Below are 115,343 nucleotides of genomic sequence, written 5' to 3'. Positions count from 1 at the left end.
TGGCAAACTCCGGTAGTTGAAACTGATTTGTCGGCAGCCAGCGGAGAAAGAAATAGATCAGCGCGCCGAAAGGCTGAAATATCAGGATCACCCAGAACCACAGAAATCGGTCCGGATCTTTCCTGAGACAATCCACGAGCATCCAGACCCAGAACAGCAGGTACAGGAATGCAAACCCGCTCTCCAGAAATGACCAGAGTGGTGAAGGACCTTCATACATCGTCGGGTCATTCAGGAACGGATCCTGGGGAGGAGAAACGGGTTCTTCTTGTGCAAACATACGCTCTTGAATTTCTGCTAGATCTCAATGGATTCAAACATTGCTTATTGCAAACCGGGTACTTCTCCCAGCCAGGAAGCAAAATACATGGCGCGCGGTACTGTCGAATCCAGCAGCGCCTGCTTTCGATTTTCCACCTGACTGGCTTCTGCTGAACCAAGCAGTATATCTGCCAGTGTAACAGGATGTCGGTATCTTATCACACGCACTTTCTTGAGATTTGTCATTTCCTGTAATCGGGCCAGCGCATCTTCCTGGTAGCCAATTTCATCAATCAGCCCGTTCTCCCTGGCATCCGTCGCCGGATAAATCTGCCCGGTGGCCAGCTTCTTTACCTGTTCATAATCAAGATCTTTACGGTTGTCGGTAATGATATTCAAAAATCGCTGATACGATTCATCCAGAATATGGTCCCAGATATCCCGTTCCCGTTGGGTCATCTCCCGAAACGGATTCAAGGCATCCTTAAATTCTCCCGTTTTCAAAGGGTCAGATACGACCCCCACTTTCTCAGCCAGACCACTCAAATCAAAACGGGGTATGATCACACCCAGCGAACCGGTCCAGGTGGTCGGCTCTGCAAAGATCACTCCCTCTTCACCAGCCCCCATCGCAACATAATAACCGCCGGAAGCAGCCATCCGTTTCATGGAAACGACAATGGGTTTCTTTTTACGTAATTCCACCAGACGATGGTATATCTGATGGCTGTCGGCAACCAGACCGCCGGGACTGTCAATTTCCAGCAGGATGCCTTTGACCTGCTTATCTTCATGCGCGGTTTTGATCGATTCCAGAATCCGCTCCGTAAACGGCGGCATGATCGTGCCCGTTATCGAGATGATCGCGATTTTATCAGAGGCAAACTGATCTCCAGTCTCAAACTGCTCTGTGGGACCGCCTGCGATGGTGAAGTATTCCTGATACCAGGCATAAAACCCCAGGTTTAAAAGTACGGAGAGCATCAATAACAGAACCAGGCCGCGCGTGATCCACCGTCTTGTTGGCGGTGTTGAGAGACGGCTTTCTCCCACCTTTGATCCGGTCTTCTCTGCTGATGCCTGTTCTTCCTGCATCGCTGTAACTCCTTTTATTTTCGCCGTTTCGAATCTAGAAACCGCTGGCATACTTCAGTAAATCGCTGACCTGACCGTTCGAAGAACAGCCTGATAATAAATGTAAAGATAGCAAACCTGCAGCCGATGGCGACCCTGCGGCGAGATTATCGATAAAAACGGTCATTCGGGTCACTACAAAGATCCCGCCAGATTCTAGTTCTACAATCGACATAGGCATCAAAACCGGAGCAGATTAACGACGATAGAATTCCCAGCAGGGCTACTCTGCATGATTGTGTCGATTATGTGGAACCAGACAATTGAAAGCAATATACCGATTAATGAACTCTCGTTCTTTCGGGAAATCATTCATTCGGGAACTTTTTTGAGTACTGCTGTGAAACTATTTTCAACAGGACTCAAGGCTCAGGAACCAGGAGATTTCAGGAGATGAAAGCAGGAACTCGCTTCTCCGCTCGCGTTATTTTATTTAGCGCAATTTCTGGCTTAGTGCTTACGAATTTGAATTACCTTTCTGCGGAAGAGACTTCTGTTGAGATCAATTCAATACCGCGTTCAAGTACCAGGACAGTGCGGAACCCGCAAAGTACATTGAAGAATGCCATTCAACGTGAAATGCATTCAGCACGTCGCAACACCACTCTGCCACGTGTTCGTTTTCCTCAGACAGAACAACAGCCTGCTCAAATTCAGCAGACTGGTTTTACTCTGAACCCCAAAGCACTCTTCCAGAAAAAGAGCAGCGAACCGGAACAGAAACGTCAGATCATCGTCAACAGCGCAGCACAATCGACCGCGCCCCAATACAAAACTGCTGTTCCACTGCCCGAAGCAAAACCGGGACAGAGCGAGATTCAGCGACAGCTCGAAGCATTGTATCGCCGCGATGGCCGTCAGATGCCTCCCATGTCGATGGAGGCACTCCCCAAAACGGCAGGCAATGCCGGCAGTGGACGCGGAACTGTCAATACCTCTCCCGCTCCCCAGCAGACACCAGCGACAACTGCCAAAGCCACACCGGCTCCTCAGCAGACAGCACCGCAGAACTCTGCCCCCAGGAACGTGATCGTGGTCCCACAGCAGAGCGTAGCACAGGAATCTGAAGAGAAGCCGAAATGGTATGAAAAATTCCTGCCATCCAAAACTAAGAAAACTCCGAAAAAACTGCCGAAGTCGAATCAGATTGCGAAAAAGGCACCCGTTGAAACACCGGTAACAGAACCGGCAAATCAACCTGTTTCGCCAGAGTTTGACCCTGCTCCTGCTCCCGAGGCTCCCTCGATCGTAGCAGGCCCGGAACAACCAGCCGACACTCCAGAGTCCGTCGCCAGAACCATGACGCCGGCGGGGGAAGAACTGGATGAAGACGAACTCGAAGAACTGCGGGAAGAAGCCGAAGAACGACTTGAAGAACAGCGAATGGCTGCAGAAAAACTGGCGAAAGATGCGTCTGTGGAAGTACCCGCAATCGTCGAACAATCGCCTGCCTCCGAAGACGGAAAGGTCGTCATCAATCCAGAGGACGATTTCAAAGACCTGTTTCCTGAAATGTCGGAAGAAGAAGCCGACAGCCTGAGGAAAGCCAAAGCGGTTGAGAATAAAGTGGCTGATAAACCGGCGAGCACTCCCTTCAGCGGACTGGCTCTGGAAGAAGAAGGTTTGAAGAAAACCGCGGATAAACCGGCTGAACCTGCACAGGAAAAAACTCCTCAGCTTGCCCAGGAAAAACCGGCGAAAGAATTCAATCCGTTCGAACCACAGCCACAACCGCAACCCACTGCGGAAAAAGTGGCTAAGGATGAGAATCCGTTTGAAGTCCCCGTCGAAAAAACGGCAGAGAAAGCAGAGATGCCTGCCGAAAAAGTCGCAGAGACGGAAAAACCGGCTGAACAGCCCCTCGAAAAGGCTGAACAACCCAGCGAGAAGATTGTAGAAAAAACCGTGGAGAAACCGCTGGAAGACAATCCCTTCCAGGCTCAACCCGAACCGAAACTGGACACCCCGGCTCCTGCACCAAAGAAACAGGTTGCCGCGAGTGAACACGACAGTTCGATTGACCAGAAACTGGCTCTGATTGCCAGCCGGGGAAATATCAAAGGCCTGAAAGGCTTCTGTCCGGTCGCACTGCGAGACAGTCGACTCCTGGTAGACGCCCGACCGGAATTCAGTTCTTCCTACAAATCGATGAACTATCAGTTTGCCTCACTGGAAAACAAATTGAAGTTTGACCGCGAGCCAGCCAAATACGCACCGGCTGCAGGCGGAAGTGATATCGTAACGCTGGTTGACAAGCAGGATGACCAGGAAGGTACGCTGGACTTCGCGTCCTGGTACAAAGGTCGCCTGTATCTGTTCAGCAGTAAAACGAATATGAATGTATTCATGAAAACTCCTGCTCTCTATGTAGGCGTTGAATAAAAAGTGAGCTTTGTTCCTGCTGCTCCTGGTAAGCTCCCGATGGTCTTTATGATCATCGGGAGCTTTCTTTTTGATTGAGCAGCCCCATCAACCACTGACCCCATCAACCACTGACCCGATCAACCACTGCTCCGAACAACCACTGAAAAGTTTCGACTTGACTCCCCCCTGCCCTCCATCAGAATAAGCGTCTAAGTGAGTCGCGCGCGTGACCAGTTTACAGTGCACTGAAACACAAGCCACTTGTTCCATGTCTTCACTAAAAACAAGCCTGTTTTTTCCAGTTTTACACTGCCTGAAACCACACCCGTTCGTGATGTCACTCTGCGGGTCGCCACACCATCGACAAGCTTCAGCCCGGCACCGCCTCGACATCGCAATCGCTCGCCCCGGTATCAACCTGTATCGCCACAAGGTTCGAAAAATCCCCTTGCTCCCCCCACGCCACTCCCTAAGATAACCCTCGCACAAATAAACAAACCCGATTCCCCAAACCCCAGACATCACCGTATCCTTTCATGTCATTTTGTTTTTTTCGTGGTAGAACTATCGAATTGCCGGGTGTCACAGTCGGCTTGCCCGACTGTGCTCGAATACCTCTGCCGCCTAAAAAGCGGGTAGGCCCGGATGCACATCCAGGCCGAGCGCAGCGAGCAGGAAACTGACGGATCAATTCTCAAGCATAAATTACGAACGACCAGCTGAATTGTAGGGGTTGACCCATGTGTCAACCCGTAGAAACAGCATTCACTTCTTAATTAACAACCAACCTGCCAACAGATTCTACCCGATCTCCCCACCCCCACGCAGATAAACATCCCGCACCACTAAACTGATACAGTGTGTAATCTTAAGTAAAGCGAACCCAATAGCCGAAGAGCGTTAGCTCCGGTTATGTCACGAACTGCAAAAACCTGACGAACCCCAAACAGATGATATAAAAAGAAAAGGTAGCCCGGATGAAACCCTCAAATTTATTTTTTTCACCACGAATAACTCGAAAGGACACGAAAGTAAATGTGGGTAAGCCCGAATGAAATTCGGGCCGAGCGCAGCGAGCAGGAGGTCGCAGCTCCCGCGTTCAATCAACACCAGTCCGTCTCATCAGCAAAAATCAATGAGCCGCAGAGCGTTAGCTCCGGTTATGTCACGAACTGCAAAACCGCAACGAACCCCAAACAGGTGATATAAAAAGAAAAGGTAACCCCGGATGTAACCCTGATATTTGTTTTTTTCTACCACGAAAAACACGAAAGTAAATGTGGGTGAGCCCGAATGTAATTCGGGCCGAGCGCAGCGAGCAGGAGGTCGCAGCTCCCGCAATCAATCAATACCAGTCCGTCTCATCCACGAAACTCAATTAGCCGCAGAGCGTTAGCTCCGGTTATGTCCCGAACTGCAAAAACCTGACGAACCCCAAACAGGTGAGATAAAAAGAAAGGGTGCCCCCGGATGCAATCCGGGGTTGTCGCAGACAACAGGAAACGATCAGGGATATCCCACAATACAGGGCAACACTTCACACACCGGGTGCCACTGTCGGCTTGTTATTTAGACCGGACACATGATACACAACCGTTCGAACACTTCACCATTTTTCCACTGAAACCTACGAACTGCGCAATCGATCCGTTATCATATCCCCAGAGAGACTCAAGTATTCACACACCCAAATCCGTCACACTTTGACCACAAGAAAACAGAACACAACGATGAATCACATCCTTTCCGCTGCCTGGCTCAGCATCACAGTTCTTTCGGCATTTCCCGTCTCTGCTGCGAATCCGGAAACCACCGACGCTTCACAGCGGCTCTACGATGCCGGCGTTCCCGAGACCGGCTACCTGACGCTCAAGACAGACAACTACACTGTCCCCCTCGACGCCGCCAGTGGCTGGACCATCGAGAAGATGCTGTTTCGCGGGCAGGAGTTCGGCCTGAACAACGGCCACTACGGAACTGTCTTACGCCCCAAAGGCGAACAGTGGTGGGGCACCGGACACAAAGAAGGGGGCCGCGAAGTCGTCCATCAGATCAAACTGATCGTCGACGGCAAAGAGACCCCCATCACAAAGACCAACGAGACCATCACTGGCAAACGGATCGAGTTCATCAAGGATTCCACGATCTGGAAATTCAAAGTCCGCGCGGAAATCATCCTGACCAATTCAGAGATTTATGAACGCACCCAGATGGTGGCTCAGGAAGACGTCGACCTCGACCTGCTCTATTACTTCATGCACTGCTTCCCGCCCACCTCCACAAAATGGATGGCCCAACTCCCCGATGGCTCTATTGAGGAGGGTCCACTCTCCCACTCCAGGAAGATGGCGGTCAGCAAAAACACAACCTGGGTCGCGCAATACAATCCGGAACAGCAGCTCAGTTCGCTCTGTTACACACCCCGCGTGATCGCCGGCAACCAGAGCGCCAGCATGATCTGGGACCTCGACCGTTACCACAAATACTACCTCCGCCACAACAACGGCCAGTCCTTCAAAAAAGGCGAGACACTCGACTTCACCGTCATCGTCAAAGCCATCCCCGACGAAACCGGCAACTGGCAAGCCACAAAGAAATCCGCCGCGGAAATAATGAAACAGTTCCCAGCGGAGAAACAGACCGGTGAAAAATGAAACGAGTATCAACTGCCGGATGTTTTTCGGATTCTGCACAAATTTTTCTATTCGGGGTTGAAGTGTAGAGCTTGGTTTCGCATTCACGACATGGTTATCTGTCATTCATTGGCAATTTTGCGGAAGGTATTTATTGGATAAATGTTGTTTGAGGCATCGCCGTCTCCGTTGAACGTCCGCATCCGTCCCCGGCAATCAACTCCCATCCCTGGGTAGCGAGAATATTCAAACCACGCTGAAGTGATGGCTCGTAGGACTGGTTCGGAGATAATTTACCGTCAAGACCTGGAGCGCATCACATTTAACCATCGCGTCTCCCGATCTATTATACTCGATCCAAATGGCCTTGGAGACGCTACAGTAAAACTGGACACAGTCAAGTTTATCGATTTCCAATCGAGGAAAAACTTTATAAACCTGAGGCGGCGACTCTGGTTTGGCCTTCGGTTCGGCTGCCAGTGAACAGGCGATCGAAGCAGTCGCGATTGTGAGAACTGCGAAGCAGGCAAATAACCGTTTCATTTGTATTTCCTTATATTGTTCGTTGCAGGTTGACCCAGTCCTTAACGGCAGATGTGACGCGCTCCAGTTATTCATCGCGGGGTTGACTGGAGGACTCAGGAACCAACAGTACGCGAAACCCGTTAGCGTAGTAGCGAGTCGTGGGAGTGCCATCGGAACGCCGGGCGGAGCGAACGGCTGATGGCTGAGTACTGAATGCCCCGCCACGCGCCACACGGAGTTGAAATCTGTTCATTCCAACTGGATCAATCACATTTGCAGCATCGTAGAGGGCAAATCCATCATCGCACCATTCCCAAACATTTCCGTGGATATCGAACATTCCAAAGGCATTCTTCGCCTTCTGTCCGACCGGCTTCGTGCCGATACCACCCATGCCTCCATACCACGCATAGTCAGCCAGCCTGGACTGATCATCTCCAAAACAGAACCAACCTGGATTCCCGGCACGACACGCAAACTCCCACTCGGCTTCCGTAGGCAGTCGGTAGGTCCCTTTGGCTTCACTGCTTAACCATTTGCAGAAAGCCATCGCATCATTCCATGAAACGTTGACAACCGGATGAGAGTCGCTCTGCCCGGTGTCAAATCCAAGGTTCGTGTTCCACAGGAATTCGGGAGATTGAATCCATTTCCCATCTCTTCTGCCGTAGCCCCCCTTGCCGTCCTCTTCCGCATCCGTCTTGTAGCCTGTGGCTTCGACGAATTGACGAAACTGTCCTCGGGTGACAGGGTGAATGCCCATACTGAAAGGAGTCGTCAGCGTAACTTTGTGTTGCGGTCCCTCGGTGGGAATCTTCTCCATGAACCAATCAGGCATTTTCTTCGCCCTGGCCTCCGTCAAGAACTTTTGAATCTCCTCCTCGCTGCTCCCCATCACAAACTCGCCAGCGGGGATGAGGCAGAACTTCATGCCGATTTTGTTCTCGTACTCCACCGGCACGCTGAAATATTTTGCCCACGCTTTCTGATGAGACTTCGCCTGCTTGTCATCGAACGGTATACGTGCGGGCTTCGGAGCGTCGGCGGGCCAACCGTGCCAGTCAGTAGCTGATCGGGTCCCTGACGAATTGCCGATTATTACGTTTGGTTCCAGACTCATCCGCACCACCGTTCGACCATTGCGGGTGATCGACACCAGTTCCTGGTTGACCGGCTTGCCGTCTTTAAGAGCAGAGACTTCGTACTCTCCGGGACGAAGGGTCAATTCCTCAACACCACCTCCGGTAATGGTGACCTCCTCGCCATTGATTGCAACCTTCACGTCGGAATCGTCAGTTTCGATCACCAGTGTACCGGAACCTGTCGTCAGTCGGATCACGGTCGAGGCGAGCTTTGTCACGCCTGTTGCTTCGGTGAAGCCCGCCAGGCCGAGGATGATTACCACGGCTGCGGCGATTTTCACCAGCGGACTTTGCCCTATTACTTTTCTGCGGCCCGGCCGGGTTGCTGAGACGTCAACGGGAGTCTCTGTGGCAGTTTTTGACGGATCAGGAATCTCTGGAATGCGGCCAGCCTGCAGATCGTCGGCACACCGCTCGAGTAATTCGCTCACTTCTCGAGCCGAGCTGAAGCGTTCAGCAGGATTTTTAGCATGCAGATGACCAATCAACTCACACATCCAGGATGGCGTTTCGGGAATGATCTCCAGAATCGAACGCGGCGTCTCCTCAGTCACGCGTTTGAGCACCGCAATCGTCGTCGGCGCGCGGAATGGTGGACGACCGCTGACCATCTGGTACAGCACGCTGCCGAGGCTAAACAGGTCAGCTCGCTGGTCAAGATTCTGACCATTGGCCTGCTCGGGAGCCATATACATTGGCGTCCCGGCGATCATCCCCGACTGAGTCATGCTGGCGTCGTCGACCGTTCTAGCAAGACCAAAGTCGGTAATCTTAACCCGTTCCTCCATGTCTCCTTCCAGGAGGATGTTTCCGGGCTTGATATCGCGATGGATCAAATCCTGAGCATGCGCAGCCGCCAGCCCCTCTGCGATCTGTTTGCCCAGCCGCAGCACGCTGCGCAAATCCAGCGGCCCGTGTTCTTCAATTTGCTGTTGCAGAGTCCGGCCAGGAATGAATTCCATGACGAGGTACGGAATCGGCTCTTCTTCGACCGAGTGAATCCGAACGACGTTTTCGTGTCGAATCCGGGCTGACGTGCGGGCCTCGCGCAGGAACCGCTTACGAGCTGGCGACATCGAGGCCATTTCCGGGGCGAGGACTTTGATCGCAACGATCCGTTCGAGCTTGGTGTCAAAAGCCCGCAATACCATGCCGAAGGCTCCCTGACCAACGACATTCAGGACTTCGTAATGGCCCAGCAGGCCAAGTGAGTCCTCACGAGTCGCCGGTTCGAGGTAGCTGAGGGGAGCTTCGCTACTCATGTGTTGTGGGTTCTGATTCATGGTTATACCCGCGAGAGCCCCTTCGCTTCCGGCATCGGGCGTGAATCTGTTTCCGCAAACGGTTATCGGCTTGACTCCATCGAAATCAGGAGGGCCTTCCAAAACAGGATGCTCAAGAAAGCTGCCGGCGCTGTCTGACAGCGTTAGCAGTTTCTGGACCGCTTGCCGCAATTCGAGATTGTCTCCACAAGCCGAGTCAAGAAACTGGTCGCGTTCTTCCGTTGAATCGATGGCGATCGCTTCTGCAAAGATGGATTCTTCGTTCATGGTCAGCACCTCAATAGAGAGTGAAAAAGGGTTCAACCTACAATGCGATATTTTTCGATCAACCCCCTCACGGATTTCGCATTTTTTTTAATCCCTCTATTCTCCGCTCAACTTTCTTGCTCCTCTCTAAGTTCACGCAGCAACCAGACTCGCGCATATCGCCAGTCGCGCTCAGTAGTTGCGAGCGATACCCCCAATGCCTGGGCGGCTTCCGACATGGACAGCCCGGCGAAATAGCGCAGCTTGACCAGCGTGGATTTTCGTTCATCCAACAGCTCGAGCCGATGCAGTGCCTCATCGAGGGCAAGGAGATCTCCGCAGCGATCGGGGGGTGAGATGAGATCTGGATTCAGTTCGACCCGATGAATCTTTCCGCCGTGCCGAGCCCGTGATTTCCGTCGCGCCGATTCGACCAGAATCCGCCTCATCGCCTCGGCAGCAGCCGCAAAAAAATGGCCGCGTGAGTCCCACTGTTGAGCTTGCTCTACATCGACCAGGCGAATGTAAGCTTCATGCACCAAACCAGTGGCCTGTAGTGTTTGGTCCGGCCTCTCATTGGCCAGTCTAGCCGCTGCCAATTTGCGCAGTTCGTCGTAGACGATCGGCAGCAACTGCTCGGCCGCTTCGGGGTTCCCGTGTTCAATGCGAGACAAAATCATAGTCACGTCAGACATGCAACATAAAATACCGCCTGCAAATACGTATGTAAATATGAGGTCAGAAAATATAGCATCTGGCATGGAAAAGGGTGCTTTAATCCACGAATTGACGTGATACTATGACCGCCGTGACAAGCCTCCTGCCTGAACCGCAGGTGTGGGCAGATTTCTATTCATCCTCCCCTGAAATCGCATGGGAGGGTGCTTTCTATGTTGTTCAACGAGACTCCGGTGCAACCGATTGTTGTCAGGTGTTTCCCTGTGATGTTTCTTCTGACAGGTTCTTCACTGTCAGAATGAGATGCCGGAAACCTTGCAGAGAAAGCGTTTTACAAGGTGAATGTGATCTGACTGCAAAAGCTGATTACGTGTGGCTTTTGCAATGGATCATCGAATTTGACTGATTAGCTGGTTCCCTGGTTTATCAGAGCGCATTATGCGTCATTTGCGATCAGTTGAGCTGACATGTCAGCAGGAGACCTTGTCGAATGATGTAATGGAATGGGAAGTCTGTTTGTAATTCGCATTTCTCCATTTGATGTGCAATAAAAATCGATTCGTAAACTGTTGTCTGGCGTGTTAAATTTAAATTTCCCGCCTGGCTTCAGTGATGCGATATCAGGCAGGTCGAGCGTAAATAAGATTGAATAAATAATGATCTAAGACAGAATGTCATGCTTCAATCGATCAGGATCGGAATGGGTTAACGCTCTGAAACAAATGATGAATTTCAGTCGATTCACAGTCTGAAAACGTTTTCCAATTGCTGATTGACAGGCTAGTGCCTGGCCTCACTTCAAGCAGATGACACAATGTCGCGCTCGCATTGCCTCAACCTTGCGGAGGAGAACTGCATACTTTTGAAGCGTGCCGGGAACATGATTTGCTGAACGTTTCCATGGCGAATTATTGGTATCTTGAGCCATTCATTTTCAGACAAGATTCGGTATGAAGATGATTCATATGTGAAGAATCTTCTAAGAAATAAATTTGATCGCAGAGATAAAATCATAATTCAGAAAGCGTCTATTCATCATTCACAGGAAGAGGTATCCCCATGAAGGCAGTCGTATTTCACGGAGTCGGCGATATTCGACTTGATAATGTACCAGAGCCAAAAATCAGGGAATCGACCGATGCCATTGTCCGCTTAACATCGAGCGCGATTTGCGGTACAGATCTGCATTTCATTCGAGGCACTTTTCCCGGGATGCAGGAAGGAACCATTCTGGGGCATGAGGGGGTGGGCATCATTGAAGAAGTGGGGAGCGACGTCCGCAACTTCAGTCCGGGAGACCGCGTTGTCATCCCTTCCACAATTGGATGTGGATCGTGCGCGTATTGTCGGGATGGTTATTATGCGCAATGCGATAATGCCAACCCAAACGGGAAAGATGCCGGAACTGCATTTTTTGGAGGACCGCAAGGCACAGGGCCCATTCAGGGCCTGCAAGCGGAATATGCGCGAATTCCATTTGCAAATGTCGGCCTGGTCCGCCTGCCAGATAATATCATTGATGAACAGGCCATTCTGCTTTCCGATATTTTTCCCACAGGTTATTTCGGTGCACATCTGGCTGAAATCAAGCCCGGTGATACTGTCGCAGTGTTTGGATGCGGACCGGTAGGCGTCTTTGCCATAATCAGTGCGCACTTATTCCAGGCTGGTCGAGTCATTGCTGTCGATTGTGTCGAATCTCGTCTGGAGATTGCCCGTAGTCATGGTGCTGAAGTAATTAACTTCGAAAAAGAAGATCCTGTTGAGACAATCAAAGACTTAACGGGAGGCATCGGCGTAGATCGTGTGATCGATGCGGTCGGAGTTGATGCGCTGCATCCTCACCGGGAGACTGCGGATGAAAATGAAAAACAACAACAGCAAAAATATCAGCAGGAACAGAGTAAGATTATTCAGGAGCAGAACCCTCAAGGAGATCTCTGGGTTCCGGGAGATGCGCCTTCTCAGGCATTAAGGTGGAGCGTTCAGTCGGCAGCAAAAGCGGGAACGCTTTCCATTATTGGCGTGTATCCTCCGCAATTAGAATCATTCCCCATCGGTCAGGCAATGAATAAAAACCTGACCATTAATATGGGGAATTGCAATCATCGTCGCTATCTGCCTCAATTAGTCCGGCTGGTTAACAGTGGCGCGGTAGAACCTTCGACAGTCTTAACCCAGGAAACGCCCATTGTTTCTGCGATAGAAGCCTATGAATCTTTCGATCAGAGACAGGCAGGCTGGATGAAAGTGGAGTTGCTGCCTGCTGGATAACTTTATTCTTTTACCGATAAAGGATTTCTCATGAAACCGCGAGATGAAAAAAATGATCGACGCGAAATGGAAGCAGAGGAGAAACCAGGAGAGATCCCTGATCCGCCTCAACCGGATGAAACTACAGAAGGAGATGGCACGACTGGATCTGAAGGAGGCGGCCCCAGAATTGGTTTCGGAAAATAATCAATTTCAGGCATCGTGTGAGCCTTCCCTTTAGTTATCGATCCCTCTGGAATGCCAGACTTATTATCAGCTCGGATGCAGATGATGGACCAGCTTCCAGAAACGAAGGCTCAGAACTGTTGAACGAAAATAATGGTTTCGTTCGAAACACAAGTAGAATCAGATTCGCTACTGGGTGAGACGAATCACAGTCTGAGCTCTGCCGGCTGATCTTGTCTTCCCAGCTGCATCGCCAGCTTTCATACCAATGTTTTCGTTTCCATTTCATCTCACTAAAGCGCATCACATTTAACCATAGCATTTCTCAATCGAATATACCCGGTCTAAATAGTCTGGGTGACGCTAAATTAAAACTGGACACAGTCCGGTGCCGGTGTCCTTTGGTTTCTCTCAACTCAGATTGGCAAGCAGATTGGCAGCCAATCGACCAAATTGATCACCTTAAATCTCCTTAGTTAAGCCAAATCAAATCGGCACATAAATTGCGTGCCTGATATTTTAATTGACTTGTCTGTTTCTTACTCATTTTACAGAAATGGAGTTTATCATGCTTCCCTCAACCGTAGAGCGTGTTCCACAGCATACCTCTGAAGCTGTAAACGCACAAATTCGTCGTGAAACGGAAGAACGAGTCGCTATTCTCGCCGCTGCGGGGCGGGAGGCCATTGATCAACGGCTGAACGAGCTTAATCGTGAATGGGACATTGAGCGAACACTGGAGGCGAACGCCGCGACACTTTCACTCGCAGGGCTAACACTTGGCGCAACCATTAATCGTAAGTGGTTCCTTTTCCCTGGTATCATATCTGCATTTCTTTTGCAGCATGCCGTTCAGGGATGGTGTCCTCCGTTACCCGTTTTTCGGCGTTTGGGAATTCGAACGGCTTCTGAAATCGATTACGAACGCTATGCGCTGAAAGCATTACGTGGAGATTTCGATCATCTGAAAAACGGGTCGGAACAACTTGCATCCGAACAGCTCCTGCAGACGATGCGACGTTAATTTCAAAATTCATTTCGATTCATGAATGATCGGTACATTCTTAACCAAAATATCACCGGGAGAAACACATGGCTGACAATATGAAAATCAATGACGAGGTGACAGTCGGGCCGCAGCCTTCTGCGGAAGAAATCAATCAACTCAGCCAGCAGGGATTCAAATCTGTTGTCAACTTTCGCACAGAGGGAGAAGATGAACAACCACTCTCTCCCACTGCCGAAAAAGAGAAGGTGAACGATGCGGAAATGGAATATCTCCACATTCCGGTATCGATGAAAGCGATGGGACCGGAGCTGGTGGATGAGTTTCGAGAGAAATACCCGCAGCTCCCCAAGCCAGTGTTCGCTCATTGCAAGAGTGGTAAGCGAGCCGGGGCAATGGTCATGATGCACCTGGCGGTCGAGGAAGGCATGGGAGGTGAAGAGACTCTGCAGAAAGCTGAAGCGATGGGATTCGAATGCGAACAGGAAGAGCTTCGGCAATTCGTCAGGAATTATGTAGATCAACACGCCCCATAACCAATACACTCAATCACGAAAGGCCAAACATTGTGCACTTTCATCAATGCTTAGTACCAGGTCTGGCGATCGCATCCTGTATTGTCAATAAATTCAACGATATTACAGAAGTCTATTCCGCTCATGGAGCAGGTTCGGATACCGTTTTTACCATCCTGTTTCAAGCGAATGAAGCAGGTCAATAAGCAGGGGACGGCCAGCATTGAGAACAGGCTCGCTGGCCAGAAAAGTAAGACGAAAAAACAACTGATTATTTTAGAAGTCCACACAGACAAAGAACGGAACGATGGCCATATAGAAAAATCCATCCACATTCACGGAGGCATGGGTGACACGTCTGCCTGGCAGGCGGCGGAACCTCCGAAGTATCATGATGCCACGCAATACCGAACTCTAAATTCAAGGAGGTATGAGATGAGAATATCTTTAATCCTGACGTCACTCATCGCGCTGACTGTGATTGTGTCACCAGTTGAAGCCTGCCCCTATTGTAAATCGGAAATCGGTAAAGAAGTCGCCGCTGGGATATTCAATGATGACTTTATCCTCAACGCCGTACTGACTCTGTTGCCCGTTCCGATTTTATTATCAATCGTTTATGTGATTAATTCCGGGATACCGTTTTCGAAAAATAACTCAAAGGAAAATGCCAGCCAGCATCCGGATTCTCGAACTACCTTAGTGAAAGCTTCAGGAGCAGAACATGACTGATCATCTCGACCGACGTCCGTTGATTTCCGCGGGTACATTACTGGGTATCGGCATGGGGGGTTTCGTGGACGGAATTCTGTTTCACCAGCTTCTCCAGCTTCATAACATGTTATCTGCGAAATTGCCGGTGCGCGATTTAGAGGCAAGAAAGCTTGCTGTTCACCTCGAGATCAATATGTTCTGGGATGGTCTGTTTCACGTCTTCACATGGGTAATGACTGCGATTGGAATCGCCCTGTTATGGCACGCGGTCCGTCTACAGAACGTCCCGTTGACTACCCGAACATTTGTGGGATCACTCAGTCTCGGATGGGGACTGTTTAATCTGGTCGAAGGGGTGATCGATCATCATATTCTCCATATACACCATGTCACTGAAACCAGCAATCACCTGATTTGGGACCTTGCATTTCTGGGAGCCGGTATGGGACTAATCCTGGTGGGGTGGTACCTGATTCATTTTGATAATGGTTATAAAAAAGGGGAGACATAAAAGGGGGGATTCTGACTTCCTCACATTTAAAGATACGAAGGAGTTTTCATTATGAATAATCTGTTCCAGGAGAAATCCTGGCCGCCTTATCTCGTCGGTGCCGGAATTGGTATTCTCAGCTGGTTTGCCTTCCTGACTGCCGATCACCCACTGGGTATCACCACTGCATTTGAGCATACAGCTGCCTTGATTGAAAAATATGCCGCTCCAGCTCTAGCCGAAAGGAACAGTTACTTCGAGAAAGAGTCGCCAAAAATTGGCTGGGAATGGATGCTGGTCGCGGGGGTCTTCATTGGTTCTTTTATCAGTTCCAAAGCCTCTGGTGATCGGAATGCTCCCGCAGTGCCTCCCTTGTGGCAGCAACGATTTGGAACATCTAAAAGCAAACGATATGCGGCTGCTTTTATCGGTGGAACGTTAATGCTCTTTGGCGCGCGAATGGCTCAGGGATGTACCAGCGGGCATGGCATCAGTGGAACTCTGCAGCTTGCTGTTTCAAGCTGGTTATTTACCGCGATCTTCTTCAGCACCAGTATCGGGACTGCTTTTTTATTTTTCGGACGGGAGGGAAGGAAAAATGTTTGATCCTATCTGGAAACTGGCTTTAGGTTTATTTACCGGGATTCTGTTTGGCGTATTGCTGCAAAAAGGGCGCGTAGCGAAATACCAGGTAATACTGGGCCAATTCCTGCTCAAAGACTGGACCGTGGTGAAGATAATGGGGATGGCAGTGGTTGTGGGAGCCGCTGGGATTTATGCGGTTTTACCAACTCAAACCGTTTCCTTGCACCTCAAACCGCTGGCATGGGGGGGAATCATTTTCGGCGGCCTGTTCTTTGGTTTTGGAATGGCAATTTTTGGCTATTGTCCGGGTACAGGAGTCGCAGCCTGTGGTGAAGGACGTAAGGACGCCTTTGCAGGCGTGATTGGAATGTTGATGGGGGCAGGAATCTATGTCATCGCTTTTCCACCATTGACTGCATTCCTGAAGCGGTTCGGCAGTGAAGGAAAAGTTACCTTACCTCAAATCACCGGGACGAGCCCCTGGCTGTGGATCATCTCTCTGATTTTAGTAGCAGTGGTAACGGTTTTTTTCTCCTCGCGAAACCGACATGAAATGAGGACGAAGCAGATGACATCCTGAGTAAAAGGGATGAAATTGAACGCAGCGTTACAATTCGTGGAGGGCTGATGGAAACAAACAATTCGACAAACACTCTTCTTTGCTTTTTGAATCAGCAGAATCCGAAGGAGAATGCTTCTGTCGAAAGATCTGTTAAAAGGGGTCATCTGTCAAAAGGGGTCAGCGACTGTCTTGGATTATGTCAAGAAGCAAGAAGATTTTGATCCCACGTCTGATTGTTTTTCATCATGGAATTCAGGATGGTGATAAACTTTCTCATGCAGGCTGTGATGGCCAGCTTCTTCGGTTTACCTCTTTCCAATAAGGACAAGTAAAATGCTTTGATGCGACTGTTCCAGCGCGTGGCTACTAAGGTCGCCATATAAAGGATCCGCCGTATCTGGCTTCTGCCGGCATATGTTCTGCGCTGCCCTTTGAATTTGCCACTGTCCCGAACGAGAGGAGCCAGGCCGACGAGCTTGGCGATCTGCTGCCGATTCAGTTGCCCGAGTTCAGGCAGCCCGGCAATCAGGTTAGCGGTTGTTGCCGGGCCGACACCTTTCGCAGAGAGCAGAATTTCGGACTTCTGTTTCATGGTCTGGTCGGCTTCAATGACCTTCAGCATTTCATTGTCCAGTTTTTTAAGCTGTTTCTGATAGAGTTGGATCGCCCGTTGAATGAAGGCCCGAATTTGCCGATCCTCAATTTGCTGCTGACGATTGGATTCCTGGGTAATCATACTTTGAACCTGTTCTCGACGAGTTGCCAGCAACTTGAGTTTCTCCCTGTTTCGATCGATTTTTCCCATCGTCCTCGGTTGCATCATCTGTCCAAAAGAGGCGATGATCCTGGCGTCGATGGCATCGTTTTTCTCAAGCTTCCCACAGGCTCTGGCAAAGTCACGAATCAGCTTCGGATTCACCACGGCACATGCAATTCCCTGGCTCTGTAAATATTTGACCAGTTTCTTTTCGTAGCCACCCGTGGCTTCCATGACGACGGTTGCGTTGAGCTTGATGATCTGCCGGGCAAGCAGCTTGAGGGAATCCTGCTGATAAGCGATCTTCTGCTGCTGGCCATTAATCGTATGGAAGAGATCGAGTGAATCTTTAGAAACATCAATGCCAACCACAGAAATTGAAGAGGAGTCTTTCATCGTGTGTCCCATCCTAGTAAAATACGAGCTCACCTGAGTGGCTCTAGCGACTGTTCGGGTTGAAAACGATGCGGCTCTGCGATCCAACTGACCCACGGTGTCTATCAGCACCCAGGACTCGACGATCTACAAAGTCGCAGCTCATCCCTGATGGCCATCAGGGATGAGCTCTTATCAATATAACCAGCCACATCAATTCTGTAAGCCTGGTCCAATGCCGCTCGTACCCGAGATACTAGGACTCTTTTTATTGAGTCGCTGACCCCTTATTACACCGCCTGTTGGATTCGGAGCCGATGGAAGCTATCCGGCCTGGCATTTCAGCTTGCAACGAAAACATTTGTACTTACACTAATGACACCGTAATTACATTCATCCGTTACCAGGCATTGTAACGAAACCGTCAGACCACAATAAAAAAGTAATTGAAATGCGTTCGCAGGGAAAAATCACCGACTGGGATGATGAAAAAGGCTTTGGCTTTATCTCATCGCAAAACGACGACAGTTCGGTTTTTGTGCACATCAGTGCCTTCTCTGGTTCGGCACGACGGCCGCAGGCAGGTGATCCTGTTTCGTACGAAACGGCCCACGAAGAGAACGGGAAAGTCAGAGCGGAAAACGTCCGGTTTTCAGATCAGTCGCTTACCAGGCGTCTGCGCAGCGCGCCCGCGGTTTCATTTACCGTACTGTTTGTCGGTTTTTTACTGGTTTCTGTCTATTTCCACCGCATCCCCTGGCTGGTGCTGGCGGGATATTTCGTCGCGAGCTGTATCACCTTCATCGCCTACGCCTGGGATAAATCCGCGGCACAACGGGGCAAGTGGCGGACAGCAGAATCGAACTTACACGTCCTGGCACTGGTGGGAGGCTGGCCCGGCGCACTGGCCGCACAACGCCTGCTGCGACACAAATCCAGCAAGCAGAAATTCCTGGTTGTGTTCTGGCTGACCGTATGTCTGAACGTGGCGGCAATCGGATATTTCGTGTGGCGTGGTGACACAGGATTGTTTAATTAACCGGTTAATACGCTATCACAAGAGAAGTGAAATCAGCCGCAGGACGTTACCACGGTTAGATGCTTCCCCTTATCTACACCTTCTGTAGCTACTCTTTTTCTTTGTCAGCAGGTTTGATTGCCTTCAGCGTAACAAGTGCGAGAACAAGGCCAATCAAACACGATGCACTGACATGCTTAAACAAGATCAGGAGAGTATGATCAGAAGTGCTAAACAGGGGAGTCTCCCCAAAGAGAACCCGCCTGATTTCCAATTCATACCAGTTACCCAATGAGCAAGCGACAAAGCAAGCGACAGGAAACGAACCATAAATATGGTATGAAAACCACAGAATGCAAAAAGTGATCAATGAACACAATAGCCAAACCGCGCGAAAGCGTCTGGTTTTGATGGCCAGCAGAGTAACAGGTGCAAAAACAAGGCCAACTAAACACGCTGCAATGACATGCCAGAACAGCATCAGGCGAGTAGCACAAGAGGCGATCGGCATTGGAGAACCTCCAAAGAGAATACGCCTGATTTCCAATTCATACCATTCACCCAATGTACACCAGATATAGTAAAGGCCCAATGTGCCATCGACAGTTTCATACTCCGATGGAAACGAAGCGCTAATCTCGTATGAAAACAACAGAAAGCAAAAAGTGATCAATGAACAGAATAGCCAAACCGCGCGAAAACGTTTGGTTTCGATCGCCAGCAGCGTAACAAGTGCAAGAACAAATCCAATTAAACACGCTGCACTGACATGCCAGTACAGGTTCAGGCGAGTATCATCAAAGGCGCTCATCAATTGAGTATTCCCAAAAAGGATGGGCCTTATTTCCAGTGCATACAAAGCGATCAATGAACACAAAATCCAAACCACGCAAAAACGTCTGGTTTTGACTTGACTCAAAATCATCTGTACGCCGCTCTTTCTATCTGTAAGGCATAAAAGGGGGCAGATCCAATCCTGTTCGGCCCGGCGGTTGCTCACGGTGGCTGATTTTAGGATCTAGACATTGAATGATTGTAAAATCTGCGGAATGGGGAAGCAAAAAGGGTGTCAGGCACATTTCCTTCCCCAGGTTCTACTCCGTCTTGCTGCTGTTATCGTTGGTGAAATACGGTGGTCCGTAATCCCCTTGGGTCATCTCCTTAATCTCTTCCTTGGAGAGATACGGTGGTCCATAACCCCATTTTGAGACAATCTGCATTACATTTCCTTCAGACAGAGAGAACCCCCCAGAGGCTGTACTCTTCTTCAAATGCTCCTTGATGGTGTCGTTAGTTTTACGGATATATTCTAAACTACTATTGTCAATGTCCCATTTTTGAAAACCGCTCACGTCATCGAGATCGTCTGCACCGGTCAACCTGAAAGAGGATCTGGCCGAATAATCTTTGTTATCTGTAGATAAGATTGAGTGGTACCAATCGGAATGAAAATAACCAGGAAGAGGTTCAGTTAAACAGGAATGATATCTTTTATCGTTCATGATGTGATTTACATCTGACAAAGATTGAACAGACAGCGCTCCCGTTACATAGTTTCGATCTTCCTTGAGCAAAAACGTTCCGTTATCCCAGACTGCAAAGGTAATTTCGGGCTGAAACAGAGCGTCAGGATATGGTGCGAATCGAGTTTGAAAAACGGCGATCATGGGCTTATTGAAAAAATAAGCTGGTAGATCAGACTCATCTGAGAACTGTGGTAGTTCCTCAGCCGGAGGGGAAGTGCTGGTCGATAATCCACGGTGACAACCGGAAAAACAGGTACCAAATAATAATGAGACAGAGATTACAATGTAACGGACATCCATTCCGCACCTCTTTTTAAAGTGGAGTGACCCCACGCCGTCAGATCAGTTCCCGAATCGGTGCCTGGCGTTCCAGCAGATATTGCGGTCGGCCGTTGTTGTCCGGGATGGTTGTCGTGGCGGCATCGATGCCCAGGTTATGGTACAGTGTAGCGAAGACTTCCTGCATATGTACGGGGCGGTCGACCGCTGCTTCGGCCCATTTATCTGTTGAACCAATCACCTGCCCGGCTTGCATTCCCCCGCCCGCCAGCAGGCCCGCATGCACGCGCGACCAATGATCGCGGCCTGCTTTCTCATTGATTTTGGGTGTCCGACCAAACTCGCCCCACACGATGACCGTCACATCCTTGTCCAAACCGCGTTCATGCAGATCTTCCACCAGCGCCGCCACGCCCTGATCCAGTAACGGAATCACTTTGCGGCCTCTGCCGAAGTTATCGCTGTGGTAATCGAAATCAGCGAAACTGCAGGTCACCATCCGGGCCCCTGCTTCCACCGCCCGCCGGGCTTGCAGAAATCGGGACATCAGCGCCTGGTATCCCATCTTGGGATCAAAGCCGAGCACTTTGGCATCGTCGATTCCGTACCGGGCGCGCACTTGCGGGTCGACTTTCTCCAGGTCGAGCGCTTCCACCAGTCGGGAGGATGTTAAAACCCCCAGAGCCTGTTCGGTGAATTGATCGCTGGTTTCGCTGGCCAGTTTCTGATCGACGTTCCGCCGGTAGGTATCGAGTTCATCCAGCAGTCGGGTCCGCTCGCGCAAGCGAATGGGGGTAATCTGATTCAGCGTCATGTTGCTCATCACCTCGCCATCAGGGCGAAACGGGGAGTGCGCCATCCCCAGGAAACCCGGGCCTTTAATGTTGTAGGGATCATGGGCCATCTTCTGCGACAGATCGATATAAGGGGGCACAGCAGGATCAACGGGCCCCTGCAGTCTGGAGAGCGCCGAGCCCATGGACGGCCAGCCCCCCTGCGGTTTGGGATCTCGAAACTGATGACCGGTGCAGCACTGGAATGAATCGTGTCGGCCTTCGGAACCCACCAGCGAACGGATGATCGAAAACTTATCCATCATCCCTGCGACGCGGGGCATCAGCTCGCTGATCTGGATGCCGGGCACGCTGGTCGCGATGGGTTGAAACTCGCCGCGAATCTCGGCGGGTGCCTCGGGCTTTAAGTCGAACATGTCCTGATGCGGCGGACCCCCATTCAGGAAGATCATGATCACCGATTTATGAGCTGGACGCTGTGAATTCTGTTGTTCGGCCTGCAGCAGTTGCGGCAACGACAAACCGCCCATCGCCAGCCCACCTATCTGCAGGAAAGAGCGGCGGGGAATACGATCACAGAATTTGGATGCACTGCCTTCAATTCTCAACATATTGCATGTTCCAGCTAACCAGATTTTCTAAACCCACACTCCATTGAATGGCGCAATAATACACAGACAACACATAATATGATACCGATATTTACCGTTTGAAGTGAATCTGATTCCGCTCAGATTTCTTAATCCCACGCAGTTTCTTATCTTTCCTCTGTCCGGCGAATCACGCTGAATATCCAGAGGAAACCAAAAGCGTTCAGACTCCGGGTGAGATATAGGGAGCGATTAAGATTATCAGAATACTTTTTCTTCCTCCCGCACAAGTCGAGCTTTGATTCAGACAAACATTTGAATACGCAACGCGGAATGATATCATAACTTCAAAAGAGATTTACTACTTCATTAAGGCGGGCTGTCCGTGTTTCGTAATCTGATTGAAAAACTCAAAAGTTTAGTACCAGCGGGCAATGCCTCCTTTGATCCCTCAACACTGGACGATCCGATCGCACTGCAGACGGAATGGTCGCCGCTCAAGGGGGGCGGAGCAAGTTTCTGTACGCGGCAGCTGGTGCAGATCTCGCCACATCGCTATGAGTTCCGTGCCACGCTGGGAGCGAAAGCGTTTTACCTGATTTTCTTATTCGTTGGACTGGGAGTATCGCTGATTTCTATCTCGGAAATCAGCATGAGCGGAGAGTTTTTCACAGCAGATGTGCTGTTCCCGGGAGCGTTCGGCCTGGTGTTTGCCCTGATTGGCGGCTTGATGTTCTATTATGGCACCACGCCGGTAGTGTTCGATAAGCAGCACGACTGCTTCTGGAAAGGAAAGATACCGGCTGACGAATTAATCTATGCGACCGCCAATGAATTGCTGATGCCTTTCCGGGAAATCCATGCGATTCAGTTAATTTCAGAACACGTGAGTGGAAACAAGAGTTCGTATTACAGCTATGAACTGAATCTCGTCTCCCGGGATGGCGTGCGAACCAATGTCGTCGATCACGGGAAGCTGGACCAGGTGCGCGAAGATGCAAAAACGCTTGCAGAATTTCTGGAAGTGCCGGTCTGGGATGGTATCTGAGTTGGTAACCAGCAGATAATAATAGTGGCAGATATCTTATGTTGAGTCTATTGTTTTTCTTTCAAACACACAGAGTAACATGATGAAACATTTCATAATTGTCCCGCTCGCATTACTCCTCATCAGCATGGGGGTCAGTTGCTCTAGAGGGGGAAGCGACACCATTCGCACGATCTCAATCAACATTCTCCCCGAGTCTGACTGTGCAGTCATTTTGCATGGCCCAGATTCAAATGGCCGATACTATTACAGCATTGGGAATACGGCAGAAGGCGCGGTGGAACGATATGATACCTGGCCGCTGGGTTCAGGTGCCTTCGACCCTGAGGCAGCGCCGGTCATCCGGCAGGAAGGACCGGGAACCTATCGCGTCACCCTGGGAAAAGGTCCCGATGCAGAATTTATTGTCGTCGACACACTACAGAAACGTATTGTCAAAGATTCGAATCCAGAAAACGCACCAAACCGTCCGTTTAAAACTGAAGAGAATTAAAGGGGTCAGCGACTGTCTTGGATTATGTCAAGAAGCAAGAAGATTTTGATCCCACGTCTGATTGTTTTTCATCATGGAATTCAGGATGGTGATAAACTTTCTCATGCAGGCTGTGATGGCCAGCTTCTTCGGTTTACCTCTTTCCAATAAGGACAAGTAAAATGCTTTGATGCGACTGTTCCAGCGCGTGGCTACTAAGGTCGCCATATAAAGGATCCGCCGTATCTGGCTTCTGCCGGCATATGTTCTGCGCTGCCCTTTGAATTTGCCACTGTCCCGAACGAGAGGAGCCAGGCCGACGAGCTTGGCGATCTGCTGCCGATTCAGTTGCCCGAGTTCAGGCAGCCCGGCAATCAGGTTAGCGGTTGTTGCCGGGCCGACACCTTTCGCAGAGAGCAGAATTTCGGACTTCTGTTTCATGGTCTGGTCGGCTTCAATGACCTTCAGCATTTCATTGTCCAGTTTTTTAAGCTGTTTCTGATAGAGTTGGATCGCCCGTTGAATGAAGGCCCGAATTTGCCGATCCTCAATTTGCTGCTGACGATTGGATTCCTGGGTAATCATACTTTGAACCTGTTCTCGACGAGTTGCCAGCAACTTGAGTTTCTCCCTGTTTCGATCGATTTTTCCCATCGTCCTCGGTTGCATCATCTGTCCAAAAGAGGCGATGATCCTGGCGTCGATGGCATCGTTTTTCTCAAGCTTCCCACAGGCTCTGGCAAAGTCACGAATCAGCTTCGGATTCACCACGGCACATGCAATTCCCTGGCTCTGTAAATATTTGACCAGTTTCTTTTCGTAGCCACCCGTGGCTTCCATGACGACGGTTGCGTTGAGCTTGATGATCTGCCGGGCAAGCAGCTTGAGGGAATCCTGCTGATAAGCGATCTTCTGCTGCTGGCCATTAATCGTATGGAAGAGATCGAGTGAATCTTTAGAAACATCAATGCCAACCACAGAAATTGAAGAGGAGTCTTTCATCGTGTGTCCCATCCTAGTAAAATACGAGCTCACCTGAGTGGCTCTAGCGACTGTTCGGGTTGAAAACGATGCGGCTCTGCGATCCAACTGACCCACGGTGTCTATCAGCACCCAGGACTCGACGATCTACAAAGTCGCAGCTCATCCCTGATGGCCATCAGGGATGAGCTCTTATCAATATAACCAGCCACATCAATTCTGTAAGCCTGGTCCAATGCCGCTCGTACCCGAGATACTAGGACTCTTTATTATCGAGTCCTGCCCCCTTTAGTTCCGACAGACCTGACACTTTTTACATTTCAGGAACTTCGTTATGAATGACAACATTGCCAGACACATCAGATTCGCGCTGTTATTCGGTCTCATCACATCTTCAGGAACAACACTTGTTGCTGCGGAACCGACCACGAGTGTTGCCTCCAGCGACTCCGCGTCACTTGTTCAAAAACAGACTCCGCTGACACACTCCGAACAGTGGCAGAACTTCAAGCAGGCAGAACGATTCACAGACCTGACTCGCTGCATCCCGGCAGACGCGATTTCAGAGAGCCGTCATCATCATAAATGGAAAGTGTTTGAATACGAAACGGCAGAGTTCTCCGGAAAGTGTATCTCCGTCGGACGCGAGTCATCCGCGCCGGACCTGACCTTGAAACTTGGCAAACAGGGCTGGCACGCCGTCTATATCGGGCTGAGTTCAATTACTGATCTCGTGCGACCTGCGAAGAATAATGTGGAAGCGAAATTCACGAGCGACTCTGCCTATACCCGACTGAGCAATCGACTCAATCTGGGGCCGCAACGCCGTGACATGCTGGAAGAAGTGTATTTAGGTGCCGCCGACCTGACCGATAACGACCTGCAGTTCTCCACCGTGTACCAGATGCCTGCGCGAATCCATTATGTCAAAACCATTCCGCTCACGAACGAGGAAATCTCCCGGATACGTGCCGATCGTGCTCAAAAGACAACGAAAACAGCAGTCGCAACCTTCGACGGTTATACCTGGATTCATCCGTTCCGCCCTCAGAATCGTGCCGACCTGGCAGCAACGTTCTCCGCGTATCGCGACAGTGATTTCAAGACCTGGTGGTTCCAGGTCGGAGGCGCTGATCTCGTTCATCATCCGAGCCAGGTGGGAAATCTGATGGGCGGGCACCTTGATACATTCCCGAGGGAAGTCGATCGCGAGTATGTCGAATCGGTTCGTCATCTGCATCAGCAGGGCATAGACCCTCTAAAAGTGGCCGTTGAGGAAGCACACAGTCAAGATGCGGAAATCCTGGTCTGCCTGCGTGCCGCCGGCTGGAAAGCAGCACCGCCGTGGGAGGAATTCTTCATGAGCGATTTCTACGAAGCGCATCCCGAATGGCGTTGCATCGACTATGACGGAACGCCGACCATGCATCTCAGCTACGCTGCTGAGGAGGTCCAGGATCATCTGATCGAAGTTTATCGCGAAGCACTGCAGAGAGGCGCAGACGGCGCCGGATTTCTCTTTCATCGAGGCATGCCCATGATTCTGTGGGAAGAACCCTTCTGTCAGCGGTTCATCAAAGAATTCGGCGAGAATCCTCGCGATCTGGCCGAAGACGATCCACGCGTGTTCCAATTGCGGGCGACGATTGTCACGGAGTTCGTGCGTAAAATACGGGCGATGCTGGATGAAACAGCAGTTCAACGCGGCAACGCCCATCGACGTCTCAAACTCGCCGTTTCCACATTTTCTACCCGTGCCGACAATCAGAAGTTCGGACTGGATGTGGAACGTTGGATTGAAGAAAAACTGATCGACCAGATCGGCATTGCCTGGTTCGCTTATTATACCAGTGGCCTGAAATCGAAGTCAGGCGACACGGCTTACTACGCGCGAATCACCGAGGGAACGGATGTGAAAATCTTTCCCTTTTATGTTGGCTGGAAAATGGAAAGTGCGAACAGCCTGCTGCAGTCTGTCTCCCGGGATTACGCACAGGGTGCGGACGGGATTGCGGTCTGGGATCCGAATCAGTTTGTCACTTGGCAAAAGGGACACAATCCTTATTGGCCACTTGTATCAAAGCTCGGTCATCGCCAGCAAGTCCGGGAAGGCTCATTACTTTTCAAACCCACAGCCATCCCACTCACAAGACTCGGCGAAAACCACTACAGCCGCTGGTACCCGAATACCGGATTTTAGAGGCCATTGGGAGCAGAACTCTTTTTTCCACTTCGGCTTCTGCTATACTCGGTTTATGCCTAGATCCAAACGAATCTGCCCTGCTGGTGAAGTGTTTCATGTACTCAACCGGTCTGTTGCGCGGCTGACGCTGTTTGAAAAGCCCGACGATTACACCGCATTCATGCAGGCGGTGGAGGAGACGTGTCAGAAAAATCCCCTGCCGATTTTTGCGATGTCGGTGATGCCCAACCACTGGCACTTTGTAGTGCGTCCCACAACGGATACCCAGTTGACGGAATTCTTTCAGCGGCTCAGTGTCACCCATACCATGCGCTGGCACGCCCACTACGAAACCGGTGGCAGCGGTCACCTCTACCAGGGACGCTTCAAATCGTTTCCGGTTCAAACAGACGAGCATCTGCTGACAGTCATGCGTTATGTCGAACGTAATCCCCTGCGGGCCAATCTGGTCAAAAAAGCCGAGGAGTGGGAATACAGCTCCGCCTGGGCCCGGCAGCAGAAACAGCACGCTCCCGCCTGGCTGGCGACACCGAAGAAACCAGCACTACCACGAAACTGGCGGGCGCTGGTGAATAAACCACAGACCGATGACGAGCTGGCAGCCGTGCGAAAAAGCATCGTCAGAGGCACCCCCTTCGGCGGAGACAAATGGATCAGTAACACGGCCGCACGTCTCTCCCTGGAAAGCACCACACGCCCGAGAGGCAGACCCCGGCTGAATAAAGAATCCTGGCATCGCGAGAACGGACCGCCTAGAATCGAGTTCTCTTGATACATTACCCGAACTCAACAGTAACAGAGGAAAAGCCATGCGCGTGCGTCGTCTTGTTGTTGGATTGCTTCTCCTGATTTTGTGTATCTCTAATGCACATCCACTCTGGGCCTGGGGGAAAGGGCATCGATTGATTCGGCTCTGGGCGGTGGCACGGCTGCCGGAATGGCAAACCGAATTGATCGGGCAGGATAATCTCACCCGTCTCTGCCGGGACTATACTTCGCTGCAGGACAAACACGCCGGCGGAAAAGCCCCCCAGTTGGATGCCTACTGTCTGGTGCCGGGCGTGCGGCTGTCGCTGCATGATGTCAATCCGCCGACACAGAGTGCGACCGCCATGCAATGGTATCTGGAGCAAATTGCCGACAATCTGCAGGCGGGCAAAACCGATGAAGCGATGAAGTTCCTGGGAGTCCTCTGTCACTGGAATGAAGATCCGGGTTGCCCCTCGGCTCACAGCAGCCCTGTCACAGAACTGCAGCTCAAAACACTGCTGCCTCCCCCTAAGGACAAAGCACGACTTAATTATCTGTTTGGAGCGGGGGGCTTCATGGATTCCGGCAGTTATCAACTGGCGGAAGAAAAATACACGCCCCGACTGCTGGGACGGACGCGTGCCGAAGCGGCGCTGCGGATCTATGAACATCAGAAGCTGCTGCGTCACCATGCCGCGGCGCACATCATTCCCATCGTGCAGGATACGATGCAGGGAGACGGGAAGAAGGCGGACGAGCACCGGGCGGCAGCGGCTCTGGCCAACGGACGGCACACAGCAGATGTGATCTATACCGCGATCTGCCTGGCCACCAATCACATTGACGATCAGGAGTTTCTCTTCGAAGAGCAGCCACTCACCGACTGGTTGCCCGACTTCCGGGGACGGATGATTCCCCACCCCTATTACGTGAAGCCGTTCCTGTTGAACCAGGCGATGGACGCAAAGCGGCAACTGCATCCCCTGCAGATTGACACGACCGAATACGAAACCGGCTACGGCATGGGCACCCCGTTCGAGCTGGACTTCGTCCTCGCCCCGGGAAATGTCTTCTCACGTTTCACCTGCGATGTCGGCCTGCATCCCACCGCGGGTAAAAACGGAGTGGTCCTGTTCGCGGTTGAGGCGAACGGCAAAGAACTGATCCGCAGCAAACCGGTGCGCGTGGGGGATGCCCCCGTCAAACTGGACGTCCCCCTGCCCTCGTCTGACGTTTTGAAACTATCCCTGAAGACCATCGCCGCTGAAGGTTCCGAACCCAGTCACAATCTGACAGTATGGGGCAAGCCGATGTTGAAGACTGAATGAATCCAGCGCCGCAACTTACCGAGTCTCACGATTCAAGGCCAATTGGCCCTGCATAATAAGTTCCGGAGTTTCGGGCAGCAGGAGGCACTCCTGGTTGCACCGATCATAATTCTTGGGTACAGCGGAGAGCTTCTGCGAGTTGCTGTGATGCATTAAAGCTGTTAATGCCCAGTTTGTGGCACTTGTCAGTTAACATTAAGGATCAATTGAGAGGCGCTTTGTCTCGAAAACCTGAAGGTTCGAGTACTTTCTGTTTGACCCATTCTGGAATCGGTGCATTGTCCTTCACGATCCAGTTGAGCACCGCACCTCTGCCCCCGATGGCGCGAACCAGTTGCAGTATTTCATCGGCTGTCAATCTCATACCTGCAATAAGACCACTCTCATCTTCTTTGCTGACATAAATATTTAATTCAGGCAGACTTCCTATATGAAAGGGACGAAATTCACTTGCATCAACACGTTCTACGACTTCAAAATAGATTTCCAATGAGTGAATCACACTCTCAATCACCTCGCTAAGTTCTTTTTCGTTTTGGTTCAGGATCAAATCGGGACGTTTGGATTGAAAAGTTTTGATCAAGTCTAATGACTCTTTCATTTTTCCATCTACATCAATAATTCCACTGGCGAGAGAATTAAAACTGCTGTTTGCAATTTCATTTACCCTCCCTGCATTCCTATAGAAATTCGGTTTTAAAATCACGTTTCGGGGCAATTGGTTTTGGGACTCTACTCGAAGGGTAATCGTTTCATTTGATTCTATGTTACGGGTTTTGGATCTGAGGATTTTTAAACCATTCTGGTTTAGAGGCGTCCCCACAATATGAGTGATTAGATCATCCTGTTTTAATCCTGCATCTTCACCCGGGGAAGATGGAAAAACCCGGCCGACTTTTAATCCTGCATTTGTCTGGATGAGTTCAACTCCAAGACCTTTGTGTCTGCTGAGTTCACCAGTTTCGTAAAAAGAAAATGAACGCGCGATTAAACCAAGTTCTTCAGCACGATAAGAACGGTTGTTTTGAGTTAGTTTCAGAATATTTTCCCGTATCTTACTTAGCCGTTTTTGTTTGTCTTCGTTTGATTCATTTATGAAATTGATTCCTATATCGTTAAAGTAAGTTGATGGGACAGGCCAATAACGAGGCGGATTTGATATAGTATCACATACGATATAAAGATAAGTCTCTCCAAAATGAGATATAAATCGAGTGCCGCCTAACATGCTGCTCAATCTCTGGCGTTCCTCAGAAGCCTGCCTTTCCAGCAGAGCTAACTCTGCTTTCTGTGCTTCGAGTTTTTCGGTGATTGCCTGTTGCTCTTTGGCGTAAGATTCAACCTGTTCGTTTACCGAAAGCGAAAGAATCATGACCAGGATGATAAACAGAACCAGAGTGCAGAATATCAAATCGGAAAAGGATTCGTAGAAACTTGTGCTCTCGCGACGTGTAATTAACTGCATGTTTCTCTTCCACTGACTGCTTTGTAGGAATTCCAGATTTCATTCAGATTCAGGGTTGCCGTTTTGATCATGAAACCACTTCCGTAACATCGATTTCGAGATTGCCGTTCTTCGTTCTTTTTCTGCTGGATCTGCGGAGTGTGGGTACCATATAAACTTCTGCCAGTTCAGCGATATAAGCAATCAGACTGTCCGCATGACTGTTCACGACCGAAGACAGAATTCTCAGGACAATGCCTCCGAACAGCGCACCCAGCAGGGTTGTATAGAAAGCGGTTCCCATTCCCCCCAGAGTTTCGCGCATCCCGGACATAAGCTGATCTCGATTAGATCCAACAGCTTCCACTACCACGCTGATTCCACCAACCGATCCAATCAGACCGACAATCGTTCCTACCAGACCGAGAGTGACCAGCATACTGGAGGCCAGCTCGGTCAATCTCAATCGAGCGTTCAGTTTACTTTGCATGAGCACCACCAGGTTTTCCTGCGAGACCATGGGATCTTTTTTAGCAATCGCATTCAGATTCAGCAGATGATCGCGGAGTATGCTGGGCTCTGAATTTTTCAGAAATGCAGCGCTGATTTTGTTGCTTTTTATCAGTTCTTGCACCTGCTGATGTGCTAATGAACGTTGCCGATCTATATAGGATACATCCCATGCATTTCGTGCCAGTGCGCAGACAAACAAGACAAGGATCAGAATGCAGATTCCTGTCACGTCCGACAGGAGTGCCAGATAAATTAAGCGGCCACAAAGCAGAAGGATCAGGCCCGTGAAAATGACACTATAAATCATCCATTCGCGAAATGCGTTGACTTTGGGCTCGCTTAACGTGTCGGTAAGCTCGTGTGTTGATTTTGATTCTGCCACGCCACTGTCTTTCTTTTCGATTAAATGGCCTCTGTCTCTGATGCGATTGAATCAGAGATCACAGTGAATACTCCGCTGCCGGCGGAGACGGTAATAGCTTATGAGTACCTTGTTTTGTCAGGCTCTGTTTGAGAATCAATGAAACAAAGGTATTACAAACCACACTAAGTGTATAAACGTACCCACCCACAGAACAGTAGTCAATAAAAATTGAAAATGTATTCTTAATCAAAGTGAAATCAACCGTGGTTCAGCTTGAACCGTTTTGTGGTCGGGTTTGGTTAATGAGCCTTGTGCGTCACTCCAGCACATTCCCTCTGGGCTTGAGGAAAAGAACATTGGCTGGCGAATCAGCGGCCAGCGGAGACTGGCACGAAACGCTCTGATCTGAAACAATCACCCCTGACGCCCCCTGGTTTGCAGTCGCTTCTCTGAACGTCTGCTTCAGCCGGGCGGGCCCTGAACCGGAAACGCTGGCGGGTGTCCCTCTTACCAGACGCCCTCCCGAACCCTGGATCAGATTCTTCCTTTTTGAAGCGCCCTGCTGAGAGATTGCTTTTCAGATAGATACGACGTGTAATGACAATGACAACCCGACAGGAAACCCCGCCTGCCTCACAAGGGGAAGAAGGAAACTCCGCTCCTTCCGCCCCACGTTTAAGTAAAAGTATGACCCTGCTCCTGGCGACGACGGTCGGCATGGTGGTCGGCAACATGTATTACATGCAGCCGCTGTTGGGTTTGATCGCTATCGACCTGGGACTGACCGAAGGGGAAGTCGGCAGTGCCGCCACGTTATGTCTGATTGGTCAGTCCGTGGGTATGCTGCTGGTTCTGCCTCTGGGAGATATCTTCAACCGCCGTCCCCTGATCCTGATCTCGGTCTTCCTTTCGATCTGCGCGCTGCTGTTCGTCGGAACCTCTCACGGAGTCGTTTCGCTTTCGCTTTCCTGCCTCGCGCTGGGACTGGCGACCACAGGCACACATATGACGATATCCCTCGCCGCCAGTCTGGCCAGCCCGGAACAACGCGGTCAGGTTGTCGGCACCGTGGTAGGCGGACTCCTGACCGGTCTGTTGCTCTGCCGAACCATCAGTGGATTCCTGGGAAAGCTGATTGACTGGCAGTTCATCTATTTCCTCGCGGCAGGGATGCTCGTCTGCCTGTTCATTCTACTCTGGCGTTACCTTCCGAGTACCATGCCACAGATCCGCATGGGGTACTTTCGCCTGCTGACCTCCATGTGGAAAATTTTCCGCTCGGAACCCGTACTGCGCGAATCGTGTCTGTTTGGCAGTATGAGCATGGCGGCATTCTGTGCGTTCTGGATGACGCTGGCATTTCACCTCGAACGTCCCCCCTTGAACTATGGAAGTGATGTGGCTGGTCTGCTGGGCCTGCTGGCCATCGGAGGCGCCATCACCGCCGGCATGATTGGACGCCTGGCAGACCGGTTCGGTGCCCGGCCGATCATTGGGCTGTTTCAGCTCTTCACCCTCTCCTCGTTCGGCATCTTTTATCTTTGGGGAGAAACTCTGCTCGGACTGGGCATCGGCGTTGTGGTGATGGACCTGGGCATCCAGGCGGTTCACGTAGGCAATCAGTCACGGATTTACAGCCTGGCCCCGGAAGAACGCAATCGCCTGGGCACGATCTACATCGTCACCTACTTCGCCGGAGGATCACTGGGTGCCGCCGCCAGCGTCTGGAGTTGGACCCATTACGGCTGGTCAGGAGTCTGTATCATCAGCGCCCTGTTTCTGGTGGTCTCAATCTTATACTGGGGCTTTACGGCACAACGGTATGCTGATTGACGAATAAATAATTCCTTACACCTATTACTACATTGTTAGCACAGCAGGATATTCTAACAATCAATAGATGCGGCTCTAACAATTACTTCTTGCGCCAATCTTTGTTATATAACACATGATTGTCTGAGAGACGAAGAACGGTGTGTTGATCAATAACTTCTTCAGCTTCCTCTCCATATTTTTGTACTTCATCAATTGCTATAAAGACTTGCTTATTAAAATTCCCATAGACTGACATCATATTTGCAACAGCTTCATTTTCCACATTCTTGAACAGTAAAGAATCATGAATAAGAATAGGTATATCGGATGTCATAAATACTGCCCAGTCAAATAAAACAAGATTAGAGTATGCTTTACCGGTACCAGTATCCTCAAATATTTCATAGTTGTAATTAGAGGAAGTAAAAGACAGGTAAGGACTCTTCTTACTTGAGCTATATATAAATGAAGATAAATCCCTTAGAGTAGTGTTTATCAAATTTTCAATTTCAGCAAGTAAGTTCTTCTTTAATTCGTTAAGTTCGTTCTTAATATTTTTGACCGTTTGATTTAGTTCAATATTTTGATCGTAATATTTATTTTCTAAATTTGCTGTCCGCATATTGGATGATAACTCATAAACCCGGTCTACTATGACTCCAGGATTATCGATACTACTTTCGCTAAGAATAGATTTCATTTTCTCGTCTAGTTTAGCAAGCACTTCGTTGATACGTGACTGTTCGACCAATAGCTCCTTTTCACTAGCTTTAAGTTCATTTTTTAATATTTTAGCGATATTAGAATGGAACTCCTCAACTTCAGCAATTTTTTTATCTAAAACTTCTGGGAAGAATTTTTTAAGGACATCAAATTTTTTACTCCGAACATTCCTATTCTGTCTTAATGATTCTTCTACACGTTTTAATCTTATATCAACGAGCAATTTAGATTGTAGAAGATTATCTTTTTCAGATTTAATTTCTTCGACTTCACTATTTACGATCTCTCTAATATTTACTGCGTATTTTTCCAGATGATTCTTGATGTCATCCAGTTCACCAGAGATCTTCTCAGTAGTAATTTGATTTTGAATGTATTTTTTTTTGCTAATTTTTGGAATTAGATTCTCTCTAAAGGCATCAGAAAAAGCTTTCTTTTCTAAATCTTTTTCTTTTAATAATTCTGTTAAATTCTCAATAGAGTAATATTTTTCAAATAACTTGAGCGCAAAAACGAGGGATTCAGAAGCCTTTTGTTTTTTATGCTCTGTAAGAGGTCGATACGGGTCAAGATTCTCTTTCCCCCAAATTCTAGAAAACAGTGAAACCATTTTTCTAAATGTAAGTCCTAAGTGATTTATTCCATAAGAATCACTTAGGAATTCACGATACTCTTTTGTGGAAATTGAATCTCTTACAATTCGATCTTCAGTGCATTTAAAAATAATATCAGAATTACTTGTACCTCTCATAAAAGAATGAACTATCCCATCGAATTCAAATTTAAAAAAATACTCGTGATGCCCAAGTTCATCTATCACATCTTTATTGTGTTTATAAAAAGTATCTCCCCCCATCACAAAATCAATCACCATTAAAAAAGTGGATTTTCCTATTGAGTTGGTTGCCACACTATCACCAACTACAGCGTTCAATCCTTCTGTAAAAGTGACCGGAGTGGTTCTAAATTTCTCGCAGTGAATCTCTACTAACATGTTTTTATTGACTCCTTGTCAACATCAAGTTCAATACGACCTAGAACAAACAAGGAGTCCAGAGCTAAAATGAACTCGCCAATATCCTCAAAATCCTTCTGTGTCTTTTGATATAATTCATAAACAGTCACTTCATTTTCAAGTTTCTCTAAGATCGAAGGTAGTTGAGAAAGAAGCGACTGATCTAGCGAAGTGAATTTGTTGGGGACTATCACTCGAAAACCTCACAATTTTGAATAAAGAAAGATGTAATAATCTCTGCTCCATCTTTACTTTGGGGTTTTGTCTTCATCTGAATCCATTTGACAATGTTATCAAAAACAGCCTGCTGGCTGATTTTTTGCTGTTTTTGTTTTGTATAGAAGGATTTTATTTGAAGCGAAACGAGATTTGAAAATTCAGCATTTGACTTATCGAGAATTGCTATCTGTGATTTAATAAAACTGTAATAGTCTGTCACATTGTTTCGTATTTTTCGAACGGTAGGTCTACTGATACTTTGGTTTGTTTTATCGTTAATAGTTTTTGGGTCATAACCAATATCTACACTGTTGTCGATTTCGGTTATGTCTAGTTCATATAGAGATTCAATAATTGAAATGAGTTCGGATTCGATACCGAATTGCTTCCAGAGAAGCTCTTGATAAGATCTCTCGAGAAGTCCTTTCTTTAACTTTACCAGCAATCTGTACTCTTCAACCGTCCTAAATTTATCTAACTTCCCGTGACAACTCTCACACAATGGAATGACATTCTTTTCATCGTTAACATCATCGCTTAATTTCTCCTCATCCTTAAGTAATTCAATTTCTTCTGGGGATGGGTTCAATGGATAGATATGTGCAATCTCATAAGCCTTGTAGCTCTTGCCTTTTTTCGTATGAAATAGAGGCTCTGTACATAAAGGGCACACGCCGCTAACCTGACATGTCAAAGCAATATTTTGTGCAGGAGTGTAATCTTTTCTTTTATTCTTGCTCATAATCGCCAATGATGTATTGAAGTGATTTAAGATTATTTTGCTGAACTATTACCTTCGTGCTTAAGTCGTGAGAAGCTTTATTTAGTATTCAAATGATATGCCTTACCATCATACCTTGAGTAAACCGATGTTCAAGCATGTACTCGATTTTAACCCTGCATCTAATAGCAGTTTTGAATCATTAAATTAACCAGCAAAAAAAGAATTGAGCTTCATGAGTACTTTATAACTCATACAAAAAACTTAAATCTTCAAGCATCAAACAAATTAAAGAGACTTTAAATGAAGTTGAACAAGTCAATGTACAAAATAAAACACTTCTTACTCTTGCTCAATATCCTGTTACTGACTTCACTCACTGCAGTCCCTGCTGCTGAGCCTGTTACGCAACCTGTTCTCAAAGGTGTCGAACAGGCGCATGCGGAATTGTGGCATCGATTCGTTGATTCGTACGGCATCATTCATGACTTTGAGGGTGATCTGCCGACGCCGGAAGACTGTCGGCTGGGCAAACCCAACGCGATTGGCTGGCGGAGTCCCATTGAAGACGGTCCGATGTTTACGGGCCTGTATCTACCCGCTCTCTGTGAGCGGGCTCGACGTACAGGCAATCCACTCGACAAAGAACAGGCACGGCGGCTGGCACGCGGGTTGATGAAGTGTGCGTCGGTCTCAGATGTGCCGGGCATGATCGTACGCGGCGTGGGAACGGACGGCGTCTGCCATTATCCACTCGGTTCCGACGATCAGACGCATCCCTGGTTTTATGGCCTGCATGTCTATGTGATGAGCGATCTGCCCACTGCCGACGAACGGCGGGAGATCGTCGCGAAAATGAAATCCGTCGCGAACGTACTCGAATCCACTGGCTGGCGCTGTCCCGGCGATGGCGCGTTCAAAGGTCAGTTTCGTGGCGGGTACACAGGGCACCTGTTTCGCGATGCCGTCCGCTATCTGTACCTGTTGCGGGCCATGTATGATGTGACCGGCGATCAGATCTGGCTGGATCGTTATCAGGCAGCACAAGCGGTGGTACCCGAACATGCGAAGAAATCACGGGCGGAAATCTGCGCGGAAGGTTATGCCAGAGACCGCGACGCCATTCGTCACATCGACACACACCAGCTCTGGATCTACGTCGGCTCCCAGGCTTCGCTGGCACAACTTGTCGCGATGGAAACGGACGAAAAGCTGCGGGCACTCTATCAAACGGGATTAAAATTGAACGCTACGCAGGCCCTTGAATCGCTCAAAGCCTATTCAAAATTCGACAACCAGGATACGAAGGTCTTCGGCAACGCAGACTGGCGGGCGGTTTACAATACTTGGTTCCCACAGAAGACCCAGTCGGACGCCGAACGTCTGGCCCGCACAGGCAACAAGACCTTACGGGGCGAACGCAAGTCGTACGAACAGGCCTGGATGCAAAACCCGCTCGCAGCCGCAGCGATTGTCGCCCTCGCCGATGACGGCTCCCACCGTAACAACATTGAAGCCGCCATCAATCATTACGATTATTCTAAACTGAATATGGCGACCTTCTTCTTCGCCGAATGCGCGGCTCATGCCCTGCCCGAACCGAAGCAAATCATTCCAGTAAAATAATCAAACTGAATGGAGTCAGTGTCTGCCTCGATTGAGTCCATTTGATTTCACTTTTTCTGAGGAGAAGTGGTGCAAAATCCAGATCATTTGAAACTACTTACGAAAAGTAATTTCATTCTCAAAGAATTACAGCTACTTTTAAATGAACCATTTCCCTATTACGTTAACTGGGCGGCATGTTCTGCATTTAATGGAGCTGTTTTATCTGATCGGAAATCAACTCTCCAGATACTTTTTTTCTCAGTTGATAGCAAGCAAAGTGATTCGGGATCGCTGATAGCAGAGTTATCGGACATGAAAGTCAGTGTATTCACCAGAAGTGATTCTGTATTACAGCTGACACAAGAACAATTAACTGAAGCAGTAATCAATTCAGAGAGTAAATATCAGCGGATAATAAGTAATTATGATCCTGACCTGTTTCATCAGATTTCATGTATCCACTTGAGAGTGGGTGCTAATGAAGCACTCGATGATGGTGTACTCAAGTGTAATCAATTTTTAGCGTACCTCAGTTCTTACTTTAATGGGACAGTGTTTCCTGAGCCTGTCTTTGAAGAGGACTGGATTTCACCAGACATTGATGCCGTAACTGAGACGAACTTATTTGGCAACACAGAACGCGAGCTGGAATTAAAATTATCGGCCCCTCTTCCTGATACAGATTATGCCAGAATTCTCAACAATATATTTCCAGAAAATGAAATGCGGTGCTTCGGTTCAGGTCAGACGACCTACAACAGTTCAAATAATCTATTGAAGGAATGGGATATCTCGTATCTTCATATGTTCGCCAGACAATTTTAAGAATCGGAATATACTCGTGATGTTGAACCAGAGAAATCATCTTGCTTTCACTCAGATTTCACGCAGCTCGTTTCCCAACATCCACATCCGGAACTCATCTAAGCGGCCTCTGATCTCTGTCACAACCGGTTGTTCAATGTACTATTCTGTCACCGCATGCTAAGATGCAGTTGTGAGGATCACCGCCTTCAAGCCGGGCAGGCTCCGTGAATCATTTTCGGAGGAAACCATCCGCGCACGCCGCTGCACGCTCCGGTCAGCCGACGCCATCAGAACCGGACGCGTTTTCCCTGAATTGAATCATATGAGGATTGATCGAATGAGTCTGCGTATTGTCGTCCTGCTGTTACTGCTGTGCACATCGGAACTCTCTGCCCAGGATCGCTGGCCCGGTTTTCTGGGAGCGGATGCCTCTGCCATCAAAGCCGATTCCGTTCCCACCAGCTGGTCTTCTGAAAAAAACCTGGAATGGAAAGTCGACATTCCCGGTTATGGTCAGTCCAGCCCGGTCATCTGGGGCGATCAGGTGTATGTCACCTCCGTGGAAGGCCCCAACAAAGAAAAACTGCACGTCGTCTGCTACTCACTGCAGTCCGGCAAACAGCTCTGGGATCATGTGGAACCTTCGACTTATCCAGAGAAAAACAGCGTGTATATCAGCCGGGCAGCTCCCACTCCGGTTCTGGATGAGAAGGGAATTTATGCCTACTTTGAAAGTGGCGACATCGTAGCATTGTCGCATGCCGGAAAACGGAAATGGGCAGCCTCACTCACGAAACGCTACGGTGCTCCACAGAATAAATTCGGACTGTCCGCCTCTCCGGTGCAATGGCAGGATCGACTGATGATTCTGATCGACGACGAAGGCCCTTCCTACCTGACCGCGGTCAGCAAAGCCGACGGCAGCGAGCTCTGGAAGACCGACCGTAAGAGTCGCGTCAGCTGGAGTTCTCCCATGCTGGTTCCGGTAAACAAAACATTCCAGGTCGTCTGCAGTTCTGCCGGTTCTGTTGACGGCTATGATCCCCAGACCGGAAAACAGCTCTGGACCTACGAAGAAGTCGGCGGCAACAACAAGACCAGTCCTCTCCCGGTCGGCAATGGGCAATTCCTGATCGGCGCTTCCCCCGGACGCGAAGGCGATAACAACGAACTGGCGAAAAAGTCGAACGGCCTGTTTGAAGTCAAACAGCAGGATCAGACCTGGCAGCCTCAGTTCGTCTGGACCAACGCAAGCCCGGTCCCTTCCTGGGCGACTCCCATCGTCTACCAGGGAAATGCGTACTGGGTGAACCGGGTCGGCGTGGTTTACTGTCTGAACGCGACTGACGGCAAAGAAGTTTATACCAGCCGCATCAAAGAATCCTGCTGGGCCACTCCGGTCGGCCTGGGGGATCACATTTACTTCTTTGGCAAAAACGGGATCACCACCGTCTTGCAGGCGGGTAACGAATTCAAAGTCGTCGCAGAAAACGAACTCTGGACCGAAGACGCGCCCCCTGTGAACAACATTCCGACCGCCGCCGAAGATTCAGAAGAACGCCGCCGCTCCGCAGCCATGTTCTCCCGCCCGACCCTCTACGGTGCCGGCATTGTGAACGGTTACCTGGTCCTGAGAACCGGCAGCCAGCTGTATTGCATTCATCAGTAGAGCCGGGAAAGAAGGACTGCAAAGGAATAGTAAATATACAAAGGGGACTGACCCGAATGGTTCTGTCCCCTTTAATGATTCTGCAGTTCCCCTCTTTTCAATCTGGACAGATAATTTTTATTGTGTCTTTTCACGCAATTCGCGAGCAACGCTCAGGTAGTAGTTGCGGGCGGTTGCATTGACCATGTTGCGGGCGAGCCTGGTCAGCGCGTCGGCTTTAATTTGCATCGCAGTCGGATTGCCTGGCTCAATCGCCAACAAATGGTCGGCAAGTTGTGCGGCCCACTGATTGTCGTCTGCCGCCAATGCGTCATGGGCCGATGCTAAGAGCTTGTCCGTTCCGCCGGCCAACTTTGCAACACGTTCTGCTTCTGATTTTGGCGAGAGTCGAAACAGATTGGTTGGGTTACCATCGAACCAGCCCAGGTATCCGTTGAAGACACTACGCACCCCCCATTCAGGATGCCCGTAGAATGGCTGCAAATAGTCTTTACTCGCAAGGTTTTCGGGAAGCTGCACGTATTCGACCAGTTCGTCAGGCGTCATTCCCTTGTTCATTCCTTCAACAGTCTTGTCATGAATAAATTGAACGGCATCGTGGTAGTCTTTGAGAACTTGTTTGACCTTACTCGCTCCGAGAATTGGTCTGGTGTGGCCGCCGACAAGGGCAGCCGCGTCGTTGTCCGCGAGTTTGTCAAGACTCTCTGCCCACAGCCGCACGCTACGATTGGGAGTCCCTCGAATCGCGTACAGATTCGGAAACGAACGGTAAAAGTTGTCTCCGGCGAAGAGCACTTTTCCAGTCGGATCCCAGACAAACAATTGATCGTTTGTCTCACCCGGGGATGAAACAAGTTCCAGTTCCACCCCGGCAACTTTAATTGTTGTTCGCTCATCTTCAAGGAAGTGCGTCGGTCTGGTCGCGTCCCCCGAAGCGAATGCTTGACCGCCACGTCTGGGATAACGGACCGGCGCGATCCCGTTGTTGATCCTCTGCTCTGGCGGTAATTTAAAACCTGCCTGCCTTGCACCGCGGACACGCTGAAAAGTGACACCACCAGCAACCAGTGGCTCCGCTTCACTGCCATAGTTTTTGTGAGCCCAGATCTGTGGTCGTTCGTTTCCGATAAACGCTGCTGATCCGCCAGTGTGATCGCCGTGCGAATGTGTAAAGATAATCGCTTTGACAGGTTTGTCTGTCAGCTTGCGGAATTCTGCCATGATGCGGTTGGCATCACCAACCATCATACCCGTGTCAATAATAATAACACCGTCATCGCCGACGATCATCGAGACATTCGAGACGCTGAAGCCGACCGCCGTGTAGACATTCTCGGCGACTTGAATCACCTGCTCATCAAATTGCTTTGATTGCTCAGTCAGTTTTTGAGTCGCTGCATTCTCCTGAGCAAATAGCGGAGTTGCTAAAAGAAGAAATGCGATTAGAGAGTACCAGTGCATCATTTTGTAATCCTTCGCGTAAAGTGTGAGAACGTACGTGAGGCGGATGCCGCAGCCATACCATTAGCGAGATCATCCAGTCATGCGCTGCACCGGGCAGTTCCATACCGCATGATTGAATCTGTCAGGTTTTCGCAATCTGCAATAAACATAACTTGCCTCATCTATTTTTATGTGTATAATACACCTATTCACAAGGAAGTCAACCCCAATCTAAGTTTCGCGCATAACATTAATTCATCCCACTTTATCGAGAATACTTATGAAACAGACTGAACGCCCCGGGTTTCTGATCAGTCGTCTTGCCTATCTTTTTCGGTTGCGGGTCGAAGATTTGCTGGCGGAAAACGATTGCGAACTTTCGGCGGAAGAATCCGCCTTGTTGATGGTGCTGGTTGAGTCTGGGCAGCCACTTCGTCGAGGAGAGTTCGCGGAAATTATGTTGCGTGACAAAACCACGATTACACGTCAGCTGGACGGATTGGTCGCAAAAGGGCTGGTGCGGAGAAAGCAGGATCCAAGTGACGGTCGCGCGTTCCTGATCTATCCGACCTCTAAAGGGACCCGGCAGATCAATAAAATCCTGCCCGCTGCTAAAGCGTTACGGGAAAGTTTGAAGCAGGGATTGACCGCGGAAGAATGGGAGATCGGCATGAAAGCCATGCGTCAGATGAAAGATAATTTGATTCAGCTGGAATCAGAAAAGTGATACCTGCACTATTACGTGCTCGGTCCCCGGGGAAAAAAGGTATCAACGATGCAGGAGCTTTATGCGCATTAAATGCGAATTAAAGAAAAAAATGAAAACGGAAATGATTTGAAACAGAAACAGATCCCAGCGCTGAAAAACACGAAAGGCAGACCAGTCCATGAACGAAGTCACTACACTTTCAAAACACGTTCGACACCCGAAAATTGCGACCCCCGCGCGGTTCCTGTTCGCCTTATTCCTGGTATCGACGGGCCTGATGACGATGGGATTCGGCGTTCAAGGATACCCGCTCCCCGACGAACCTTCGCCATTCCGCGACTTCATGCAGGCACTGGACAACACAGGCTACATCATCTTCTGGGTGGGACTGATCAAGTTCATTGCAGGCAGCCTGCTGTTCGTCCGTCGCACAACTCCATTGGCGTTGTTGATCGCCCTGCCCTACACCATCAACATCCTGCTGTACTGCATTTTCATCGCGAACCAGTACTTGCTGTTGGGAATCCCTGACTTTCTTTGTAACGCGTTTCTTATCTACGCCTGGTTCGACTGGTACAAAGGTTGCTTTGAAGATTGACACATCACACAGCAGGTATATGAATGCAGGAAATAAGGGGGCAGCGACTGTCATCTTAATTCAGAATCGAGTCTCTGATTTCGAATCAGGGTACCCAGAGTGCCCAGGCGACGACCAGAAGAATAGTGCCGGCGAGGGCTGTCAGCAGCCCTTTGTTGCGGCGTTTCTTCAGATAAAACAACAGCCCGAAACCTGAAACCGACATCAGAATGGTGACGACTGCAGAGACGTCGATGACCCAGCTCCACTGCAGCCCCGAGTCGCGGCCTTTATGCAGATCATTTAATACCGAAATTACGCCGGTTGTGGTCTCGGTCAACGTGTATTGGTTCGCAGTCGGATCAATAAAGATATCCGCGGAATAGCCGGGGCCTTTGAAGACCACCATGATGTCATATTCGTTGATTTCAAATTCACGCACACGCCCTTTCAGCCCGTGTTCGCTCCGTAACCATTCGGCAATTTCCAGTTTATCAACTTGAAAAAGGGAGCCCGCTGACTCGGCATCTTCTGCTTTGGCATCTGTTTGACTGGCAACGATGGCAAGTTCGCTCGGTAACTTCCCTGAAGCATCACGGACCGACTGTTCGCTCGCACCGAACCAGGTCGGATGATTCAGCGTGATGCCAGTCACCGCAAAGAAGATCAGCATCGTAAAACCGAGCATGGAGATATAGATATGCAACCAGCGAAACAGAGCAGCGCTGGTTGCATACCACGATCGTTTACGCCGCGGCGGCGCGGTGGGATTACTCATCTGAGAGGTCAACTCTTACTTCGTCGCCCAGGGAATGTATTCGAATGACACATTGCCGATTTCGACATTCTCCTCCAGCCCCTGTTTACTGATCGGATCGGCTCGCAGTTCGACTGGTTTGCGGATGATCTGATAGGTTCCATGTTCGCGTGCAGCCTCGATGTATAATGTGTACTTGCCGTGAGGCAGCGGTTTGCCCTGGTTGTCGGTGCCATCGAAGCGCGCCTGATATTGACCGGGGCCACGCGTCGCGGCCGAAATGGTGCCGATCAGTTCTTTGTTTTCGGCCAGTTTACGAAAACGATCGTTCCGATACCAGCGCGTCAGGTCACGGTGCCAGCGGGGGCCGGGCTGTTTGGTCTGCATCCAGAGCAGCGCGGTTTTGACGGGGAAGCCATCTTCGTCTTCCAGCCAGACAGCCACATAGGGTCGTCGATAGCGGCCTCCTTCAGGTCGCTTTAATGTGAAGTCCACATTCAAACCGGCGGTCGACTTTTCGTTTGCATTCCTGTTCACCTCAGCCGCGACCAGGCTCGCCTGCCAGTCCGCATTGCCCGCGGGCCAGCCGGAAGAAGCCTGAACAGTTCCGTTGTTCGTCAGCAGCAGGCATTCAAAACCCTCGAGGGATTCAATCAGCGCCAATCCTGCCGTGGTTCCGAGTACCGAAACAACCGTGGCTGCGGCGTCAGCGTCCATGGCAGTCGCTGCAATCACAGAGGCACTTTGAATCTGCTCGGCGGAAAAGCCCGTGCGCGGATCAATGAGATGCGAATACTTTCGACCGGCAATTTCAAAATAACGCTGGTAACCCCCGCTGGTTGCCAAAGCGATTTCGCCAGTTTGCTGAAACGACATCAAGGGGGATGCATTCTCGGAAGTATCAACCGGGTTGGCAATCGCGATCTCCACGGGCGCCGCTCCCACCTTGCGGAGATCACCACCAATATTAATTACCAGCCCGGTGACACCGGGACAGTCTGTCTGAATCTTCCTGCAGACAGCATCCAGAATATAGCCTTTGCCCAACGCATCCAGGCTGATGGCCAGCTTATCGTTTCGTTGAATCGCCCCTGCGGCGTCGATGTTCCAGGGCGCGGTTGCCAGAGTCACAGCAATCTGACGCCGCTGTTCTTCCGCCGGCAGTTGCTGCGCCTGGGCTGACTGTTTCCAAAGTTCTACAAACGCACCGGCACGGACATCGAATGCACCGCCGGTCAGCCGTCGCCATTTTTCAGCCCTGGTCAGAACAGTCAGCAAGTCTTGAGAAACGGATCGCTGCTTTGTACTGCTCTGCCACTGCATCAACTCACTGGCTGGATCGTGTCGACTGAGGATTTTCGCCAGCCGATCAATTTCTTTCAGTGCCGCATTTTCGGCCTGCTCTGCCAGCTCAGCAGAGCTCGCATGCACGCGGAGTTCCAGCGAGGTTCCCAGAACATGTTCGTGTTGAAAAAGGTACTCCTCCGCACTCGTCCGGCCCGCAAAAAGCAGGCTGGCAGGCACGATTACCGTCAGTAACAGCAGTCTTGAAACGTTCATATATCAAAAATCTTTCAAAGTATTAACCAGTGTGATTGACCCATGTTGAATTCGAGCGTCATTGATCGGCGTATCGTCGATCAGGGCGTTTTTTTGTCCGCGGACTCCTGCTTTGTTTTCTTCTCAGCGGGCCTTTTCTCGTCCTGTTTTTTCTCGTCGGGTTTATTACTTTTGTCCCGGGACGGTTGCCCCGGTCTTCCCTGACGATTTTCAGAAGCCTCGGACCGGTTCTCATTCTCGATGACGGCCGCTGCTTCTTCTACGGTCACAAAACCGTCAGTGTTCTGATCTGCCTTCTTGACAAAGTCCGCCATGCGTTCTCCCAGTTCGGCACTGCTGAGTTTGCCGTCTTTGTCGGTATCTTTTCTCATCAGGCTCATTGCTTCCTGTTTGGCCTGTTGCGCCGGATCACGGCGTCTGCTCCCAAAGCTCATGGAGGCAACCTGTTCCGGGGCCGTTTCAGGTGCAGGATCCAGCAATACAAATCGCGCCAGGCCGTCTTCTGTTTTATCAATGCCATAAAACAGAAGACGACCATTCAAGTCAAACATGGTCATGGAAGGATCAATGCCGTTCAGCTCCTCGGCGACCACTGTCCACTGATCCGTCTGGGGAACGTACACTTCGAGCGACCGTGCAGGCGAAAAATGACCATCAACGTTCGTAAAGCCTCCGAACAGAAACAACTTGCCACCTGCAGCAACCAGGCTGGGAAAGACGCGAGGCGTATTCGGAGCAGCTGCGGTTTTCCATGTTCGTTCTTTGAAATGGAAGACATCCACGGTCTTTGCAATTCCGGAATCTTGCGACAGACCACCTACCAGATAGTATTGATCATTCAGTACCGCACCTCCGAACGAACGTCGGGGTGTGGGGAGACTGACGCCAGGCAGCGGAGCCGGTTTGGAATCGTCGCCCCACCAGTGCACGATGGTTTTCAACAGTTCACGATCTTTACCGACCATACTGCCGCCAAAGCTCCAGATGGCATCTTCATAAGTCACGGCATGGAACATGGCACGCGGTTGGGGCAACTGCACCGGGCTCTTGCTCCAGGTCTGGGACTCGGGGTCAAAGCGGAATATTTCTTTGAGTGAAGCGAACTCATTTCCCTCAAAGCCCATGCCTCCGGTTACAAATATTGATTCGTGCTCACTGGTCTGTGACAGGGAAACGGCACTGCCACTCTGCAGGGCCTGAGGCATCGCCGGCAGCTTTTTGACCGTCTGCCGGGCAATGTCGAAGACAAACGCTTCATCGACCAGGGTTTCTTTGGTAAAGTCATGTGGTGCGCGGCTGTTATTCCCGCCGAACGCGTAGAGCTTGAGTCCGTCCAGTACCAGCAGCTGGCTCTGCTTTGCCTGTCCGTCAAACTTGACCGACCACGAAACCTGTTTGAGATACTTGTTTTTATCTGAATCCACGCGCAGCGATTCGACAATACCAATCCGCCCCGCATTCATCGATGTTCCCCCCAAGGCAATCAGTCGCTGCTCGGATAGAGGCAGCAGTCGTAAAAACATGCGTGGAAACAGGAGACGGTCTGCTACTTCCCAGTCAGTCTGATCAGCATTGAGGCGATAAACGATGCCCGAACCGCCGGTGTAATAGAGATGTCCGCCGGTGGCAAAGGAGCTGGTAGCAAAACCGGCGGTGGAACTGTCTGCTTTTAATTCGGGACCGTCAGACCAGCTGTCGGTCTGCGGATCGTAGACGGAGACTTTTCGTGAGATGCCCCGTTCCCCGATTCCTCCCAGCAGATAAATTTTTCCATCGTATGCGGCCAGCGAGATGGCCCGCGTGTTATATCCAGGCCCTTTCATTGTCTGCCAGCCTGCTTCAGAATGATCCAGGTCAAATCGCAGAATATCTTCATGCCAGGGGGCATCCCGCGAGGATTTCCCCTGCAGATTCCAGCCCCCCGCGACATAAATGGATCGACCGAGCACTGCAGCATCGAGCGAAGAACGTGGTTCTGGCAGCGGAGCCAGTTCCGTCCACTTGTCTTCTTCAACATCATATCGTGAGAAAAATTGAGTCGAATTAAAGTTGGTCTCTTCTCCACTCGTGTTCAAGAAAGAAAGCCCGCCAATCCGGTAGAGATATTTCCCATCGGTCACCAGTGCCGTACTTTGCGCCGGATGGTGCTTCGCCAGCTCTTCCCAGTTTGCCTCGGGGTCGTCTACTTTGATTCTACGGAAGTGATCGGCCAGCAGATCGCGGCCTTCGCCGTGGGCGTCGCCGTCGTGACCACTGAAGACATATAAATAATCTCCCAGCACAGCCGCTCCAAAACTGGTTAAAGGCTCCGGCAATGCTTGATGCAGGGCCGCCCGTTTACTGTCTGATTCAGACTGCGAAGCGGGTTTGGTTCCCTGCTTTGATTTCTTCTGCTGCGGCGTTCCCGCCTGCGTCAGTGGGGGCGCTGTCAGAAATATGGCCAGCGCCAGCATTCCCACGCTGATTCGATGAGTGCTCACTGCATTTCCGGAGTCAGTCATAGTTTTCAATGCCTTCCATTGGTGTAGATTGAATTGATAACGAACCAGCGACTGGTTCTTCTGTTATTTTTAATTCCTGCGATCAGTGATGAAATTCAGTGGCTGGCGTGACCCCTGAACTGCCGAGGCAATTTTCCGGGCAGACTTTGATGCAGACGCGGAACGACTTCTGAACTGCGCAACCAGGCACGTAGTTGTAACAGGATCTGATTCAAAGCCACAAAAACCGCCAGCAATAATCCAATCGCGATGAACAGTACCAGATGGAATACGAACAGTTGTATCAGACTCATCATTTTCCCCCTGCTGTTCTCTGCCCTGGCGGCAGACATTCTTCAACCAGATGAGCATCCAGAAATACGCGGTTTTCATCGCCGGAACAGGAGAAGTCCACTTCCAGAAATCCATCGGCACGGACAGAGCAGATGAGCCCGGTTTTTCCCTGACAGGATTCGTAACCGACCACTCCCTCCTGCAGTTTCACGTAATAAGGTTTGCTGATCGGCTCCGACTTGAGGGAACTTTCACTCTTCATCATTATTGATACACTTCCTTTTTCTCTGTGCACGTTTTACTTCCTCGACTCGGTCCATGCAGGCCAGTAGACGTCTATGGTCGCCGCCGGCGTGAAATACTTTCACCAGACGTTCCAGGCAACACTCACACTCCAGACGAGAGATCTCCTGCAATGACAGCCGGGCGACATACTGATAACCTTCCTCGGCCCGATGCAACTGGCTGAGAAAACCTGCCAGACCAATGCGGTACTCCAGGCAATCCGGCGCCAGCTCAATCGCACGCAGAATTTCCTGTTCAACGCATTCCGGGGGATAACCCAGGTACCCCATCGAATGAGCCAGGTTGTAATGATGCTCGGCGGTCAGTTTGGGTCGCTGGAGGTCTGCCGGTTCCCATCCGTCACTCTGATGTTCAGAGTCAGAGAGTTTCTGCAGCCGATCTTTGAGCTCGGAATGCAACTGCGGAGCGATTCCCACTTTCTCATACAGGAACTGAAACATCTCCCCCGCCAGCTGTCTCTGACCGAAGTGCAGATAACAGTCAGCCAGCGCCAACTGCGCCCGGTCTGAGAGGGGGATCAAAGTAGTGGCTGTCTCCAGCGCGTTCTGGGCCAGTTTAAAACTGGTCAGTTCGCGGAACAGCATGCCGCTTAATTCCCACACGCGTCCATCGTGAGGAAACTGTTTCAGCAGGGATTGAGACAGGCAGAGCCCTTCATCCCAGCGTTGTATTTCGTAGCAACGCGTCAGTTTATCCAAGTCTTTTTCTGTGGCATACATGATTAAGAATTCCCGTAATCAACGGCCAGGGAGACTTGAAGCAGGTGTTCTACGAGCAGGGGTGGAGCGGAACGAGCAGAGCATAATGCCATCAAATTACCTCGTTACTTTCAAACTGGAGGGTGAGGTGCTTGCTGGCAAAAAAGCTGGCGGGCGATACATTTCAACTGAGACTGAGTCTCAGTATCTAAAGAGTCGACCAAAATTGCAAATCAAATTGAAAGCAAATTTTGAATTATTCCACATTTCGAAAATGGGCCGAAACCCAGGAAAACCCGTGACAAAATGACCTTTTAGTCACATATCACAGGCAAGAAAACGAGATGCGGCGGTCTTTCTTTCCGTTTCCCATCGCTTCATCTCTGAATCTCTTGCCCCAGATCACTTTAAAACCGGCTGGTTTTAAATTTCGTTATTAATTAAACACTTGACAAACCAGGAGCACCCCAAGAGTATCTGGACTTTTAGTCAGATGTGTACGCTTGGAGGTAGAAAGTGCTCAACTCAGTAAAAGCGTTACTTAGCGTCGTGTTTCTTCTCGCTCTGATTTCAGTGCCATTGATGTGCGAGACCGACGCGCGTCGATCGGCCAGGTCAATCGAACTCATCAGGAAACATGCGCAAACTGCCGCAGAACACAAAGATGCCATCGCAACAAACAAAAAGGAATTTACTGATGCATGGAACCGGACCATAATTTATGAGTTTGGTCCCGATGTCATTGTTGGAACGTCATCCGGCTTTGATGGTAAAATCGGGACTGACGACGACATTGTTGTCGTGATCAATACCAGCAAATTAAAAAAGATGCCTCTGAAATTACCGCAGGCTGAAAAGTAAAAGCCCCCCTTTCCAGAGCGTCTCACATTTAACCAGAGCGTCTGTCGATCTGTTATACTCGGTCTAAATGGTCTTGGAGACGCTACAGTAAAACCGGACACAGTCTAACTCCGCCTCATTTTAAAGGGGCTTTCCTCTCAGTAATCGGAGGAGTCTTAGCCGCCATCTCTGCATTGATCTGGATATACTCCCTCCACTGGTCCGGGACATCGTCCTCATAAAAAATGGCATTCACAGGACATTCGGTGCGGCACGCGTCGCAGTCAATGCACTCCTCCGGATCGATGTAAAGCATCTGGTCTCCTTCGTGGAAGCATTCGCAGGGACAGACGACAACGCAATCTGTATATTTGCAGCCAGAGCAGGCGGCGGTCACAACGTAGGCCATTTCAGGTCCTTTCCAAAACGAATTCCGAACTTAATTGAGCATTCAGGAGTCTTTTCTCCCGGGGTGTATCCGGTTTTCGGGTAAGATTGGTCAGAGAATCTTTCAAAAATTCGAGAAATCCTCCCACCGTCTCCTGAAATGAACTTTGTCGAAAGTCGGAAATCGTTTACGAAAGCGTCATACTTGAATTCACAAGAGCTGCTGCAGATGTACCAGGCGGGCCAGAGCGAAGCGGCGACTGCCATTTTTGACCGCTATGTCGCCAGGCTCATCGCCCTGGCGCGCAGCCGCATTGGTTCTAAACTGGGTCGTCGCGTTGATGCCGAGGACATCGTTCAATCGGCCTATCGCAGTTTTTTTGTGCATGCCAGTGGTGATGAGTTCCAGCTGAAGGAGGCAGGTGATCTGTGGCGACTGCTGGCCAGCATCACGCTGAACAAGCTGTATGGTCAGATTGAAAAACATACAGCGGCCAAAAGAAGTATTCACCATGAAGATCCCACAGACCTCGCCACTGCAGCAGCGAGGACGCCGGAACCGTCGGCTGAGGAAGTCGTCGCAATCATCGAAGAACTGCACACGGTAATCCGGGAACTTCCGCCCGAAGAGCGTATGGTCCTGACGGCCAGCCTCCAGGGTCAGGAGAACCCGAAGATCAGTAAATCCGTCAACAGATCAGAAAGAACGGTCCGCAGATTACTGGCAAACGCCCGGCGGAAGATTGAACAACGACTGTTGCCTGGTGATACGACAAATGATGGCTCCCCAACAGCCGTGGTGGAGTACGAGGCGCCCCTGCTGTATGCAGATTATGTTTTGGAGCAGTTGTTGGGCTCAGGTGGGATGGGAAAGGTTTTTCGAGCCAGAGTGAAAGGCACAAAACAGAAGGTTGCCATCAAGTCACTTCACAAAGCACGTCAGTCTGATCCGCGCGCGGTGGCCCAGTTCGTCAAAGAAGCACAGCTGCTTACCGGGTTGCATCACGTCAATATTGTACGCGTCGAGGGACTCGGTCGATTTCCGGGGGGTGGATACTTTATGGTCATGGACTATGTGGAGGGCATCGACCTGCAGTCTCAACTGAAAGTACAACCGTTTTCCATCAAAGCCGCGCTGGGCATTCTCAAAAGCGTGACGGACGCAATCAGCTACGCGCATGACAAGGGAATCATTCACTGCGACCTCAAACCGGGGAACATCCTGCAGGACAAAAACGGGAATGTTCTGGTGACCGATTTCGGGTTCGCTTTCCTGATCGCCGATGGTAATACGGTGGAAAACAGCATTGGAGGCACTGCGGGATTTATCGCCCCGGAGATATTGAGCCGCCAGAGTCTGCCCACACCGGCAACAGACAATTACAGTCTGGGTGTACTCTTATGGACGCTGATCACCGGCAGACTGCCCGAGAAACCGTTCACACATCGCAGTAGGGAAAAGGAACTGAAAGCCGTTTCCAGTGTGGTAAAACGCTGTCTCTCCGATGATCCCCGGGAACGCTATCAGACAATTTCCGAATTGCAGCAGGAACTGATGGCGATACTATAATAAGATAAGGGTCTCTTAAACCTGTTGCTACCTGGAAGAAGATTTAAAAAGCCAGATGAGGTAAGCAGTCGTCGACGGTCAACTGGAACAGTAACAAATTGTTGTGCCGTTTCCTGAATATGAAATCATTCTTCATTGAACCAGGATAAAATTCGATCGATAACTAAACGCAATCAATCGGTATCGTTGTGCCATGTTTATTTAGATCAGTCCTTCTATGAAAACCTACGTTTATTATTTGATCTCTATCGTTGTCATCATTGCCACTTTCATCCTGTATCTAATGTACGAGGATGCTGTCCAGCGAAGGTCTCTGAAAGAATATGTCGCGAAAATAAATACCAAAAGACAGATAAAGAACATCGGGCTTGCAGTAAAGTACTACAACGAAACCTACCCTTCCGGATTGATATCCCCAGAGACCAACACAAAGCCTGTTGCACTGAACTGGAGAGTGCGATTGCTTCCGTTTCTGGGTGAGCACATTCTTTATCAGCAGATCATATCTCAGCAAAAATCAAATGCAGATACCAGAATTGCCGATTCGATGAGACCTGCTCCAAACGTCTATGTTTCACCAGCAGAAGAAATCGCCGGGAAGATCGATAACAAATCTGGTATGACTTCAATCTTCTTACTGAGACTTTCAAAGCAGGAGTTCATAGACGCATATCAGGATTCCTTTCCTGACATGGAGTTCATTTACAAAGCATACAAGGATCTGAGTCAGGAAGAACTTTCAGAAGAAGCCCTTTTTGTGGTATTGGCGCCCGAAATCACAGATGACTGGATGCAGCTTCAAACCAATTTCGACGATCCTGAATTCAGGAATCGGATTTTGAACATGAAAAACATATACCTGGCTGACCTGGAGGGAAATGTATGGTCAAAATGATAGAATGTCTTTAAATTCTGAAATTGTGTGAGGGTAGAAAAGAATTCAGAGGCTGTCATTCCAGTTTGGATAAAAGGTCCCAGTCTTCATCTACGAGTTGATCCACCCACGGATGGGAATCGATTTTCTGTCTGATTTGCTTCAGCACCAGGATCAACTGGTCGGGAGGATTCTCAATCAATTCATAGATACTCTTATCTTCATTCCAGCAGCGCCAGTACCAGTACGCAGCATGTGACCCTTCTCCCTCTGGAAAGAGAGACGCTGCCACCTTAGCCGCATGCCTGCTGGTGATTTCAGTGAATCCCTGAACCTGGCCCACCACCTGAGCATGTTCGTTCAGACGCAAAGGACACGCATGCAAGAGCAGCATCAGGCAGAATGCTTCTTCTAGTGTTGGCGGCTGAGGAAACAGATCCTGTGCCAGCGCTTTATGAAACTGACTGGGCGAAACAGAGGGATTCATACCTAATCCAGCAAAGTATCAGATTGGCAAGGAGGAAGAAAACGCGCCGGTTCTATTTCAAAACGTGTGGATCAAGCCAGACGGCATTTGCTCCATAAGCCTGACCCGGTGATTCAGTTCGAATTTCCAGCCTGTTAATATTCCTGACAGAAACTTTACAGAAGACCGCTTCCCCTCGAACGCGGATGAGTGGTGATTTCCAGAGAACCCGGTCATCTCCGAAAACAGTAAATGTGACGGAACGGCGAACTTCAGCCGTAGCATCAATGAGAGCGACGCCGGTCACAAAGGTTTTGTATTGACCATCTAACTGATAACGCACGCGTGCAAAACCATTGTTCGGCGGATGTAACCCCAGTCCATTGGAATATTCAACATGATTGATGGTAAACATTCCCTTGCCATTTCCGCTCTCTCCATTTTTTGCGAAAGGCCACGGCCCTGGAAGGACATCCTGCTCTTCCATGTGATTCAGATACCGCAATGGCATCTCGCTTAACCTGGCATTCAGCGCCGCTCGACCTGCTCCGACTGTTTGAGGCCAGATCTGGCTATACAGGTCATAAGTGTGCATCTCCAGTTCCTGTTTCGTCAACCCTTTCTCTTTGTCGGCTAACTGATACCAGCCATTGGCTACCGCCAGCAGCGCACTCGCATCCTGGGAGTTCGCAATTTCCTGCTTTGCCAGGGTTCGATATTCTGCATCATCTCCTCGGGCAAGCCAGAACAGTCCCTCTTTCCAGTTGTTCAACTTTAATGCGACGAACTTTCCATACAGAGCTGCCGCGTTCGCGTCATTCGGATCCTTCTGCAGTTGCTGATGAAATTTTTCGACGTCGCGATATTCACGTGACAGGATCGTGCAGCGCTGCTTCAAACTGTTCGCCGTCACAGAGGCGTGGTTATTTCCTGATGACTTCCCGATTTTGACGGCAAGCGCAGCGATCTTCACCGCGGCTGTATAATCACCCGAATGGATCGCTGCCTGACTGGCGTTAATCGCATCAAACGCCACTTCTTTCAGAGTTCCCGGGGAAGGGGCCGATTTCGCTTCCTGTAAAAGCTGCTTGTATTTCTCATCGAAATCGATGTTCTCAGCAGGGGGAAACGCCTGCAGAATCTGGAGAGCGCCTGGAAGCAACAGAACAGACAGGAGAACAAAAAATGCAGGAACATTAAACCGACTTCTCAGCGGAAACATGACTCAATCCGATCGCGTAATTTTTTTCGAACACTCATAGAAAAATAGACAAAAATACAGTTTTCCATCCTAAGTGAACCACTGTGACATGCCAAGCTTTCTTTCCACAGTTTCAACAGGATCTAAAAAGTTATCATACCATACAGAAGCGTTTTTGTACCTGCGCTTTCAACAGGCAGCCAAACCGGAGAGTACTGCAGAACGCGTTGCCTGATGGCGAGTCTTCTCGCGTGAAATTCGATCCGAGAACGCATGTCGTAGAAGACAGAATCGGACTGCAACTTGCGAATCCGAACGCCAGCTGTCGGTTCGTCCCGACACGGGACCACTTTATTGAAGACCTGGTAGCAGAACAGATCACTCAGGGACTTTCACAATTTGTGATTTTCGCTGCGGAGCTCGACACCTAAGCAGAGCATCAGCCGGAAACAGCATTCTTTCACAGCGCGATTCCCTGTTCTGAGATAAGCAGTAACAAGCGAATACGACAGCAAATCATCGGTACTCGAACGCGATTGTGGAGTATGGCAGAAGTCTTTCGCTGACAAACTGAGCTCCCGAATTTGACAAACATGAACAGACATGACATGATATACAATTGCACCAAGCCATCTCGCTACTGGAAATGATATTTACCAGAATGCAGTTTCGCTCTGAGTACAGGCATTTTTCCTCCGAGAGTTGCTGCTCCCTTTCCTGTCTTATTCCCGAGGAGAAGAGTCATGAATTGCAACAATCGCGTACTCCTGATGGTGTTGGTGGTGATGCTGGCCGTTTCACTTTCAGGTGCTTCCCTGTTGGCAGAGGAACCTATGAAATGGCCCGAGAAACTGCCCGACTCGATACTCAAACTCAAACAGGCAAAACATCCAAAGATTCCCAGTGATTCAAACGCCTCCCTAAAGGAGGGACTGGAGCGGCTCAAACAAGCGATGCGTCCCGACAGTCACCTCAAATCGGGAACCGTAGTCATTGAAACGGAAAAATTTCTGCCACCGCGTTTACAACGGGGACGGGTACCGCAAATTCTGACCACGCTCACCTTTGATACCCAGGTCAAACCATCACTCTGGGCGCAGTGGACCAGCACCGCTGAAAAAAACTGTGCCTTTGTCCGATCAACAGAGGATACGTTTCTGTCAGAGAGTTTCCCGACCTATCGTGGCAGACAAAGAATTTCGATCCGAAAGAAAGACTATATTCCCACATCCAAATACTGTGATCTGTTTCCTGTTTTTTCATTGACCTACGTTCCCCATTTCCTGCTGGGCCGACCGCAGATGCATGAAATTTTTGTCCAGAAATCGGTCTTTAAAGAGGGGCAGTTCTTCGTCGAAAAACAGGCAGACGGGCCCTGGATCATTCACAAGGTGATCGAGAATAGTGATCCCCAAAGTATGCATAAAAGATATCATGCGATTTTCGAAGTCACCGCAGATGAAACCTGCTACCTGAGCCGAATGATTTTCTGGTCACAGAGTAGGGAATCGGGTAACTGGAAAGTGAATTTGGCGCTGAACAACGATTTTGTTGAAGTCGATGGCGTTAAAGTTCCCGGGGAAACGCTGTCCTATTTAAGGAGAACCAAGGGAAATGAGGATGAAGCACAGCGATTGACTCTCACCTGGAAAGATGTCAACAAACCCTGCGATCCGAAAACGTTCAACGAAAAACTACTGGAACCGACGCCAGAGACGGGAATCTTTGATCTGAGACAAATATCGGACGGCGTCGTGGGCGTTCCTTATGGCGAATTTCAAAAGACAAAAGGCCCTTCAGACGAGTAGCATTCATGCGGGGAATTTTCTTTTCCCGTTCCAATCACGTTGTTCACGTTGCAATCGGTGTGGTCTCTGTCGGATAATTGAGAATCCACATTCATCACTAAAGAGAACAGTCGCATCTGCACCGCAGAGACCACTGTTTGATAAAGGACGCTCATCATGCTCACTCGTTTTTCTGTATTCCTGTTACTCTGCTTCGTGATCACTCCCGCCTGGGTTCAGGCAGAACAGCAGCCGAATATTTTATTCATTCTTACCGATCAATGGCGGGCTCAGTCGATCGGCTATGCGGGAAATGAGCAGGTCAAAACGCCGAATATTGATGAACTGGCGCGTGGCAGCGTCAACTTTAAGAACGCCGTTTCCGGCTGCCCCGTCTGCTGTCCCTTTCGAGCGACATTCATGACCGGACAGCGCCCCCTGACGCATGGAGTATTTCTGAACGACGTGCAACTGCCAGCCAAATCCGTCACGATTGCTGAGGTGATGGACAAGGCCGGTTACGAAACCGGATTCATCGGAAAGTGGCACCTGGACGGGCGGGGGCGGACTGCTTTCACGCCGCCGGAGCGTCGACAGGGCTTTGAATTCTGGCGGGCGCTGGAATGCACGCATAACTACAACAATTCCTTCTACTATGCCGACTCGCCCGAGCGACGGACGTGGGAAGGCTACGACGCGTTCGCCCAGACGCGGGTGGCCCGGCAGTTTATTCGCAATCAGTCGAAAGCGGGTCAGCCGTTTCTGCTGGTGATGTCATACGGATCGCCTCACAATCCGTATCACACGGCACCGCCGGAATATCAGAGCATGTATGAGCCCGAGAAAATTAAACTGCGTCCCAATGTACCAAAAGACCAGCAGGCCGCCGCGAAAAAAGAACTGGCAGGATACTATGCCCACTGCAGTGCGCTGGATGACTGCGTTGGCGATCTGCTGGCGACACTGAAAGAAACCGGTGTCGATGACAACACGATCATCGTCTTCACCTCCGATCATGGCGACATGCTGCATTCCCACGGACAGATCCGCAAACAGAAACCGTGGGATGAATCGCTGCGGGTGCCGATGCTGTTTCGGCTCAATGGAGCCGAGCACGCGAAAGGTCGCACCCTCGATACTCCCATTAATTCCGAAGACCTGATGCCGACACTGCTGGGTCTTTGCGAGCTCAAAATCCCTGCCAGCGTCGAAGGGCTGGATTTCAGTGGTTATCTGCGTGGCGGTGAAAATCCCTCCGACGGTGCGACAGTCATCACCTGCCCTGCCCCCTTCGGTGAATGGCAGCGGAGTCGAGGCGGTAAAGAATACCGGGGCCTGCGAACGACCCGATACACTTACGTCCGCGATCTCAAAGGTCCCTGGCTGCTGTACGACAACCATGCGGATCCTTTTCAGCAACGAAACCTCTGCAACGATCCAGGTGTCGCCCAAGTTCAGGCCGAACTCGAGGCACTCCTCAACAAAAAACTGGCTGCCCAGAATGACCAGTTTCTGCCCGGTAGTAAGTATATTGCCAAGTTCAGTCACAAGGTCGATCCAAAAACAGGAACGGTACCTTATACGAATTGAGGACACACCCTATGGCGACTCGTTTGAGACAAATCTTCTGGGGACTGCTCATTGTCATACTCGATATTTCGTTCAATGGCTTTGATCTTCTGCCGGACGGGATCGGCTATCTCCTGATGGCTGCTGGCTGTTATGGTCTCGCGTCGTGGTCGCCGAAATTCCTGACGACGCAAACGCTGTGTCTGGTTCTGGCCGTACTCTGGCTGATTCATTTTGCCATTCACGGTAGTAATGCCATACTCTTTAATTTTGTGAGACAAGTAACAGACTGTGCCATGATCTGGCAGTTGCTCGGCGGAATTCGTGAATATACACTCACAAAAGAACGACCGGATCTGGCCAGACGGGCGGAAAACCGTCGAATTGCGTACGTCGCAATCATGGTTGTTACATTCCTGCTTACCCTCGCCATGGAAGGTTCACCAGACGCGAGCCCTCTGGCCATCGTCCTGGCAATCGCCATGCTGATTACGCTCATCATGATCCTGCATCTGATTCATCGCGTCAAAACAGAACTGGCAATCTTTGAAACCGGAAAGCAGGCCGTCTCTGACCAGGGTGATATTTCCAGTTAAAAAATCATCAGGTCTCAATCAGGTAAGAACCCTTGATGATTTCGATCCCCGCTGCGGTGATGATGGCTGCTTCAGGAGGCTTATTCTTCGGACCACGAATCGCGAAGCAGCCGGCTTCACCATTTTTATTGATGGCGACAATCTTGTCATTGAAGTCAACTTTGTCCGGGCCGCCGTTGATTTTCACAATCCGCTCGCAGAGTGCCTGACAGGCTTCGCGGGGACTTTTGCCGGCCCGCATCTGTTCGACGACGAAAAAGCTGCCACAGGTCCTTAAGATTTCTTCCCCCCGCCCCGTCGCGCCTGCAGCTCCGACTTCGTTATCCACATACAGGCCCGCACCGATGATGGGGGAATCGCCGATCCGGCCCGGCAGCTTGCCAAACAGTCCCGAGGTCGTCGTACAGCCGGCCAGATCCCCCTTGCTGTCCAGTGCCAGAATATTGATCGTCCCCGTCGGCCGTTTGTCGAGATCGTAGTTCCCGTCTTTGGGAGGCAGCCAGTCGTCCTTGTCGCTCAGATTCTCCTTCCAGCGGAGCCACATCTTGCGCGATTTATCGGTGAGCAGATTCTCTTCCTTGAAACCGTGTGCCCGGGCAAACTGACGGGCGCCTTCTCCGACCAGGTGAATATGATCGGTCCGCTCCATAACGAGTCGTGCCACAGAGGACGGCGTCTTAATATTCTCCAGCGCCCCGACCGAACCGCAATTGTGGGTTCGGCCATCCATGAACGAGGCATCAAGCTGCACGACCCCGTTTTCGTTCGGCAGGCCTCCATATCCGACGGACTGGTCTTCCGGATCCAGTTCGGTCACCTGGGCCGATTTCTCGACCGCATCAAGAATGTCACCTCCCGCTTCCAGCACATCCCAGCCGGGCTGAAGTACCTTTTCGGCCCACTCTTCTCCGCGGCTGCAGAGGATCAAAGGGCGGCGGGGAGCGGGTCTCTCCTGTGCACGCGCCTTGAAATTAGCGAACAATGAAAGCGAAGCACCCAGCCCCGCTGCCGATTTAATGAAAGTTCTGCGATTTGTCATAGCTCGATTATACGGTCCTTCTTATTTGCAGAGCAAATACTTCCTGAATGAAACGCCCTGTTTCTACTGACATCAAAAAAGCAGGCACCACTGAAAGACCCCGCCTCATTCACTTTTCTTTCGTGTCATTTCGTGCTTTTCATGGTGGCATCAAAGCAACGACGATTACTGCTTCGTTTTCGCTTTTCTCTTCTGCTTTTTCCCCTGCCCGGGTATCCCCGGTTTCTGATCCCACTTTTGAGGCGGATTCTTCTCGTAAAGGGGCGCCCCGTCTTTCGTGGGAAACTGTGCCGCAATCGCGGTCAGCCGTTCCAGCGCTGCCTGGTCTTTCGGGCTGTTTGAATGAATCAGGTTCTGCTCTTCCCACTGGTCTCCGGTGATCCTGAACAGTTTGCTCGGTTTCCGGTTGGCATCGATCCAGAGTTTATAGTGTTTGTCGCGGATCACGCGATCGTCGTAGTCCAGCGCAGGCTGCACGCGTCCGTCGCGCAAAGCTGCCGGGCCGCCTCCCATTGAGAGAATCCACTCGCGTGGCCCCTCTTTGGTCTCACCAAGCATCAGTGGTGCGAACGACTTTCCATCTACGACGCGACTGGCAGGCAGCTTACCGCCTCCCAGTTCGGCAAACGTGGGGAGAATATCGGTGAAGTCGATCAGCGCGTCGGTCTCCACCCCGCCGGGAACGGTCCCCGGACAGTTGACAATGAACGGCATCGCGGTCCCGTTGTGTTCCGTCATTTTCGTCTTACCACCCCGCACGAAGCGGCCGCGAAATTTAATGTTGCTTTGGCCGCCGGTACCGTTGTCTGTGGTGAAGACGATGATCGTGTTCTCGCGGATGCCCGCTTCGTCCAGCGCTGTCACCAGTCGGCCCACCAGTTTGTCGGTATAGCGTACCATCACCGGAAACAGACTTGTCTTGTCTGTTTCGTCCTTGTTTAACGGTGTCGTAGTCAAAGGCGTGTGTGTCAAAACCATCGGATAATACAGCAGCATCGGTTCGGTTTTATGTTTGCCGATGAAGTCGATCAGGTAGTCGCAGAAAATATCGGGGCCGAACTGACCGGGGTAGCTCTGGCTCCCTTTCCCTTTGATGTTGATATAAGGGTCCCAGTAGCGATTCGCACTCGGCGGGTTCTGTGCTTCATAACCGGTCCACATGCACCAGTCATCAAAGCCCGCTTCCTGCATCGCATTGGGTTCCACGCGGAAATCATCGATCTGCCACTTGCCCGCGGCACACGTTTTGTAACCCGCATCGCGCAGCACATTCGCAAACGTCGTGTTCTGCTGCGGATCGAAATGAGCGCCCGCGCCCCAGCGGGGGACATCCCAGTGATTGGTCCAGCCATGCCGAAACGGATACTGCCCGGTGAGCAGTGTCACCCGCGTCGGCGTGCATTGTGGCATGCACCACGCATTCTCGAATTTCATCCCGGTCGCCGCCAGTTCATCGATCGCGGGAAGTTGTATCCACTCCTGACCGTAGCAGTCCATCCATTCCTTGCCCAGATCATCGACCAGAATGAACAGAATGTTCGGCTTTTTAAGCTCGGCAGAAACAGTCGACTGCAGCAACAGAAGAAATACGATCACAGACAGCAGGGCACGCAACATGGCAGAAACCTCTTTGATGAGTCTCGTTCACGAATAGAATGGTGTCTTAAATTCTAGCTCGTCCGTTGTTCGATCACAACGAGCAGCAGGCCTGTACCACCACCAATGAGTCCCATGATCGGAGCCACAAACACGAACAGGGCTATGGGGATCAGCATTGGCATACCACATACGGCGGTACCGGGAGGTAAGGTTGCCGTGTAAGCGGAAAACTGCTGAATCAGATAGACACCCAGCATGACGGGAATGGAAGCCCCCAGCATTGCACCTGCCAGAAACCACCTGATCCTGGTCAACCAGATTTCATCAGTAGCCGTCGTACTCTCGTCTTTCGCAGCATCTGGTGAGGTATCATCCATCGCATTTCTGCTTTTTGAAAAGTAGACCTGAACCTGTTTCTCCTGCACAACTCTCTCGTGATTCTAACCCGTGCATTGTGTCATCACAACAACAAACGGGCGTGTGAGCGCAGCACAAGTTGCAATCTACCCGTGGTCAGGCTAACCTGAAGAGTGACCTCAATCCGTCATTCAAAGCCCTCAACGCCGCCGGGAAACCATACTGATGAATATGATGAGAGCATGCTTCCTCTTGATTTTGTCTGTTACTTTCGCCACCACATCATCTTTCGCAGCCGATGACTGGGTCACTGATTCCCAGAAAGAATGGCAGGCTGCCGCAGCCGGAAAAGACAACATCGATTTCAAAGAAGGCACTGCGATCCCCACTGACAAGACAGCCAGCTTCACCAGCAAGGTCAAACGCTTTGACCACAAACAGAAGGCGAAATCGATCATCATCGAACAGTCACCGATCTGGCAGAACTGGGAACCGGTTGCCAATCTCGGTCCGGTCAATCTGCAGGACGCCCCCGTCTTTCTGGCGATCGGTCCGAATAATTACTGGGTCTTCGGACGTTATGGCGGCGTTAAGAAAAAGAAAGGCTTCAAAGCAGAGCCTGCGACGCTCGACGGTTTTGATGTGAAACTTCAAACGACTCCCTGGAAACATCAGTTCGATGCGCCCGGCGGACTGGAAAAGGGGCTCGGCGGATATCATGGCTGGCAGAGTCGCGATATGGTCAATTGGGTGCATCACGGCCCGGTCACCGAAGACTTTTCCCGCTGGGTGACGAGTGCCGAGTATAAAGACGGCAAAGTCTACATCTATTACGACTACCCCAATGACCAGGACCCGCACGTCTACATCGACGAAGATCTCACCGACGGCAAACCCGGCAAAAACATGGGGCTGGCAGTCAAAGATCCTTCACACGGTTCCGACGCCGGGTTTATTCGTGACAAAGAAGGGCGCTTTCATGTGATCCTCGAAGACTGGAGCCCCATCAATGCCAGCAAACGCTCCTGGGATTCCCCCCTCGCCGCGCATGCTGTCAGCGAGGATGGCGTTAAAGACTGGAAGTTCCTCGCACCCCCGGTCGACAACCGCACGCAAGATACCGGCAAGATCGCTGAATACAAACACCCGCACTGGTTGCAGCATCCGGACTGGAAAACCAACATCGGCAAGTACAACGTCCATGAACCCGAACAGGAAGCCTACGGCGACTGGGCCCCGATCTGTGTCGGCTCTCAATACTACCTGTTCGGCGACTACGATCCTGCCGGTGGCGGCCACATGAGTGTCGGCTGGTTCACGAGTCCGAACATCGACGGACCTTACTCCTGGTGCGACAAGATCGGCGAGGGACACCCGGACCCCGACATCGGCTTCGCCGAAGGTCGTTTCTACCTGTTCACGCAGCAGCAGACCGACTATGTCAGCCCCGGTCCCTGGGTGGAACAGGTCAAAGTCCGCGTGGGCGTCGATAGCAACAACGACGGCAAACTCAACCAGTGGTCCGACTGGAACGAAGTCCAAGAGACTTACGAAGACACGCCCGATCTCTCGAAGCACGTCAAACGCACTCCCGCAAAACTCAACCTGAAAGATCTGCCCGCCGGATATGGCTTCGGTTTTGAACTGAAACTGAAAGACACGACCGCCAATAAGTCGAAGCCGATGATTGACAAGGCAACGCTGACGTTTGAGTGAAGAGCCTCCCCGGCAGCGAATGACAGCGTCTACTTGGGCTTCGTTTGCTCGATCTCTATTGCCGCAGGAGGATCGATGTGGACAACAGCACGGCGAAATTCCAGTTGAAGTTCGTTATGGCCGGTTCCCGCGAACTTGACATGGACTGGATCGGGTTTGACCCACTTGGGAAACGTAATCCGTGAACGAAGTCCAGAGAACAGACCAACGCGGTCTCCGTCCAGGGCAACATCGATGCTGACGTTTTCTCCCTGGTGGCGGACTTTCGCCGTCAAGCGCTGCCAGACATTTCTTTTCAACCTGGCGTCCTTGTTGCTGTGCTCTGGAGCAGCGTGTCGATCTTCTTTTCCATCAATTACCATGAGTGCACTGCCGAGTCCGCCTAGATGCAGGCGGATCGCCTGCTTATCGCCCAGCGGTAAATCCAATTGCAACGGAGCGAAGCCCGATTGCTTTAACTCAAGTTCGCAGTCAAAATCACCGCTGATTTCCTGGGGAAACTTCGCACCGGCCCAGTCTTTTCTCTTCCTGGATGCAGTGCTGTTACCGATAAGTATTCCGTCTTGCATCTGCCATGTCATATTCCTGGAATTCAAAATCGTGGGCACGAGATCAGCCAACAGGTCGATTGTCTGAGTCGAACTATGATCCACTTTCACCGACTTCGCCATGTTGATCGTCATCGCCGCCCGGAATCCGATGATAGGAAAACTGCGATCCTGCAGTTCGAAATTGCGATGCGCTGATCGCTGGCGAGATGTAGAGAGGATATAAGCTCCGCCACGATTCACGCGACCAGTTCCCGAAGCGACACCGACTGGATCATCGACAGTTGAGTTTATGGAGTAATCGTCCCTCACTCTCTGAAACTTGTCACGACACCACTCGAACACGTTTCCGTGCATATCGTACAGTCCGAACGCATTTGGTTTCAGCTGCCCTGTCGGCTGTGTTATTGAGCGGCTGTTTTTGGAATGCCACGCAAACTGCGACAGATTCTCATCATCATCACCACAATACCACGGGGTGGTTGTTCCCGCGCGGCACGCATATTCCCATTGGGCTTCCGTGGGCAAAACAAATTTCAGGGACGGATCGGTTGTCTGCTTGTTCAACCTGGCGAAAAATAACTGAGTTTCGTCCCAGCTCACCATTTCAACAGGATGCGTCGGATTGCCTGCATTCTTCGACGGATTGGTGCCGACCACTGCTTCCCACTGAGACTGCGTTACCTCGTAAGCTCCCAGATAGAATGGTCGCGTAATCCGGACTCGATGCAGCGGTCCTTCTAGCGGAATTCGCTTGATAGAGAATTTGTCTTCCGATGTAATTGCTTCTTTGAGGAATCTGGTTTTTTCTTCTTCGCCCGCTCCCATCATGAATTCGCCGGGGGGAATGAGCACGAAGGCCATCTTCTCGCCGCCGGGCAGTTCGACTTCCTTCTCAACCGGCAGATCGAGATCGTCCGCCCATGTCCGCTGGTGCTGCTTCGCCGCAGCCAAGTCAACTGGGACGACGGCTGGGGGAGGTATGGTTTGCTTCTCCTGCTTCCGTCGCGGCACACGGCGGGTCATCCACAGATCCAACCCTCCCAGACCATCAGGACGTCTGCTGTCAAAAATCATGGTCTGGCCATCGGCACTCAGGCAGAATGAGATATTATTTACCGGAGACTCGAGCGTTTGCACTTCATAGTTACCGCCCGCAACTGGCTGAGCGAGCATAAGCTGGTAGTCATTTTTGTTACCGCCTAAGTACATCAACGATATTCCATCAGGCAACAGCTGCGGACACTTCTCTTCCCATGCCAGATTAATCTCTCGTCCCAGAAGCTTCGGCTCCTGCCAGGGAGCATCCAGGGCAGGTCGCTGGGCCCGGTATAAATCGCGGAAACGAGAGCCCGGTCGCTTGGAAGCCAGGTACATTGTCAGTCCGTCGGGCGACAGCGCTCCGCCTCCATCTTCTTTGTCTGAATTGATGGAGGAGCCGAGGTCGATCGGCGTATCCCAGGGGGTATCGCGCGTGGCACGCCGCGTCTGGAAGAGGTTGATGTTTTCCCCTCCAGGGGACTTGTTGCCGAACAACAGCGTCAGACCATCAGCACTGAGCCAGGGGGTAATCTGATCGTGTTGACTGAGATTGATTCCGATCAATTCCTGAGCTGGTCCCCAATCATCATTGATGCTCGCACGGCGGCACTCATACAGATTGGCGTGTTTGCCGCGTTTTGAGGAAAATATCAGCGAGAGTCCATCCTCTGAGAGGGTTGGATAGACGTCGTTTTCCCCGCTGTTGACGTTAGGCCCCAGGTTGACCGGTTCGGTCCATTCATACTCGTCGGAAGTCAGCATTTCGGCAAGCGGCTTTTCCGCAGAGTTGTTCTTGACTCGTACCCACTTCGCATCGACGATTTTCCCGTCGTGTCCGTTGCCGGATGAATCTTTCAGGATGTCGCCGGAGCCTTCATTAAAGTGGTATAAGGCAAGGGTGTGTTGATCATTGGTAAACACGTCTGGTGGTGTAAATTCTGTTTTGTAACGCAGTGTGTTTGAGATACGAATTTCATCGATTTTGCCTTTAAAACGAGCGCCATCATGTCCACCGATTTCAAGTATCCCCTGCGGAGTGAAGTTCCCGATGTTGTCATTCCGTTTGACTGGTTTCCCGTCGATGAAGAGTTCCAGTGATTTACCATCCCATTGCCCTGCGACGTGCGTTCGTGTCTCCCACTTGTTGATCTTCGGACCAGAAACTTCGACCCGCCGATCAGTGCTTGCCTGTCTTCCCCCAAATTCCCAGCGGCGAATCCCCCCCACTTGAATGGTTAAAGAATCTAGCTTGCCGCCATAGAACAATATTGCATTGGATGTCGATTTTTCAGAAGGAGTCAGCCATCCTTCAAGTGTCAGCGGTGGGGAGCCGGAAAGTTGAAAATCAGGAACTTCGACTCGACTCGTTCTTCCATTGAAGTCAAGTGCATCATTTCTCTCGGGATTCTCGATTGCAACGGTCTGATCCAATGGCACCCACTTTGCTCCTTCGATCTTCCCGTCATATCCGTTGCCGGAGGAGTCCTTCAGAACGTCGCCGAAGCCTTCATTAAACTGATAGAGAGCAAGGGTGTCGGCATCGTTAGAAAACTGCTGAGGGGGATCAAAGCGTTTGTCAAAGCGAGCAGTCTTCGAAATTTTGACGCCGCGAATTTTTCCAGAAAAATTAGGTCCCAGTTGAACTGTTTTCCCACTTTTCGAATTGACTTTTTCGGGGAGTTGTTTCGCTTCCATCGGCTCCCCGTTCACAAACAGCTGAACTGTACGGTTCTTAATGACTCCCGCTAAATGGACCCAGTCTCCTGGTGCTGGCAGTTGTTTCGATGAGGAAACACGCACCATTTTCTCACCTTCCAGATTAGCCATAAACCCCCACCCATCGACCCAGCGAAGGAAAGCACATGTGTAATGATGATTGAGGACATATTTCATCCCGCTCTCATGATTGTTGACATCAGAATCCTGGACAAAAACCTCATAGGTCAATTCATCGCGTTCACTCCAGTTGGTATTCGGTATTATCACCACACTTGAACCATCGAACTGGAGAGCATATTTACCTTTCGTTCCAGAAGTCCCTGGAGTCTTGCTACCGTCGCTGTTGGATTTCGCGAAAAAAGGAGTTGCCGTTTTTTCACCGTTCTCACTGGGGTTGATCACGGAATCGGAGGCGGCAGTCTGCTCAGCCTGTTTGCCGGGAAGGATAAAAGAAACAACCACAAGCAGCAGCAACAGCAACAGTCCCCCAATTCCGCCAGCGATCAGCAGTTTCTTAGGCGGGCTGGCCGAGTTTGATTTAGAAGCGGCAGTCGACTTACCCGCCGACGATGACTTCTTCCTCTGCTTCGTACGCATCCTGTCCGCCGAGGATTTGGAGCGGTCTATCGAAATCAAAGCCGGGTTCGATTCTTCTTTCGCAGTAGGAAGTGATTTCGGCTTCGGGCCTTTCTGTTTGGCTTGTGCCTGCCTGTGTCTTTCGTCCGGGTTGCGGAGAACTTCCTGTAAATCAGTCGCGACGTCCGTCATTGACTGGTAACGCTGCGCCTGGTCACCGGCCATCATTTTCAGACAGATGGCCTCCAGTCGCGGATCAATGTCGGGACGCAATTCAGAAGGCTTCGTCGGATTGTTGAGCGCAATTTGCTGCAGCAGCGCCATCAGGTTTCCCTTGAACGGCATCTCACCCGTAATCAGTTCATACATGATGATGCCCAGGGCGTAGATATCGGCCTGATGATCAATGGCGGACTGGTCGCCCGCCACCTGTTCGGGTGCCATGTAGGCTGGCGTACCGATGATCGCTCCGCTTTGTGTCACCTGCACATCATCACTGGAACTGCGACGGGCGAGACCGAAGTCCATGACGACCGGCTCACCTTTCAGATCGACCATGATATTGGCGGGTTTCAAATCGCGGTGAATCACACCAATCTCGTGTGCTTCAGCCAAACCTAAAGCGAGCTTGCGAATCGTGCTGATAATCTGTTTTTCGGAATGAGTCTTCTTCGACTTCGTGTAATCCTTCAGCGGTCGGCCATCAATGAACGCCATGGTGATATAGTGCTGACCGTCGATTTCACCGACATCGTAGACGGGACAGATATTGGGACTGCGCAGTGTTGCTGCTGCCCGGGCCTCGCGATAGAAGCGTGCGAGCAGTTCTTCATCATCAACGCCGTTCCCATCACCGAACTTGGGGATTTTCAGAGCGACATCACGATCCAGCTGCGTATCTTTGGCAAGATAGACTGCGCCCATCGCGCCCTGCCCGAGCACCTTTTGAATCGCGTAACGACCGAAGGAATCGGAGATCTCGACACTGGTCGCTGATTCCGTTCCTGACTGATCATAAGCCTGGGTGAGCGACGATTCTGAATCACCTGACACCTGGACAACAGTGTGAGCAGTCGCATCTTCTTCGGAAAGTTTGCCGGGCTCGCTGGTTCCCGTTGATGCCTTATCAGCTCCCGCTTTGTCAGGATGCGGGGGAGTTTCTAACTCTTTCCACTGCTTGAAATACCGCGTGAGTTCATCGGTATGTTCGGGATGGGCCGCGATGAATTTCTCAAAGGGGAACGGTTCACCAGCGTCGGTGCGAGTTTTGAAATCAGCGATCAACTGATCGATATTCAAACTCTGCCCGTCAGTATCCAAATCTTTGTCACTCATACCCGCAGCCTGATTTCCTGTTCTCGTTGATACTCAATGATGCGCTGATTGAATGTAATCTGGGGATTCACTGCGTTTACAGCCCCTGTATGTTCGCCAGACTGACGGCGAAATCTCAACATCACCATCATAAAAATCAGTATTCTAATTACGTACGGTCTTTTATAAATCACATTCTGACCATGTCCACAACTGATCACAAGTCCAAAACAGTTCATAGAGGAGCGGTGACAGTTCAAACATCTAAAACCAGCTGCCGAAGTAAACACCGTTAGCGGTGACTGACTGACTTTGATCTCCCGATGACTTCCGGCTGACGTTTCTGAAATGACAGTCTCGTATTGAAAATCTCTCATCCTCATTTACTGAAATTTCCCTTTGGTTTCTCTCTAGTTGACAAATGAGACAAATGACTCTATATTTGGCATAAGATGTATTTGTTATGCATGTTTATAAATACGGGACTCGACCATGCAGCTCACCATGCAAACCGATTATGCATTGCGGACCCTGATGTACCTGGCATCACAGGATGATCGGGCCACGGTTGCCAATGTAGCGGAACTGTTTCAGATTTCTTCACATCATGTTGCCAAGGTCGTGAATCAGTTGTCACGACTGGGATACATTCGCAGCGTGCGTGGCATGGGAGGCGGCATTGAACTGGCTGTCCCCCTGGAGAAGATTCGTCTGGGGGATGTGATCGAGCGCTTCGAGGGAAATTTGCATCTCCTGGAATGTGTCGGCACTGAAAACGTCTGCATCATCCAGCCGTTCTGTAAGCTGAAAGGAGTTCTGGCAGAAGCTGAGCGAGTTCAGCTGGAATATCTCAACAGTGTAACCCTGGCTGATGTGGCGCCTTCACATCGGCAGCTGAAAAGTATCACTTAGATCGCAGATACGAAAGCACATCCTTCCCTCTGTTTTAATTCAGAAAGGAATATCCATGTTCAAAACAGGATTTGTGACCAGCCTCGCAGTGACATTTCTGTTGATTTTCACTTTCGTTTCGGCAGCTGATAACCAGCAGTCAGAGAATTCGTCCCCTGCTGATTCGGATCAGCAACCCTCCCAGGCCGCCATCAAGCGCACGCGTGAAACGGTTCAAATGCTTGATGATATTTATAAACAGACAATCGTGCTGATCACGGACAAATACGTAAACAGCGAAGAGGATTTCCCCGCAGGGAGTGCTGCCGTCGAACTGTTTAAGAGGGTGGGTAAGACCGGCTTCCATCAGGTGCGAATTATCGATGCCACGGGCGAACCCTACGAACCTGAAAATGTCGCAAAATCTCCCTTCGAAAAAGAGGGGATCCAAAAGCTGAAGTCCGGTAAATCATACTATGACAAAGTGGTCATTAAAGAGGGACAGGCTTATCTGCAGGCGATGACTCCTGTTCCTGTTGTGATGAAAAAATGTGTCATGTGTCATCCGCACTACAAAGATGTCAAAGCCGGACAGCCAATTGGAGCAATCAGCTATGAGCTACCAGTCAAGTGAGGCTCTCACTGGAAACAGCTACCAGGAACTGCTTGCATTGCATTCTCTCGTCAATGCGGTCGGAGACGCCATCATCTGCGTCGATCGGGACGGGATACTGGTATTGTGGAACCCGGGCGCAGAACGTCTGTTTGGCTTCTCGTCCGAGGAAGCGCTTGGCGCATCACTCGACCTGATAATTCCACCCGAATCACGCACAGCACACTGGGAAGGGTTTTACGCAGCCATGCAGCAGAACCAGAGTCGGTTGGGGTCCTCTGTGATCAGAGTGCCCATGCTGCGAAAGAATCAAAGCCAGTTCCCCGGTGCGTTGACCGTCGGAATTGTGCGAGGTGAGGACAACAGGATTGAACGAATCGGTGCCGTTATCCGGGAAGAACCCGAGAAAAAAGCTGTCGCGGAGTAAGAATATTGTAGAAATCAGACACAGAGCAAAGCTCGGTCATCAGAAAAACAAGCCGGAAAAGACTCCCGAATATTATGATTCTTTTTTGAGATTTTAACGGAAATACGAATACGAAAATGTTTCCATGTCAGAAGAAATTCCAGGACCTGTTTCAGAGAGCCCCCCCATTGACGGTTCAATAATGCGCCCGGCATTTCAGGTGTGTTCCATGCAGGAAGATCATCTGATATTGAACGAAAATCAAATCTTCGTATGGATCGAAAGCAACGTGCCTCAGGGAAGTTTGAAGCAGAGTCATTTATGGCTGCCGGAACTGTGTCCGGAAGCAGAGTCAGTCGAATGGTTTTCATTTCGAGCAGACAGATGGAATGAATTCAGCCGTCGTTACAGATCGAAACTCTCCAACATGCAAGAATTATGTGAAAAATTGAGATGCCTGGCTCATCAAAGCCTGTTAACGCTCGTCTACCGACGGGGAACACCTGCCTGCAATATCGCGATGATTATCGAAAAACACCTGGTTCAACTGGAATGCCAGCATCGCTGGGAAGCAGGACTGATGATCGGCGGGTATACCACTCCTGTCAAAAGCGAAATCGAGGCATTGGGAGGCTTATGGTTTAACAATCACAAAACCTGGATGATGCCGGACGAGAAAAGCTGGCGATCAATTATAAACCTGCTCCCAGGCGATTTTTAAATGGACTTCTTTCTTAATCAGCCGCTCTGAAATCAAGACAATGGTTCCCACTATGAAAAAACCGGTTATGTTTTTGTGTTTTCTGCCTGGCCTGCTCTGGATCTGTCAAGCGCAGCAGGAACGGATATTGAATCCCCTGCAGGCTGAACAGCCAGAGAAAAAAACTGAGCAACACGCCCCGAAATCGCTGCTTGCCACGGTCGATGAAGCTCGCATTCGCGCGAAGATTTTACACGAGACGATTCATGGTTCACTGCAGGTCATGCATCGTGATTTTTTTCTCGAGGATGAAAGTATCGCCATCCCCTCTCACTCGCTGGAAGATGTCTTTAAAGAACTGGATCGCGAGTACGGAATCAAGGTCCGCTGGCTGGCAGTCAATGCCAAGGCCATGAGTATTGACAATGAACCGGTAACGGACTTTGAGAAAGAGGCAGTGAAGGTCTTGTCTACCGGAAAACCAGTATATGAACAGGTTGCTGACAGGAAGTTTCAGTTTGCCGGTTCCATTCGCCTGGCATCACAGTGTCTGAAATGCCATCTGCCCCGACGGACAAGTAATCAAGACCGGGTGGCCGGGTTAGTAATCTCCATGCCGCTGAAAAAAGGGAACTGAAGCTGCGTCGTTAAACTGGATGCCATCTCACTTGAAAACAATATCCATCAGGTTCAGAAAATCAGACTGGGTCGGAAGGCAGAATGAAATCGTTTGCAATTGTCATGGCTACGGGAATCGTTTCTCTTGCCTGCAGCCAGTTACAACTGACGCTGATTTCACAGGGGTTACTGGTCTGTAATCTTATGCTGTCAGGTTACCTGGTGATCTTTAATGGGATCCAGATGAAGAAATATCCACATCAGGTCATCTCCGATTTACTCGCCCCCGCGACCGGATTTGATTCGTTCACAATAGTGGCAGCCTGTTGTATCCTGGGCAGCCAGTTTCTTCAGATTGTTCATTTGCCGACACTGGCACTGGCACTATGGTGCGTTGGACTGATTACCTGGCTCTTATTGAGTTATTCCCTCCTGGCGCAGTTCATTGTCAGGCGGGCTGGATTGGATATTTCAAAAGACGTTCATGGCGGCTGGTTACTGCTGGTGGTGGCAACCCAGGCAGTCTCAGTGTCAGGAACTTCCCTGTCGCGCGAATTCCCTGTATTTCATGAATCACTGGTGTTTCTTTCCCTGAGCCTGTGGCTTGTCGGCGGACTGTTATACCTGTGGGTGATTTCACTGATCCTGTATCGGACCATTTTCTTTACGATGAATTCCGAATCGCTGGCTCCCCCCTACTGGATCAGCATGGGAGCAATGGCGATTTCCACACTCGCGGGTGCCAGTCTGATTTCGATTGCTCGAGATTCAATGATCCTGTCTCAGATTCTACCGTTTGTAAAAGGGCTGACACTACTCTGCTGGGTCACAGCAACCTGGTGGATTCCCCTGCTCGTCATCCTGGGGGTCTGGCGCCATATACTTCAGAGAGTCAGCTTTTCATACGACTCGCAATTCTGGAGTATCGTATTTCCCCTGGGAATGTATTCCGTCAGTACGCATCGCCTGGCGGTGGAACTGAATTTTTCTCCTCTGATGCAGGGAGCAAACCTGGTTGCTTATCTCGCATTGGGAGCCTGGCTGATAACCATAATCAAGATGACCTGTGCCAGCTTACCTGCCGGATCAGCCATAAAATAACCCCCTTTTTCATACACAAACCAGTTAGAGAACGTCATCTCGATCAAACCGGGAATATCACATTCATCATGTAAACAATAATCAAGGAAAAGAAAAATGAAATCAATGATCCACAGTGGCGCCGCTATGCTGCTGAGTATATTTTCATTCGTTGCCCTGTCTTTCGCTGAGTCAGCAGAAGACGGAAACCAGGATAAGAAACAGCCTGCACAGAAGCTGTCTGTGGCCCAGGCACGTGAACGCGCAACGCTGACCCATCAATTGTACTCAGCAACACTGGATGCCATGCACCAGAGCTATTTTATCAACGAACGCGCAGCTGTTCCTGCCCGCGTGATGGAAAGCATGTTTACTGAAGTCGAGCGTCGGGAAAATATCAAGGCCCGCTGGATTGCCGTCAACGCCAGGGCGATGAGTGTCGATCATGAGCCAAAAACGGATTTCGAAAAACAGGCTGCTGAAGAAATCGCTTCCGGTAAAGTGGCATACGAACGTGTGGAAAACGGCGTGTATCAGCGGGCCGGTTCGATCTCATTGATGAACCATGGCTGCCTGACCTGTCATGTCGGGTTCGGGAAAAAGAATACCAAAGATCGATTTGCCGGCTTAATCATCTCCATCCCGGTCAATGAAAAAAAGAAATGAGGAGATCGATCGATGCCAGATCCCATTCAGAAGCACTGCCAATCGATCACCGTCCCGACACCTTCAAGAGGCCTGAATAAAGAAAGTCCCCATGAAACGGTAGCAGGGAACGTCATGAAAACCTCGCTGTTTATGACAAAATATGAAACCCTGAATTGTTAGACTGTGTCCAGTTCCACCTGGATCGAGTGAATAGATCTAGAGACGGTAGGTAAACGTGATAATCAATCGAAACCGAACATCAATCAATTACAGATAAAACTGGATTGAAGTGATGAGGAATCGAAGTATTCCAGTACCGGTTTATCCACTGAGACTGTCAACGGCGGATGACACGTGTCCGCGCCACTTTACGCTTACCGTAACTCTAATCCACGGCTCATGTAAGGATTGACTCTCTTCAAAGATTTCGAACCAGGAACAACAGAATTGAACTTCGTCTCCCCAAAAACAGTTGAAAACAAACTGGAAAATGCCTGTTTATGACAAAACAGGTCACGTCCCAAGAGTATCACCCGTGATTGACACCCAACGGGCACCAGGTTGACGTTACATTTCCAACCGCGGATTAACAATCGTGTTAAGGGGTGATTTCAATGTGCAGTAAATCCGGGTTGAACAGCAAAGCGAGCAGTAACAACAGTATGGGCGTGATCCCCATTAATAGTAACATCAGAATCAGTCTCGTCACCATCGCCGATTCTGCGTCACTTGCATCTTTCGAATCAACGCAGGGCCTAAGGTCTGCAGGGGGAAGCCTTTCGACGGATTTTTCGGACGGCAAAGCAGAGCGGGAAAACCGATCTTTCCGGTACACTTTCACCGGGGAGGGGGTTGTCATCACATGATTTGATTTCTTCAGCATGCTCACTACTCCTCTTTCGGAGGCAACCGTTGATAGAAAACATCATTTGTCTCTCTCCGGTTAAAAGCAAATACTGAACCGATACGGTAAATAAAATTGAAAGCCCCCGATAACGATCATGGCGGAGTCCCCTCCCCGATAATCAACGAGCATCAAAACCGGATCTCTGGGGTTCCCTGTTTGCTGACACCTTTTCTGCCCCCCCGCAAGGACAGATTGAATTCATCGGTAACGCCTGTGTCCTGTTAGCGTTTCCTCCAAAACCAATACTTGATTCGTAATATCAAAGGGCCCAGAATGCCAAGTCCTATCCCCAGAACGAGAAACAAATGCCCGTAGCTTGCCGCTCCCGGCTCAAGCACGGCATCAGCAGGGTTGTCTGGGTTATAGGCTACGACGACATTCCCGCCTGCCGGATATTGTTTGTGTTTCTCCCTGATTTTTGAAACAGAAGAAGCTTGACCGTTCGCACCAAAGCGATACACGTCGGATGTATAGCGAATTTCATTGACAACAAAATCATAAGCGATGTTGAACTTGGCTATGTCATTGTCAACATCGCTGATGATCATCTCTGATCGCGTTATTTTTCCGGCTGTAGTCGGCCATGATTCACTCTGTTGAGCGCGTCTGATCAAATAACAGCCATAGGAGATCATCACGAGACTCAAGGCCAGAATGAGCAGGCTGAGGGTTTTCAGGTTGTTATACAGCGGATTGTCATACATCTGATTAATCACTCCCCACGAGCAGCAGGATCATTCCACTTCGTTTTCCTGTATGAGGGAGTCTGAACCAGACTGGTTCACTTTTTTCGGCTCAGAAAAGATTCGGGCTAATAAGACCGCAGTAATAATAAAGCTGACAATAGATAATACAAATTTCAAGTACGTTGGCCAGGGATATATCGGAACCGTGTAGGCCTTTTTATTTGGATCATAATGCTTCAGATCAAAAATCAACAGCACTACCAGATAGCTGGCTGGAAACACCAGCATGGATGTAAGAAAAGATCTTTTCTTATTCATCTTCATCAATCGAATTCCTTACTACAGGCGAGAGTCGATTTTGATCAATCAAGTTTCAACACAACGGGATGAAATAGATTGTATCCACTGCCCCAGTTCATTACAAAAATCAGGGAACGGCGAACAGGGATTTATCTGCCAATCAGGAATTTGCGCTATCACGAATTTGCACGAATGGGGAAATTCGAAACGGGGCGTGGACATGAATAACCCGACATCCCCATTCCGTGAAAAGGCTGCCGTAAACGCAATACCTGGCAAGATTTTCAGCAAGCACCCCTCTTACTAAGGAAGCGCATCGGGGAAAACCAGAAGTGTCAGGTCCAATATGGATTGGACCTGACAACATTTTTCTCACTTGGAGAAACCAGCCGGTGAATCAGAGGAGCTATGGAGCCAACCCTCTCCACCCTGGCCTCCTCAAAACATCGTCAGTCCAGCTTCTCACTGACCAGATTTCTTGCAGAAACCGTGTCGTGATAATAGTTCACCCGATGTGGCATCAGTTCTTTGTTTCCGTTTGCATCTTCAGCCGAGGTGATCAGTTGCAGGTAGCCGGAATCAGAACCGGGCAGCACGACTTCCCAATCCTGGAAGTTGTCACGTGTTGAACTCACAGGTTGACCATTGACGAGCACCTGTTTCACATCGTAATTATCCGAAGTAACGCCGCGAACCAGAATTTGCCCGGAAGGCGTTGTATCCACCCTGGTGATGACTGTGACGGGAGGCAAATCATCTTTGGGTTCAAGATCGAAATAGTCTTGGAGTGAATACGAGTAGTCCGCATCACCGGCGGCACGGGGGAAGAAGACCGTCGTGTTGACTTCGGAAAACGTCAGGCGACGATACTCATGACGGTGCATGACACAACGCCATAATCCATAAGCACAATCGTGCAGGTCGAAATCTTCCAGGCGAACACAGGGAGCCCCACAATGAAAAGCCCAATGCGAGTCCCAGACTTTTGTATTCCGTAACAGGAATGGATGCTGATAGTCAGGACCGATCCCTTCTACATCGCTGTCTTCCTTGTTAAATCTTCCGCCGGCAAAGCCTCCCAGGTTGATTGCGAACAGTCGGTGGCAGTGTGCTTCGTTTCCATCAAAACGGACGAAAGGCAGCGTGCGGATATCCACTTTTTCAGTTGATCCATCCTTTTGCAGGATGGGCAGCACCGGACTGAAATCATCCCGTTCGACAACCTCAAATCGGAAGCCGTCTTCATCACATTCTGCTGCGACATTTCTGGTGAAGGTATTCAGACTGTTGGCCCACCAGAACCCGGAACCCAGATTCGCATCATAGGGCAGAACCTGCTTGGGGAGCGGCTTGCCTCCCAGCGCCTGGACTGCGAGATTGCGATCAAAGATATTATAGACCTCGGTTCCATCTTCCAGAAAATATCCGTGACCGACGCTTTTATAACCAACGCAGTCTTTGACAACGAGGTATTGCGTGCCATGCACGGTGATCCAGCGATTATGACTGTCCCAGACTGACAGCCCTGTCAGGCTACTGCCGCGCATTGTGTCGCCAACCAGATGATAATGAATCGGATATTTACCGAGGGTATCCCGCTTCCCGAGATGCCGAAACTCTGCGTAGCTGATACTTCCCTGTGAGTCTGCATGATACATCGTATGCCCACGGACCCCATCAGGATCGGCAGACTCGACAATCACATTACGGGAAAGATTGGCGACTTCAGCCCGGTATTTACCACTTCCCAGATGATCAAATTCAAGCGGCTTATCGAAACTCACGATTTGCAGTTTGGAATCAAAGCCTCCCCAGTGACGCATCTTCGTGATTACTCTTTCTTCGGTCGTCGGATTATCAGCAACGCTGTTATCGTCCCCGTCTTTTCGATGCCGGGTACCAATGTATCCAAACTGCCGTGTGGTTCCCGAAAGAATGATGCGGTCCCCCACCTTCCAGCCGGGCAGAGGATAAGGCATCACGGCCCGCGCTTCTCCCACCTTTGCGGTTTGATAGGGGAGTTTAACCCAGGTGCGTTCCAGTGGAGCACCATGAAAATCCATACGCCCTCCGCAACAGACGATTGCCGGGCAGTTTTCTTTACTCATGCCCTCAATGTAATGCAGACGAATGAGCGCCGTATATTTTGCAGGCAACGGCGATTCAGGGCGCCCGACTTCCAGAGTCGGTACATGCTTGGCGGCGGTAAGCTGCTTCTCCGGGTTCTTCTCATCCGATTCGACAACCATCTGGCAATCGAAACCCTCTTCGCAATAGTGATCGAGTTCTTCAATTCGGATTAAGCCCACTTCGAGACGGGTATTACGATCGGAAGCGAACTTCAGTTTTCCGGAAATCTGAATTCCGCGAATCACTTCTTTGGAATCCAGGTCATACACAATCTGGTGATCTCGTTGAATTAAAACCTGGGCGCCGGCTCCAGGGACTTTGCCCCCCTTCCAGGTTTCAGGTGAGGACCAGAGCCCGTTCCTGGTAGACTGAATCACTTTCATTTCCGCATGGTTATGCGTTTCATGAGCCGAAAGAACGGAACTTCCTGTAACCAGACAGGCAAGTCCAACAATGAAATGAAAGAGTGAATGTGATTGTAAGTCTCGCATAAATTACTTCTTTAATAAAAATGATAGTTGCGGAATTCAACAGCCTGAATTACTCATCGACCTGATCGATATCCTTCGATTGACGCCGTCGCGCCGGCCGCTTTGAAATCGTCACGTTTTCGAGTTCGATCGGTGTCAGCTGGTTATTTCCTTCTTCGACGGTCACACTGATCTCTGATTTCTCAGGGTCTGCAAAACGTTTTCCCAGTTTGTTCCAGGGCTTACTGGAATCCGGATCATCGAACCAGAGAATTCCCACCTGATATTCCCCAGCCGGCGCACCATCGCCGTTCTGATAAGTCGTGAGCTGAAACATTCCCTTTTCATCGACCTTTGCCCGGGGACGGCTTCCCCGGGAATCAAATTCCTTCCCCTGGGCAGGATAAAACACCATCACGGCACCCGCTGCAGGTTCCCCGTTGATGGTTAATTTCCCTTCGACCCTCTGTAAGTCAGGCCGCACATCACTGCTTTCACAACCGTAACATAGAATCAGGCTGAAAAAAGCGATGCAACAGGAAACTCTGTAAACGAATGACTTCACGAAACACTCCAGCAAAACGCGAGGGGAGAAGATGACCGAATTAAGGTCTTAACAAACAGCGCCGTCGGGAGCACCGCTGGCACTTCATTCAAATCGTGGACCAGCGCTGCATTAAAACTCGCCGACAACTTCTCCACCTGCATAAGTACAGAGAGCAATGAAGGTAAGGTTGCTCATATTTTCGCTGAGAAATCGAACCGAGCCATCAGCGAGCGCGACTTGCACTCCCCCGGTGTGGAAGGAGAGAGGATTGGCCCATTTATTTGTCGAATTGATAAAATTCGGTCCGTAGCGAGTGACTCCATCGTCTTCAAAACCGTACATCCAGCCGGCACAGGGACCTGCCCAGTAATCAAACCATCCACCAAACTCGGGATTATTGGTAACAAAAGAGGAAGTCGTACGGTCTTTATAAATCCATTGCGATCGACCGGCAGATTCATGCACAATAATCGTGTTCGATGTGCCGTCGATAATATCCCGAAAACGTCTTCCCGTACCGCCGCCACCAAAGATTCCCAGATTGCTGTCAGCTGGAGCACCTGGTACATACACCTGATGAGAGTTGCTGTGAATTCCCCGCTGACCGGCATAGTCAGATGTAAAGGCACCTCGATCAGAAACGATCGTCCAGCCGCTTGACAGACGCATGCGCAATTCGGGTGTCATCTGGGTTCCACCTGGTGTGGAGGGACACTCAAACAGAGTGAGTTTTGTTTCAATCGCATTCTGGTTCGCGACATCCCAGAACGAAAAATCATGATCGTACAGATTTCCCAGGGCAGACTGATCGAAATAACTGAGGATCTGCGGAATCCAGCTGTTGTAGTGATAGGAACCATCGGAGCGTTGACCAAAGAATGTTTCCAGAGGAAAAATCGTATGAGTCCCCGCATAGTTGTGTAACGCTAAACCAATCTGCTTGAGATTGTTCTTGCACTGCGCCCGCCGAGCTGCTTCGCGCGCCTGTTGGACGGCAGGTAGCAATAAAGCGATCAAGATCGCAATAATCGCGATCACGACCAGAAGTTCAATGAGTGTGAACCCACGACGGGTTCGCGTTAAATTAGAACAGGACATGAGTACCTCCGGAGTTGGTCTCTAAAGAATGACAACACAGACCAGGATCAGCTTTGATCAGGGTCGTCTTGCAGGTAATTCCGGTGGGGCTTGCATTGGAAACGCTGGCAGGGAATCACGGAAGAGGGTGACTAAACTTATTGAGAATGAATCTCATTCTCACTGCGATGAGCTTATAGCGTTCTCGTTCTAATTCAAGAGACTTCCAGCGAATATTTCTAAAAATATGCCTTCCGATTCAGAAGAGTCCGTTGAAACCTGAACCACTCGCTATTCAGATCTAAATCTCTACTTTGAAACGGAATTCTGATTGCATCCATGCTAAGAGAATTTATCAAAAGGCTTTAGAGTTAACCCACAACTTCCAGAGCGAGACATACATACGAAGCATCCGAATCCCCGGTAAGAATTTGCTTTCCTCAGAAAGGTCAGTTAACTGCATCTCGAATGGAGGGACCACATATCGCATTGATATGTCATATTGATTCAACGATCTACAAGTTTGAATCAGCTTATTCATCAGGCGGGGCCTGTTGTTCGAGTGCCTCGCGAAACTCACGGGCCCGCGGGTCGAGGGTCACCAGCAGGAACTGATACCAGACATTATCTTCCGGCTTTCCTTCAGCGATGCGACGATAACACCACTTCATCGGCATGAATTCCGGCTTGTCTATCTCGTCCGTAAACTGGAGCGTGACGATTTCCGTTTCCGGATCATACTTCCATTCACTCTTTTTGACGGACTTGATGACCTCTCCAATGTAAGCCCCCCACAGATTAGACCAGGCTACGGGGGCGAGAGAACGACGGTCGCGGGAATCCCGCAGATAATGTTCACGCTCCCTGGCAAGTATCTTCTCAACTTCCTGAACTGATTCCGGTGAGTAACCCAGCTCGACATTGAACTGATCGTGAGCCAGTTGAACGGCCTGTTCTGCCTGTTTTTTCATGTGACCGGACACCCCCAGCCTCTGTATTTCCGGCAGCCGAACGTAGTAATGACTCAACTGCACACAGCTGACTACTCCGAGCAGCACAAGCAGAATCGTCACATAAAGCTTGAGATTACTTTTTTGGGGGCTGCTGTTTCGTCAGTCATGTTCTCGACATTACTTCAACAAATCGTGGATTTTAAAACTGTGAAGAGAGCCCCTCTTTCCCGGAACCGGCTCTCTACGAAAACCAGCGGGCGGCAACGATGGCTTCGCCGGCGATCAGCAGTTTGCGCCAGCGGGGCAGGCCGCAACGGGTGGCGTAGACGTTATAGTCCATGCGTTCCATCTCCGTGAGGATGCCGCCGTAGATGCGATGCATGGCTTTCAGGATGCGCTGCCCTTCCGGCGAGAGATAATCAAACAGCCGTTCTGAACTCTGATAGTAACTGCGGGCACGGTCGACTTCGAACTGCATCAGTTCGCGAAACCGCTCATCATAAATCTGTGACTGGATGTCAGCTCGAGCATATCCGAAGCGGTCTAAATCTTCCTGGGGTAAATAGACGCGGCCCATCTGAATGTCTTCCCCCAGATCGCGCAGAATATTCGTCAGCTGAAATGCAATTCCACATTCCACCCCGGCTGCGAAGGCCCGCTCATCGTGAAATCCCCAGATGTGAATGCAGCATAATCCGACCACTCCCGCCACGTGGTAACAGTACTCTTTCAATTGCTCAAAGGTCGCGAACGTGACCGGCTGCAGATCGGATTCGACGCCGGTGATCACTGCGAAAAAATAATCATGGGGGATCCGATAACGTTGAATCACATCCCCCAACGCCGGGAAACAGGGATGAAATGGCGTTGCGTCTGGATCTGTCTGGTCTTCGAGGACCTGATGCAATTCCCGTCGCCAGATTTCTAATGCATCTCCACGATCGGCCAGACTCAAATCGGACTGATCCCCCAGGTCGTCCACCGTGCGCATGTACGCGTACAACACACACATCGCCTGGAACTGCTCTTTTCGCAACGCCAGAAATGAATAGTAGAAATTCCCCGCAGTCTGTTTTGCCAGTTGCTGGCAATAAGCATACGACTCGGACAGGCGTGTATTCATTGAATCTCTGGGAATAGTACAAACAGGGAACAGGCGATTACGGACTTCCATCTTAACTACACAAACTTCAATTTGAAATCCGACTCCCCACACCGTCGGGACATCCATTCATAAATATTTCATAATGTCAGTTCACAGTCCATGTTAACGACTAATTCGTCAGCAGCCCCGCGCATGCAATCCCGTTCACCTGCCTGCTCTCTCTGAATTATTTTCCCCTGGCGTTGCCTGTAACCTGTATAAAACAGACGAATCCGCTGCTGTTCCCGTTCTTTCCAGCAGTTCAATTCATGATGACGTATTACAGTTATCCCGGCAGCCACAGTACGTAAGAGACGACCTGTGGCACACACCATACTCTTTTGCAATTTACTTGCATTAGACATTGACTTCTGCAATCGTTATGCAATAATGATTGCATTGTCAGTATTCATTAAACATACCTACCCGCTGAGACCTGGAGTCGCGTGATGCAGAAAATCAAACCGGCACGACGTGGATTTACCCTGATTGAACTTCTGGTTGTGATCGCCATCATTGCGATCCTGATTGCCTTACTCTTACCGGCTGTTCAACAGGCACGGGAAGCGGCCCGTCGCAGTACCTGCAAGAACAATCTGAAACAGATCGGACTCGCGCTACACAACTATAATGAGACTCACAGCATTCTCCCCTCCGGCTGGATTGGTGTGCAACCTGGTGTGGGTGCCAATGTGGAATACGGCAGTGGCTGGGGCTGGGGAGCGATGATCCTTCCCTTCATGGATCAGAGCCCGTTATACAATAAGATCAACTTTAGTCTCGATATTAACGATGGTGCACAGACCCCGGGTATTATTGACGTAACGCTGTCCGCATTTCTCTGCCCTTCCGACCCCGGTTCCAATACGTTTGAACTGGAAGAAGCAGGAAGTCCCGGCACAATACTGGCAGTACTGGCGCGGGCCAACTATATCGGCGTGTTCGGCAGTGAAGAGCTGGATGATTGTGAAATTGTTACGCCGGGAACGAATTGCCAGAGTTCTGGAGTATTTTATCAAAACGGTAATACCCGTTTTCGTGATATCACAGACGGCTTGTCCCAGACCCTGTTTGTGGGAGAACGCAAAACCGATGCCACCGCCGGTTGGTATTCTACCTGGGTAGGTGCCGTCCCTGAAGGCGCGGAAACCTTTGCCCGCGTGCTCGGCGCTACTGATCATGTTCCCAATGATCCCGCCTCCCATTTTGATGATTTCAGCAGCCATCATACTGGGGGTGCCCAGTTCCTGTTTGGCGACGGACGTGTGCGGTTCATTTCAGAAAACATCGACAAGACGGTTTATCAGTCTCTGTCGAGTATCAGAGGTGGTGAACTGACCAACTTTGAATGATCTTACATCAAAAGTTTGCTACGCGAACAGCAGGCTCTGTAAGCAACGACCAGTCATTTCATTCTATGACTGGTCGTTTTTTTATTGCAGAAAAACAGATCGGGATTAACTGTCCCTGGCATTCCTGCCCACATGCCGAGATTTTTTTAATTTTTCCGATGCCGACTGCTCACCGCTGAATAATCCGACCCCGGTGCCCACGATGTTCAAGATCTACCCTGTTTCAGCGATTTCTACTGGTTGGAGCTGGATGTTTATACCGATGCCTTCGAAATACGGGCCCTGCAATGAATTTCTGAGCACTCACATCCCACTTCGACTCTTGAGTCTGAGACGGGATTCTCCTAGAATAACCGGCCGGGCAGTCAGAGTGATAAACTGCCGTCTCTGTATTCAGAAAGAGTTTTGAAATGAACCGATTCAAACTGACACTGGTTATGCTGTTTACACTGGTCCAGTGCCCGCAACTGTTTGCTCATCCGGGACACGGAGCACAAGAAACCGTCAATCCCAATGGAATTTTGCATTATCTGACAGAACCGGTTCACGTGATTCCTTTTATCATTATTGCTGCGATTATCGGCCTGTTGATTGGCGGAAAAAAATTCATGCAGCGGTTACGCGATCAGCGTCAGAAAGTGGTTGTTCGCGTACCCAAGCGTCGCAAGTAAGCCACGTCAATTCACTGCAGCTTCCGCACGCTGGAGATACGTTTGAATGGCCCGCTGGTACGTCTGCCCGGCTGTCTTCCGTTCTGATTCTGCGATTTTCAGATGGCGATTTTTCCAGAGCAGCTTGATGGTCTCCGCACACCAGAGCGCACTTTCGCGCGAGGCCCGAATCGGCTGATTCGCCACGATGACATTCACCGGATTGGTGTGCAGCTGAGGAAACTGACGCAGGGCAATCCAGCTGCTCTTTTCTACTGGAACATCAAACTGCAGGGAATGGATTTTTCCATCGGCGGGAACCGTCTGCTGTCCCACGACGCTTCCATTCATAACGATTTCCACAAGGCGTTTGCCGGCGGTCACATATTCGGAATGACGAGGTGCATGTAACACACGCGTGTCTCCCGCTGCCCGGCGGCCTTCAGGGGGATCAAGCAGACCGTAGGCCACCGCCCGCGGCGTTTCCGGCGCAAAGGCGACTTTCGCTGTGATCTTCACCTTGCCCGGCAGTTCCAGTTGAATGTCCTCAAAACCGGGCGCGACATCATTGACCAGAAATTCGAGTGCATGCGCATAGCCGTCTGAAACATAACTGCGTCCCTGCCTGATTCCCTGGCACCACTGAGTGAAATCTACTTCAGACTGCTGCCCGAGTTGCACGTAGACGCGCCCTTGTCCGACCCGCCGACTGCTCATGCAGGGAAAGTCGGTTTCGCCACTGACCTTCAGAGGAAAACCGCAGTTCAAGATATGATACCAGGTATTCCATTCCGGTATGCGTTCGGTATCCATGGCGCTGATAAAGTCACAGACCCCTTCCGCCGTACTGACGCAGATTTCCATCGCCCCGCCCCCGTTCATTTCGGGAACCGCCAGGTTCGGCAGCTGGTCGGCAGCCTGTTCCAGTGCCTGCGTTAATTCATCCAGTGTTAACTGCCGGTTCCCATCCGCGTCGATCACTGGAAAGGCAGCGGGTAGAAGTCCTGCTGCTGCTTCTTCCGGATTGAGCGTTTTCGATTTGTCCTGATCCAGTTCCCGGATTAACCGTTGTGCCGCGAGGGGTGGATTGACGCGCAATGCCGAATGAGGAAAGCCGGTCACGCCCCCCTGCTCTTTACACCAGCGCAGCACGGGCACCGTCCAGCTGGGCCAGCCTGTCGTGGTTCCCAGAGTGCCGGGATATGTCTGATTCTGTAAGTTCAACAGACAGACATGCCCGAGGGCAGCAGATCCGAAGCCGCTGATTTCCAGGTCATACTTGAGCAGGGTCAGGGGCTCGCTGACGCGGTCTGCCGTCGAAGCAAAAAACTGGCGCTGGACATCAAAGCAGGGACCCCAGGTCAGAACACAACCTACATTCAAACCTTCCCCCTTGACCTGATTGAACATGTCCTGAGGCGTGACTCCTTTAGTAGGATTATCGTAATGGGCACAGCCGGCGGCATGAATGTGATGATCACCGGAGTAAAAGCCGAACGCGCGCGGGTTCACCCAGCGTTTCAGACTCACTTCCAGTGTCTGCTCTTCCTCTGCGGAGATCTTGACCTTGCGAGTCAGTCTCTGATATTCCGGGCCGCGACTATACTCCATTTCCAGTTCGCCGGCAGGCAGCATCACGGTATCGCCATCCTGCCGATAGATCTGGGGTTGAAAAAAGAAATCGGGAGCCAGCCGTTTGGCCTGCAGGGGATAGACGCGTTTCTGTGAATCACGAAACAGCAGCCGCGCTGCAGTAGGTTTTCCATCAAAGTCTAATATGGATAGTTTGACAGGCACAGCAGGCCGCACATCAAACAGGACCGGCACCTCACCCCGAAAACCAAGGTCCTGCGTACCCGCTCCCACATCGAAAGCCAGCGTGGCTTCCCGTTTTCCTGACTCATGACAGTAAATCAGGGCGAGTACATACTCGACTTCCAGGCCACTCAGCTTGACGGTCATCGGGCTTGCCTGAAACAGTTCGACTTCCAGAAAACGATCTGTCGCGCCGGCTTTGTTTTCGTTCCGGTTCAATTCCGGTTGCGCCTGCCGCTTGAGTGAATTCAATGCGGCTCCCGAATAGACAGGACCTGCCTGGGGGCTGGAAATCTGCAACTGCCGGGTCACCGTACTGTGATTGACCACCTTCACCACGAACGGCGTAAAGCCTCCCTGCTGCAGCACAGCAACAGCGGGTCCGCGTGCGACTTTCGTCCGTACTTCCGGGTTCAGCGAAACGAGGCACAAGACTTCCGAATCGAGTAACTTCTGAATCGTAGCAGCATCCCGTTGATCGCAGGCAGTATTGAGTTTCTGAACCAGCGGCGCGGGTAACGGTGCCCCCAGATAGTCGAGCGCGGAAATGAGCCGTTTCACATTTGCTGCCAGCGGCTGTCCTTCCACTTTTTCTACTGCAGGAGACTCCGCCTGTAGTTCAGTTGACGCACAGAATAACAGGCACACAATCAGGAAAACCAGGCACATCAGGTGTCTTGGGTTCCTGTCAGAAGCAGTACGTTCGGCGTTCATCATACTGTCCCCGTCAAATGCAGAGCACGGCAGGCAACTGCTGTTTCTACTCTACGGAAAATTTATGGATGGTGGTCTGTTCGTAAACCTGGCCTGGTTTGAGAATCGTACTGGGGAACTCCGGCTGATTGGGCGAATTCGGAAAATGCTGTGCTTCCAGGCAGAGCCCGCCATTTTTCGGATAACCTCCACTGGCGGGTGTGCCATCCAGAAAGTTCCCGGTATAGAACTGCACGCCCGGTTCGGTCGTGTAAACTTCCATCACGCGGCCCGACCCGGGATCTTTGACCCGCGCACAGAATGCAGGCTTCTTTTCACTGGAATTAACGACCCAGCAATGATCGTAGCCCCCTGCGACCTGATCGATCCGCTCACCAATTTTGTGTGCAGACGTGAAATCCATGGGTGTGCCTTTGACCGACTTCAGCTCACCCGTCGGAATCGCTTCGTCTGTCACAGGCAGATACTGGTCACAGTTGAGAACCAGTTCATGATCCAGAATCTTACCTTCACCGGCCAGATTCCAGTAACAGTGGTTGGTCACATTGATGGGAGTTTCCTGATCGCTGGTCGCGGTATAATCAATTTTCAGTTCGTTGTTGTTATTCAGCGAATAGATGACTTTTAATGTCAGCTTACCCGGATACCCTTCTTCGTCGTCCGGGCTGACCAGGCTCAACCGCACGCCGACTTCGTCTTTCGTACTGAAACTTTCTGCGGCCCAGACCTTCTTATCAAAGCCCGATTCCCCGCCGTGCAGATGATTGGGAGGAATATTCTGAGCCAGTTGATACTCTTTTCCGTTTAAAGAGAATTTTCCGTCCTTGATTCGATTGGCATAACGACCACAGATGGCACCGAAATAAGGGCCTTTATTTTCATACGCAGCCAGCGAATCAAACCCCAGCGTAATATTTTCTGATGTCCCTTCTTTGTCGGGCAGATACACCGAGGTCACGATCGCACCATAGTTAATGATATTGACGCTCGTCCCTTTTTTATTCGACAGCAGAAACTGAGTAATCTCCTGACCATCCGCGGTGGTTCCATACGGCTCTTCCTGAACGGTCAACTGATATTCACTTCCGGTATTCATGTCTGCATCCTTCGCACTGGTTTGATCTGAAGCGGCCTTTCTGGAGTCAGGAGAAGGAGACTTTTCCTCTGAACAACCTGAAAGCAGAATTAAAGCGCTGATGATTCCACTCCAATATTTCCGTTGCATCATTAAAAGTCCTCTCGCTACCGACGGGATGTAATTGACAGGCTCAGTCCGAATGTCTCTCCAGACCAGAATAACAAATCCCCATGCAAATGTAATGCAGAAAGAAGATCGCTTACCTGCTCCTTTCCCAGACAGGGTAGCAGGCTTCCCAGATTGAATTGCATACCGGAAAGTGACCCGGTCGACGAATCTTCGGCTGTGGAACGGAAGGAGTCCGCCGGGCAAATTGAGCGAGTTGCTTCACAGGCTCAAAAAACCTGGCTCGGTCTGAGATAAAAAAGAGATTCCGCTTCTGGAAACATCAACAGACTTTGTTCGATTCGAGGCATTCGCAATCTGGTGAAAACTTATCTATTCGCCCGGACACTAATTTTGGGTTAATATTTCAAGACATTGATGTTAACAAACGCCATAAACAATTATATTAAAATACTTTACAACATATTAAGATAGAATCACGGAATCCTCCCCAAAACAAATGTGAGAGGGGTATAATTAAAGACAGGCGAATTGATTTGGAGAATATTTAATTCTATTCCAGAATCTTTACTAAATTCCCATCATTTCTCCTCTCTCTGGCGTAGTAATAAACAGAGCGTGTCAAATAACGCGGAGAGGGGAGGTAGACATGCAGTTAGAAATGGTCGATAAAAAAATTGAGGAACGAGATTCTTTACCTTCGGGGGGCGTAACAAGTGATGCCCGTCTGGTAGAAGCAGCTCGCAAGGGAGACGACAGCGCATTTGGCGAGTTAGTCCTGCGTTATGAGCGCAGATTGATTCGTGTGCTGATTCAGTTCGTCAAAAGCCCGGACCTGGCAGAAGATCTGGCACAGGATACATTCCTGAAGAGCTATGAACGTCTTGATCAATTCGATACATCCAGGAGATTTGGTCCCTGGCTGTTCCGGATCGGGGTCAATCAGGCTCTGGATTATCTGCGTAAACAAAAGCGAAGAGGCTGGTGGCTGTTATTCAGTGACAGTCCATCGGATACTCCTTTCGATCCTTCAGTACCGGATCCAAGGAACAAGCTTGATATCAATCAGGAAGTTCAGGCAATCCTTGAAGAAATTCCTGAAAAGTATCGAACGGTGCTCGTATTGCGTGATCTTGAGAATTTTTCCACATCAGAAATCGCTGCAATCCTGGACCGAAAAGAAGCAACCATTCGCTGGCGGCTGGCTGAAGCAAGAAACCGTTTTCAGAAACTGTGGTCTAATCGTCAAAATGTAGAAAGCTCCATGTCGGGCAAGGAACAATAAGACATGTACTGCGCACAATGTAACGGTTTGAAATCGCGAGTCGCTCTGGCAGTCGGAAACGATCTGTCGGACGCCGAGCTCAAACTACTCGAAAAACAACTTAAAAACTGTGAGCAATGTCGCTCACAATATGAACAGCTGCAAAAAAGCTACGAGGCACTGCAAAACCAGTTTGACAGTGCTCCGGTTCCTTCTTTGCAGGATAGTGTCTGGCCGCAGGTGTCTGCAAAAATTGCCGCCCGTCGCCGGAAAAACAGACCGACGCGATTTAATGTGCTGCTGCCGACACTGACAACGGTTGCCTGCTGTCTGGCTCTCATGCTGGTTACCAATAAACCGCGATTAGAGCAACAGCCATTTGCTCCTGCTACGGAATCGATTCATCCGCTGAATCCCAACGTGAATCACAATTTTATGAATGCAGGCAGTAATCCCCTCCGCGATTTTTCCGATCAGCAGTGGGACTCGTCGTCAAAACAGTCGCTGGAACGTCAGATGAACCCTTATGGATACGAGTTACCTCGTCTCCGGCACGATTCTGTAAACACTCACCAGTTACATTCGGTTAAATTCTAAGTTCAACACCTCATTCCTGAACTCAGGCTGGTCAATCGACCAGCCTTTTTTTTATGATATCAGCAAAGTCACATCCCTTCATCAACCAGGTGGCATGTCTCTGTCTCAGGAAATGAACTCTGCTTATGTCGATCACCGTCTCACAAGCCTCACCGGAAGAGTGGCCTGAAGCATCCGCTCTCATCTTTACTGATGCAGCAGAAGTTGATCAGGACCGGCAGATCAGAGAGTTTCTCGAAACGATCAAAGCCGATCAGAACGGTCACAAACAGCTGCTGGTGGCGCGCGAGAACGAAACACTGCTGGGAGCAGGCGTCCTGATATTTACGGATGCGGCAACGGCATTTTTCTGGCCACCCTTTACATCACGCACTGATTGCGCCTCAGCGTTACTGCAGGAGATGGCGGCCCGCATCGACCAGTCTGAAGTCAGTATCGGGCAGGCCCTGCTCGAACCCGGGCAACTGAACCTGAGACGGTTATTGACACAAAATGGATTCCCTCATCTGACAAATCTGCTGTTCATGCGACACCCGCTGACCAACGTGCCAGGCCAGGGGTTGCTGGAGACGGAACACATCCAGTGCGTCCCCTTTGATGAACAGACAAACCGACCGCGTTTTCTGAAAATGCTGGATCAGACACACCGGTTCTCATTCGACTGTCCGGCTCTCAATCACTGCCGTACTGCCGAAGAATCTCTGGAATCCCATCGCAGTTCGGGTGATTCTGATCAGAAGCACTGGTATCTGTTTCAACATGATAATACCGACCTGGGAGTGCTGTTGTTATCCGAGCATCGGGCCGATCAACTCTGGGAAGTGGTCTACATGGGAGTCGCGCCGGAACAACGTGGTAAAGGATATGGTGCCGCCTTTATCGAATTTGGCCTGCAACAGGCGCTGGCCCATCATCAATCCGCTCTAATGCTTGCCGTCGATCACAAAAATTCTTATGCGATAAAGATTTATGAAGATTCTGGTTTTATCAGACAGAACACATTAAGCGTGCATGCGCGCATGCGTTCGCAATTTTCAGAAAAAAAACCGAAAATTCATTAACATGTTTTGAACACGCGGATGATGAGTCTGGTAAATATTTTTTTGACCAAAACTGTGATTTTCTGCTGGTAAAACAGCTTTTGATTTCGGTCTGAAAATTCTGTAAAAAATCCGCCGCGTTTCTGTTTGACTCTCTGAGGATTCAAGCTAGTATCAGTCCCACTGAATGAGTAAACGCAGCGTCGACGAAGACCAATGCCTTAAATCTTTTCGGCGCCGCAAACAATGGAGCTTTTTAGCGCATCATTTCTTTATATACCTCACAACCATGATCGATACGGAACGAGCAGGATTTCGCTCTTTCCCGTATTATGGGTGGAGATGTTGCGCGCGGGGGGAGGGTGCAAGATGCAACCCACGTCTTTGGCAGTGGAGGGTACGCTTTGTGCTGAATCAGCCGGGCGACCAACGGAAGCCAAGCTGGGGCCTGTTACAACCGAATCAGACGAGCAAGCAGTCTTTCGATTGCTGGCACAACAAGTCGGTCAGCGCAGTTACCAGAACTGGTTCGCAGGAAAAGTCAGTCTAAAGCTGGAAGCCAATCTCCTCATCATGGGAGTGGCCAGCCCGTTCTTACTGACCTGGATGCAGAAAAAGTTTTCCTCCGAGATCAACGCAACGGCGATCGCCTGTATCGGCCCTGCAGCTGAATATCGCTTTGAAGTCGATCCGGTGCTGGCCCGTCAGGAACTGAGTTCGAAAGGACAGGCTGACGCTGCTAGAGTGACTGCGGAAACCGCGGACCGCAAGTCTTTGACGAATTCCGATCAGAAATCAGAGCGCATCGATGGCGGTCACAAACCGACGCAACCGGCTCCTTATAAAGGAAGACGCTTTGCTGATCTGTCGACCTTCATCACTGGAAAATCGAATCAACTAGCCTATATGGCGACACAGCAGGCGAGCGAACAGCCAGGGGCTCTATATAACCCACTGTTCATCCACGGCGGAGTCGGCCTGGGTAAGACACATCTCCTGGAAGGATTCTATCGTAAAATCCGTCAGCAGTACCCTTCCCTGCAGGTTGTGTTTCTGACAGCAGAGTCGTTCGGGAACTACTTTTCCAAAGCATTGCAGGAACGATCTCTGCCTGGTTTTCGCCAGCGGTTTCGAAACGTGGATGTTCTGATCATTGATGACATCGACTTTTTCGAATCCAAACACAACTTTCAGGAAGAACTGTTACACACGATCAAACACCTGGAAAGCCATGGCAGACAACTGATCTTTTCCTCCGACCGGCACCCCCGCCTGTTAACGAAAATGAGTGAAGAACTCACAACCCGTTTTCTTTCAGGACTTGTCTGCCGGGTGGAATCACCGGAGACAGAACTGCGACTGCAGATCGCCCGCCAGCGTGCCTTACAGCTAAAAACTCCGATTACCGATGGCGCACTGGAGTATGTTGCCAGACGCTTCTCGCATAATGTACGGGAACTGGAAGGTGCCATGAACTGCCTGCAGACCTGGCATGTGATGACAAAGCAGAAGATCACCACAACCATGGCGCGCCAGGTTCTGGCCGACCTCGAACGGGACTGCATCCGTATTATTAAAATGGATGACATTAAACAGATCGTCTGCACGACGTTTGGGATATCAGAAGCCGATCTGAAATCGTCTCGCCGTTCCAGAAATGTCAGCCAGCCACGCATGCTGGCCATGTTCCTTGCCAGGAAACTGACTCAGGCTGCCTACAGTGAAATCGGAGACTTCTTCGGAGGCCGCAATCACAGCACGGTGATGTTTGCCGAGAAAAAAGTTCGTCAATGGCTCAAAAACCAGGATTCAATCCGGGTCGCATTACAGGACTGGTCCACCGAAGAAATCATCGAATCTCTGGAGCAGCAACTGCTGGCCAGTTAATCAGCCCACGTTAAGTGTGACCGATTTAATATCGGCTCTGAGGATTAGAGTACTGACCTGGTACCGGGACAGGCTGTGCTCCCCACTGGAACCGGGAGGGAGCAGGTTGATTCTGATTCGGATTCATGAGTCCCTGCCGATTCTGGTCTGCTGACTGTTGACTTGCCTGATAAGCGCCCTGTTGTGCACCCTGCTGTAAATCTCCGGCTGTGGTCCGCATGTTCGCCGGAGCGAAAGCCGGATTGGTGGAATACATGGCTGATTGAGGAAGCTCCGAAGGAAACTGGGGAAAGCCTCCGGCATTCTGCACGGGTTGCATACCCTGTCCCTGGTATCCATTCTGCGAGACAGGTTGATTCGAATATTCATAACCCGCCTGCCGCACACCACCGATTGACTGCTGTTGCTGCTGATAGGCTGGCTGATCAAACTGCACCTGGCGAATATTCTTGCCGCCCGGCTGAAAGACATTCTGCTGAGGAACCTGGGCCGATGCCGGTATCAATGTACCGACCTGCATCTGCGGACTCCTTAAAGGTGCATTACCGTCTGCCGTCTGTTGTGCCTCCGCGACCGGGAACATCTGGCCGGGGCCGGCGTTCATTCCAGTTCTTGCTGCTTCTCGCATCTGTACCTGATCTGCATTCTGCTGCAGGTTCTCTGAATATTGATGTTCCGTATTCAGATTCTGTTGAGTCGAATTAATGCGATAATCGGGAAACTGTCCCGGAACCTGGTATTGATTGCCATGCATGGGTTGTCCCGCCTGAGGCATATTAACGGGTAATCGTTGCTGTGGCATCTGTTGCTGACCAGACATGTTGCTCCCATAAGGCATGTTCTGGTTTTGTCCCTGCTGCGCCTGAGGAAAGTTCTGTCCTGCCTGATTCTGGTATTGCTGGTTCAGAGATTGATTTTGTCGTGTCTGCTGCACGGGTTGATTCTGCTGCTGCTCCTTCATGGCCCAGTAATTGGAAGCATCAACGGCCTGGCTGATTTCAGGATCTCCCGCGGGAGGCCATGCCTGAATCTGTACGTCAGGATCTGCATACTGCTGAGGAGCAGGCTGAGGAGCATGAACCAGATGCTGACGATTGTCCTGATAAGGTAATGGATTCTGAGGCGCACTGGCGGGCGGTGATATCATTGATCGCTGAGGACTGATGGCAGGCAGTTCCTGGCCGGCATCACGGGTCTGAACCGCTTTTTCCCGTTCGCGTCTCATCATTTCTGCGATCTGCTGAGTTGGATTCAGCCCTGACTGATTCATGGCAGGCGCAGTTGGTTGTCCCTGGTATTGCATAATCCCGTTCTGGCCCGTTGCATATTGAACTGGCTGTTGCTGTTCTGTCTGGACCTGTTCTACCGGTTGAATGCCGGATGACAGATTCGCAGGTGCAACCCGCTGCACGTTGTGTTGTGTCGTTCCAGACTGGGCAAGACTCATCTCGGGATTGACCCCGGGGAACAGTTGAGCAAATTTCTGCCGCGCCTGTGCTTCATCGCTGGTCATCCGAAACAGGGCCAGCGCCTGGTCATATTGCCCCGTGCGACCATAGTACCAGCCCAGGTGATCGAGCGAACGCGTGTGACGGGGTTGGTATTTGAGTGCTTCCCTTAGATATTTTTCACCGTAGTCGTCCCGTCCTTGCAACATATACGAATAGCCGATATCACTCAGCAGATTGACGTTGCCAGGATCCAGTTTCAATGCTTTCAGGTAATACGCTTCTGCCGCGGGAAAGTTTTTCTTTTTATCCTCAATGATTGCCAGTCGATGCAAGGCTTCAAAATGATTGGGATCCATCACCAGTACACGCTGGTAGTAGCCTTGTGCTTTTTCCAGGTTCCCTGACCGATCCGCATCGTAGGCCAGACTCAATTCCTGCTGTATTGTCGCTCCCGCTACTTGCGTAGGTGCTGTCTGCGGAGAACTGATCGGCAGTGCCTTGGACTCTGCCAGAGCAGGGGATTTATTGATTTTCTGATCCAGGATCGGAATCTCTGCCAACTGTTCCGTATCACCCAGTTCTCCATTCCGTTTGCGCCGGTCCATACGACCTTTTTTCCGCTCCTCTGCCATGGCGACTCTCAGTTTCTTCTGGATGTCTGACTCGCTCTTTTTCTCTGAAGCATTTTGTGCCAGGTCATCAGAGGGCTGTAAACTCCTCGCAAAAGAACCGGACTGACAGCCATTGAATAAGAGAAAACAGCAGGACAGGACTGCGAGATGTTGAAACATTCGAGCTTTCATCGGGTATCAACCTTGATTCAGCGAGGGAAGATCGCTCAGTTTAATTCGACTCAATTTGAAATGGACTAAGTGCCCTCAATCATGACCAGAATCGGCAACGGGAATTCCAGAAGTCTGATCGGAAAAATCAGATCTTTTCTGACGGAAATACCAGCAGCCTGAAACTCAGCCCATCGATTGAAAGCGGAGAAATGTGATATTGTGATTTGGTAGGAATAGATATGAGAGAGAAAGGTATCAGGCGCGGATTCTATGCCGATCGCGGAATCATGTCGATACGAATTTTCGAATGGGGATCGAAACTGGCTGATCTCGGCAATCCAAGCCATTCTCAATCGCCACCAAATTTGCATAAACCACTTCTATTTAAAAACTTAAAACGCCGCAACATAGAATCTGCTGCGGCGTTTCTGTATCTGTATTTCAATGATTTTGGTGTAAGGTGAGCTTAAAATCGATTAAAATCCAACGCCCCCGCCACCACCACCACCGCCGAATCCACCACCGGCGCCACCGCCGCCGCCGAATCCACCGCCTACACCGCCCCGCGTCGAGATGAACCGATAGTAGTCGATTTCTGCTTCGCGTGAATTCAGGGATCGCCCGTAGGGAGTCGAGACAATGGTCCGCTGGTCGGCGTCCTGATTACCCAGATCGGTCAGAATGCGGGCCACCAGCTGACGCCGATAGGCGTCCAGTTCCGGAGCATAGTTGTTATCACTACGTTCGACGATCACAGGATAGGGCGCACTACGCATGCGGGCGCCGATTTCGAGAATATGATCTTTTCCGTTTGTCGTCAGCTCGGCACTGTTATCAATAAATTCATTGCGATTGATAATAAAATCAACCGCTTCCGCATTCGATTCCATCGTGTGATAATGCGCACGGTTCACACTTCCCAGGGGATAAACATCGGGAATAGCAAAAGATCGTTTATGCATGCCCCAGTTGCCTCCACCGCCTCCCCAGCGGCAGCAACCGGCAACCAGCAGTATACAGCTGGATGTCAGAATCAGTTTTTGAAAGATTGAAAAACGGGCCATCATGTCCCTCAGTCGTTTTACGACAACGTAGTCACTGCCTGGATATTAAAAGTACGAAAGCGTCTCCCGGAAGAAGACTCGTATCGCGATTATTAAAATTTCATTGCGACATCAGTTCGCTGTAAGCTTTCCGATGTCAGTCTAAAATCAGAGCTGAATCCTTACTCCCCACCAAACAGGGAAAATCTGGATTGAGCAGGTTTCGGTTCCGCTGAGGCACGTCTCATTTGCGGATCGACGTAACCTGCAGGCTGGATAAACGAATTGTTCTGGCTCTCAGCAGAATTATTCTGGAACCGGTTCTTGATCATTTGCGTAAATCTGCCAGAACGCTGTGGTACTTGGGCCCCCTGATATTGTCCGGGTGCATATGCCTGAGGTCCATTACTGGCCGCAGGCGCTGGTGGCGGAGGTAATGGTTGATGTTGATTCGAGTGTGCTGGATTTCGTGGATTCACCGGCTGCGTCGGGAATGAGCCACGCGACTGGGGAACCGGTAGTGCGGCAGGCCCCTGCTGGTAGGTTCCGGTCGCCGCGGGTGGATAGTAGGGTGAAGCAGGAGCCGGGTTGAACGGCTGGTAACCTACTTCAATTCCCTGGCCGGCACCGCGACCATAAGGCTGCAACTGATAGACGGCTGTGTCCGGAGCCCCTTCTGTCATTGCGTATTTATACAATTCTTTATCCTGAGGTACTGTCACTTCAAAACCAGGATAGGGAGGAACTTCATCCTCTTCCATTGGTCTCACGAGTTGTGGAGTTACCGTAATCAGCAATTCCGACTCTCCCTGACTCGACTGTTTTGAACTGAACAGGTAGCTGCCCACCAGCGGAATTTCTCCCAGCCAGGGAATACGAGTCACCCCGGTTGAAGAATCGTGTCCGAATAAACCGGCCAGAACAATGGTCTGCCCTTCGCGTAACTCGACCGTCGTCTGTGCTCTACGCGAATTCAATCCGGGAATTCCCTGTACCGAGTTGCCATCGTTAATCTGGCTGTATTCCGGCACAATTCGCATCCGAATCAGATCTTTATCAATCACAATCGGCGTCACGACAATGGAGGTACCAAAACCGCGGAATGTTGTTGAAGTTCCCTGCGCACCGCCAACGCCCACAATCGTCGGAACCGCAAACTCACCCCCGGCCAGAAAGCTCGCCGAGTGACCACTCAGGACCGTTAAAGTCGGGCGGGCCATAATTTTGGTCGTACCATTCTGGGCCAGCGCATTGATCAGAACATTCACTTCACCGGCTTCAAAGATACCCGTCAAGGTGGAAGGAACTCCCCCCATTGATGATCCCAGAAACTGTCGACCACCGTCAAACAGCACACTCAAATCCACACCCAGCTGCCTCATCATCGTACGGTTCATTTGCGCTATCGTCACATGGATCATCACCTGGAATTCACCCGGGATCTCTAACATGTTGACAATAAATGAAGAGGCGTAGCCATTGTTTCCTATTCCATCCAGCACACCCCCTGCTGCACCATAACCGCCCCCATAAGCGCCGCCGGCTCCATAAGGCTGAGGTCCCCCCAGGTTTCCTTCATAGTTGATCACTTCACCGCGAATGACGGACAGAATGTTTGCCGCTTCCGTCGCATCAGAGGCCTCTCCCTTGACAATAATTTTTCGTGAGAGAGGGATCAGATACACTTTACTGTTCGGAAAGAGTACCGCAATTTTCCGTTCCAGCTTTCCGTAATCAATCCGCCGCTGACCTTCCAGGCTGGGATCCTGAATCGTATGCACGAGATAAGTAATCGGTGTGTCATCACCTTCAAACCACAACGTTAAGGTTGTTGTTCCCAGTTCCAGACCCACAATGGAGATTTCTGTGGGTGAGTACGTCACGAATTCAATTATTGAAGGATCAGCGATCGCATAACGACGAATACGTGAATTCGTAATGATCAGCTGACTGCGACGGATGATGATTTCCATCTCATCAAAAATACCGGGAGTCGACCGGATCTGAGTCGGCAGAGGTTTCCGGGTAATACGCCCCGTATCCTGTACCATCTGAATTTGAGGTCCGTTCGTCTGAGAGCCTGCGTCCTGAATCGGTATCACCCCTTGTGGCGCTGATTCATACTGTGTCTGGGGCTGAAACTGAGTTTGTGGCAGATATCTCGGGGAGACTCGATGTTGAACTTGCGCAGGTGGTTGAGCATATTGTCGTTGCACCTGAGACGGTGGCGCTGCGGAGCCTCCTCCCCGTTGAAGAGAACGGGGAGGCACCTGCAGCATTGAGGGACCCTGAGCCAGCGCAAGGGAAGCAAGCGACGAGAGACTCGCGACGGTGATCGCAATGATTTTTATTGCATTTTGAAAACGAATCGTTTCAAAATTTCGAATTGCCGATCCCTGGCAGTTCTGCTTGAACATCCGCTGTCGCTCCCCAATTGCCTGTAGACAGGAAAATGGTAATTTGGCGTTATACTAAGGCTCGTACCCAGGGCTGATTAGCGCCTGGTTTATCAACGACATGATTATGAATTAGTAATAACAACTATTTACTCACTACAGGTTATCCTTAACCTGCTTTGTATTTACAATCACGTATCAGATCACCACGTTCCTGCAACAATCGAGGAAAAACACTGTTTTTTCTAAATCTACGAACGCAATTCGGGTAGATACACACCACTTTGTATTGTTTGTATCGGCTAATCATGAAATCAGGATTAGAGTGGTTCGACTTATTTTTACTCTTTTTAACTCCAAGATAAGGGTAAACACTTAGTTACGACTAAAAATAAAACCCAGACCATCGGGCCTGGGTTAGACACTGAAGCATATGCATACCAGTGTTAATTTCCGCTATTTTTAGAGAACTACCAGCGGTAATTCGTATCCCGGTTATAAGTCGGGGCACCGGGGTTATACCAGGGACGTCTGTAACTGTAAGAAGGAAAACGATAGTGACCATACTCGTTCGAGCGATAAAACCCAGGACCAAAATGTTTGGTATAAGGATCTTCCGTTAACGCCTGAGTCTGCATGCCTGTATTTGCTTCATTATAACCTCCATACCAGGTCTGCCCTGCCTGCATGCCTACTTTGGGACTGGTCATTCCATACGTGCCACCTGCTCCCTGTGTCGCACTATAGTAATAAGGTGACCCCACCTGAGGCACAACGTTATTAGGCAGCCAGTACTGATTTCCGCCTTGTACATACCCTCCCCCCTGGTAACCGGGAACGGGTCGAGTCAGCGCATCCGGGTCGGCAGCACCCTGTTGCTGCATCTGCTGTTGCTGCATCTGCTGTTGCATTTGAGGCCGGGCACTGGCAGCAGGATCGGGTACCGGTGATACCGAACTGGGTGGGGGAGGCAGGGTGCCTGATTTTCCCAGATCCGCTCCCGGGATGATGACATCATCTGCATACACGGCAACACAACTGACGGTCAGCAGCACCATCACTTGCGTGAGTTTTCTATAATTTCCCATTGCTCTCACACACCTCATGTTAGTATTCAAAAACATCATCTCTGATGAAAAGCAAAAACATTCGCCGACAAACGCAGGACGCCTGGCTCAATTCTGTCAGATCTATATGTAATCGCAAATGACCTTGACCAGTGTGGGATCTGAAGTCACTCGCGTCGATACTTAAACGTACAACCTATTCTTGAGGAGAGACCCGATTCCACACAAAACTTCATACTTCAGACCGTCTTTCGGCAGTTCCTGCCGGTTCAGTTTGACTGGTTATACTAACCCGATTTAAAAATATGCAGGTTGTATCGCGCTTATGTGATTTACATCCTGCGATTTTTATGATGAACCTGAAGGAAAGGCGCTTTGATATTCCGATAAATAGGATAGCGGGGAAATATCTCGCGCAGAGGATCCAGAGAAAACAGAATGTTTATTCAATTCATCAGGCAGATCAGAATGACTGTCTGATGATCAAGAGGGATTTTGATATGTCATCAACTTTAATTGCCATTGCAATCGCAGCTTCTGTCGGCGGAGATCCGATTTATTCCGACGGAGCATACGGAGCGTATGGTACTGAAGCAATCCCTTACGAAGCCGGTCAACCCATGACCAGTTCCGGAGTCACGGGTGGAATCTACGGCGACCCACGCTTTCCATTCGATTCACAGTACCCGTGGCAGCATGGATACTTTCAGGAAATTTCGCCCTACAGTGGCTACCACTATTTCAAGCCTTATAACTATCGGCATGTGCTCTCGCAGACTCAGACAGCAAACGGCTGGGGAATCACTCCGCAACTGGCTTATTCGCAGCATTTCTGGAACCGCTATCATGAGCAGGCAGCCTGGAAAAATTATGCCCTCCCGCCGCGCGAAGAAGATATCGAAGAAATTCAGCAGCGTAAACGAGATTTCCAGGAACGCCGCGAAGAACTGAAGTCTTCCTACTATCAACCTCAGCAGGCCATGATTCCGGTTGACTACCAGCAACAGGCGCCCTATCAGCAGCAGTATCAGCAACCAGCACCACTGCAGCAGCAATACCGGCAGCCTCAGTATCAGCAGCCTCAACCGCAGCAGCAATATCAACGCCCCCAGCATCAGCAGCAATACCAGCAGCCACAGTTGCAGAACTCCTACCCCGTCAATTCACCAGGGTACGAACAGAAACCGGTCTATATCAACCGCTGAGAATCGGGCGTTCGCTGTTTAATACCCGTCTGTTGTCAGGACCCGCGCGACTTCTGCGGTTGTTACAGGTTGAATCAACCCCCGTTCCGTAATGATCCCGGATATATATTTCGCAGGCGTCACATCAAAAGCGGGGTTATAGACATCGACTCCCACAGGAGCCGTCTGTTTCCCGAAACCATTCGTGATTTCCTCCGGCAGCCGTTCTTCAATGGGAATCTGACTACCGCTGGCCAGGCTCAGGTCAAATGTGCTGGAGGGAGCTGCAATATAAAACGGAATCTCATGCAGACGCGCCAGTAACGCAACAGAGTAGGTTCCGATTTTATTGGCGGAATCTCCGTTGGCGGCGATGCGATCTGCCCCGGTCACGACAGCCTGAATTTTCTGCTCCTGCATCACCCAGCCTGCCATCGAATCGGTGATCAAAGTGACTGGTATACTACGCTGCATCAGTTCCCATGTGGTCAGCCGGGCTCCCTGCAGCAGAGGTCGCGTTTCATCAGCATAGACGCGAATCTCTTTTCCCTGTCGCGCCGCTTCAAAGAACACGGACAGCGCAGTTCCTCCACCCGAAGTCGCCAGCCCGCCTGCATTACAATGTGTGAGTACGCCATCCCCTTTGGAAAGCAGTTCGGCACCAACTTCCCCGATCTTGTGACACATCTCCAGGTCTTCCTGTTCAATGCGTTTCGCTTCTTCCAGCAGGCGCGTATGCATGTCCGTATTGGAAAGCACCGGCAAACTCGCTGCCAGATTCTGCAGGCGATCCAGTGCCCAGAACAGATTCACTGCTGTCGGCCTGCTTTCTGCCAGGTAGGTCGCCGCTTCGGTCAATCGCTGATCAAAGTCGGGCCGTTCGTTACCGGTTCCTGTCTGCAACGCAATTACCACACCGTAAGCAGCGGCAATACCAATCGCCGGCGCGCCGCGCACACGCAGTTTTTTAATTGCTTCCCAGACCGTCTCCACATCGCGGCATTCGATTTCACGAAACTCCATTGGCAACAAAGTCTGATCGATCATCTGCAGATATCCATCTGTTCCACCAATCCAGCGCATCGTTGCGACATCTGAAGCCATTCGATTCTGTAGATTCATATTCCAGGTTTCTTCCATCTGAGAGGAATGGGAAATTCGTTTTGCAAGCGAACTCACATTCTAGTCAAAATCACCTCAAACAAAAAACCCAACGGTTTGACGGGGTTTTCCATTGATTCTGGTAATTGCACTTTGGTATGCTCAAATCTGCACGCCTTATTAAAGATCCTTAAATATCACAGGATTTTCCTTCCTGATTAACCGTCAACTGCTGAATATCAAGGAAACAATATTATGCTCCCAACAACTGCCCGGAAATTATTCTCACTTGGCCTGATCGCTGTACTCGGCCTGGCGGCCCCCCTGTCCGCTGAAGAACACTGTGACAGCGACTTTAAAAGCATCTTCAACGGTAAAAACCTGGATGGCTGGCAAGGTGCCACAGACGGTTATTATGCAGAGGACGGCATGCTGGTCAGCAAAAAAGACAGTGGTGGAAACCTTTTCACCGACAAGGAGTACAAGAACTTCGTCCTGCGGTTCGATTTCAAACTGGAACCAGGTGCCAACAACGGAATCGGATTCCACGTTCCGCTCAACCCCAAAACCAGTCCAGCTTATGCCGGCAAAGAAATTCAGATTCTGGATGACACCGCAGACAAGTACGCCAAATTGCAGAAATACCAGTATCACGGTTCACTGTATGGAACGGCCCCTGCCAAACGCGGTCACCTGAAGCCCGTCGGCGAGTGGAACACCCAGGAACTGCTGGTGGATGGCAATAAAGTCAAAGTCACACTGAATGGCACAACCATCGTCGACTTCGATATGACCGACGCCAAGAAAAACGGCACCATCGACGGCAAAGATCATCCCGGCCTGAAACGGGAATCCGGTCATCTCTGCCTGTGTGGTCATGGCGCCAAAATCGAGTTCAAAAATCTGCGAATCAAAGAACTCGAGTAAGCCCCTCCCCCTATTTTCGACCTGATAGAAACAGGATAAGACCGATGAGTTCAGATCAGAAACCGGCTTCTTCAAAAGTGACACGTAGAAGTTTCCTGCAGACCGGTAGTGCCGTTGCCGCCGGTCTCGCATGGACTGCCCAAAGTTATGGGAGTATTCTTGGCGCCAACGACCGGATTCGTGTCGGCTTTATCGGCGCGGGCGGTATGGCCAACGCCCACATGAATACATATAACGCTATTCGTGAACAGAATAATGTCGAAGCAATTGCGGTCGCTGACTGCTGGACCACACGCGCAGAAGAAGGCAAAGCAAAGACCGGCGCGAAGCACGCCTTTTCTGATTACCAGAAGGTTCTGGATATCAAGGACATCGACTATGTGACCATTGCAACGCCGGAACACTGGCACGCGCAAATGACGATCGATGCCCTCGACGCCGGCAAAGCTGTCTACTGTGAAAAACCGATGACGCACAGCATCCCGGAAGCACAGGCCGTCATCAAAAAGCAGAAAGAGACAAAGCTCCCGATCCAGGTAGGTGTGCAGGGCATGTCCGATGATTCGTATTCCTCCGCCGCCAAAGCCATTGAAGAAGGCGTACTCGGCCAGGTCGTACAGGCCCAGATCGAATACGTCCGTCGCTACGGAGAACAGGGGCCCTGGCGTCGTCCCGGCCTGAAAGATGATGAAGCGAAACCAGCTGACCTCGACTGGAATGCCTGGCTCGGTCATGCTCCGAAAGTCGACTGGAACCCGCATCACTATTTTGAATGGCGAAACTATTCACAATACTCGGGAGGCATCTGCACCGACCTCTTCATCCATCGTATTACCCGCATCATGAAAGCCTGCAACCTGCTTTATCCCCGACGCGTTGTCGGCATGGGTGGGATCTGGCAGTGGAATGACGGACGGAATCTGCCTGACAACTTCGAAATGATCTGCGAGTATCCCCGCGGCATGACGGTTTATGTTCTGGGAACCATGAGCAACCGCGTCGGCATCGATCATCTGATTCGCGGTTATCGAGGCACACTCTACTTCACCCGCGAAGGCTGGGTCGCCAAAGACAAAGACGGCAAAGTACTGGCCGAGCATAAGAAGTCGGGCGCAGAAGATACCAAACTGCACCACACAAACCTGCATAACCATCTTCGAAACGGTGAAGCGTTGAACTGTCCGACGGAACTGGGACTGGCAGGTGTTGTCGCAGTCAACATGGCAAACGAGTCCTGGCGCAGCGGACAGATGATGGGCTGGGATACCGAAAACGAAAAGATGGCTCCCGCGAATACTCTGGAATTAAGCCACTTTCCTGAAAGCAGTTCCTGAGTCACAACTTTGTGGCCCGGAACTGAGGAACGAGAACACAAACGCCCTGGAAGCAGGGCGTTTTTTCTTATGAGGTGAAGATCGCATCAATCCTGCAGCAGAACTTATAACGCACCACTGCCAGTCAGTATCACGCGAATGGTTCTGAACAGAATTTTAATGTCGTTCCAGATACAGCAGTTCTGCAGGTACATCAGGTCCAGCGAAACTTTGCGGCGGAAGCTTTCGACATTGTTGTCGTAACCGTTCACAATCTGTGCGACACCTGTCAACCCGGGCTTCAATCCCAGGCGGTTGATATAATTGGGAATCTCTTTGCTCAAGCCTTCGATGAACTCCGGTCGTTCAGGACGCGGGCCAACTAATGTCATTTCACCTTTGAGAACATTCCAGAGCTGAGGTAGTTCGTCCAGCCGTGTTTTCCGCATGAAGCGTCCCAGCTTCGTCACCCGGGGGTCTCCCTGGACGGCGAATTGCGCACCATTTTTTTCTGCGTCCACAGTCATCGTCCGGAATTTATACAGAGTGAACGGCATTCCATAACCCGATTCATCACGACGGTCAGAACCAGGTTGACGACGATCGGCCTGTAATTCCAGTTCGGCTAAATCCACCTGCGCCTGACGACGGTCATTCTTCGACTGATTTCTCAGGTTCAAGCCCACGCGCGTCTGTTTGAAAATTGCCGGGCCGGGCGAGGTAAGTTTTACCAGCACAACCAGGAACAGCAGTAACGGCGCGAGCAGTACCAGCATCGTAAAAGAAACGGCGATATCCATCAGCCGTTTCAGCAGCCGCGTGCGTTCGGTCAGATTGCGAACATCCACCCGTGGTTCGTCCAGATGCAGTCGCGTCAGCCAGCCAGTCGAACGCCACAGCTCGACATCCATGTATCCTTTCACCAGGTCGGACAACTCTCCGGGTGGTATCAGGGCTTTACCTGTCTGACTGGTTTTACCTGCGATCACTGAACTCATGACAAACGCTTTCATCCATTTTTGTGTAATCAGAATTGCCCCGGATCGTCAGACGAGAGGCAGAGTCTGAAGCGTCGGCGATACAGGGGCTGCTTTTATAAGTACTTACACTGCAAAGCTAGCTTGAAATTGACGCCCATGTTTTGATAAGTCAGTCAGATCGTTACAAGTCAGCCGAGTCACTGTCACTCCGATACAGGCTGTACAAACAAAAACGGTTACAGGAATCAGAACGAATCTGTTTCCTGTAACCGTCGTATCGATTGTCAGTATTGATCCAGCAGTGATCAGAGTCTACAGGGAAGAGTCCCCTTTGATCTGGCTGGACAATCCACCAGCGGCGGGCAGATACATCTTTTCGGCATAATCCATGACCATCCGGTCCGCGTTAAACCGCCAGCCCAATGTGCGAATTCCGTTTTTCATGCGGGCAATCCACTCCAGAGGCAGATCGTCGTAGTTCCGGTCGTAATACAGGGGAATCACTTCTTCTTTCAGGACCTTCATCAGGTTCAGACCGTCACGGTCATCCTGAATTTCCTGGTTGACATGGGTCCGTCCTTCGCCAATGGCAAACCCGTTGCTGCCATCGAAGGCTTCCGCCCACCAGCCATCCAGAATGGAACAATTCAAGCCACCATTCAATACCACCTTCTGACCACTGGTCCCGGAGGCTTCCAGGGGACGGCGGGGATTATTCAACCAGACATCGACACCCTGTACCAGATGCCGACCAAGGTTGATGTCGTAATCTTCCAGAAGCACAATCTTGCCTCGGAACGGTGGTTCCTGGGTCAATTTGAAAATCCGCTGGATGATCTGCTTACCCCGTTCATCCGCGGGATGTGCTTTCCCGGCAAAAATGAACTGCACCGGTCGATCCGAGTCTTCAATGATCTTCAGGAACGTTTCCATATCCTTCATGACCAGATCCGCCCGTTTGTAGGGTGCAAACCGACGAGCAAAACCAATCAGCAGCGCATCCGGATTCAATGCCGTTTTCAAATGGCCGATTTCAGCATCCGAATTGCCACGACGCTGGGCCTGTTTTACCAGCAGATCCCGTGAGAAATGAATCAGGCGATTTTTGAGTGCCTGATGCGTTTCCCACAAATCACCGGGCGTGATCTCTTCAATGCCCGCCCAGACATCGGCCTGGCCGGTTTTATAGTACCATTTGGTCGGCAGCACGCGGTCATAAATCACACGCATCGGTGCCGCCAGCCAGGTTGGCATATGCACGCCGTTAGTGATGTGACCGATGGGAATTTCTTCCTCACTCCGCCACGGCCAGAGCGAGGCCCACATCCGGCGACTCACCACACCATGCAGGCTGGAGACCGCATTGGCCAGTCGGCTCAGCTTGAACGCCAGCACGGTCATGCAGAAGGTTTCCCCTTCATTCTGGGGGTCAACCCGGCCCAGTCCCATTAAAGCATGATGATCCAGACCCAACTGGTCGCCCAGTGGCCCCACGTGTTCTTCCAAGAGACCCGCGTCAAAACGGTCGTGGCCGGCAGGCACGGGAGTGTGGGTCGTAAACACACAGGATGCTGCCACTTCACGCAATGCGTCATCGAACGAGAAGCCGTCTTCGTGCATCCGGTTCCGCACGCGTTCCAGGGGCGCGAATGCCGAGTGACCTTCATTCATGTGAATCACGCTCGGTTCAATGCCAATCGCTTCCAGCGCCTTGACACCACCGATCCCCAGCATGATTTCCTGGCGGATGCGGGTTCGCTGATCGCCACCATACAGACGTGCGGTCAGATTCCGGTCTTCCTGGCTGTTTTCCGGTACATCCGTGTCCAGCAGATACAAAGGCACGCGTCCCACGTTGATCCGCCAGACCTTGGCAAAAATTTCACCTGAGCGGGTCGTAACCGAAATCATCACCGGCTTGCCCTCGGGTGTGTAAGCGGGAATGATCGGCAGATTCTCGGTCTTGGCTTCCGTATACGATTCCTGCTGCCAGCCGGCTTTATCGATGTGCTGTGAGAAATAACCTTCCCCGTAAAATAGACCGATGGCAACCAGAGGTAATCCCAGGTCCGAAGAACTTTTCAGATGGTCACCCGCCAGAACACCCAGGCCGCCGGAATAAATATGCAACGATTCGTGAATCCCGAATTCCGCCGAGAAATAGGCGGCACAGCGATGCCCCAGAATGGTCGCGTTAGTCGACCCCCAGGTATCAGAGCGATCCATGTATTCCAGCCAGCGACGATAAGCCACGTTCACACGGGAGTGCAGGCTCAGGCTGCTTAATTTATCATCCAGTTGTTCCGGCGAGTATTCTTTCAGCAGCAGAACCGGGTTATGATTCAGTTCAGACCATTTATCAGGATCAATCAGATGAAATATTTGTGTGACATCAGGCTGCCAGCTCCACCAGAGGTTACTGGCCAGTTCACAAAGTTTCTCATAAACAGTTTTTTTCTTAGCCATTAAAGATCCATCCAATCCATTGCAGTTGTTTATCGTTCGGTCATTCCTCAGCACCTGACTGAGGGTGATACTGATGTCACTCTTGATTGCTTTGCCTGACTGATCGCGAAGCAGCGAAGAAATGAGTCCCCCCAATGAAAGAACCGATTCAAATTCAGGCTTTTAAAGTATAATGAACTCGTAGATAAGTGGGAGTCTTCCCAGTCAAACTTTCAACAGGATAAATTGAACTTACAGACAAGAAGCATTTTACCAGTCAACTTATTTGCCCCAGACTAACTTTCGTGAACTCGTTTGGATTCACAGCCCCATCCCGGTGAAATACAAACACGGGAATTTCTGCACACCATCTCATGTCTGTAGAATCGTTTCACATTTTAGTGAAGTCCAAGCAATTTGAAAGAATTTTTTATCATGAATCTTCAACGTATTTCAGACCTGCCTCCACTGCCTCAACGACCTGTGGATTCACATAAAGGAACGTTTGGAAAAGTTCTGGTGATTGCCGGCAGTGCGGGGATGAGCGGCGCTGCCTCTCTCTCAGGAATGGGCGCCCTCAGGGGTGGCGCCGGACTCGTTTTTCTAGCCGTTCCCCATGAAATTCAATCCATCGTCGCTGCCGTGAATCCCTGTTACCTTACCCTGCCGCTGCACGTCGAACCGTCAGGTCACTTGACGGGCCCGTCAGCAAAGTTTCTGCTGGGTCAGATTGACGACTTCGCAGCCATCGCGATTGGTCCCGGACTCGGGAAACTTCCCTGGGTGCAGATGCTGATCTGGAAACTTTATGCAGAGCTCAAACAGCCTTTAATCATCGACGCGGATGCTTTAAACGTGATTGCAGCATCGAACCAGCATCTGCCTGCTGCCGCGGGACCCCGCCTGTTTACACCCCACCCCGGTGAGTTCGCACGGCTCACGGGAAAAAGTATCTCCGAAATCAGTGAAGATCGAGAAACACACGCGTGCGAATACGCACAACAGCAACAGGTCGTATTACTCCTGAAAGGAGCAGACACAGTCATTACGGATGGCTCCCGCATCACCGTCAACACAACGGGCAACAGCGGCATGTCAACCGGTGGCACAGGTGATGTCCTCACCGGTCTGTTGACCGCATTGTGTGGTCAGGGCATGCCTGCTTTTGCCGCCGCACAACTGGCAGCGCACCTGCATGGGCTCGCCGGAGATCTGGCAGCAGAGGATCTCTCACAACCCGCGCTCATCGCCTCGGATCTGATCGACTACCTGCCTGATGCCTGGCTGCAACGGCAAAATGAAACGAATATCTGATGTCTATTCTGTTTTCTGAGAAACAGCCTGGCCAGTTGGCATCGGATAAACGGGGGCATTCAAATCGGGTTTGCGTTTTAACAGTTCTGATAACTGAAAACCGTAATACTTCTGATTCGCAGCCGGCTTCCCGTCGGAACTCGCATTCGCGACCCAGAGCTTTGTCGATTTAGGCTCGAACAACACATTGTGCAGATTGGACTTCATCGCGACCGGGCGGCTCATCAGTTCGATCGCCGACTCAGCCGTGAATTCGCCATAGCCCTGCTTGACCCGTTTGGACAGTTCCTGGTAACGATCGCCGGCTGACAGCAATGCGGCATCTTTCACCGGGTTCGGCAGCAGGGGATGCGATTCGCCTGGTTGAATCAGTTCCATCTTCTCCCAACTGGTCGCCATGCCTACAGAACGATTTGTTTTGCCATCCGCAATCACATAATAATATTCGCACGTGCGATAGTTATCGCGAAACACGGCGATCGCTTCATCCAGATCTTTCGCTGTCTCCAGGACTTCGCGGACCAGAAACGCCATCGGCACTCCCGACCAGTGTCCCAGCCCCCGGCCTCCCATTTCGCCTATCGAAACAGACTGCATATTCATACCGGTCACAGAGCCAATGAAACCGGCGTAGGAGACATTGACAAACGGAATTCCCCCTTTCGGTTCCGCAACGACCAGCACCGCATGATCCTGCAGACCCCAGTCACAGGCATAGTCCAGCACGCGACCATGATACAGGGTTCCGTCTTTCGTCGCAGAATTGGCAATCGAAAAACCGCTGCAGTGAAACATCTCCGGAATGAAGTTCGTCGCTCTCACATCTTCATAAGCGATCCCGGCACCGGCTGCCAGGCCCTGCATCTCGTCTACATATTTCTGAGGTGTGTAAGGTTTCTGAATTTGAACTACCGTTTCAATCGCCTGTCGGGGTTTCAGTTTCACCGGACCCAGGTCGACCAGGGTAGTCTCCCCTTTTTCATTGAGCAGGTTGTACATGTTCTTGCGAACGTCTTCTTTCAGTAAGACTCCCTGCTGATAACCCATCTCGTAATGAGTTCCCTTCAAATGCAACACATAATAACCGTCGATCTTTTCCAGCCAGCCTTCGCCACAACGGGCGATCGTCTGGGCCGACGCAACGACCGGACTTAGACAGACCAGCGTCAGCAGAAGCAAAAAACACAAAACAGAGAAACGGCGAGGGCTACGAAACATACGAAGATCCTTTTCAATCATCAGAACGATTGGGAACCGGAGACAGGGAATGTTTTCCAGTCAGAGACACATTATGACAAATCTCATGTGAGATACAAAATTAATTTGATCAAGGCTCATTAAAAATGAACATAAACACACTTTTCAGCCTCACCTTGCAATTACAAGCCCCTTAGACTTGCATTCAGTCACTGTAATGTGTGAAGATTGACGGCGCGGAGACCTGAAGTTACTGTAGATACCTCACACCGATGGATCCGGTTTCAAAGAACTGCTCTTGAAACTGTTTAGTGTCTTCCCAGATTGTATTTTACGTCTCTCCATTCGCTCTTTGTTAGCAATCTCTATGTTTCGAGTTTTAGGCAACACTGTAGTCCGTTACTGGCAAATCATTCTTGTATGCTGGGTTGTAGCAGTAGCAGGGATTTCTTACGTCGCGCCGGAATGGTCTTCGGTGGTCATGAATGGCGAGTTCGCATTTCTCCCCGCTGACTCTCCCAGTCTGCAAGGCGAGAAACTGTTCAAACGCGCCTTCCCCGATGATCTGCTGGCAAGCAGCATTGTCATCGTTGTTCGGCGTGAACACGGCGACCAGGGACTTCGTCCGCAAGACCTTAAATTTATCGAAGACACTCTCAAACCACAGCTTGAAGACATTGTGGAAGAACAGGGAGGCTATGCCACCGAGAGTAAAGAGCACGGTATAGAATCAAATAAGTCGAACATTTCGCGCATTCGAACCTATACCGATAAATCCATCGGCGATCTGCTGCAGAGTGAAGACAACAAAGCCTCACTGGTCATCGTAGAACTCTCCACGGAATTTCTGGATCAGAGTAATGCGAAAACCGTTGAGAGCATTGAGAATCTCCTTAAAAAAGACGAATTCAAAAAATCGATTGAGCCCGGCCTCGATATCACCCTCAGCGGCATCGCCACTGTCGGCCGCGATATGATTCGGGCTGCGAACCAGAGCGCCGAAGCTACCGAACTCTGGACGGTACTCCTGGTGATCCTGCTGCTGATCATCATTTACCGCGCTCCCATCCTCGCGTTAATCCCGCTGTTCACGGTCTTCGTCTCGGTCAAAATCGCACTCTCCGTCCTGGCAATTCTGGGATCCTGGGGCTGGGTAGGCCTGTTCTCCGGCATAGAAATCTACGTAACGGTCATTCTTTATGGTGCGGGAGTCGACTACTGCCTGTTCCTGATCGCCCGGCACAGAGAGGAACTGGATAAGGAATGTACCTTCAAAGAAGCCATTTCCAATTCCATTGCCACCGTCGGCGCTGCCCTGGCTGCCAGTGCCGGGACCACAATGTGTGGTATCGGGATGATGGTCTTCGCAGAATTCGGCAAGTTCCAGCAGGCCGGCATCGCTATGGCACTCAGCCTGTTCTTCGTTCTGATTGCTTCCCTCACACTTTCACCCGCGCTGCTCTGCCTGGCGGGCCGCTTCGCCTACTGGCCGCAGTCATTCAATGAACGCGTCGCGATTTCCGCCGGCTGGCTCACCCCGTCCAGTGTCATGGCACGCCTGATGCAACGCAACTGGGCCGGTTCGCTCTGGGAATCGGTCTCGCTGGCGTTACTCAAAAAACCCGGAAAAATCTGGCTTTCTACTTTCCTGGTCCTTTTTCCATTCGTCCTGATCAGCCTGGCCTGTTATGGAAATTTAAGTTATGGACTCTTATCTGAACTTCCCAGCGAAGACCCCAGCGTGGTTGGCACCAAAGCCGTCCAGGGCCATTACCCGGCGGGCGCAACAGGGCCGCTGACGCTGCTGTTTGAAAATCCCGACGTCAATTTTTCCGATTCCAAAGGTCGCGAGGCCATCGAAAAACTGACCGCTGACCTCTTAAAAAATAAAGAGGAACTGGGCATCGCCGATATCCGCAATATGACCAAACCATTTGGTATTGGTGCCGCGGATGAAATGGAAAAAGCCAGAGACCTGCGCGGCCTGGCAAAATTACGCGCTATCAGCCGCATTAAAGTCATTAAGAACTACTACGTCAGCTCCGAGCCCGAACTGGAAAATCATGTCACCCGCATGGATCTGATCCTCGAAAAAGATCCCTTCTCACATGACAGTATGATGCAACTGGAGCGGGTTAAAAAAGCAGTCAGTAAATCACTGCCCGCAAATCTGCGTACCGACACGAAACTTTATTACATCGGCGCTACCGCCAGCATCAGCGACCTGAAATCCGTAACCGATCAGGATCAGGCTCGCATCGATATCCTGGTACTCGGCAGCGTATTTATCATTCTGGTGATCCTGCTCCGCCGACCGGCTATCTCAGCTTACCTGATCCTGAGTGTCTTCTTCAGCTACCTCGTGACACTCGGAGTGACCTTTACCGTCTTCTGGGCCCTGGATCCACACAACTTTACCGGCCTCGACTGGAAAGTGCCGATGTTCCTCTTCACCATTCTGATTGCCGTCGGCGAAGACTATAACATCTACCTGATTACCCGTATCGATGAAGAACAGAAAACCAAAGATCCCGTCGACGGCGTGATCTCAGCCCTCAAAAGTACGGGCGGCATCATCTCCAGTTGCGGGATTATCATGGCGGGCACCTTTTCCTCACTGATGGCAGGGACCCTGGTCGGCATGCAGCAACTCGGCTTTGCCCTGGCGTTCGGCGTACTGCTCGATACCTTCATCATTCGCCCCATCATCGTACCCGCCTACCTGATCATGCTCTATCGCGGCTACTTCGGCTCCTGGGGAAAATATCTCGGTGCCGCCCAGTTCCTCGACACCAAACCCCAACCTGAACTCGATTCAAGCCACGCAAAATGATTTGCGATCACAGCGGGTGGCCTCGAATCCAATTCGAGGTTGTCGCAGACAACAGGAGGTCGCAGGATACGCGTGGGCTCGTCAGGAACGCACCTCATACGATCAACCTGATCCCACGGTAGACGCACCCTCAACTCGCACGATCACACCACAACCTCCTGCTCGCTCCGCTCGGCCCGAAATCTACTCGGGCCGACCCAGGTAACAGGAAAAGTCAAAGGCGTGAACTACGGATTCGAATGAATCACCAGTTCCGGCAGACTGGCCGAACGCGTTCCACTGATCGGGGGATTGTCCGCAGGTCGGAACGTGAAGACCACAGAGAACTTGGCCTGGTCGGTAAAATTGCGGGTCGCCGCATGAAACGTGCGGCAGTGGAACAACAGGATGTCCCCCGGATGCAGTTCTGCAGACACACTGGTTTCAATCAACTCCTGGTTTTCCGGCAGATCGGGTCGCAGGAAGATCCGTTCGTCCAGTCGATGCGGTTCAAAAGTCATGCGATGCGTGCCCGGAATGACTTTCAGGCAGCCATTGTCTGTGTTCTCTTCGCCCAGCGCCACCCAGACGCTGATCAGCTCTCTCCGCTCAAACGACCAGAAGCGGATATCCTGATGCCACATCGTGTCGCTGCTGAATTCCGGCTGCTTGGTCATGATGCAGTTATGATGTGCCAGCGGCATTACATAATCGGGCCCCAGTAACTGCGACAGCCGATTCACCAGCGCCGGATGACTCACCAGTTGGGTGAAGCTCATCCCGCGACTGTGCGACTGTAGCAGCCGCCGCACGGTTTCGCCGCCGGCCACATTCCGCGAACTGGGAGAACCGGGATATTCCACGTCGGCTTCATACTCGACCGGCTCCACCACCCGTGACAGTCCATCCTTTGTCGCTGCCAGCATTTCCTGCCGCAAGGATTCGGGACAGAGATTACGTAAAATCAGGTAGCCGTCCTGCTCGAATTTCTCAACTTCTTCCGCAGACAGCCGCTCCCGGGTCAGGGACTCTGATGATGATGACATAGTTCTCAACTCTGATCATAAAGACACACGCCGACAACGAAGCTCAAAAACAGGCCTCGCTCCGGCAGACTCCGATATCATACAATTCCGCTTCTGAAAATTAAAGTAGTGAAATTGTGTAATCTTCCTGATCTGTTCCTGTCTCCTGTCTGCAGGCTCTAAGCCACTGATCTGAAAACACAAACTCAATCCAAGCGATCAGAAATAACGGCAGAGCTGGTCCCGCCCCACCTCTCGCGATAGCGATCATTCGATTTGATGAACAGAAAAATCGGCCCGTAAAATATTACATAAGGCACCCAGCCCAGGGTAATTACCAGCCCCGACAACATATTATCGACCTGCCCCGGCTGCATGCTCAGCTGCTCCCACAGAATCTGCGTGCCCCAGAAAAATATGCCCCCGATGAGAAAACCGGGATCACGCTAGACCGCCATCAGAATCACGGGAACAGTCAGAAAAGCAATCAGGAACGGCAGAGTTGCCTCGAACAGCAGCCAGAGAATTACCGGAACCACCAGGGTCAACAGCAGTAGCAATAGCCCGGTTCGCCACGAAATCGGTTTTAAGTACGAATGTTGCATAACGCCTCCGTTGAATACGGATCGAATGACGATCACTCACATTTCATCCGCTCACACACCTGCTCCAGATACATCCCGTCGGCACCATTTAAGGATACCTCCCCGTGAAGTGGAACCCAATACAATTCAAACAGAATCGGCTGTGCACTCCCATCACCGGGCGTCTGCTCTGCATGTCGCCAGCGTGCTTTCCGTTCTCCCTCATATTGCAGATGGTAAAACCAGGCATCAATGATTTCCTGTTTTCCGAACGGTTCCAGATCCATTTTCTGGCGGGCAATCAGGACTGGACTCGAAAAACCATTCAGCCCCGTTTCTTCGCGTGCTTCCCGCAGTGCCGCGTCTTCCGGAATCTCTCCCGGCTCAATCGTCCCGCCGGGGATCTGCGTTCCTGCCTCCGGAAAATCAACGTGGTCAAACACCAGCAGATGATCCTCGTTCGTAATGTAGAGAAACACGCGATTGCGATAGGTCATGCGAACCTGCTTTGCCAGAGAAAACTCATCCGTTGTCCCGATTCACAATCAGCTCCAGATCCGCACGAGGATTGAATATCCGCTGTTTGATCAAATCCGGCTTGAGCACCACGTCCCTCAATTCCGCCAGTGAAAACCAGCCGAACACTTCCTGCACATCCTCGACCGTTGCCGCGATCGCAGTCCCGTGCCAGGTGACTTCGTAAACCGTGCAGATCTCGTGAAACCGCCGGTCGTCCAGATTGAAGAAGTTCTCTACGATCGCCGTCGGTTTCCGCACTTCAAAGCCCGGCCCGATCTCTTCGGTCAGTTCCCGCCGCACCGCGGTCAGCGAATCTTCGTTGACCTTAATCCGCCCGCCCGGCAGAAACCACCAGTCATGCCCAGGCGGACGGCACAACAGCACATCATCCCCCCGCCGCACAATCGCCGCCACACGCAGATTCACACGGTACTCATTCAAATCGATGCAGATGTCTGTCATCTTATAATCATATCCCAGTTGAATCAGGATTATTGAGTTCCATTATAGAAATTGAACTCCATCGCCTTCTCTGTAAACCCTATTGTCAATTAAATCTTCTTCAGGAAATAACTGCAGTATTTTCTTTTCAGCATACTGTTTCAACAAACTTTGTTCGGTGAAATCATTTTCATCTAACGTAATAACGACTTCCTGAGGGACGGCAAACGCAGCTAATAATGTTGCATAAAATTTGATAAATCCTTCCCAGACTTTTGACTGTCTCAACTCGACAACACAATCAAATGCCTCTTCCTCCTCATATCTGACAAACCCAATTTGTTTGGCAACTAAATAACTTCCACCAGATGTATAAATAATTTTATCCAAACCACTAGATACCACTCGAAAACCAGTAACTCTCAGTAGCTCATGCCATTCACTTGAGTGAAATGCCCTTCCCTTAAATCTTATTTTTGCTTCTGCAATCATTTCCACTTCTCCGACTCTGTACGTTCATCCAAACCGTCTCTTTTTTAATCCCCCAGCTATGATAGTGAATCACCTTCTCCTGGCGGAATCTTGCAGCAGTCATCCCTGTCACTTTCAATTCGCCAGTAGTTTCATCACATGTTTCCAACCAAAGCGTCTGGCCAGATCATAAGGCGTGTCGCCCTCCGGTGTTTTCAAGGTCGGATCGGCTCCATGCTCCAACAGGATTTTGACGACTGTCGCATTGCCGGCCAGTGCATCGCGGTGCAGCATCGTCCAGCCCTCTTCATCTGTGTCTGTCACCATTTCTCTAGATTCCTGCAACGCTGCTTCCAGCGACTCACCCATGTTAATACACATCGGATGTTCCAGCATATTCTGCTTGCGCACTTCCGGATCAATCACGGGTTTCTTCCCGAACAGTCGTCCCAGAAATCCCACCGGTTCCGTGGGTACATAGACGACTTCAATCTCGTCCGGATCGCCAAAGTCCATGCCCCAGGCCTGATCGTGCGCGCGTTGCTGGCTGGAAGACATCCGCGAACGAATCAGGTTTACGGTATATCCGCCATACGCTCTCCCCCGAACGGCAAAGATCCAGTCCGAGATTGCAGACATCGGCTCACAGATCTGATCCCCGTCTTTCACATTGGTCAGCCACTCCGGGTCATTGTTGAGCGTTCCCATAATCTCTCTGCCATTACAGTCAATGCCGTTCACCCACATATGCTCGGTATCCGGGTCGCCAGGGGCCACGTCCGGATCGTGAAAGGCCACTTTGACAGCAGCAAAATCCAGACCGGGGATGATCCGACGACATTCCCAGGACAACTCCCGCCAGAAATACTTAAATGTTTTCCGCGCCTGCTGGCTGGCTTTCACCATGTCAGGATCATCGCTTTGATACAAAACAATATTTTCCTCTTCACTCATCGCCTTACTCTCCCCGCAAACT

The 115,343-nt window shown here is 50.6% G+C and carries 102 protein-coding genes (1 of these 102 running past the window's edge); 48 read left to right on the top strand and 54 right to left on the bottom strand.

Annotated elements, in window-relative coordinates:
* Positions 1-280: the 5' portion of a tetratricopeptide repeat protein gene (locus GmarT_RS04745; protein ID WP_002646456.1), read on the bottom strand. 551 nt of this gene lie to the left of the window's left edge; only the first 280 of its 831 coding nucleotides appear in the window; its start codon is at positions 278-280; its stop codon lies off the left edge, out of view.
* A gap of 44 nt (positions 281-324) precedes the next feature.
* On the bottom strand, positions 325-1,356 hold the full coding sequence (sppA, locus tag GmarT_RS04740; protein WP_002646457.1) for a signal peptide peptidase SppA: 1,032 nt from the start codon (positions 1,354-1,356) through the stop codon (positions 325-327).
* A gap of 573 nt (positions 1,357-1,929) precedes the next feature.
* Between sppA and GmarT_RS04735 the strand changes: the two genes are divergently transcribed.
* A complete protein-coding gene (locus GmarT_RS04735) occupies positions 1,930-3,777 on the top strand; it encodes a hypothetical protein (RefSeq protein ID WP_149302458.1) in 1,848 nt (615 codons plus the stop codon).
* 1,712 nt (positions 3,778-5,489) lie between these two features.
* Positions 5,490-6,413 (top strand): hypothetical protein, encoded by a 924-nt coding sequence (locus GmarT_RS04725; protein WP_002646462.1) that lies wholly within the window; start codon positions 5,490-5,492, stop codon positions 6,411-6,413.
* Positions 6,414-6,638: 225 nt separating this feature from the next.
* Here the strand turns inward: GmarT_RS04725 and GmarT_RS04720 are convergent, their stop codons facing one another.
* The 3 genes from GmarT_RS04720 to GmarT_RS04710 all read right to left on the bottom strand — a co-directional run bounded on the left by GmarT_RS04720 (position 6,639) and on the right by GmarT_RS04710 (position 10,283).
* Positions 6,639-6,935 carry a hypothetical protein gene (locus tag GmarT_RS04720; RefSeq protein ID WP_002646463.1) on the bottom strand — a complete coding sequence of 99 codons (297 nt, stop codon included), beginning with the start codon at positions 6,933-6,935 and terminating at the stop codon, positions 6,639-6,641.
* Positions 6,936-7,002: 67 nt separating this feature from the next.
* Positions 7,003-9,609, bottom strand: coding sequence for a bifunctional serine/threonine-protein kinase/formylglycine-generating enzyme family protein (locus tag GmarT_RS04715; RefSeq protein ID WP_052301251.1), 2,607 nt, complete (start codon positions 9,607-9,609; stop codon positions 7,003-7,005).
* 107 nt (positions 9,610-9,716) lie between these two features.
* Positions 9,717-10,283 carry an ECF-type sigma factor gene (locus GmarT_RS04710; RefSeq protein WP_044237834.1) on the bottom strand — a complete coding sequence of 189 codons (567 nt, stop codon included), beginning with the start codon at positions 10,281-10,283 and terminating at the stop codon, positions 9,717-9,719.
* 1,042 nt (positions 10,284-11,325) lie between these two features.
* On the opposite strand from GmarT_RS04710, the gene GmarT_RS04705 reads away from it, so the two are divergent.
* The 8 genes from GmarT_RS04705 to GmarT_RS04675 all read left to right on the top strand — a co-directional run bounded on the left by GmarT_RS04705 (position 11,326) and on the right by GmarT_RS04675 (position 16,595).
* Positions 11,326-12,540 (top strand): zinc-dependent alcohol dehydrogenase, encoded by a 1,215-nt coding sequence (locus tag GmarT_RS04705; RefSeq protein WP_002646466.1) that lies wholly within the window; start codon positions 11,326-11,328, stop codon positions 12,538-12,540.
* A gap of 30 nt (positions 12,541-12,570) precedes the next feature.
* Positions 12,571-12,726, top strand: a complete 156-nt coding sequence (locus GmarT_RS29385) for a hypothetical protein (protein ID WP_002646467.1) — start codon at positions 12,571-12,573, stop codon at positions 12,724-12,726.
* Between the two features lie 547 nt (positions 12,727-13,273).
* A complete protein-coding gene (locus tag GmarT_RS04700) occupies positions 13,274-13,729 on the top strand; it encodes a DUF2892 domain-containing protein (protein ID WP_002646468.1) in 456 nt (151 codons plus the stop codon).
* Between the two features lie 68 nt (positions 13,730-13,797).
* On the top strand, positions 13,798-14,247 hold the full coding sequence (locus GmarT_RS04695) for a protein tyrosine phosphatase family protein (protein WP_002646469.1): 450 nt from the start codon (positions 13,798-13,800) through the stop codon (positions 14,245-14,247).
* A 414-nt stretch (positions 14,248-14,661) separates the two neighbouring features.
* Positions 14,662-14,958 (top strand): hypothetical protein, encoded by a 297-nt coding sequence (locus tag GmarT_RS04690; protein ID WP_149302457.1) that lies wholly within the window; start codon positions 14,662-14,664, stop codon positions 14,956-14,958.
* On the top strand, positions 14,951-15,451 hold the full coding sequence (locus GmarT_RS04685) for a DUF2243 domain-containing protein (RefSeq protein ID WP_002646471.1): 501 nt from the start codon (positions 14,951-14,953) through the stop codon (positions 15,449-15,451). Before GmarT_RS04690 ends, GmarT_RS04685 begins: the two co-directional genes overlap by 8 nt.
* 51 nt (positions 15,452-15,502) lie before the next feature.
* Entirely contained in the window at positions 15,503-16,036 is a 534-nt protein-coding gene (locus GmarT_RS04680; RefSeq protein WP_002646472.1) for a YeeE/YedE thiosulfate transporter family protein, read from the top strand.
* The gene (locus GmarT_RS04675; RefSeq protein WP_002646473.1) at positions 16,029-16,595 is read left to right on the top strand and encodes a YeeE/YedE thiosulfate transporter family protein; all 567 of its coding nucleotides are present in this window, start codon (positions 16,029-16,031) and stop codon (positions 16,593-16,595) included. Before GmarT_RS04680 ends, GmarT_RS04675 begins: the two co-directional genes overlap by 8 nt.
* 181 nt (positions 16,596-16,776) lie before the next feature.
* Here GmarT_RS04675 and GmarT_RS04670 read toward each other — a convergent pair whose 3' ends face one another.
* Positions 16,777-17,730, bottom strand: coding sequence for an IS110 family RNA-guided transposase (locus tag GmarT_RS04670; RefSeq protein ID WP_002643830.1), 954 nt, complete (start codon positions 17,728-17,730; stop codon positions 16,777-16,779).
* Between the two features lie 430 nt (positions 17,731-18,160).
* Here GmarT_RS04670 and GmarT_RS04665 point away from each other — a divergent pair, with 430 nt between their 5' ends.
* A complete protein-coding gene (locus tag GmarT_RS04665; protein ID WP_002646474.1) occupies positions 18,161-18,748 on the top strand; it encodes a DUF1294 domain-containing protein in 588 nt (195 codons plus the stop codon).
* 88 nt (positions 18,749-18,836) lie between these two features.
* Here the strand turns inward: GmarT_RS04665 and GmarT_RS04660 are convergent, their stop codons facing one another.
* The 3 genes from GmarT_RS04660 to GmarT_RS04650 form a co-directional block, all read right to left on the bottom strand.
* Positions 18,837-19,652, bottom strand: a complete 816-nt coding sequence (locus GmarT_RS04660; protein ID WP_149302456.1) for a hypothetical protein — start codon at positions 19,650-19,652, stop codon at positions 18,837-18,839.
* A 169-nt stretch (positions 19,653-19,821) separates the two neighbouring features.
* A complete protein-coding gene (locus GmarT_RS04655; RefSeq protein ID WP_002646476.1) occupies positions 19,822-20,553 on the bottom strand; it encodes a hypothetical protein in 732 nt (243 codons plus the stop codon).
* Positions 20,554-20,590: 37 nt separating this feature from the next.
* Complete coding sequence (locus GmarT_RS04650; RefSeq protein WP_002646477.1) at positions 20,591-21,937, bottom strand: DUF1501 domain-containing protein; 1,347 nt, start codon at positions 21,935-21,937, stop codon at positions 20,591-20,593.
* Between the two features lie 364 nt (positions 21,938-22,301).
* On the opposite strand from GmarT_RS04650, the gene GmarT_RS04645 reads away from it, so the two are divergent.
* Together GmarT_RS04645 and GmarT_RS04640 are read left to right on the top strand one after the other, a co-directional pair.
* Complete coding sequence (locus tag GmarT_RS04645; RefSeq protein ID WP_002646478.1) at positions 22,302-22,964, top strand: hypothetical protein; 663 nt, start codon at positions 22,302-22,304, stop codon at positions 22,962-22,964.
* Positions 22,965-23,046: 82 nt separating this feature from the next.
* On the top strand, positions 23,047-23,457 hold the full coding sequence (locus tag GmarT_RS04640) for a hypothetical protein (protein WP_044237836.1): 411 nt from the start codon (positions 23,047-23,049) through the stop codon (positions 23,455-23,457).
* Positions 23,458-23,484: 27 nt separating this feature from the next.
* Here GmarT_RS04640 and GmarT_RS04635 read toward each other — a convergent pair whose 3' ends face one another.
* Complete coding sequence (locus tag GmarT_RS04635) at positions 23,485-24,438, bottom strand: IS110 family RNA-guided transposase (protein WP_002643830.1); 954 nt, start codon at positions 24,436-24,438, stop codon at positions 23,485-23,487.
* 313 nt (positions 24,439-24,751) lie between these two features.
* Here GmarT_RS04635 and GmarT_RS04630 point away from each other — a divergent pair, with 313 nt between their 5' ends.
* Genes GmarT_RS04630 through GmarT_RS04620 form a run of 3 tightly spaced genes read left to right on the top strand, consistent with a single transcriptional unit; the run spans position 24,752 to position 28,698 of the window.
* Positions 24,752-26,617, top strand: a complete 1,866-nt coding sequence (locus tag GmarT_RS04630) for a glycoside hydrolase family protein (protein ID WP_002646480.1) — start codon at positions 24,752-24,754, stop codon at positions 26,615-26,617.
* Between the two features lie 55 nt (positions 26,618-26,672).
* Positions 26,673-27,392, top strand: a complete 720-nt coding sequence (locus GmarT_RS04625) for a transposase (RefSeq protein WP_002646481.1) — start codon at positions 26,673-26,675, stop codon at positions 27,390-27,392.
* Between the two features lie 37 nt (positions 27,393-27,429).
* A complete protein-coding gene (locus tag GmarT_RS04620; protein ID WP_002646482.1) occupies positions 27,430-28,698 on the top strand; it encodes an NPCBM/NEW2 domain-containing protein in 1,269 nt (422 codons plus the stop codon).
* A 202-nt stretch (positions 28,699-28,900) separates the two neighbouring features.
* On the opposite strand, the gene GmarT_RS04615 is transcribed toward GmarT_RS04620, so the two are convergent.
* Together GmarT_RS04615 and GmarT_RS04610 are read right to left on the bottom strand one after the other, a co-directional pair.
* Entirely contained in the window at positions 28,901-30,163 is a 1,263-nt protein-coding gene (locus GmarT_RS04615; RefSeq protein ID WP_002646483.1) for a S41 family peptidase, read from the bottom strand.
* A gap of 67 nt (positions 30,164-30,230) precedes the next feature.
* Positions 30,231-31,037: a MotA/TolQ/ExbB proton channel family protein gene (locus GmarT_RS04610; RefSeq protein ID WP_002646485.1), complete on the bottom strand. Its 807-nt coding sequence runs from the start codon at positions 31,035-31,037 to the stop codon at positions 30,231-30,233.
* A 579-nt stretch (positions 31,038-31,616) separates the two neighbouring features.
* Here GmarT_RS04610 and GmarT_RS04605 point away from each other — a divergent pair.
* Positions 31,617-32,852, top strand: a complete 1,236-nt coding sequence (locus tag GmarT_RS04605) for an MFS transporter (protein WP_052301252.1) — start codon at positions 31,617-31,619, stop codon at positions 32,850-32,852.
* 82 nt (positions 32,853-32,934) lie between these two features.
* Here GmarT_RS04605 and GmarT_RS04600 read toward each other — a convergent pair whose 3' ends face one another.
* Genes GmarT_RS04600 through GmarT_RS04595 form a run of 3 tightly spaced genes read right to left on the bottom strand, consistent with a single transcriptional unit; the run spans position 32,935 to position 35,533 of the window.
* Positions 32,935-34,551 (bottom strand): DUF2326 domain-containing protein, encoded by a 1,617-nt coding sequence (locus tag GmarT_RS04600; RefSeq protein WP_002646487.1) that lies wholly within the window; start codon positions 34,549-34,551, stop codon positions 32,935-32,937.
* Complete coding sequence (locus GmarT_RS30320; RefSeq protein WP_002646488.1) at positions 34,545-34,766, bottom strand: ABC-three component system middle component 7; 222 nt, start codon at positions 34,764-34,766, stop codon at positions 34,545-34,547. The genes GmarT_RS04600 and GmarT_RS30320 overlap by 7 nt, the downstream gene beginning before the upstream one ends.
* A complete protein-coding gene (locus GmarT_RS04595) occupies positions 34,763-35,533 on the bottom strand; it encodes an ABC-three component system protein (RefSeq protein ID WP_002646489.1) in 771 nt (256 codons plus the stop codon). The genes GmarT_RS30320 and GmarT_RS04595 overlap by 4 nt, the downstream gene beginning before the upstream one ends.
* 282 nt (positions 35,534-35,815) lie before the next feature.
* Here GmarT_RS04595 and GmarT_RS04590 point away from each other — a divergent pair, with 282 nt between their 5' ends.
* From GmarT_RS04590 to GmarT_RS04580, 3 genes are all read left to right on the top strand, one after another.
* Complete coding sequence (locus GmarT_RS04590; protein WP_149302454.1) at positions 35,816-37,138, top strand: hypothetical protein; 1,323 nt, start codon at positions 35,816-35,818, stop codon at positions 37,136-37,138.
* A 69-nt stretch (positions 37,139-37,207) separates the two neighbouring features.
* Positions 37,208-37,945 (top strand): hypothetical protein, encoded by a 738-nt coding sequence (locus tag GmarT_RS04585; RefSeq protein WP_149302453.1) that lies wholly within the window; start codon positions 37,208-37,210, stop codon positions 37,943-37,945.
* Between the two features lie 319 nt (positions 37,946-38,264).
* A complete protein-coding gene (locus tag GmarT_RS04580) occupies positions 38,265-39,596 on the top strand; it encodes an outer membrane protein assembly factor BamB family protein (protein ID WP_002646492.1) in 1,332 nt (443 codons plus the stop codon).
* A gap of 117 nt (positions 39,597-39,713) precedes the next feature.
* Here the strand turns inward: GmarT_RS04580 and GmarT_RS04575 are convergent, their stop codons facing one another.
* A complete protein-coding gene (locus GmarT_RS04575) occupies positions 39,714-41,057 on the bottom strand; it encodes an alkyl/aryl-sulfatase (RefSeq protein ID WP_002646493.1) in 1,344 nt (447 codons plus the stop codon).
* A gap of 262 nt (positions 41,058-41,319) precedes the next feature.
* Between GmarT_RS04575 and GmarT_RS04570 the strand changes: the two genes are divergently transcribed.
* The gene (locus tag GmarT_RS04570; RefSeq protein WP_002646494.1) at positions 41,320-41,766 is read left to right on the top strand and encodes a MarR family winged helix-turn-helix transcriptional regulator; all 447 of its coding nucleotides are present in this window, start codon (positions 41,320-41,322) and stop codon (positions 41,764-41,766) included.
* Between the two features lie 160 nt (positions 41,767-41,926).
* A complete protein-coding gene (locus GmarT_RS04565) occupies positions 41,927-42,346 on the top strand; it encodes a hypothetical protein (protein WP_002646496.1) in 420 nt (139 codons plus the stop codon).
* 85 nt (positions 42,347-42,431) lie between these two features.
* Here GmarT_RS04565 and GmarT_RS04560 read toward each other — a convergent pair whose 3' ends face one another.
* From GmarT_RS04560 to GmarT_RS04535, 6 genes are all read right to left on the bottom strand, one after another.
* Positions 42,432-43,103, bottom strand: coding sequence for a PepSY-associated TM helix domain-containing protein (locus GmarT_RS04560; protein ID WP_002646497.1), 672 nt, complete (start codon positions 43,101-43,103; stop codon positions 42,432-42,434).
* A 15-nt stretch (positions 43,104-43,118) separates the two neighbouring features.
* Positions 43,119-44,642: a DUF2271 domain-containing protein gene (locus tag GmarT_RS04555; RefSeq protein ID WP_002646498.1), complete on the bottom strand. Its 1,524-nt coding sequence runs from the start codon at positions 44,640-44,642 to the stop codon at positions 43,119-43,121.
* Positions 44,643-44,722: 80 nt separating this feature from the next.
* Entirely contained in the window at positions 44,723-47,122 is a 2,400-nt protein-coding gene (locus GmarT_RS04550; RefSeq protein WP_187782339.1) for a Kelch repeat-containing protein, read from the bottom strand.
* A gap of 116 nt (positions 47,123-47,238) precedes the next feature.
* On the bottom strand, positions 47,239-47,439 hold the full coding sequence (locus GmarT_RS04545) for a hypothetical protein (protein WP_002646501.1): 201 nt from the start codon (positions 47,437-47,439) through the stop codon (positions 47,239-47,241).
* Positions 47,436-47,681, bottom strand: a complete 246-nt coding sequence (locus GmarT_RS04540; protein WP_002646502.1) for a hypothetical protein — start codon at positions 47,679-47,681, stop codon at positions 47,436-47,438. The genes GmarT_RS04545 and GmarT_RS04540 overlap by 4 nt, the downstream gene beginning before the upstream one ends.
* Positions 47,668-48,441, bottom strand: coding sequence for a tetratricopeptide repeat protein (locus GmarT_RS04535; RefSeq protein WP_002646503.1), 774 nt, complete (start codon positions 48,439-48,441; stop codon positions 47,668-47,670). Before GmarT_RS04535 ends, GmarT_RS04540 begins: the two co-directional genes overlap by 14 nt.
* Before the next feature lie 495 nt (positions 48,442-48,936).
* Here GmarT_RS04535 and GmarT_RS04530 point away from each other — a divergent pair, with 495 nt between their 5' ends.
* Positions 48,937-49,281, top strand: a complete 345-nt coding sequence (locus tag GmarT_RS04530) for a hypothetical protein (protein WP_149302452.1) — start codon at positions 48,937-48,939, stop codon at positions 49,279-49,281.
* Positions 49,282-49,396: 115 nt separating this feature from the next.
* On the opposite strand, the gene GmarT_RS04525 is transcribed toward GmarT_RS04530, so the two are convergent.
* Complete coding sequence (locus GmarT_RS04525; protein WP_044237844.1) at positions 49,397-49,669, bottom strand: ferredoxin family protein; 273 nt, start codon at positions 49,667-49,669, stop codon at positions 49,397-49,399.
* Positions 49,670-49,852: 183 nt separating this feature from the next.
* On the opposite strand from GmarT_RS04525, the gene GmarT_RS04520 reads away from it, so the two are divergent.
* Complete coding sequence (locus GmarT_RS04520; protein ID WP_187782338.1) at positions 49,853-51,217, top strand: sigma-70 family RNA polymerase sigma factor; 1,365 nt, start codon at positions 49,853-49,855, stop codon at positions 51,215-51,217.
* A 217-nt stretch (positions 51,218-51,434) separates the two neighbouring features.
* A complete protein-coding gene (locus GmarT_RS04515; RefSeq protein WP_002646508.1) occupies positions 51,435-52,112 on the top strand; it encodes a DUF1559 family PulG-like putative transporter in 678 nt (225 codons plus the stop codon).
* 55 nt (positions 52,113-52,167) lie between these two features.
* On the opposite strand, the gene GmarT_RS04510 is transcribed toward GmarT_RS04515, so the two are convergent.
* Together GmarT_RS04510 and GmarT_RS04505 are read right to left on the bottom strand one after the other, a co-directional pair.
* Positions 52,168-52,578, bottom strand: coding sequence for a hypothetical protein (locus tag GmarT_RS04510; RefSeq protein ID WP_002646509.1), 411 nt, complete (start codon positions 52,576-52,578; stop codon positions 52,168-52,170).
* 52 nt (positions 52,579-52,630) lie between these two features.
* Entirely contained in the window at positions 52,631-53,779 is a 1,149-nt protein-coding gene (locus GmarT_RS04505; protein WP_002646510.1) for an NPCBM/NEW2 domain-containing protein, read from the bottom strand.
* Between the two features lie 230 nt (positions 53,780-54,009).
* Between GmarT_RS04505 and GmarT_RS04500 the strand changes: the two genes are divergently transcribed.
* The 4 genes from GmarT_RS04500 to GmarT_RS04485 all read left to right on the top strand — a co-directional run bounded on the left by GmarT_RS04500 (position 54,010) and on the right by GmarT_RS04485 (position 57,710).
* Positions 54,010-54,189, top strand: a complete 180-nt coding sequence (locus GmarT_RS04500; RefSeq protein ID WP_149302451.1) for a class I SAM-dependent methyltransferase — start codon at positions 54,010-54,012, stop codon at positions 54,187-54,189.
* A gap of 312 nt (positions 54,190-54,501) precedes the next feature.
* Entirely contained in the window at positions 54,502-55,566 is a 1,065-nt protein-coding gene (locus GmarT_RS04495) for a hypothetical protein (protein WP_002646512.1), read from the top strand.
* 156 nt (positions 55,567-55,722) lie between these two features.
* Positions 55,723-57,135 (top strand): sulfatase family protein, encoded by a 1,413-nt coding sequence (locus tag GmarT_RS04490; protein ID WP_002646513.1) that lies wholly within the window; start codon positions 55,723-55,725, stop codon positions 57,133-57,135.
* Between the two features lie 11 nt (positions 57,136-57,146).
* Positions 57,147-57,710, top strand: coding sequence for a hypothetical protein (locus GmarT_RS04485; RefSeq protein ID WP_002646514.1), 564 nt, complete (start codon positions 57,147-57,149; stop codon positions 57,708-57,710).
* 7 nt (positions 57,711-57,717) lie between these two features.
* Here GmarT_RS04485 and GmarT_RS04480 read toward each other — a convergent pair whose 3' ends face one another.
* From GmarT_RS04480 to GmarT_RS04470, 3 genes are all read right to left on the bottom strand, one after another.
* On the bottom strand, positions 57,718-58,749 hold the full coding sequence (locus GmarT_RS04480; protein WP_002646515.1) for a glycosylasparaginase: 1,032 nt from the start codon (positions 58,747-58,749) through the stop codon (positions 57,718-57,720).
* 165 nt (positions 58,750-58,914) lie between these two features.
* Positions 58,915-60,366: a sulfatase family protein gene (locus tag GmarT_RS04475; RefSeq protein ID WP_002646516.1), complete on the bottom strand. Its 1,452-nt coding sequence runs from the start codon at positions 60,364-60,366 to the stop codon at positions 58,915-58,917.
* 53 nt (positions 60,367-60,419) lie between these two features.
* Positions 60,420-60,725 (bottom strand): hypothetical protein, encoded by a 306-nt coding sequence (locus GmarT_RS04470; protein ID WP_044237848.1) that lies wholly within the window; start codon positions 60,723-60,725, stop codon positions 60,420-60,422.
* Between the two features lie 205 nt (positions 60,726-60,930).
* On the opposite strand from GmarT_RS04470, the gene GmarT_RS04465 reads away from it, so the two are divergent.
* On the top strand, positions 60,931-62,421 hold the full coding sequence (locus GmarT_RS04465) for a glycoside hydrolase family protein (RefSeq protein WP_002646518.1): 1,491 nt from the start codon (positions 60,931-60,933) through the stop codon (positions 62,419-62,421).
* A 29-nt stretch (positions 62,422-62,450) separates the two neighbouring features.
* On the opposite strand, the gene GmarT_RS04460 is transcribed toward GmarT_RS04465, so the two are convergent.
* The gene (locus GmarT_RS04460) at positions 62,451-67,640 is read right to left on the bottom strand and encodes a protein kinase domain-containing protein (protein WP_002646519.1); all 5,190 of its coding nucleotides are present in this window, start codon (positions 67,638-67,640) and stop codon (positions 62,451-62,453) included.
* 471 nt (positions 67,641-68,111) lie between these two features.
* Between GmarT_RS04460 and GmarT_RS04455 the strand changes: the two genes are divergently transcribed.
* The 7 genes from GmarT_RS04455 (at position 68,112) to GmarT_RS04425 (ending at position 72,593) form a co-directional block, all read left to right on the top strand.
* Complete coding sequence (locus GmarT_RS04455; protein ID WP_002646521.1) at positions 68,112-68,531, top strand: RrF2 family transcriptional regulator; 420 nt, start codon at positions 68,112-68,114, stop codon at positions 68,529-68,531.
* Positions 68,532-68,586: 55 nt separating this feature from the next.
* A complete protein-coding gene (locus GmarT_RS04450; RefSeq protein ID WP_002646522.1) occupies positions 68,587-69,144 on the top strand; it encodes a c-type heme family protein in 558 nt (185 codons plus the stop codon).
* Positions 69,125-69,550 carry a PAS domain-containing protein gene (locus GmarT_RS04445; protein WP_002646523.1) on the top strand — a complete coding sequence of 142 codons (426 nt, stop codon included), beginning with the start codon at positions 69,125-69,127 and terminating at the stop codon, positions 69,548-69,550. Before GmarT_RS04450 ends, GmarT_RS04445 begins: the two co-directional genes overlap by 20 nt.
* Before the next feature lie 208 nt (positions 69,551-69,758).
* On the top strand, positions 69,759-70,250 hold the full coding sequence (locus GmarT_RS04440; protein ID WP_157158944.1) for a DUF488 family protein, N3 subclade: 492 nt from the start codon (positions 69,759-69,761) through the stop codon (positions 70,248-70,250).
* A gap of 67 nt (positions 70,251-70,317) precedes the next feature.
* Positions 70,318-70,866: a c-type heme family protein gene (locus GmarT_RS04435; protein ID WP_149302450.1), complete on the top strand. Its 549-nt coding sequence runs from the start codon at positions 70,318-70,320 to the stop codon at positions 70,864-70,866.
* A gap of 83 nt (positions 70,867-70,949) precedes the next feature.
* Positions 70,950-71,948, top strand: coding sequence for a tellurite resistance/C4-dicarboxylate transporter family protein (locus GmarT_RS04430; protein WP_002646527.1), 999 nt, complete (start codon positions 70,950-70,952; stop codon positions 71,946-71,948).
* Between the two features lie 96 nt (positions 71,949-72,044).
* Positions 72,045-72,593 (top strand): c-type heme family protein, encoded by a 549-nt coding sequence (locus tag GmarT_RS04425; protein ID WP_002646529.1) that lies wholly within the window; start codon positions 72,045-72,047, stop codon positions 72,591-72,593.
* A gap of 580 nt (positions 72,594-73,173) precedes the next feature.
* Here GmarT_RS04425 and GmarT_RS04420 read toward each other — a convergent pair.
* The 9 genes from GmarT_RS04420 to GmarT_RS04380 form a co-directional block, all read right to left on the bottom strand.
* Complete coding sequence (locus GmarT_RS04420) at positions 73,174-73,458, bottom strand: hypothetical protein (protein WP_002646531.1); 285 nt, start codon at positions 73,456-73,458, stop codon at positions 73,174-73,176.
* A gap of 245 nt (positions 73,459-73,703) precedes the next feature.
* A complete protein-coding gene (locus GmarT_RS04415) occupies positions 73,704-74,186 on the bottom strand; it encodes a DUF3592 domain-containing protein (RefSeq protein WP_002646532.1) in 483 nt (160 codons plus the stop codon).
* 30 nt (positions 74,187-74,216) lie between these two features.
* Positions 74,217-74,492 (bottom strand): hypothetical protein, encoded by a 276-nt coding sequence (locus tag GmarT_RS04410; protein ID WP_149302449.1) that lies wholly within the window; start codon positions 74,490-74,492, stop codon positions 74,217-74,219.
* Between the two features lie 425 nt (positions 74,493-74,917).
* Positions 74,918-77,089 carry a G8 domain-containing protein gene (locus GmarT_RS04405; protein WP_002646535.1) on the bottom strand — a complete coding sequence of 724 codons (2,172 nt, stop codon included), beginning with the start codon at positions 77,087-77,089 and terminating at the stop codon, positions 74,918-74,920.
* Positions 77,090-77,138: 49 nt separating this feature from the next.
* The gene (locus GmarT_RS04400) at positions 77,139-77,552 is read right to left on the bottom strand and encodes a hypothetical protein (RefSeq protein WP_002646536.1); all 414 of its coding nucleotides are present in this window, start codon (positions 77,550-77,552) and stop codon (positions 77,139-77,141) included.
* 192 nt (positions 77,553-77,744) lie between these two features.
* Positions 77,745-78,713, bottom strand: a complete 969-nt coding sequence (locus tag GmarT_RS04395; RefSeq protein ID WP_002646537.1) for a DUF1559 domain-containing protein — start codon at positions 78,711-78,713, stop codon at positions 77,745-77,747.
* Between the two features lie 512 nt (positions 78,714-79,225).
* The gene (locus tag GmarT_RS04390; RefSeq protein WP_149302447.1) at positions 79,226-79,663 is read right to left on the bottom strand and encodes a hypothetical protein; all 438 of its coding nucleotides are present in this window, start codon (positions 79,661-79,663) and stop codon (positions 79,226-79,228) included.
* Between the two features lie 223 nt (positions 79,664-79,886).
* On the bottom strand, positions 79,887-80,768 hold the full coding sequence (locus GmarT_RS04385; RefSeq protein WP_002646539.1) for a phytoene/squalene synthase family protein: 882 nt from the start codon (positions 80,766-80,768) through the stop codon (positions 79,887-79,889).
* Between the two features lie 119 nt (positions 80,769-80,887).
* A complete protein-coding gene (locus GmarT_RS04380; RefSeq protein WP_149302445.1) occupies positions 80,888-81,154 on the bottom strand; it encodes a hypothetical protein in 267 nt (88 codons plus the stop codon).
* Positions 81,155-81,238: 84 nt separating this feature from the next.
* On the opposite strand from GmarT_RS04380, the gene GmarT_RS04375 reads away from it, so the two are divergent.
* Together GmarT_RS04375 and GmarT_RS04370 are read left to right on the top strand one after the other, a co-directional pair.
* The gene (locus GmarT_RS04375) at positions 81,239-82,141 is read left to right on the top strand and encodes a DUF1559 domain-containing protein (protein WP_149302444.1); all 903 of its coding nucleotides are present in this window, start codon (positions 81,239-81,241) and stop codon (positions 82,139-82,141) included.
* Positions 82,142-82,551: 410 nt separating this feature from the next.
* Positions 82,552-82,812 carry a hypothetical protein gene (locus tag GmarT_RS04370; RefSeq protein ID WP_002644127.1) on the top strand — a complete coding sequence of 87 codons (261 nt, stop codon included), beginning with the start codon at positions 82,552-82,554 and terminating at the stop codon, positions 82,810-82,812.
* 6 nt (positions 82,813-82,818) lie between these two features.
* Here the strand turns inward: GmarT_RS04370 and GmarT_RS04365 are convergent, their stop codons facing one another.
* Both GmarT_RS04365 and GmarT_RS04360 read right to left on the bottom strand, forming a co-directional pair.
* A complete protein-coding gene (locus tag GmarT_RS04365) occupies positions 82,819-85,323 on the bottom strand; it encodes a CehA/McbA family metallohydrolase (RefSeq protein ID WP_149302443.1) in 2,505 nt (834 codons plus the stop codon).
* A 43-nt stretch (positions 85,324-85,366) separates the two neighbouring features.
* Complete coding sequence (locus GmarT_RS04360; protein WP_198139383.1) at positions 85,367-86,416, bottom strand: aldose epimerase family protein; 1,050 nt, start codon at positions 86,414-86,416, stop codon at positions 85,367-85,369.
* Positions 86,417-87,173: 757 nt separating this feature from the next.
* On the opposite strand from GmarT_RS04360, the gene GmarT_RS04355 reads away from it, so the two are divergent.
* From GmarT_RS04355 to dnaA, 4 genes are all read left to right on the top strand, one after another.
* A complete protein-coding gene (locus GmarT_RS04355) occupies positions 87,174-87,809 on the top strand; it encodes an RNA polymerase sigma factor (protein ID WP_002644130.1) in 636 nt (211 codons plus the stop codon).
* Between the two features lie 3 nt (positions 87,810-87,812).
* Positions 87,813-88,385: an anti-sigma factor family protein gene (locus GmarT_RS04350; protein ID WP_002644131.1), complete on the top strand. Its 573-nt coding sequence runs from the start codon at positions 87,813-87,815 to the stop codon at positions 88,383-88,385.
* A gap of 125 nt (positions 88,386-88,510) precedes the next feature.
* Positions 88,511-89,446: a GNAT family N-acetyltransferase gene (locus tag GmarT_RS04345; RefSeq protein WP_002644132.1), complete on the top strand. Its 936-nt coding sequence runs from the start codon at positions 88,511-88,513 to the stop codon at positions 89,444-89,446.
* Between the two features lie 348 nt (positions 89,447-89,794).
* Positions 89,795-91,312, top strand: coding sequence for a chromosomal replication initiator protein DnaA (gene dnaA / locus GmarT_RS04340; protein WP_002644134.1), 1,518 nt, complete (start codon positions 89,795-89,797; stop codon positions 91,310-91,312).
* Positions 91,313-91,337: 25 nt separating this feature from the next.
* Here dnaA and GmarT_RS04335 read toward each other — a convergent pair whose 3' ends face one another.
* The 4 genes from GmarT_RS04335 to GmarT_RS04320 all read right to left on the bottom strand — a co-directional run bounded on the left by GmarT_RS04335 (position 91,338) and on the right by GmarT_RS04320 (position 98,075).
* Positions 91,338-93,554, bottom strand: a complete 2,217-nt coding sequence (locus GmarT_RS04335) for a tetratricopeptide repeat protein (RefSeq protein ID WP_002644135.1) — start codon at positions 93,552-93,554, stop codon at positions 91,338-91,340.
* A gap of 470 nt (positions 93,555-94,024) precedes the next feature.
* The gene (locus tag GmarT_RS29380) at positions 94,025-94,615 is read right to left on the bottom strand and encodes a hypothetical protein (protein ID WP_002644137.1); all 591 of its coding nucleotides are present in this window, start codon (positions 94,613-94,615) and stop codon (positions 94,025-94,027) included.
* 158 nt (positions 94,616-94,773) lie between these two features.
* A complete protein-coding gene (locus GmarT_RS04325) occupies positions 94,774-97,008 on the bottom strand; it encodes a type II and III secretion system protein family protein (RefSeq protein WP_002644138.1) in 2,235 nt (744 codons plus the stop codon).
* A 449-nt stretch (positions 97,009-97,457) separates the two neighbouring features.
* Positions 97,458-98,075: a hypothetical protein gene (locus GmarT_RS04320; protein ID WP_002644139.1), complete on the bottom strand. Its 618-nt coding sequence runs from the start codon at positions 98,073-98,075 to the stop codon at positions 97,458-97,460.
* A gap of 479 nt (positions 98,076-98,554) precedes the next feature.
* Here GmarT_RS04320 and GmarT_RS04315 point away from each other — a divergent pair, with 479 nt between their 5' ends.
* Positions 98,555-99,259: a hypothetical protein gene (locus GmarT_RS04315; RefSeq protein ID WP_149302442.1), complete on the top strand. Its 705-nt coding sequence runs from the start codon at positions 98,555-98,557 to the stop codon at positions 99,257-99,259.
* Between the two features lie 18 nt (positions 99,260-99,277).
* On the opposite strand, the gene mtnA is transcribed toward GmarT_RS04315, so the two are convergent.
* On the bottom strand, positions 99,278-100,360 hold the full coding sequence (mtnA, locus tag GmarT_RS04310) for an S-methyl-5-thioribose-1-phosphate isomerase (protein WP_002644141.1): 1,083 nt from the start codon (positions 100,358-100,360) through the stop codon (positions 99,278-99,280).
* A 234-nt stretch (positions 100,361-100,594) separates the two neighbouring features.
* Here mtnA and GmarT_RS04305 point away from each other — a divergent pair, with 234 nt between their 5' ends.
* Both GmarT_RS04305 and GmarT_RS04300 read left to right on the top strand, forming a co-directional pair.
* Complete coding sequence (locus tag GmarT_RS04305) at positions 100,595-101,266, top strand: 3-keto-disaccharide hydrolase (protein WP_149302441.1); 672 nt, start codon at positions 100,595-100,597, stop codon at positions 101,264-101,266.
* A gap of 44 nt (positions 101,267-101,310) precedes the next feature.
* Positions 101,311-102,600 (top strand): Gfo/Idh/MocA family protein, encoded by a 1,290-nt coding sequence (locus GmarT_RS04300; RefSeq protein WP_002644143.1) that lies wholly within the window; start codon positions 101,311-101,313, stop codon positions 102,598-102,600.
* Between the two features lie 104 nt (positions 102,601-102,704).
* Here the strand turns inward: GmarT_RS04300 and GmarT_RS04295 are convergent, their stop codons facing one another.
* Both GmarT_RS04295 and glgP read right to left on the bottom strand, forming a co-directional pair.
* A complete protein-coding gene (locus GmarT_RS04295; RefSeq protein ID WP_230682371.1) occupies positions 102,705-103,577 on the bottom strand; it encodes a sugar transferase in 873 nt (290 codons plus the stop codon).
* 294 nt (positions 103,578-103,871) lie between these two features.
* Positions 103,872-106,025: an alpha-glucan family phosphorylase gene (gene glgP / locus GmarT_RS04290; protein ID WP_044236382.1), complete on the bottom strand. Its 2,154-nt coding sequence runs from the start codon at positions 106,023-106,025 to the stop codon at positions 103,872-103,874.
* Between the two features lie 414 nt (positions 106,026-106,439).
* Between glgP and GmarT_RS04285 the strand changes: the two genes are divergently transcribed.
* Positions 106,440-107,318 carry an NAD(P)H-hydrate dehydratase gene (locus GmarT_RS04285; protein ID WP_044236324.1) on the top strand — a complete coding sequence of 293 codons (879 nt, stop codon included), beginning with the start codon at positions 106,440-106,442 and terminating at the stop codon, positions 107,316-107,318.
* Between the two features lie 3 nt (positions 107,319-107,321).
* Here the strand turns inward: GmarT_RS04285 and GmarT_RS04280 are convergent, their stop codons facing one another.
* Entirely contained in the window at positions 107,322-108,536 is a 1,215-nt protein-coding gene (locus GmarT_RS04280; RefSeq protein ID WP_044236384.1) for a C45 family autoproteolytic acyltransferase/hydrolase, read from the bottom strand.
* 346 nt (positions 108,537-108,882) lie between these two features.
* Here GmarT_RS04280 and GmarT_RS04275 point away from each other — a divergent pair, with 346 nt between their 5' ends.
* Complete coding sequence (locus tag GmarT_RS04275; protein WP_044236326.1) at positions 108,883-111,348, top strand: MMPL family transporter; 2,466 nt, start codon at positions 108,883-108,885, stop codon at positions 111,346-111,348.
* Between the two features lie 227 nt (positions 111,349-111,575).
* Here the strand turns inward: GmarT_RS04275 and GmarT_RS04270 are convergent, their stop codons facing one another.
* From GmarT_RS04270 to GmarT_RS04250, 6 genes are all read right to left on the bottom strand, one after another.
* Positions 111,576-112,373 (bottom strand): phytanoyl-CoA dioxygenase family protein, encoded by a 798-nt coding sequence (locus GmarT_RS04270; protein ID WP_002644149.1) that lies wholly within the window; start codon positions 112,371-112,373, stop codon positions 111,576-111,578.
* 425 nt (positions 112,374-112,798) lie between these two features.
* Positions 112,799-112,957 carry a hypothetical protein gene (locus tag GmarT_RS29375; protein WP_155367929.1) on the bottom strand — a complete coding sequence of 53 codons (159 nt, stop codon included), beginning with the start codon at positions 112,955-112,957 and terminating at the stop codon, positions 112,799-112,801.
* 32 nt (positions 112,958-112,989) lie between these two features.
* Positions 112,990-113,433 carry an NUDIX hydrolase gene (locus GmarT_RS04265; RefSeq protein ID WP_002644152.1) on the bottom strand — a complete coding sequence of 148 codons (444 nt, stop codon included), beginning with the start codon at positions 113,431-113,433 and terminating at the stop codon, positions 112,990-112,992.
* A 25-nt stretch (positions 113,434-113,458) separates the two neighbouring features.
* The gene (locus tag GmarT_RS04260; RefSeq protein ID WP_002644153.1) at positions 113,459-113,917 is read right to left on the bottom strand and encodes an NUDIX hydrolase; all 459 of its coding nucleotides are present in this window, start codon (positions 113,915-113,917) and stop codon (positions 113,459-113,461) included.
* A 42-nt stretch (positions 113,918-113,959) separates the two neighbouring features.
* Entirely contained in the window at positions 113,960-114,388 is a 429-nt protein-coding gene (locus tag GmarT_RS04255) for a hypothetical protein (protein ID WP_002644154.1), read from the bottom strand.
* 114 nt (positions 114,389-114,502) lie between these two features.
* Positions 114,503-115,321: a DUF2314 domain-containing protein gene (locus tag GmarT_RS04250; protein ID WP_002644155.1), complete on the bottom strand. Its 819-nt coding sequence runs from the start codon at positions 115,319-115,321 to the stop codon at positions 114,503-114,505.
* Positions 115,322-115,343: the final 22 nt, after the last annotated feature.

It is taken from the genome of Gimesia maris, assembly GCF_008298035.1.
In the GTDB taxonomy this organism is placed as follows: Bacteria; Planctomycetota; Planctomycetia; order Planctomycetales; family Planctomycetaceae; genus Gimesia; species Gimesia maris.
Note: the sequence above shows the minus strand (reverse complement) of the source record. Positions and strands in the feature narration are given on the sequence as shown.

What these genes read in the sequence shown, in the direction of transcription:
- sppA (WP_002646457.1), bottom strand. Translation starts at nt 1,356, where the DNA reads ATGCAGGAAGAACAGGCATCAGCAGAGAAGACCGGATCAAAGGTGGGA.
- GmarT_RS04725 (WP_002646462.1), top strand. Translation starts at nt 5,490, where the DNA reads ATGAATCACATCCTTTCCGCTGCCTGGCTCAGCATCACAGTTCTTTCG.
- GmarT_RS04720 (WP_002646463.1), bottom strand. Translation starts at nt 6,935, where the DNA reads ATGAAACGGTTATTTGCCTGCTTCGCAGTTCTCACAATCGCGACTGCT.
- GmarT_RS04715 (WP_052301251.1), bottom strand. Translation starts at nt 9,609, where the DNA reads ATGAACGAAGAATCCATCTTTGCAGAAGCGATCGCCATCGATTCAACG.
- GmarT_RS04710 (WP_044237834.1), bottom strand. Translation starts at nt 10,283, where the DNA reads ATGTCTGACGTGACTATGATTTTGTCTCGCATTGAACACGGGAACCCC.
- GmarT_RS04705 (WP_002646466.1), top strand. Translation starts at nt 11,326, where the DNA reads ATGAAGGCAGTCGTATTTCACGGAGTCGGCGATATTCGACTTGATAAT.
- GmarT_RS29385 (WP_002646467.1), top strand. Translation starts at nt 12,571, where the DNA reads ATGAAACCGCGAGATGAAAAAAATGATCGACGCGAAATGGAAGCAGAG.
- GmarT_RS04700 (WP_002646468.1), top strand. Translation starts at nt 13,274, where the DNA reads ATGCTTCCCTCAACCGTAGAGCGTGTTCCACAGCATACCTCTGAAGCT.
- GmarT_RS04695 (WP_002646469.1), top strand. Translation starts at nt 13,798, where the DNA reads ATGGCTGACAATATGAAAATCAATGACGAGGTGACAGTCGGGCCGCAG.
- GmarT_RS04690 (WP_149302457.1), top strand. Translation starts at nt 14,662, where the DNA reads ATGAGAATATCTTTAATCCTGACGTCACTCATCGCGCTGACTGTGATT.
- GmarT_RS04685 (WP_002646471.1), top strand. Translation starts at nt 14,951, where the DNA reads ATGACTGATCATCTCGACCGACGTCCGTTGATTTCCGCGGGTACATTA.
- GmarT_RS04680 (WP_002646472.1), top strand. Translation starts at nt 15,503, where the DNA reads ATGAATAATCTGTTCCAGGAGAAATCCTGGCCGCCTTATCTCGTCGGT.
- GmarT_RS04675 (WP_002646473.1), top strand. Translation starts at nt 16,029, where the DNA reads ATGTTTGATCCTATCTGGAAACTGGCTTTAGGTTTATTTACCGGGATT.
- GmarT_RS04670 (WP_002643830.1), bottom strand. Translation starts at nt 17,730, where the DNA reads ATGAAAGACTCCTCTTCAATTTCTGTGGTTGGCATTGATGTTTCTAAA.
- GmarT_RS04665 (WP_002646474.1), top strand. Translation starts at nt 18,161, where the DNA reads ATGCGTTCGCAGGGAAAAATCACCGACTGGGATGATGAAAAAGGCTTT.
- GmarT_RS04660 (WP_149302456.1), bottom strand. Translation starts at nt 19,652, where the DNA reads ATGATTTTGAGTCAAGTCAAAACCAGACGTTTTTGCGTGGTTTGGATT.
- GmarT_RS04655 (WP_002646476.1), bottom strand. Translation starts at nt 20,553, where the DNA reads ATGGATGTCCGTTACATTGTAATCTCTGTCTCATTATTATTTGGTACC.
- GmarT_RS04650 (WP_002646477.1), bottom strand. Translation starts at nt 21,937, where the DNA reads ATGTTGAGAATTGAAGGCAGTGCATCCAAATTCTGTGATCGTATTCCC.
- GmarT_RS04640 (WP_044237836.1), top strand. Translation starts at nt 23,047, where the DNA reads ATGAAACATTTCATAATTGTCCCGCTCGCATTACTCCTCATCAGCATG.
- GmarT_RS04635 (WP_002643830.1), bottom strand. Translation starts at nt 24,438, where the DNA reads ATGAAAGACTCCTCTTCAATTTCTGTGGTTGGCATTGATGTTTCTAAA.
- GmarT_RS04630 (WP_002646480.1), top strand. Translation starts at nt 24,752, where the DNA reads ATGAATGACAACATTGCCAGACACATCAGATTCGCGCTGTTATTCGGT.
- GmarT_RS04625 (WP_002646481.1), top strand. Translation starts at nt 26,673, where the DNA reads ATGCCTAGATCCAAACGAATCTGCCCTGCTGGTGAAGTGTTTCATGTA.
- GmarT_RS04620 (WP_002646482.1), top strand. Translation starts at nt 27,430, where the DNA reads ATGCGCGTGCGTCGTCTTGTTGTTGGATTGCTTCTCCTGATTTTGTGT.
- GmarT_RS04615 (WP_002646483.1), bottom strand. Translation starts at nt 30,163, where the DNA reads ATGCAGTTAATTACACGTCGCGAGAGCACAAGTTTCTACGAATCCTTT.
- GmarT_RS04605 (WP_052301252.1), top strand. Translation starts at nt 31,617, where the DNA reads ATGACAATGACAACCCGACAGGAAACCCCGCCTGCCTCACAAGGGGAA.
- GmarT_RS04600 (WP_002646487.1), bottom strand. Translation starts at nt 34,551, where the DNA reads ATGTTAGTAGAGATTCACTGCGAGAAATTTAGAACCACTCCGGTCACT.
- GmarT_RS04595 (WP_002646489.1), bottom strand. Translation starts at nt 35,533, where the DNA reads ATGAGCAAGAATAAAAGAAAAGATTACACTCCTGCACAAAATATTGCT.
- GmarT_RS04590 (WP_149302454.1), top strand. Translation starts at nt 35,816, where the DNA reads ATGAAGTTGAACAAGTCAATGTACAAAATAAAACACTTCTTACTCTTG.
- GmarT_RS04580 (WP_002646492.1), top strand. Translation starts at nt 38,265, where the DNA reads ATGAGTCTGCGTATTGTCGTCCTGCTGTTACTGCTGTGCACATCGGAA.
- GmarT_RS04575 (WP_002646493.1), bottom strand. Translation starts at nt 41,057, where the DNA reads ATGCACTGGTACTCTCTAATCGCATTTCTTCTTTTAGCAACTCCGCTA.
- GmarT_RS04570 (WP_002646494.1), top strand. Translation starts at nt 41,320, where the DNA reads ATGAAACAGACTGAACGCCCCGGGTTTCTGATCAGTCGTCTTGCCTAT.
- GmarT_RS04565 (WP_002646496.1), top strand. Translation starts at nt 41,927, where the DNA reads ATGAACGAAGTCACTACACTTTCAAAACACGTTCGACACCCGAAAATT.
- GmarT_RS04560 (WP_002646497.1), bottom strand. Translation starts at nt 43,103, where the DNA reads ATGAGTAATCCCACCGCGCCGCCGCGGCGTAAACGATCGTGGTATGCA.
- GmarT_RS04555 (WP_002646498.1), bottom strand. Translation starts at nt 44,642, where the DNA reads ATGAACGTTTCAAGACTGCTGTTACTGACGGTAATCGTGCCTGCCAGC.
- GmarT_RS04545 (WP_002646501.1), bottom strand. Translation starts at nt 47,439, where the DNA reads ATGATGAGTCTGATACAACTGTTCGTATTCCATCTGGTACTGTTCATC.
- GmarT_RS04540 (WP_002646502.1), bottom strand. Translation starts at nt 47,681, where the DNA reads ATGATGAAGAGTGAAAGTTCCCTCAAGTCGGAGCCGATCAGCAAACCT.
- GmarT_RS04535 (WP_002646503.1), bottom strand. Translation starts at nt 48,441, where the DNA reads ATGTATGCCACAGAAAAAGACTTGGATAAACTGACGCGTTGCTACGAA.
- GmarT_RS04525 (WP_044237844.1), bottom strand. Translation starts at nt 49,669, where the DNA reads ATGGCCTACGTTGTGACCGCCGCCTGCTCTGGCTGCAAATATACAGAT.
- GmarT_RS04515 (WP_002646508.1), top strand. Translation starts at nt 51,435, where the DNA reads ATGAAAACCTACGTTTATTATTTGATCTCTATCGTTGTCATCATTGCC.
- GmarT_RS04510 (WP_002646509.1), bottom strand. Translation starts at nt 52,578, where the DNA reads ATGAATCCCTCTGTTTCGCCCAGTCAGTTTCATAAAGCGCTGGCACAG.
- GmarT_RS04505 (WP_002646510.1), bottom strand. Translation starts at nt 53,779, where the DNA reads ATGTTTCCGCTGAGAAGTCGGTTTAATGTTCCTGCATTTTTTGTTCTC.
- GmarT_RS04495 (WP_002646512.1), top strand. Translation starts at nt 54,502, where the DNA reads ATGAATTGCAACAATCGCGTACTCCTGATGGTGTTGGTGGTGATGCTG.
- GmarT_RS04490 (WP_002646513.1), top strand. Translation starts at nt 55,723, where the DNA reads ATGCTCACTCGTTTTTCTGTATTCCTGTTACTCTGCTTCGTGATCACT.
- GmarT_RS04485 (WP_002646514.1), top strand. Translation starts at nt 57,147, where the DNA reads ATGGCGACTCGTTTGAGACAAATCTTCTGGGGACTGCTCATTGTCATA.
- GmarT_RS04480 (WP_002646515.1), bottom strand. Translation starts at nt 58,749, where the DNA reads ATGACAAATCGCAGAACTTTCATTAAATCGGCAGCGGGGCTGGGTGCT.
- GmarT_RS04475 (WP_002646516.1), bottom strand. Translation starts at nt 60,366, where the DNA reads ATGTTGCGTGCCCTGCTGTCTGTGATCGTATTTCTTCTGTTGCTGCAG.
- GmarT_RS04470 (WP_044237848.1), bottom strand. Translation starts at nt 60,725, where the DNA reads ATGGATGATACCTCACCAGATGCTGCGAAAGACGAGAGTACGACGGCT.
- GmarT_RS04465 (WP_002646518.1), top strand. Translation starts at nt 60,931, where the DNA reads ATGAATATGATGAGAGCATGCTTCCTCTTGATTTTGTCTGTTACTTTC.
- GmarT_RS04460 (WP_002646519.1), bottom strand. Translation starts at nt 67,640, where the DNA reads ATGAGTGACAAAGATTTGGATACTGACGGGCAGAGTTTGAATATCGAT.
- GmarT_RS04455 (WP_002646521.1), top strand. Translation starts at nt 68,112, where the DNA reads ATGCAGCTCACCATGCAAACCGATTATGCATTGCGGACCCTGATGTAC.
- GmarT_RS04450 (WP_002646522.1), top strand. Translation starts at nt 68,587, where the DNA reads ATGTTCAAAACAGGATTTGTGACCAGCCTCGCAGTGACATTTCTGTTG.
- GmarT_RS04445 (WP_002646523.1), top strand. Translation starts at nt 69,125, where the DNA reads ATGAGCTACCAGTCAAGTGAGGCTCTCACTGGAAACAGCTACCAGGAA.
- GmarT_RS04440 (WP_157158944.1), top strand. Translation starts at nt 69,759, where the DNA reads ATGCAGGAAGATCATCTGATATTGAACGAAAATCAAATCTTCGTATGG.
- GmarT_RS04435 (WP_149302450.1), top strand. Translation starts at nt 70,318, where the DNA reads ATGTTTTTGTGTTTTCTGCCTGGCCTGCTCTGGATCTGTCAAGCGCAG.
- GmarT_RS04430 (WP_002646527.1), top strand. Translation starts at nt 70,950, where the DNA reads ATGAAATCGTTTGCAATTGTCATGGCTACGGGAATCGTTTCTCTTGCC.
- GmarT_RS04425 (WP_002646529.1), top strand. Translation starts at nt 72,045, where the DNA reads ATGAAATCAATGATCCACAGTGGCGCCGCTATGCTGCTGAGTATATTT.
- GmarT_RS04420 (WP_002646531.1), bottom strand. Translation starts at nt 73,458, where the DNA reads ATGCTGAAGAAATCAAATCATGTGATGACAACCCCCTCCCCGGTGAAA.
- GmarT_RS04415 (WP_002646532.1), bottom strand. Translation starts at nt 74,186, where the DNA reads ATGTATGACAATCCGCTGTATAACAACCTGAAAACCCTCAGCCTGCTC.
- GmarT_RS04410 (WP_149302449.1), bottom strand. Translation starts at nt 74,492, where the DNA reads ATGAAGATGAATAAGAAAAGATCTTTTCTTACATCCATGCTGGTGTTT.
- GmarT_RS04405 (WP_002646535.1), bottom strand. Translation starts at nt 77,089, where the DNA reads ATGCGAGACTTACAATCACATTCACTCTTTCATTTCATTGTTGGACTT.
- GmarT_RS04395 (WP_002646537.1), bottom strand. Translation starts at nt 78,713, where the DNA reads ATGTCCTGTTCTAATTTAACGCGAACCCGTCGTGGGTTCACACTCATT.
- GmarT_RS04390 (WP_149302447.1), bottom strand. Translation starts at nt 79,663, where the DNA reads ATGAAAAAACAGGCAGAACAGGCCGTTCAACTGGCTCACGATCAGTTC.
- GmarT_RS04385 (WP_002646539.1), bottom strand. Translation starts at nt 80,768, where the DNA reads ATGAATACACGCCTGTCCGAGTCGTATGCTTATTGCCAGCAACTGGCA.
- GmarT_RS04380 (WP_149302445.1), bottom strand. Translation starts at nt 81,154, where the DNA reads ATGTCTAATGCAAGTAAATTGCAAAAGAGTATGGTGTGTGCCACAGGT.
- GmarT_RS04375 (WP_149302444.1), top strand. Translation starts at nt 81,239, where the DNA reads ATGCAGAAAATCAAACCGGCACGACGTGGATTTACCCTGATTGAACTT.
- GmarT_RS04370 (WP_002644127.1), top strand. Translation starts at nt 82,552, where the DNA reads ATGAACCGATTCAAACTGACACTGGTTATGCTGTTTACACTGGTCCAG.
- GmarT_RS04365 (WP_149302443.1), bottom strand. Translation starts at nt 85,323, where the DNA reads ATGATGAACGCCGAACGTACTGCTTCTGACAGGAACCCAAGACACCTG.
- GmarT_RS04360 (WP_198139383.1), bottom strand. Translation starts at nt 86,416, where the DNA reads ATGAATACCGGAAGTGAATATCAGTTGACCGTTCAGGAAGAGCCGTAT.
- GmarT_RS04355 (WP_002644130.1), top strand. Translation starts at nt 87,174, where the DNA reads ATGCAGTTAGAAATGGTCGATAAAAAAATTGAGGAACGAGATTCTTTA.
- GmarT_RS04350 (WP_002644131.1), top strand. Translation starts at nt 87,813, where the DNA reads ATGTACTGCGCACAATGTAACGGTTTGAAATCGCGAGTCGCTCTGGCA.
- GmarT_RS04345 (WP_002644132.1), top strand. Translation starts at nt 88,511, where the DNA reads ATGTCGATCACCGTCTCACAAGCCTCACCGGAAGAGTGGCCTGAAGCA.
- dnaA (WP_002644134.1), top strand. Translation starts at nt 89,795, where the DNA reads ATGCAACCCACGTCTTTGGCAGTGGAGGGTACGCTTTGTGCTGAATCA.
- GmarT_RS04335 (WP_002644135.1), bottom strand. Translation starts at nt 93,554, where the DNA reads ATGTTTCAACATCTCGCAGTCCTGTCCTGCTGTTTTCTCTTATTCAAT.
- GmarT_RS29380 (WP_002644137.1), bottom strand. Translation starts at nt 94,615, where the DNA reads ATGATGGCCCGTTTTTCAATCTTTCAAAAACTGATTCTGACATCCAGC.
- GmarT_RS04325 (WP_002644138.1), bottom strand. Translation starts at nt 97,008, where the DNA reads ATGTTCAAGCAGAACTGCCAGGGATCGGCAATTCGAAATTTTGAAACG.
- GmarT_RS04320 (WP_002644139.1), bottom strand. Translation starts at nt 98,075, where the DNA reads ATGGGAAATTATAGAAAACTCACGCAAGTGATGGTGCTGCTGACCGTC.
- GmarT_RS04315 (WP_149302442.1), top strand. Translation starts at nt 98,555, where the DNA reads ATGTCATCAACTTTAATTGCCATTGCAATCGCAGCTTCTGTCGGCGGA.
- mtnA (WP_002644141.1), bottom strand. Translation starts at nt 100,360, where the DNA reads ATGAATCTACAGAATCGAATGGCTTCAGATGTCGCAACGATGCGCTGG.
- GmarT_RS04305 (WP_149302441.1), top strand. Translation starts at nt 100,595, where the DNA reads ATGCTCCCAACAACTGCCCGGAAATTATTCTCACTTGGCCTGATCGCT.
- GmarT_RS04300 (WP_002644143.1), top strand. Translation starts at nt 101,311, where the DNA reads ATGAGTTCAGATCAGAAACCGGCTTCTTCAAAAGTGACACGTAGAAGT.
- GmarT_RS04295 (WP_230682371.1), bottom strand. Translation starts at nt 103,577, where the DNA reads ATGAGTTCAGTGATCGCAGGTAAAACCAGTCAGACAGGTAAAGCCCTG.
- glgP (WP_044236382.1), bottom strand. Translation starts at nt 106,025, where the DNA reads ATGGCTAAGAAAAAAACTGTTTATGAGAAACTTTGTGAACTGGCCAGT.
- GmarT_RS04285 (WP_044236324.1), top strand. Translation starts at nt 106,440, where the DNA reads ATGAATCTTCAACGTATTTCAGACCTGCCTCCACTGCCTCAACGACCT.
- GmarT_RS04280 (WP_044236384.1), bottom strand. Translation starts at nt 108,536, where the DNA reads ATGTTTCGTAGCCCTCGCCGTTTCTCTGTTTTGTGTTTTTTGCTTCTG.
- GmarT_RS04275 (WP_044236326.1), top strand. Translation starts at nt 108,883, where the DNA reads ATGTTTCGAGTTTTAGGCAACACTGTAGTCCGTTACTGGCAAATCATT.
- GmarT_RS04270 (WP_002644149.1), bottom strand. Translation starts at nt 112,373, where the DNA reads ATGTCATCATCATCAGAGTCCCTGACCCGGGAGCGGCTGTCTGCGGAA.
- GmarT_RS29375 (WP_155367929.1), bottom strand. Translation starts at nt 112,957, where the DNA reads ATGCAACATTCGTACTTAAAACCGATTTCGTGGCGAACCGGGCTATTG.
- GmarT_RS04265 (WP_002644152.1), bottom strand. Translation starts at nt 113,433, where the DNA reads ATGACCTATCGCAATCGCGTGTTTCTCTACATTACGAACGAGGATCAT.
- GmarT_RS04260 (WP_002644153.1), bottom strand. Translation starts at nt 113,917, where the DNA reads ATGACAGACATCTGCATCGATTTGAATGAGTACCGTGTGAATCTGCGT.
- GmarT_RS04255 (WP_002644154.1), bottom strand. Translation starts at nt 114,388, where the DNA reads ATGATTGCAGAAGCAAAAATAAGATTTAAGGGAAGGGCATTTCACTCA.
- GmarT_RS04250 (WP_002644155.1), bottom strand. Translation starts at nt 115,321, where the DNA reads ATGAGTGAAGAGGAAAATATTGTTTTGTATCAAAGCGATGATCCTGAC.